General features: G+C 69.3%; 64 protein-coding genes and 1 tRNA gene. 31 read left to right on the plus strand and 34 right to left on the minus strand.

Going from position 1 to position 88,542, the window contains the following annotated elements:
* Nucleotides 1-135 precede the first annotated feature (135 nt).
* From ACH4DZ_RS08625 to ACH4DZ_RS08640, 4 genes are all read right to left on the minus strand, one after another.
* Nucleotides 136-978: an S-methyl-5'-thioadenosine phosphorylase gene (locus ACH4DZ_RS08625; RefSeq protein ID WP_398286247.1), complete on the minus strand. Its 843-nt coding sequence runs from the start codon at nt 976-978 to the stop codon at nt 136-138.
* 97 nt (nt 979-1,075) lie between these two features.
* A complete protein-coding gene (locus ACH4DZ_RS08630) occupies nt 1,076-1,429 on the minus strand; it encodes an FmdB family zinc ribbon protein (protein ID WP_398286248.1) in 354 nt (117 codons plus the stop codon).
* A gap of 69 nt (nt 1,430-1,498) precedes the next feature.
* Nucleotides 1,499-2,860: an MFS transporter gene (locus tag ACH4DZ_RS08635; RefSeq protein ID WP_398286249.1), complete on the minus strand. Its 1,362-nt coding sequence runs from the start codon at nt 2,858-2,860 to the stop codon at nt 1,499-1,501.
* Between the two features lie 343 nt (nt 2,861-3,203).
* A complete protein-coding gene (locus ACH4DZ_RS08640; RefSeq protein WP_398287043.1) occupies nt 3,204-4,730 on the minus strand; it encodes a potassium/proton antiporter in 1,527 nt (508 codons plus the stop codon).
* Between the two features lie 231 nt (nt 4,731-4,961).
* Between ACH4DZ_RS08640 and ACH4DZ_RS08645 the strand changes: the two genes are divergently transcribed.
* Nucleotides 4,962-7,760 (plus strand): penicillin acylase family protein, encoded by a 2,799-nt coding sequence (locus ACH4DZ_RS08645; RefSeq protein ID WP_398286250.1) that lies wholly within the window; start codon nt 4,962-4,964, stop codon nt 7,758-7,760.
* A 90-nt stretch (nt 7,761-7,850) separates the two neighbouring features.
* Here ACH4DZ_RS08645 and ACH4DZ_RS08650 read toward each other — a convergent pair whose 3' ends face one another.
* Nucleotides 7,851-8,474, minus strand: coding sequence for a 5-formyltetrahydrofolate cyclo-ligase (locus ACH4DZ_RS08650; protein ID WP_398286251.1), 624 nt, complete (start codon nt 8,472-8,474; stop codon nt 7,851-7,853).
* 94 nt (nt 8,475-8,568) lie between these two features.
* Between ACH4DZ_RS08650 and galU the strand changes: the two genes are divergently transcribed.
* From galU to ACH4DZ_RS08685, 7 genes are all read left to right on the plus strand, one after another.
* Nucleotides 8,569-9,471 (plus strand): UTP--glucose-1-phosphate uridylyltransferase GalU, encoded by a 903-nt coding sequence (gene galU / locus ACH4DZ_RS08655; RefSeq protein WP_398286252.1) that lies wholly within the window; start codon nt 8,569-8,571, stop codon nt 9,469-9,471.
* A gap of 4 nt (nt 9,472-9,475) precedes the next feature.
* The gene (gene glp, locus ACH4DZ_RS08660) at nt 9,476-10,798 is read left to right on the plus strand and encodes a gephyrin-like molybdotransferase Glp (protein WP_398286253.1); all 1,323 of its coding nucleotides are present in this window, start codon (nt 9,476-9,478) and stop codon (nt 10,796-10,798) included.
* 73 nt (nt 10,799-10,871) lie between these two features.
* Complete coding sequence (moaC, locus tag ACH4DZ_RS08665) at nt 10,872-11,351, plus strand: cyclic pyranopterin monophosphate synthase MoaC (protein WP_189774961.1); 480 nt, start codon at nt 10,872-10,874, stop codon at nt 11,349-11,351.
* Nucleotides 11,348-11,959, plus strand: a complete 612-nt coding sequence (locus ACH4DZ_RS08670; RefSeq protein ID WP_398286255.1) for a molybdenum cofactor biosynthesis protein B — start codon at nt 11,348-11,350, stop codon at nt 11,957-11,959. The genes moaC and ACH4DZ_RS08670 overlap by 4 nt, the downstream gene beginning before the upstream one ends.
* Before the next feature lie 26 nt (nt 11,960-11,985).
* Nucleotides 11,986-12,615 carry a GNAT family N-acetyltransferase gene (locus ACH4DZ_RS08675; RefSeq protein ID WP_398286256.1) on the plus strand — a complete coding sequence of 210 codons (630 nt, stop codon included), beginning with the start codon at nt 11,986-11,988 and terminating at the stop codon, nt 12,613-12,615.
* A 177-nt stretch (nt 12,616-12,792) separates the two neighbouring features.
* Nucleotides 12,793-14,250: a gephyrin-like molybdotransferase receptor GlpR gene (gene glpR, locus ACH4DZ_RS08680; protein ID WP_398286257.1), complete on the plus strand. Its 1,458-nt coding sequence runs from the start codon at nt 12,793-12,795 to the stop codon at nt 14,248-14,250.
* A gap of 108 nt (nt 14,251-14,358) precedes the next feature.
* Nucleotides 14,359-14,432 (plus strand) — tRNA-Ala (locus tag ACH4DZ_RS08685).
* 256 nt (nt 14,433-14,688) lie between these two features.
* Here ACH4DZ_RS08685 and ACH4DZ_RS08690 read toward each other — a convergent pair.
* Nucleotides 14,689-16,365 (minus strand): hypothetical protein, encoded by a 1,677-nt coding sequence (locus ACH4DZ_RS08690; protein WP_398286258.1) that lies wholly within the window; start codon nt 16,363-16,365, stop codon nt 14,689-14,691.
* 83 nt (nt 16,366-16,448) lie between these two features.
* On the minus strand, nt 16,449-17,360 hold the full coding sequence (locus ACH4DZ_RS08695; RefSeq protein WP_267026691.1) for a hypothetical protein: 912 nt from the start codon (nt 17,358-17,360) through the stop codon (nt 16,449-16,451).
* Nucleotides 17,361-17,453: 93 nt separating this feature from the next.
* Here ACH4DZ_RS08695 and ACH4DZ_RS08700 point away from each other — a divergent pair, with 93 nt between their 5' ends.
* A complete protein-coding gene (locus ACH4DZ_RS08700; RefSeq protein ID WP_398286259.1) occupies nt 17,454-17,771 on the plus strand; it encodes a helix-turn-helix domain-containing protein in 318 nt (105 codons plus the stop codon).
* Between the two features lie 225 nt (nt 17,772-17,996).
* Here the strand turns inward: ACH4DZ_RS08700 and ACH4DZ_RS08705 are convergent, their stop codons facing one another.
* The 5 genes from ACH4DZ_RS08705 to ACH4DZ_RS08725 all read right to left on the minus strand — a co-directional run bounded on the left by ACH4DZ_RS08705 (nt 17,997) and on the right by ACH4DZ_RS08725 (nt 27,120).
* The gene (locus ACH4DZ_RS08705; RefSeq protein WP_398286260.1) at nt 17,997-18,509 is read right to left on the minus strand and encodes a hypothetical protein; all 513 of its coding nucleotides are present in this window, start codon (nt 18,507-18,509) and stop codon (nt 17,997-17,999) included.
* A 1,005-nt stretch (nt 18,510-19,514) separates the two neighbouring features.
* Nucleotides 19,515-19,913: a hypothetical protein gene (locus ACH4DZ_RS08710; RefSeq protein ID WP_398286261.1), complete on the minus strand. Its 399-nt coding sequence runs from the start codon at nt 19,911-19,913 to the stop codon at nt 19,515-19,517.
* A 900-nt stretch (nt 19,914-20,813) separates the two neighbouring features.
* The gene (locus ACH4DZ_RS08715; protein ID WP_398286262.1) at nt 20,814-24,188 is read right to left on the minus strand and encodes a HelD family protein; all 3,375 of its coding nucleotides are present in this window, start codon (nt 24,186-24,188) and stop codon (nt 20,814-20,816) included.
* Nucleotides 24,189-24,286: 98 nt separating this feature from the next.
* The gene (locus ACH4DZ_RS08720) at nt 24,287-24,655 is read right to left on the minus strand and encodes a hypothetical protein (RefSeq protein WP_398286263.1); all 369 of its coding nucleotides are present in this window, start codon (nt 24,653-24,655) and stop codon (nt 24,287-24,289) included.
* A complete protein-coding gene (locus ACH4DZ_RS08725; protein WP_398286264.1) occupies nt 24,655-27,120 on the minus strand; it encodes an AAA family ATPase in 2,466 nt (821 codons plus the stop codon). Before ACH4DZ_RS08725 ends, ACH4DZ_RS08720 begins: the two co-directional genes overlap by 1 nt.
* Before the next feature lie 282 nt (nt 27,121-27,402).
* Here ACH4DZ_RS08725 and ACH4DZ_RS08730 point away from each other — a divergent pair, with 282 nt between their 5' ends.
* From ACH4DZ_RS08730 to ACH4DZ_RS08775, 10 genes are all read left to right on the plus strand, one after another.
* Complete coding sequence (locus ACH4DZ_RS08730) at nt 27,403-29,643, plus strand: N-6 DNA methylase (protein ID WP_398286266.1); 2,241 nt, start codon at nt 27,403-27,405, stop codon at nt 29,641-29,643.
* Nucleotides 29,644-29,733: 90 nt separating this feature from the next.
* Nucleotides 29,734-31,743: an N-6 DNA methylase gene (locus ACH4DZ_RS08735; RefSeq protein ID WP_398286267.1), complete on the plus strand. Its 2,010-nt coding sequence runs from the start codon at nt 29,734-29,736 to the stop codon at nt 31,741-31,743.
* A complete protein-coding gene (locus ACH4DZ_RS08740; protein WP_398286268.1) occupies nt 31,740-33,038 on the plus strand; it encodes a restriction endonuclease subunit S in 1,299 nt (432 codons plus the stop codon). The genes ACH4DZ_RS08735 and ACH4DZ_RS08740 overlap by 4 nt, the downstream gene beginning before the upstream one ends.
* A gap of 2 nt (nt 33,039-33,040) precedes the next feature.
* Entirely contained in the window at nt 33,041-36,238 is a 3,198-nt protein-coding gene (locus ACH4DZ_RS08745; RefSeq protein WP_398286269.1) for a type I restriction endonuclease subunit R, read from the plus strand.
* Nucleotides 36,239-36,447: 209 nt separating this feature from the next.
* Nucleotides 36,448-37,755, plus strand: a complete 1,308-nt coding sequence (locus ACH4DZ_RS08750) for a hypothetical protein (protein ID WP_398287045.1) — start codon at nt 36,448-36,450, stop codon at nt 37,753-37,755.
* Nucleotides 37,756-37,998: 243 nt separating this feature from the next.
* Complete coding sequence (locus ACH4DZ_RS08755; protein ID WP_398286270.1) at nt 37,999-39,588, plus strand: protein kinase; 1,590 nt, start codon at nt 37,999-38,001, stop codon at nt 39,586-39,588.
* Nucleotides 39,589-40,044: 456 nt separating this feature from the next.
* Nucleotides 40,045-40,458, plus strand: a complete 414-nt coding sequence (locus ACH4DZ_RS08760; RefSeq protein WP_398286271.1) for a hypothetical protein — start codon at nt 40,045-40,047, stop codon at nt 40,456-40,458.
* A gap of 77 nt (nt 40,459-40,535) precedes the next feature.
* Nucleotides 40,536-41,954 (plus strand): hypothetical protein, encoded by a 1,419-nt coding sequence (locus tag ACH4DZ_RS08765; protein WP_398286272.1) that lies wholly within the window; start codon nt 40,536-40,538, stop codon nt 41,952-41,954.
* Nucleotides 41,951-43,039, plus strand: coding sequence for a hypothetical protein (locus ACH4DZ_RS08770; protein ID WP_398286273.1), 1,089 nt, complete (start codon nt 41,951-41,953; stop codon nt 43,037-43,039). Before ACH4DZ_RS08765 ends, ACH4DZ_RS08770 begins: the two co-directional genes overlap by 4 nt.
* Complete coding sequence (locus ACH4DZ_RS08775) at nt 43,036-48,147, plus strand: helicase-related protein (RefSeq protein WP_398286275.1); 5,112 nt, start codon at nt 43,036-43,038, stop codon at nt 48,145-48,147. Before ACH4DZ_RS08770 ends, ACH4DZ_RS08775 begins: the two co-directional genes overlap by 4 nt.
* Nucleotides 48,148-48,206: 59 nt before the next feature.
* On the opposite strand, the gene ACH4DZ_RS08780 is transcribed toward ACH4DZ_RS08775, so the two are convergent.
* The 5 genes from ACH4DZ_RS08780 to ACH4DZ_RS08800 form a co-directional block, all read right to left on the minus strand.
* Nucleotides 48,207-51,563 (minus strand): hypothetical protein, encoded by a 3,357-nt coding sequence (locus tag ACH4DZ_RS08780; protein WP_398286277.1) that lies wholly within the window; start codon nt 51,561-51,563, stop codon nt 48,207-48,209.
* Nucleotides 51,564-51,626: 63 nt separating this feature from the next.
* Nucleotides 51,627-52,073 (minus strand): hypothetical protein, encoded by a 447-nt coding sequence (locus tag ACH4DZ_RS08785; RefSeq protein WP_267026709.1) that lies wholly within the window; start codon nt 52,071-52,073, stop codon nt 51,627-51,629.
* 547 nt (nt 52,074-52,620) lie between these two features.
* Nucleotides 52,621-56,424 (minus strand): AAA family ATPase, encoded by a 3,804-nt coding sequence (locus tag ACH4DZ_RS08790; RefSeq protein ID WP_398286278.1) that lies wholly within the window; start codon nt 56,422-56,424, stop codon nt 52,621-52,623.
* 551 nt (nt 56,425-56,975) lie between these two features.
* On the minus strand, nt 56,976-57,206 hold the full coding sequence (locus ACH4DZ_RS08795; RefSeq protein WP_398286279.1) for a hypothetical protein: 231 nt from the start codon (nt 57,204-57,206) through the stop codon (nt 56,976-56,978).
* 90 nt (nt 57,207-57,296) lie between these two features.
* A complete protein-coding gene (locus ACH4DZ_RS08800) occupies nt 57,297-57,773 on the minus strand; it encodes a GNAT family N-acetyltransferase (protein WP_398286280.1) in 477 nt (158 codons plus the stop codon).
* Between the two features lie 59 nt (nt 57,774-57,832).
* Between ACH4DZ_RS08800 and ACH4DZ_RS08805 the strand changes: the two genes are divergently transcribed.
* Nucleotides 57,833-58,675 (plus strand): exodeoxyribonuclease III, encoded by an 843-nt coding sequence (locus ACH4DZ_RS08805; RefSeq protein WP_398286281.1) that lies wholly within the window; start codon nt 57,833-57,835, stop codon nt 58,673-58,675.
* Nucleotides 58,676-58,727: 52 nt separating this feature from the next.
* Here the strand turns inward: ACH4DZ_RS08805 and ACH4DZ_RS08810 are convergent, their stop codons facing one another.
* The gene (locus ACH4DZ_RS08810; protein WP_398287046.1) at nt 58,728-59,351 is read right to left on the minus strand and encodes a MerR family transcriptional regulator; all 624 of its coding nucleotides are present in this window, start codon (nt 59,349-59,351) and stop codon (nt 58,728-58,730) included.
* 166 nt (nt 59,352-59,517) lie between these two features.
* On the opposite strand from ACH4DZ_RS08810, the gene ACH4DZ_RS08815 reads away from it, so the two are divergent.
* The 4 genes from ACH4DZ_RS08815 (at nt 59,518) to ACH4DZ_RS08830 (ending at nt 63,217) form a co-directional block, all read left to right on the plus strand.
* On the plus strand, nt 59,518-61,098 hold the full coding sequence (locus ACH4DZ_RS08815; RefSeq protein ID WP_398286282.1) for a flavin-containing monooxygenase: 1,581 nt from the start codon (nt 59,518-59,520) through the stop codon (nt 61,096-61,098).
* Nucleotides 61,095-62,021 carry an alpha/beta fold hydrolase gene (locus tag ACH4DZ_RS08820; protein WP_398286284.1) on the plus strand — a complete coding sequence of 309 codons (927 nt, stop codon included), beginning with the start codon at nt 61,095-61,097 and terminating at the stop codon, nt 62,019-62,021. Before ACH4DZ_RS08815 ends, ACH4DZ_RS08820 begins: the two co-directional genes overlap by 4 nt.
* Entirely contained in the window at nt 62,018-62,908 is an 891-nt protein-coding gene (locus tag ACH4DZ_RS08825) for an SDR family oxidoreductase (RefSeq protein WP_398286285.1), read from the plus strand. The genes ACH4DZ_RS08820 and ACH4DZ_RS08825 overlap by 4 nt, the downstream gene beginning before the upstream one ends.
* Nucleotides 62,909-62,989: 81 nt before the next feature.
* Nucleotides 62,990-63,217: a hypothetical protein gene (locus ACH4DZ_RS08830; RefSeq protein WP_398286286.1), complete on the plus strand. Its 228-nt coding sequence runs from the start codon at nt 62,990-62,992 to the stop codon at nt 63,215-63,217.
* A 467-nt stretch (nt 63,218-63,684) separates the two neighbouring features.
* Here the strand turns inward: ACH4DZ_RS08830 and ACH4DZ_RS08835 are convergent, their stop codons facing one another.
* Complete coding sequence (locus tag ACH4DZ_RS08835; protein WP_398287047.1) at nt 63,685-67,047, minus strand: S41 family peptidase; 3,363 nt, start codon at nt 67,045-67,047, stop codon at nt 63,685-63,687.
* Between the two features lie 273 nt (nt 67,048-67,320).
* On the opposite strand from ACH4DZ_RS08835, the gene ACH4DZ_RS08840 reads away from it, so the two are divergent.
* The 4 genes from ACH4DZ_RS08840 to ACH4DZ_RS08855 all read left to right on the plus strand — a co-directional run bounded on the left by ACH4DZ_RS08840 (nt 67,321) and on the right by ACH4DZ_RS08855 (nt 70,555).
* Entirely contained in the window at nt 67,321-67,911 is a 591-nt protein-coding gene (locus ACH4DZ_RS08840) for a TetR/AcrR family transcriptional regulator (protein ID WP_398286287.1), read from the plus strand.
* Nucleotides 67,912-68,058: 147 nt separating this feature from the next.
* Nucleotides 68,059-68,574 carry a YbaK/EbsC family protein gene (locus tag ACH4DZ_RS08845; protein WP_398286288.1) on the plus strand — a complete coding sequence of 172 codons (516 nt, stop codon included), beginning with the start codon at nt 68,059-68,061 and terminating at the stop codon, nt 68,572-68,574.
* Nucleotides 68,571-69,416, plus strand: a complete 846-nt coding sequence (locus ACH4DZ_RS08850) for an EamA family transporter (RefSeq protein ID WP_398286289.1) — start codon at nt 68,571-68,573, stop codon at nt 69,414-69,416. Before ACH4DZ_RS08845 ends, ACH4DZ_RS08850 begins: the two co-directional genes overlap by 4 nt.
* Before the next feature lie 140 nt (nt 69,417-69,556).
* Nucleotides 69,557-70,555, plus strand: coding sequence for a helix-turn-helix domain-containing protein (locus tag ACH4DZ_RS08855; RefSeq protein ID WP_398286290.1), 999 nt, complete (start codon nt 69,557-69,559; stop codon nt 70,553-70,555).
* A gap of 209 nt (nt 70,556-70,764) precedes the next feature.
* Here ACH4DZ_RS08855 and ACH4DZ_RS08860 read toward each other — a convergent pair whose 3' ends face one another.
* From ACH4DZ_RS08860 to ACH4DZ_RS08875, 4 genes are read right to left on the minus strand one after another with little or no spacing between them, the layout of a single operon-like run.
* The gene (locus tag ACH4DZ_RS08860) at nt 70,765-71,928 is read right to left on the minus strand and encodes a serine hydrolase domain-containing protein (RefSeq protein ID WP_398287048.1); all 1,164 of its coding nucleotides are present in this window, start codon (nt 71,926-71,928) and stop codon (nt 70,765-70,767) included.
* Nucleotides 71,929-71,975: 47 nt separating this feature from the next.
* Nucleotides 71,976-72,767: an energy-coupling factor ABC transporter ATP-binding protein gene (locus ACH4DZ_RS08865; protein WP_398286291.1), complete on the minus strand. Its 792-nt coding sequence runs from the start codon at nt 72,765-72,767 to the stop codon at nt 71,976-71,978.
* A complete protein-coding gene (gene cbiQ / locus ACH4DZ_RS08870) occupies nt 72,755-73,516 on the minus strand; it encodes a cobalt ECF transporter T component CbiQ (RefSeq protein ID WP_398286292.1) in 762 nt (253 codons plus the stop codon). The genes ACH4DZ_RS08865 and cbiQ overlap by 13 nt, the downstream gene beginning before the upstream one ends.
* Nucleotide 73,517: 1 nt before the next feature.
* Nucleotides 73,518-74,627: an energy-coupling factor ABC transporter permease gene (locus ACH4DZ_RS08875; protein ID WP_398286293.1), complete on the minus strand. Its 1,110-nt coding sequence runs from the start codon at nt 74,625-74,627 to the stop codon at nt 73,518-73,520.
* Between the two features lie 175 nt (nt 74,628-74,802).
* Between ACH4DZ_RS08875 and ACH4DZ_RS08880 the strand changes: the two genes are divergently transcribed.
* Nucleotides 74,803-75,147: an SsgA family sporulation/cell division regulator gene (locus tag ACH4DZ_RS08880; protein WP_398286294.1), complete on the plus strand. Its 345-nt coding sequence runs from the start codon at nt 74,803-74,805 to the stop codon at nt 75,145-75,147.
* Nucleotides 75,148-75,304: 157 nt separating this feature from the next.
* Here the strand turns inward: ACH4DZ_RS08880 and ACH4DZ_RS08885 are convergent, their stop codons facing one another.
* The 10 genes from ACH4DZ_RS08885 to ACH4DZ_RS08930 all read right to left on the minus strand — a co-directional run bounded on the left by ACH4DZ_RS08885 (nt 75,305) and on the right by ACH4DZ_RS08930 (nt 85,667).
* Nucleotides 75,305-77,029, minus strand: a complete 1,725-nt coding sequence (locus ACH4DZ_RS08885) for a penicillin-binding transpeptidase domain-containing protein (protein WP_398286295.1) — start codon at nt 77,027-77,029, stop codon at nt 75,305-75,307.
* 212 nt (nt 77,030-77,241) lie between these two features.
* Entirely contained in the window at nt 77,242-78,876 is a 1,635-nt protein-coding gene (locus tag ACH4DZ_RS08890; protein ID WP_398286296.1) for a penicillin-binding transpeptidase domain-containing protein, read from the minus strand.
* Between the two features lie 169 nt (nt 78,877-79,045).
* Nucleotides 79,046-79,483 (minus strand): nuclear transport factor 2 family protein, encoded by a 438-nt coding sequence (locus tag ACH4DZ_RS08895; RefSeq protein ID WP_398286298.1) that lies wholly within the window; start codon nt 79,481-79,483, stop codon nt 79,046-79,048.
* A 165-nt stretch (nt 79,484-79,648) separates the two neighbouring features.
* On the minus strand, nt 79,649-80,782 hold the full coding sequence (gene tgmC, locus ACH4DZ_RS08900) for an ATP-grasp peptide maturase system methyltransferase (protein ID WP_398286300.1): 1,134 nt from the start codon (nt 80,780-80,782) through the stop codon (nt 79,649-79,651).
* Nucleotides 80,779-81,744, minus strand: coding sequence for an ATP-grasp ribosomal peptide maturase (tgmB, locus tag ACH4DZ_RS08905; RefSeq protein ID WP_398286301.1), 966 nt, complete (start codon nt 81,742-81,744; stop codon nt 80,779-80,781). The genes tgmC and tgmB overlap by 4 nt, the downstream gene beginning before the upstream one ends.
* Nucleotides 81,741-82,223 carry a putative ATP-grasp-modified RiPP gene (locus ACH4DZ_RS08910; protein WP_398286302.1) on the minus strand — a complete coding sequence of 161 codons (483 nt, stop codon included), beginning with the start codon at nt 82,221-82,223 and terminating at the stop codon, nt 81,741-81,743. The genes tgmB and ACH4DZ_RS08910 overlap by 4 nt, the downstream gene beginning before the upstream one ends.
* A 150-nt stretch (nt 82,224-82,373) precedes the next feature.
* A complete protein-coding gene (locus ACH4DZ_RS08915) occupies nt 82,374-83,564 on the minus strand; it encodes a helix-turn-helix domain-containing protein (protein ID WP_398286303.1) in 1,191 nt (396 codons plus the stop codon).
* A 113-nt stretch (nt 83,565-83,677) separates the two neighbouring features.
* Nucleotides 83,678-84,319, minus strand: coding sequence for an HAD family hydrolase (locus ACH4DZ_RS08920; RefSeq protein ID WP_398286304.1), 642 nt, complete (start codon nt 84,317-84,319; stop codon nt 83,678-83,680).
* Nucleotides 84,320-84,492: 173 nt separating this feature from the next.
* Entirely contained in the window at nt 84,493-84,720 is a 228-nt protein-coding gene (locus ACH4DZ_RS08925) for a DUF397 domain-containing protein (RefSeq protein ID WP_398286305.1), read from the minus strand.
* Nucleotides 84,717-85,667: a helix-turn-helix domain-containing protein gene (locus ACH4DZ_RS08930; protein WP_398286306.1), complete on the minus strand. Its 951-nt coding sequence runs from the start codon at nt 85,665-85,667 to the stop codon at nt 84,717-84,719. Before ACH4DZ_RS08930 ends, ACH4DZ_RS08925 begins: the two co-directional genes overlap by 4 nt.
* Nucleotides 85,668-85,820: 153 nt before the next feature.
* Here ACH4DZ_RS08930 and ACH4DZ_RS08935 point away from each other — a divergent pair, with 153 nt between their 5' ends.
* Nucleotides 85,821-86,216, plus strand: coding sequence for an ATP-binding protein (locus ACH4DZ_RS08935; RefSeq protein ID WP_398286307.1), 396 nt, complete (start codon nt 85,821-85,823; stop codon nt 86,214-86,216).
* Between the two features lie 1,296 nt (nt 86,217-87,512).
* Complete coding sequence (locus ACH4DZ_RS08940; protein WP_398286308.1) at nt 87,513-87,662, plus strand: hypothetical protein; 150 nt, start codon at nt 87,513-87,515, stop codon at nt 87,660-87,662.
* A gap of 334 nt (nt 87,663-87,996) precedes the next feature.
* Here the strand turns inward: ACH4DZ_RS08940 and ACH4DZ_RS08945 are convergent.
* Nucleotides 87,997-88,542 (minus strand): hypothetical protein (locus ACH4DZ_RS08945; RefSeq protein ID WP_398286309.1); only part of this gene is annotated, 546 nt, incomplete at its 5' end.

Consider the following 88,542-nt stretch of genomic DNA (forward strand, 5'->3'; position numbering starts at 1 on the left):
GCCCCGCCCCCCCCCCCCCCCCCCCCCCCCCCCCCCCCCCGCCGCCCCGCCCGCCCCCCCCCCCCCCCCCCCCCCCCCCCCCCCCGCTCCCACCACCTCGGCCCGCCCCCGCCCCCAAGCCCCCGCCCCCGCCCACTACGGCAACGCGATCCCCGGATCCATCCCACCCAACGCGGAAGCACACGGACAATCCCGCGAATCCCCCGCCGGCAGCCCGGCAACCGCGTCGAACAGAACCCCCCGCAACCGCCCCACGTTCGCAGCGAACACCTTCAGCACCTCGTCGTGCGAGACACCCTCCCCCGCGGCGGCCCCCGCGTCGAGATCGGTGACCAGGGTCATCGACGTGTAGCAGAGCTCCAGTTCACGAGCGAGCGCCGCCTCGGGATGCCCGGTCATGCCCACCACGGACCACCCCTGCGCCCGGTACCAGAGAGACTCCGCGCGGGTCGAGAACCGCGGCCCCTCGATCACGACGAGTGTCCCGCCGTCCACCGCCTCCCACTCCCGCCCACGCGCCGCCGCGAGCGCGACCCCGCGCCCGACGGGGCAGTAGGGGTCGGCCAGCGACACATGCACGACGTTCGGCGTACCGCCGTCGTGCAACGGCACCCCGTCGAAGAACGACTGCGCCCGGGACTGCGTACGGTCCACGAACTGGTCCGGCACGAGCAGCGTCCCGGGCCCGTACTCGGGGCGCAGCCCGCCCACGGCACACGGCCCGAGCACCTGCCGGGCGCCGACGGAACGCAGCGCCCACAGGTTGGCCCGGTAGTTGATGCGATGCGGCGGCAGATGGTGCCCGCGTCCGTGGCGGGGGAGGAAGGCGACCCGTCGCCCGGCGACCTCGCCGAGGAAGAGGGAGTCGCTGGGCGGCCCGTAGGGGGTGTCCACCTGTATCTCGGTCACGTCGTCGAGGAACGAGTAGAAGCCCGACCCGCCGATGACGCCGATCTCGACGTTCTCCGTGTTCGCCATGGACGGCACCCTAACGGGGCCCGGGAAACGCCGAAGACCCCGCCGTGCGCGTGAGGCGCGACGACAGGGTCCTGTAAGGAAAAGGCGCGAGAAAGCGTCAGGCGGCGTTGCTGCCGGAGGACGAACTCGGGGACGACGACTTCGATGACGACGACTTCGAGTCCGACGAAGACGAAGACGAGGACGAGGACGTGGAGTCCGACGAACTGGACGACTTCGAGTCGGACGACGAGCCCGAGGACTTCGCCGTCGCCGGGCTGCTGCTCGACGACGAACCGCGGCTGTCGTTGCGGTAGAAACCGGAGCCCTTGAAGACGATGCCTACTGCGGAGTACACCTTCTTCAGGCGGCCACTGCAGTTGGGGCACACGGTCAGGGCGTCATCGGTGAACTTCTGCACCGCCTCAAGGCCTTCGCCGCACTCGGTGCACTGGTACTGGTAGGTCGGCACTGTGTCTTCCTCCTGGCACTCTCACTCAGTGAGTGCTAACGACGGTCCATACTGACGTATTCCTCGGGATCAGTCCACTGCCACCGGCACGCGGTGACCCACGCCACGTGCGACGGTACGGCTCACAGCCGGCGGAGCGAGCCGCGAACGCAGGCCCACCAGGGTCGCCAGAGCGAGCAGCGTGCCGCCCATCGGGACCAGGAAACCGGCCCCGTCCCAGAGGCGGTCCTCCAGCTGACCGGCGATCATGACGGCGGCAGCCTGGCCGAGTGCGACCGCGCCGGTCAGCCAGGTGAAGGCCTCAGTGCGGGCGCCCACCGGCACCAGCCCCTCGACCAGCGTGTAGCCGGTGATCAGGGCGGGCGCGATGCACATGCCGACCACCAGACCGGTCCCGGCCAGGACGACCACCGACTGCGCCGCCCACAGCCCGGAGGCGGTCAGCGCCAGGGCCGCGTACCCGATGAGGAGGCGGCGGCGCGGGGCCACCTTCCAGGCGATCGCGCCGCAGACGATGCCGGAGAGCATGTTGCCCGCGGCGAACGTCCCGTACAGGACGCCGTTCAGGCCGGGCTCGCCGATCGACTCGCTGAACGCGGCCAGCGAGACCTGCATGCCGCCGAAGACGGCACCGATGCCGAGGAAGGCCACGACCAGCACCCGCACACCGGGGACGCCGAGCGCGGAAACGGCCTTCACGCGTGCGTGCCCGCCGTCACCGGCCCCCGAGCCGCCGGCAGCGCCGGCCCCGACTCCCACAGGCGGCTGGGAGCCCCGCTGGGCGGCGAACAGCAAGCCACCCACCAGCGTCAGCGCGGCCTCGGTGAGCAGTCCCGCGGCCGGGTCCACGGCTGTGCACAGGGCGGTCGCCAGAAGCGGCCCGAACACGAAGGTCAGCTCGTCCGTGACCGACTCGAAGGCCGCCGCGGTCGTCATGAGGGGCGAGCCCTGGAGCTTGGCGCCCCAGCGGGCCCGCACCATGGGCCCCACCTGCGGCACCGAGGCGCCGGTCGGTACGGCGGCCGCGAACAGGGCCCACAGGGGAGCGTCCGCGAGGGCCAGCGCGGTCAGGGAGAGGCCCGCCAGCGAGTGGACGACGACGCCGGGGAGCAGCACGGCCCGCTGGCCGTGCCGGTCGGCGAGACGGCCGGTGAACGGCGCGAACAGGGCCATGGCGACACCGGTCACGGCGGCGACGGCGCCGGCTGTCCCGTACGAGCCGGTGGTGTGCTGCACGAGGAGCACGATGGAGATGGTCAGCATCGCGAACGGCTGGCGCGCGGCGAAGCCGGGGAGCAGGAACGTCCAGGCGCCGCGTGTACGCAGCAGCTGCCCGTATCCCGGGCGGGCGGAGACCGGAGTGCCGGTGGAGCCCGCAGTTCCGGTGGAGTCCGGCGTCCCGCCGGTCTCCTTGGTGACCGTGGATGCCACGGCCGTGCCTTTCTGCCGCCTGGTAGCGCGGCCCCTGTGGCGGGGCGCTGGGCGCCGAGAGCTGTCCTCTTGCGCGGAACTGCGGTAGATACCGGGCCGCCCGCCGAAAGGGGCACCGCGGCCGCCATACGGTCGCGCCAGCACTGCGTCAGGCAGAGTTGGTTCGATCAAGTGTGCCTTGATGATACAGGTCCGACCGGGGCCGGCCCTGTGAAAACCAGCACCCTCGAACCCGGCGCCTGGGTTTCACAACGCGCCGACCCCGCCCCCACCGGACCCCGGCTCTCACCGGACCCCGGCCCCCGCCAAGCCCCACCCCGCCTCGCCCCACCCCGCCTCGCGCTCAGCGATCCCCGCCGGTCCCCAGCCAGTCCGCCAGCTTTCCGCCCTGGCCGACCGCGCGCAGCCGTCGCTCGGCGGCGTCGCGGACAGGGTCCGTCGCGACGACGAGCAGTTCGTCGTCGCGCCGCAGCACGGTCGTGGGCAGCGGAACGAACGATTCTCCACCGCGTACGACCAGCGTGACCGCGGCCCCCGCGGGCAGCCGCAGCTCGTTGATCTCGACGCCGTGCATCTTCGACCCGTCCGGGATGGCGACGGACAGCAGATGTCCGCGCAGCCGCTCCAGGGGCGCCGACTCGATTCCCAGGTCGGCGGTCTCGGAGTCGGACGTGGACAGCCCCAGTTTCCGGGCCAGCCAGGGGAGCGTCGGCCCCTGGACGAGGGTGTAGACGACGACAAGGACGAACACGATGTTGAAGATGCGACGGCTTTCCTCGACGCCGCTCACCATCGGGATCGTGGCCAGGATGATGGGCACGGCGCCGCGCAGTCCGGCCCAGGACATCAGCGCCTGTTCCTGCCAGCGCATGCGGAACGGCAGCAGGGCCAGCACGACACTCAGTGGCCGCGCCACCATGGTCAGCACCAGGCCGATGACGAGCGCCGGCCAGATGTCGTCGCCCATCTCGTGCGGTGTGACGAGCAGGCCGAGCAGCACGAACATGCCGATCTGCGCGATCCAGCCGAGCCCGTCGGCGAAGCCGCGGGTGGCGGGCCAGTGCGGCAGCTTCGCGTTGCCGAGCACCATCGACGCCAGATACACGGCGAGGAAGCCGCTGCCGTGGGCCAGCGCCCCGGCCGCGTACGCGGTGACCGCGATGGCCATGACCGCGATCGGATAGAGACCGGAGGCGGGCAGCGCCACATGCCGCAGCCCGTACGCCCCCAGGAAGCCCACCGCGAGCCCGATGGCCGCTCCGATGGTCAGCTCCAGCGCTATCTCGCCGATCAGGTGGTACCAGTGATCCACCGGACCGGCCGTGGAGAACGCGACGACGAGGATGACGACCGGGGCGTCGTTGAACCCCGACTCGGCCTCCAGGATGCCCGTCACGCGCGAGGGGAGGGGCACCTTCCGAAGCACCGAGAAAACAGCCGCCGCGTCCGTGGAGGACACCACCGCGCCGATGATGAGCGCCTGCCGCCACTCCAGCCCGATCAGGTAGTGGGCCGCCGTCGCCGTGACGCCGACGCTCACCGAGACGCCGACGATCGCCAGCGAGGAGGCGGCCGCGAGTCCCGGCCTGACCTCCTTCCACTTCGTGCCCAGACCGCCCTCGGCGAGGATCACGACAAGGGCCGCGTATCCGATGACCTGGGTCAGTTCGGCGTTGTCGAAATGGACGTCGCCGATGCCGTCCTGGCCCATGGCGACCCCGATGCCCAGGTAGACGAGCAGGCTGGGGAGTCCGCTGCGCGAGGAGATCCGAACCGCTGCCACCGCGACGAGCAGAACGAGCGAGCAGACGAGCAAGAGCTGGTTGAGGTGGTGGACAGTCAGCGGCTGTTCCCTTCTCGTCGTTCCGATCCTGCTGTCCCGAGTGGCTCGGTTTGATCGGTTTTACCAGCGCGACTACTTCGTTACCTTACCTAACTCTTGACGCTTTCTTGACACTTGCCAGGGCAAGATCGAACTTTCGTCCGCACGGGTTCCCGACACCGCGTCAAGCCGGGGTTGGCCCTGCGCCTATGGTTGCTCCAGCGTTCAGTCAAATGGACAAGCCCGTCTGCCGCTCGCGTGAGGACAGCAAGGACAGCGATGCCCCCCAACACCACCGCATCTTCCGGTCAAAAGCCCGGCAAGTCCGGCAGGAAGAAGGGGCGCAGAGCCCGTCTGATCCTGATCGTCCTGGTTCTGGCCATTGTCGGCGGTGTCGCCTACGGAGCGTTCTGGAGCATCAGCACCGTCCGCGCCTCCTTCCCGCAGACCAAGGGTTCCATCACGCTCGACGGCCTGTCGGGGCCCGTGGAGGTCAAGCGGGACGGCTACGGCATCCCGCAGGTCTACGCCTCGACCGACGAGGACCTGTTCATGGCGCAGGGCTACGTCCAGGCGCAGGACCGGTTCTACGAGATGGACGTCCGCCGCCACATGACGGCCGGCAAGCTCTCCGAGATGTTCGGCGAGAGCCAGGTCGACAACGACGAGTTCCTGCGCACGCTCGGCTGGGAACGGGTGGCGGAGAAGGAGTACAAGAGCAAGCTGTCGGCCGGGACGAAGAAGTATCTCCAGGCGTACGCCAAGGGGGTCAACGCCTACCTGAAGGGCAAGGACGGCGCGGACATCTCCCTGGAGTACGCGGCCCTGGGCTTCACCAACGACTACGCGCCCAAGGAGTGGACCCCGGTCGACTCCGTGGCCTGGCTCAAGGCGATGGCCTGGGACCTGCGCGGCAACATGCAGGACGAGATCGACCGCTCCCTGATGACCAGCCGGCTCGGCCCCAAGCAGATCGCCGACCTGTACCCGCAGTACCCGTACGACCGGAACAAGCCGATCGTGCAGGAGGGCCGGTACGACACGGTCACCGGCGAGTACTCGCAGAGCAGCACCGACTCCGGCACGGGTACGGGCACAGGGACGGGTACGGGCACGGGTACTGGCGGTACGCAGTCCTCGGCGGGCAGCGGGCTCACGAACGGCACCGAGGCACCCGCGGGGCTGGAGAGCCAGCTGTCGGGCCTCTACGGCGTGCTGGACGACGTCCCCGAGGCCGTCGGCGTGAACGGCAACGGCATCGGTTCCAACTCCTGGGTCGTCGGCGGCGCCCACACCATCAGCGGCAAGCCCCTGCTGGCCAACGACCCGCACCTGTCGCCCTCGCTCCCGTCGGTCTGGTACCAGATGGGCCTGCACTGCAACGGCATCTCCGAGAAGTGCCAGTACGACGTCTCCGGGTACACCTTCGCGGGCATGCCCGGTGTGGTCATCGGCCACAACCAGGAGATCGCCTGGGGCATGACGAACTCCGGCGCCGACGTCACCGACCTCTACCTGGAGAAGCTCACCGGGGAGGGCTACGAGTACGACGACAAGGTGCTGCCCTTCACCACCCGCAAGGAGAAGATCGACGTCGCGGGCGGTGCGAGCAAGACCATCACCGTCCGGGAGACCAACAACGGACCGCTGCTGTCCGACCGCGACGACGAACTCGTGAAAGTCGGCAAGAAGGCCGGTGTCGACAGCGCCGCCCCCGACCGCGGCGACGGATACGGCATCGCCCTGCGGTGGACCGCGCTGGACCCGGGCACCTCGATGGACGCCGTCTTCGCGATCGACAGGGCCACCGACTGGACGGCCTTCCGCAAGGCGGCCACCCTCTTCGACGTCCCCTCGCAGAACCTCGTCTACGCGGACCGCGAGGACAACATCGGCTACCAGCTGCCGGGCCGGATCCCGATCCGCGGCGAGGGCGACGGCTCGCTCCCCTCACCCGGCTGGGACTCCAAGTACCGCTGGACCGGCTACATCGACCAGGACGAACTGCCCAACGAGTACAACCCGAAGCGCGGCTACATCGTGACCGCCAACCAGGCCGTGGTCGACAAGGACAAGTACCCGTACACGCTCACCACGGACTGGGGTTACGGCACCCGCAGCCAGCGGATCTCCGACCTCATCGCGTCGAAGATCAAGAACGGCGGCAAGGTCTCCACGGACGACATGCGCCAGATGCAGCTCGACAACAGCAGCGAGATCGCCAAGCTGCTGGTGCCCAAACTGCTCAAGATCGACGTGCCCGACAAGGACGTCCGCGAGGCGCAGAAGCTCCTGGAGGGCTGGAACTACACCCAGGACGCCGACTCGGCCGCCGCCGCGTACTTCAACGCGACCTGGCGCAACATCCTCAAGCTCGCCTTCGGCAACAAGCTCCCCAAGGAGCTGCGGGTCAAGGGCCAGTGCCTGTACGTCGAACCGACCGACTCCACCGGCCCGGTCGACGACGAGGACGACAAGGTGCGCGAGTGCGGCCAGCGCGACGCGGACAGCGCCCAGCCGGACGGCGGTGACCGCTGGTTCGAGGTGGTGCGCAAGATCCTCGACGACGAGGACAACGACTGGTGGACGACGCCCAAGACGCGTAACGACAAGGCCGTCGACACCCGTGACGAGCTCTTCGGCCGGGCCCTCGCGGACGCCCGCTGGGAGCTGACCGCCAAGCTCGGCAAGGACCTGGACACCTGGAGCTGGGGCCGGCTGCACCGGCTGTACCTCAAGAACCAGACCCTGGGCACCGACGGCCCCGGCTTCCTGCAGTACATGCTCAACCGCGGCCCGTACAACATGGGCGGCGGCGAGGCGGCGGTGAACGCCACCGGCTGGAACGCGGCGGGCGGTTACTCGGTGGTCTGGGTGCCGTCGATGCGCATGGTGGTCAACCTCGAAAACTTCGACAAGTCCAAGTGGATCAACCTGACCGGGGCCTCCGGCCACGCGTACAGCGCCCACTACATCGACCAGACGAGCAAGTGGGTCAAGGGCGAACTGCTCCCGTGGGTCTCCTCGGACCGGGCCGTCGACAAGGCCACGTCGGACACGCTGGTTCTGCAACCCTGACAGGCGTCGGTAGAACCTGACAGGCATCGGTGAAAGGGCCCTCCACGCACGCGTGGAGGGCTTTTTCACGTTGTTTCGCGTGTCGGGTGCCTACAGGATGCGGCGGAAGCGGTGGACTCCCGAAGGGGTCACCGCCGCGTGCACCGGCCGGTCGTGCGGCTCCTCGGGTACGTGGCCCACCACTTCGGAGTCGTACAGCAGCACCACCAGGGCCGGATCCGCGCCCGCCCGCTCCAGCCGCGCGAGCACCCGGTCGTACGATCCGCCGCCACGGCCGAGCCGCATCCCGCGCCCGTCCACGGCCAGACCCGGCAGCAGCACGGCGTCGGCGCCGAGCACGCCCTCCGGACCCAGGCGCCCGCCCGCAGGCTCCAGAAGGGTCATCCGGCCCCCGTGCCGGACCGATACGAGCGAGTCCGGGCCGGCGTAGGTGCCCCAGTCGAGGTCGTTGTCCGCGAGGAGCGCGGGGAGCAGGACGTGCACACCGCGCGCGTGGAGTGCGTCGAGGAGCGCACGGGTGCCCGGTTCGCTCCCCACGGAGACGTACGCCGCCACCGTGCGCGCACGCGCCAGCTCGGGCAGCTCCAGCGCGCGGGCGGCGAGTACGGCCTCCGTCTCCCGCACGTCATCGGCCGTCAACCTGTTCCTCACCGTGAGGATCCCGCGCCGCAACGAACGCTTGCCAGAGTCCTCTTCAGGCCTCAGGTGACTCATGGATTTGTCCCGTACCCTTCATAATGCGCTCATATGAGAGCGAATTAACCGGAGCCACAGATTCACTACAAAGGCACCGGATATGGTGTCGGGCATGACTCAGTCGCACCCCAGGATCAGCAAGGCTGTCATCCCCGCAGCAGGTCTCGGCACCCGGTTCCTGCCGGCCACCAAGGCCACTCCCAAAGAGATGCTGCCGGTCGTGGACAAGCCGGCGATCCAGTACGTGGTCGAGGAGGCCGCATCCGCCGGCCTCGACGACGTCCTCATGATCACGGGCCGCAACAAGCGCCCGCTGGAGGACCATTTCGACCGCAACTACGAGCTGGAGTCGGCCCTTCAGAAGAAGGGTGACGCCGGCCGGCTCGCCAAGGTGCAGGAGTCGAGCGACCTCGCCACCATGCACTACGTCCGCCAGGGCGACCCCAAGGGCCTCGGCCACGCCGTGCTGTGCGCCGCCCCGCACGTCGGCCACGAGCCCTTCGCCGTGCTCCTCGGCGACGACCTGATCGACCCGCGCGACCCGCTGCTCCAGCGCATGGTCGACGTCCACGAGCAGTACGGCGGCAGCGTCATCGCGCTCATGGAGGTCGAGCCCGAGCAGATCCACCTCTACGGCTGCGCCGCGGTCGAGGTCACCGAGGACAGCGACGTCGTCAGGGTGACCGGCCTCGTCGAGAAGCCCGAGCCGGCGGACGCCCCCAGCAACTACGCGATCATCGGCCGCTACGTGCTCGACCCGCACGTCTTCGACATACTCCGTACGACCGAGCCCGGCCGCGGAGGCGAGATCCAGCTCACCGACGCCCTCCAGCAGCTCGCGGACGACGAGAAGATCGGCGGCCCCGTGCACGGCGTCGTCTTCAAGGGCCGCCGCTATGACACCGGTGACCGCGGGGACTACCTGCGTGCCATTGTCCGACTCGCGTGCGAACGTGAAGACCTGGGCCCGGACTTCCGGACCTGGCTTCGCAGTTACGTCACCGAGGAGATGTAGCAATTTGAGCAGCGCCGCGACCCGTGCCACCGGCCAGGACCACCTCTGGTCGGTGACCGAGCACCTGGAGGACATCCTCGCGACCGTGCGGCCCCTGGACCCCATCCAGCTGCAACTCCTCGACGCCCAGGGCTGTGTCCTGGTCGAGGACGTCATGGTGCCGGTGTCCCTGCCGCCCTTCGACAACAGCTCGATGGACGGGTACGCGGTCAGGGTCGCCGATGTCGCGGGCGCCAGCGAGGAGTACCCGGCGGTCCTCACGGTCGTCGGCGACGTGGCGGCGGGCCAGTCCGAGCTGCTCCATGTGGGCCCCGGCCAGACCGCCCGCATCATGACGGGCGCCGAACTGCCGCCAGGCGCCGAGGCGGTCGTCCCCGTGGAGTGGACCGACGGCGGCCTCGGCGAGGGCCCCGTCTCCGGGATGCGCGCGCGCAGCACGTCCCCCGAAGGCGCCTCGGGACAGGTGCACGTCCACCGCCCGGCGGCAGCACGCGCGCATGTGCGCGCGAAGGGCAGCGACGTGAACGCAGGCGACCGCGCCCTGTCCGCGGGCACCGTCCTCGGCCCCCCGCAGATCGGCCTGCTCGCCGCGATCGGCCGGGGCACCGTCCGCGTCCGCCCCCGCCCGCGCGTGGTGGTCATGTCCACCGGCAGTGAACTCGTCCAGCCCGACGGCGAGTTGGAGAGCGGCCAGATCTACGACTCCAACAGCTTCGCGCTGTGCGCCGCGGCCCGTGACGCCGGAGCGATCGCCTACCGGGTGGGCGCCGTCGCCGACGACGCCGAGACACTGCGCGCCACCATCGAGGACCAGCTCATCCGCGCCGACCTCGTGGTCACCACGGGCGGCGTCAGCGTCGGCGCGTACGACGTCGTCAAGGAGGCGCTCTCCTCGGTCGGCGACGAGGACGAGGCGGGCGGCGGCATCGAGTTCCGCAAGCTCGCCATGCAGCCCGGCAAGCCCCAGGGCTTCGGCACCATCGGCCCCGACCACACCCCGCTCCTCGCCCTCCCGGGCAACCCCGTCTCCTCGTACGTGTCCTTCGAGCTGTTCGTGCGCCCCGCGATCCGCACCCTGGCGGGACTGGACGACGTCCACCGGCCCACCACCCGGGCGACCCTCCGTACGGAGAAGTCGCTCACCTCGCCCGCCGGCCGCCGTCAATTCCTGCGCGGCCGGTACGCGGACGGGGAAGTGACGCCCGTCGGCGGCGCCGGATCCCATCTGATCGCGGCCCTCGCGCACGCCGACGCGCTGATCGTCGTCCCGGAGACCGTCGAGTCCATGGAGTCCGGCACCGAGGTCGACGTGGTCCTCCTGGGCTGAGAGCTCCGGGTTGGGGGTACCGTGTCGCGCACGACAGGCACGACCGGGAGCGCCGCCACAGCATGAGTACGGCATGAGCACGCAGGACAGACTGACCCACATCGACGAAGCGGGTGCCGCCCGCATGGTCGACGTGTCCGAGAAGGACGTGACGGCCCGCACCGCGCGCGCGAGCGGCCGCGTCCTGGTCTCGCCCCGCGTGATCGAGCTGCTGCGCGGCGAGGGCGTGCCCAAGGGCGACGCCCTCGCCACCGCGCGCATCGCGGGCATCATGGGCGCCAAGCGCACACCGGATCTCATCCCGCTCTGCCACCCGTTGTCGGTGTCGGGTGTCAAGCTTGACCTGTCGGTCGCGGACGACGCCGTCGAGATCCTGGCCACCGTGAAGACCACCGACCGCACGGGCGTCGAGATGGAGGCCCTCACCGCGGTCACCGTGGCGGCTCTCACCGTGATCGACATGGTCAAGGCGGTCGACAAGGGGGCGGTCATCACGGACGTGCGCGTGGAGGAGAAGACGGGCGGCAAGTCGGGCGACTGGAGCCGGCCATGACGGGCGCCCCCCAGACCCCCCAGCCCCCACAGGTTCTCCAGACCCCTCGTACCCCCCGGACCTCAGCGGCCCCGGCGGGCCCGCCGGCCGGCGCCGCGCTGACCGCTCCGTACAGCGCGCTCGTCGTGACGGCCTCGAACCGCGCGGCGGCGGGTGTCTACGAGGACAGGGGCGGCCCCCTGATCGCGGAGGCACTCGCGAAGTTCGGCTTCGCCGTCGACGGCTCGTGGGCGGTCCCCGACGGCGACCCCGTCGAGAACGCTCTGCGGGTGGGGGTCGCGGCCGGCTACGACGTCATCGTGACCACCGGCGGCACAGGCATCTCGCCCACCGACCGCACGCCGGAGGCCACGCGGCAGGTGATCGAGTACGAGGTACCGGGCATTCCCGAGGCCATCAGGGCGTTCGGACGGGAGAAGGTGCCCACGGCGGCGCTCTCCCGGGGCCTGGCCGGGGTCGCCGAGGGGACGCTGATCGTGAACCTGCCGGGTTCCACCGGCGGGGTCAGGGACGGCCTGGCCGTCCTCGAACCCCTGCTGATCCACGCCGTCGACCAGCTCCGCGGCGGCGACCACCCCAGACCCGGCGGCAGTGGGGGTGCGAGCTGAACAGCCCATCCTGGCCGGTCGAGCTGGTGCACGGCGATGTGGTCCTCAGGCCCATAAAGCTGCGCGACCAGCGAGCCTGGCGCGACGTCAACCGGCGCAACCGGGACTGGCTGCGCCCCTGGGAGGCGACCATCCCGCCGCCCACCCCCAGCGGGCCGATCACCCACCGGCCGACGTACCGGCAGATGGTCCGGCATCTGCGCGCCGAGGCGAACGCGGGGCGGATGCTGCCGTTCGTCATCGAGTACCAGGGGCGGCTCGTCGGACAGCTGACGGTCGCGGGAATCACCTGGGGCTCCATGTGTTCGGGCCATATCGGCTACTGGGTGGACGAGTCGGTCGCCGGACGCGGAGTGATGCCGACGGCCGTGGCACTCGTGTCCGACCACTGCTTCCGAACCGTTGGTCTGCACCGCATCGAGGTCTGCATTCGGCCCGAGAACGGTCCGAGCCGACGGGTCGTCGAGAAACTCGGATTCCGTGACGAAGGTCTCCGTCCGCGTTATCTCCACATCGACGGAGCCTGGCGCGACCACCTCGTCTTCGCGCTCACGGCCGAGGAGATCCCCGAAGGACTGCTGGCCCGCTGGCGCCGGACACGCACGAGGAACGCGTCCGAAAACTCACCTCGGGACACCCCCCGGAACACCGCGTAAATGAAATAGATGTTCGAAAATGATCGGTGATCGACCATCCTCGGGCATTAATTTCATGCTCTCGGCGGCCTGCTGATCGCATCGGTCACAAAAAAAGCTCGAAATATCAGCCAGATCGTGCGACACACCGGCTCAATTGGCAGATGGCCTCATGCAAACCCCTCTACCGTGTGAGGCGTGAGCAGCAGCGGCCTCATCTACGCAGTCATTGTCGGGGCCTGGGCCGCCTACTTGGTGCCGATGTGGCTCCGTAGGCAGGACGAGCTGAATGAGGCCCGTCCGACGGAACGCTTCAGCACCGCCATCCGGCTTCTGTCCGGACGAGCGGGCATGGAGCGCCGGTACGCCAAGGACCTGCAGGCGCGCTCCACCGAAGAGGGGGAGCAACGCGCCGACCCGGACGGCGTCACCGACTCGGTGGACGTCCGGGCCTTCGCCATGCCTCCGACGCGCCGTGAAGTACGGGCGAACGTCGACGAGGCGCGTGATGCGCGGGACGCGCGTGACGCGCGGTCCGAGGCGCAGCACGCCCAGGCGCAGGCCCAGCACGCACAGGCTCAGGCGCAGCAGGCCTCCAGACAGGCGCAGGCGTCGAGGCAGGCCGCGAAGCAGCAGGCGCTGCAGCAGGCGTCGGAACAAGAGGCGCGCCAGGCGGCACGGCAGGCGGCCGCGACGGCCCCCAAGCCCGGCGCCCGCCCCGTGCCGCAGCAGGGCGCCAAGCCCTCGAAGACGTCCAGCGCCTCGAAGACGTCCGGCGCCTCGAAGGCATCTGGCGTCGCCGCGAAGGCGTCGAACGGAGCGACCGCGTCGTCCCCCGCGCGACGGGCCGCCGCGGCGGAGGCCGCAGCCCGCGCCCGGCGCTCGAAGGTGCTCGCGCGCCGACGGCGTACGACCGTCATGCTCTTCTTCGCCTTCACGCTCGGTGCGATCGTCGCGGCCGTCGGCGGACTCGCGTTCCTGTGGGCGCCCGGGGTGCCCGCCGTGATGCTGAGCATCTACATCGCGTATCTGCGCTCCCAGGAGCGTCGGCGCTTCACCTATGTGATGGACCGCAGGCATGCCGAGGCCGCGGCGCAGCGGCTGCGCGAGCGGCAGCCGCGCCGGCGGCCCCCGGCCGACCCGGGCGCCGCCGACGAGCCGGAGGACGGACCCGAGCCCGACACCGACCCCGGCATGTCGGCGCTCGCGGCGGACCGCCGTGCCCTCGTCGAGCAGACCGATCACGCGGAGTGGGTCGACCAGCAGCGCGAGCGCCGCAACGGGCCCGCTCGCGGTGAGAGCTGGGACCCCGTCCCGGTGCCCCTGCCGACGTACGTGACGGCACCGGTCGCCCCGCGTGCGACGTCCGACGTCGACCTGGGCGCGCCCGACGCGTGGAGCTCGGCCCGGTCCAGCACGGTCGGGCCGAACGCGGACCGCACGGCGGCGGAGGCGGCGCAAGCCGCCGAAGCGGCCGAGGCGCAGCAGGAGCTGGGCGAGCCCGACGGGGATGGCGGGGAGGACGGGGACGACAACTCGGACAGCGCCGCGGACGCCCGCCGCGCGGCCTCGGCCCGCCGGGCCCGCGAACGGGGCCGTACGCCCCTCTTCGACCAGTACGAGGACGGCGACCGGCCACGCGCCGCCAACGAGTGACGACACCTCAGAAGTCCACCGAAGGCCCTGCCCCTGACCAGGGGGAGAGCCACCGGGAACGGATTTCCAAGCACCCGGACCGGGATGCTAGAGTTTCACTCGTTGCAAGGGCCTGTGGCGCAGTCTGGTAGCGCACCTCGTTCGCATCGAGGGGGTCTGGGGTTCAAATCCCCACAGGTCCACCGCAGGGCCGTTCACGGGTTTGCCCCGGAACGGTTCACGAGATCCCGGTCAGACGGTCACCGTCTGACCGGGATCTCGTCGTTTGAGCTCCTGCTTGTATGAAAGTCAGCCTGCCGGGCCGCCGGGAAGCGCGGCGGCCCGCGTCGGAACGGACCGGGGGTCGGGATGCGGACATGCCGCGGGGACCGCAGGCGTGGAGGCAGGCTCCTGCGGTCTCGCGACGTGTCGATCTTCAATTATCCGGAACGTGCCCGCTCAGGGGCTACGGCTCAGCGCCTGGGAGCGGGGCGAGACCGTCAAGCTGATCGTCGGGTAGGGCAGAAGGACGTCGTTCGGCTCGAGGTCGAGGCCTGTGATCGCGCTCTGCTTGCTCGCGGCCAGGTACTGCTCAAGTTCCTTGATGTTGTGGACCATGACGGTGATGGCGGACAGGAGGGTCTGGGCGACGCGACCACGGGGCTGACGCCTCTCGCGGGCGTGCAGGGCGGAGTCGACAGACTTCAGCCGCCCGTTGCCACCTTCGATGTGAGCCCGCAGCGTCTGGTAGGCCAGGGCCCAGGAGGGCGTCTGCCAAGGCAGCTCCTGGCGCGTGCGGGGCATGACGTGCGCCTGCACGGTGACGGAGGACTGGCGGCAACATTTGGGGCGTTCGGCGAGCGGCAGGGCTGGGGGCTCTACGGTGGGCCGGCTGGCGGGGTGCGCGGTGCGCTCCCTGTGGGCATCGAGGTTGATGACGACCGGTACGGGCTCCCTCTTCGGTGGTGCGCCGCGGCCCTCACGCTCCTGTGCCCAAGGGCAGTTGAGCTTGGTGATGGGGCAGGCGAACCGCTCGGTTCCGCGATCGTCGAGTGTGTCCTTGCGGGTGAGCGCGTACGTCTCGATCTCCTGCAGCCGCTCTCGGAGCGGGATGCGTTCACGCTCGTTCTTGGCGGTGCGGATCTGCGAGTACAGGTCGAGCAAGCGGCGTGGCGTGAGGGGGCAGAAGAGCCGACCGACCTTCGTGATCGCGCCCTGGTGATGGCCTTCCGCCCTGGCGGAGGTGACCTGGGGCCCAGTGAAGTCGAGCACGGGCATGTAGCCGAGGGCACGCATCGGCCGGTGGAAGTTCTCGGGGAGGAGTTTGGTGTAGGCGCGGTCGGCCGCTGTGAAGCCACGGAGCTCTGTGAGCTGCGCCAGCACGGCGCTGACGTAGTGGGCGTGGCGGCCCATGTCCTTCTCCGGCGTATGCAGCACCATGCCGAGGATCAGCTGTGGGTAACGGCCAGCTCGGTCCGGGTCGGCGTGGGCCGCGATGGCGAGCGTGGCGCTGTAGCCGAACTCCCGGTCGCCGCCCCCCTTGTAGTGCCAGTTCGCGCTCGCCTCCAGAGCGGAGCGCTTGCGTGTGTGGGGACGGGCCCAAGTTGGCACGCAGGTGGTGTCGATCGCAGTGTCGCCGCGCCAGTGGCGCATCAGACCTTTCACGAAGGCGATGCGGACCGGGGCGGTGACCAGCCGGTTGGCCAGTTCTTCCAGACGGCGGAGAGCGGGCTGTCCGTGTTCACCGTTCCACTGAGCGGCCACTTTGCGGCCTGCTGCTCTGGGAAGCCGACTGCGGCGCTGGTGCGGTGCAGCGTCCAGCAGTCGGTTCATGCGAGTCCAGGCGCGGTGGAAGCGGTTGTAGAGCGCGTTGACCGCGTCCTGGTCCTCGATGTCACAGGTCGGAATGGCGAGGTGGGCGCGCAACCGCTCGCTGGTGCCGAACGTCATGATCTCGAAGGCATCGTCGAGGTTGCCGCTGGTCCTCTCGTAGCTCGCGCAGACCAGACCGAGCAGAACCAGACGGACGGGGTACCCGGGCGGGCCCGGCAGCCCTGCAAACTGGGCCTCGATCATCTCAACGACGCCGCTCTGATGGAGCGTGCGCCGAAGCTTCATGATCTTGCTGTCGGCCATCTTGGACGGCTCGTGTGAGCGCGGGTACGGGCGGCGGGGGCGGCCGTTGCCAGGTTGGTAGCGGGGGTCATCGGCGGGCGTTCTCATGCCGAGCCGCGCAGCATGCGGGCGGTGGCCGCGGTGGTGAGCGGGGGGACCGATGCCCGGTAGGGGGCCAGGGCGGCGGTCGACTTCATGCCAGCCGCCCTGGCGATGACATCTTCTGGGACACGTTGGCGAAGGAGCTCAACGATCCAGGTGCTGCGCAGCCGGGCCAGCTTCAGTTCGGGAAGCCCCGATGCACCCTTCAACGTCCGCTCGGCCCAGTTGGACACACCGTTCTTCGGGTCGTCGACCTGGCGTTGGGGCAGGAACAGGTATCCGTCACCTGCGGCACACGCCCTTGCGGCGAGAGACTCCTCCCACATCGCTCGGCAGACCACCAGCCGATCGCTGCCCGGTACTGCGACGACCACCGCCTCCGACGGCAGCACGGTGATGTCGGTGCCGCGGGTGGCCAGTACCTCGCGGCGTGCCAGTCCGCAGCCGGCGCCGAGGGCCAGCAGGGACAGGGCGCTACCGCCGAGGGTGGAAGTAGGAGGCAGTGTGCGGGCCCACATCAGGTAGCGGGCGAGTTCCGGCGGGGTATAGGGGGCGGCGCGCTGCCGCTTGGCGCTCATCCGAGGTGTGGGTTGTTGCCCGTACTCCAGCCACAGCAGCGCCTCACGGATACGCAGCAGGATGCTTCGGTACGTCTGGATGGAACTGCCTTCGAGTTTCGTCCGCGCGAGCAGGTAACGCGTCATCACCTCTGGTGCCAGCCAGGCCAGCGGGTCGCGGGCAATGCCGATGCGTTCGGCGTACACAGCGAGTCCGGAGAGCGCGAGCATCAGCTTCGGCACCGGGTACGGGACGGAATCGCAGGTCGCAGCCGCCACCATGCGAACCCCATCGGCGACCAGGGGCCATTCCGATGGTTCCTCCGACGGCTGGTAGCCGAGGATCGCGCCGCTCATGTCCGTCTCCAAAGGAACACACCACGAGCAGTGGCTACACAAATGGCCACCTGTTTCGTGAGTGTGCACTTCGACTGTCAGGAGCGCATGCGCATGACCGGAGGACGAGGCCGCAGTGTGCCGCCGCGGGAGCTGGCTCGGGACCCGGAGAACTGGCCCGAGGCGACGTTCGTTGACCACCCCCAGGCCAGGGTGGTGCAGGCCGTCGCACAGGCTCTGACCAGGCAGATGACCATCCAGGGACTGGGGCTGCGGCGCGTGGCAACTCGCAGCGGCGTCAATCGCCAGGCCGTCGCGAATCTTCTCGCCGGCAGTAGCTGGCCGGATGTGGCGACTCTGAGCCGTCTGGAGGACGGGCTCGGTGTTGGCCTCTACCCGGGTACCAATGATCCGGGATCGACGCATTGCTGAACCTCCGGAACCCGCACGGTGTCTGCGCAGGCAGGATGGATTGGGCTCAGCACGCCACAGGTAGCCCAGCGGTGGGCTACCCTCAAAAATGGCATGCAGAAGCCCCTAACCGGACTCACATGCTCGGTGCCGCCGAGACTGATCCCTTGGCGGCACCACCAATTCACCCTCGTCCACGCCGTGCTGATCCTTCACGACAGTGGACGTGTTGCTAAGCGGCGCTTCCTATTGCTTCACCTCCGTGCCGGCGTACAGGCCTGGTCCAACCTGCTGCAGGTATCCCTTGGTCACCAGGCGGTTAAGCCGGTGACGCATCCGTTCTATTTCTGTTCGAGGTGCGCCCTTGTCGACCAGAGGGATGACGACGTCCTTGGGGCTCATTGGTCGATCTGCCGAGGCCACCAGTGTGACGATCTTCCGGTTCAGCTCCGTAAGTGGGCCAGAGGGCATCGAGGGCTGCTGCTTGCCGAGGCTCGACTCTTCATGCAGCCTGGTGGTTTCTGAAGCGTCATCCATGGAGGGCTGCGGAGAAGTCCCGCCGCCGTTCTTGGGGGGAGGCCCGCTCTCAGTAGCCTGCTCCGGGGGTACCTCTTCGAGGAGCTGGGCTGCAGTACGCCGCGTGATCGCCAGTGCGGCCAACCGCTCCTCCACCTCGGCGATCTCCGCGCGCAGTCGGCTGGCCAGCTCCCGAGCGGCGTGCTCCTCCGCGTCGAGACGCTGAAAGAGCATCTCACTCATGGACTGACTCCACATCAGAAGCTGTTCTGCTAGGCCAGTTGTGCGCAAGCTTTTCCGCACCTTGCAAGCAACCCTCACTTTAGAGCCAGCGCATGGCCTTACGCGGGGCCTTGCAAGATTTGGCCCTGCGCAAGAGGCACTTCCCCAGCAAGTCGCATCCGAAGAGCTTGCAGACCTGGCCCGCCGTGGTGACGGCGAGGTTTGCGTGGGCAGACTGGAAGTTGCCGTGCGGCGGATGGTTCGTTCACCCTGTTGTCGTAAGTGGCTTTCAACAGAGGGTGATTGGCCCGCGTCCGGCGGGCAAGGCTCTGGTTGGAGGAGCATTGTGGGCAACCGGGGGCAAGGCCAGCTTGCGCGGATGTCGTGCAGCGCGCCCGCAGTCAGCGAGCCACGCGTGCGGTGGTGGACCAGCCCTACCTCGATGCCCGCGAAGCCGTCCCCGGCCTCGTCGCGGAGATCGGAAGTCATCGCAGACAACTGGAGGCCAGCGACGATTATCTCACCGGGTGTCGACGCAGGCGCGGGACCGGGCCGCTCGGTTCTTCTTTAGGGGCGGTGACGGCGGCTCGGCCGAAGAGGAACTGGGCCTGTCCCGACAGGAGTTGATTGCGTCTCGTGAGTCCGGCGACGTACTGGCCGCAGTAGACATCGAGGCTGGGTGGTGGCGCACCCGGTTACGGCGTGCCCTGCAGGATGATCCCCGAGGCAGCGGAAGAATTGCGGTTGATGCTTTCAGAGTTGGCTGCGGGACCGGAGAGAGCCGACGTTTTGTGCCCAACAGCATCAGCGGGCGTGTGCAGCACGGCCCGGTGGTTCAGAGGAAGAACTTCTCTGGGCTGACGTTCAATGCCGGTGACGGTCCCGCCCGGGCAGGGCGAGGGCGTCGGGCACCGCCCGGGGGGCCGCGTGTCAGGAATGAGCCGTCCAGGAACGTCAACGGCTGACATCAGGCGAGCGCCGTCCAGGGGGCAGCACAGCGCCAGCGGCTGTCGACGCTACCGGCGCCTACCCGCGAGCCGTGGCAACTCCCGCTTGCGGGGCGATTCTTCGGGCAGCGGCGGCCGTGATCTGTTCGGGGGCGAACTCGGCCACCAGACGATCCAATACTGTGTTCAGGCGAGCAGCTGTGTCAGCCTGATCGCGGGCGATGGCATCCAGCAGTGACTGCTTCACGTACTCGTCCGGATCCTGCCCGGCGACCGCGGCAGCGTCCTGCACCCTTGAGCGCACCTCTTCGCTCACCTGCACGCTGAGCAAATGCATGCCGTCCTTGTCCGCGTACGCGGTCCACAAAGCGTCGATAGGCAGCAGATTCTCCAGTGCCGCCCAGACGTCGCGCAGTGCGGCCTGCCGGTTTGCCGCGCAGATCACGGTCAATAGCCGGACCTGGTCCGCGGAAACCACGAGCGGGAGCCGACTTTCGCGGCGAGCGGCTTTGAGCTCCTTATTTACCGCGGACGGACCAACGTGATCTCGATGGCGTGGAGGGACACACCCACTCCTATTCGTGAGGGAATGATGCCTCCGTCCGCCAGCGAGGGGTTCAGTCGCGGGCGGGAGGCCGTGGAGCAGGCGGAGTCATCGGCCGGAAGAGGCGTGAACCAGATGCGTAACAGCCCATGGCTGGTCTCAGTGAAGGGTGATCGGACCGTCCGGCAGCCACCCGTCGAGGTAGCCGTGGACAAGATCAGTGGTGCTGTCGACGTGTGATTCCTGCAGGACATGGTCCAGGGTCGCGCGCGGCGTCCAGACGGCGGTTGGGCCGGGATGGTCCACAGTGACCGAGCTTGGGGATGGGGAAGACCCGGTGCGAGCGAGAAAGACGCGCTCTTCTACTCGTACGAGCGATGGATCATCAGGAGGAGGGGCCCAGCGCCGCCCGACCACTGACCCCCACCGCACGGGTCGGCCAGTGAACGAGCGTGCTGCCACCCGGGCAGCGGCTTCTGCGTAGGACTCCGAGAGCCTGACATTGGCCTGCGGCAAGGCCCAGTGACCGGAGGCCCAACCGGGATGGTGGAAAAGAGCCACCTGCTCGTCGGCGTCGATAACGACGAGAGTGGCCATGCGGCGGAATCGAGGACCGGGAAGACCCATGAGGACAGCATCGACGTATGGCCAGACAAATAGCCACCTGGGTGGGCTGAAAGGGCTACAGGGGCGAGTCTCAAGCGACCTGGGTTCTGGCGCTCGCGAAGAGGACGCGGTTCGCGTTGCGCGAGGCATAGGGCGCCTGCGGTGCTGGTGCCGCGCTGGATGACATGCGCCCGGGCCCCCTGCGGCGCGGGCGCATGTCGGACGGGGTTACTGCTGGACGAGGCCCAATGCAGTCTCCTTGTCGAGGCCGCCCCAGCTGTCCGGAGTTCGCCACAGGACGTGGACGCCGAAGACGTCGTGGACGGTGTCGGCCGACCAGTCTTCTACCGGCGGTTCGCACAGGACCAGGTAGAGGCCGGTGGCCGGGACGGGGAGCGTGTGGTTGATCTCGAGGAGGCGGGTCGCTCCGGAGCGGAGGTCCTCATACGTGGAGCGGCCGGCCCCCAGAACCTCGTAGATGAAGAGGCCCTCGCTGGTGACGCAACTGACGTCGACGACCGTGGAGTCGGCCGGCTGCAGGTCCGACCACAACAGGGCCGACTTCAGCGCGTGGCGCACAGCCTCGTGTTTCCTGCATGTACGGTCGGCAGCCGCCGACGTCTCCAGGGCGCGCAGGAAACCCTCCTTCGTGGTCGCTGCCTGTGTGGCGGGGACTTCTTCGACGGCGGTCACGGGTTCGGTTTCCTTCTGCTCGGGTTGATGCGCAGCGGTGGTGGGGGTGTTCTCGAAGTCCAGTTCGGCCGCAGCGGCAAGGCGCGCCTTGAGCGTTTCCCGTGCTTCGGCCAGGGCCTGGGTCCAGCCCGAACTCGCAAGGTTCTCCCGGAGTCGACTCACGTCCGGCGCCTCGTCCTTGAGCGCACGGTTCGTGCTTGCCGCGAGGTCGCGCAGCGCGCTCAGCCGGTGCCTGTCCGGAGAACCGAGCACGCGCCGTACGTCCACCCAGTCCGCCTGGTCGCGGCGGAGGACGCGGTTGGCCATGCCCTGGAGCTCGGAGAGGCGGCTGCGGGCATCCTCCGAAACAGTGCCGCCGTCACCGCTGGTCAGTTCGTCGAGAACGCCGAGCGCCGCAACATAGCGTTCCGCCATCCTGGGCGAGATGGGCAGGTGGCCACGCTGGTCGGCTGTGAGCACGCTCTGGTTCGTCTCGTTGGCGAACACCCAGCAGTCCAGGTCCTCGCCCGGACGCGGGGAAACCGAGCCGTGCCGGACGGTCAGGACCAGCGTGCGGTCGATGGCGGGAGACAGGGCCTTGACCTTGTAGCGGCCGCCGGGCCCAGGGCCGATGACCCGGACCCGGATGTCGGCCCCGATCTCGGGGACGTCACCCGGTCCTGTGTTGGCTTCGGCTTCGGTGGGTGGTGGTTCGGTGGTGTCAGCGGTGTTCGTGAGGCTCTCCGGGAGCGGGGAGGTGTGCAGGACGGTCAGGCTTTGCGTGCTGCGGGTGAGGGCGATGTAGAGCTGGCGCAGGCCCGCCGGGCCGCGATCGGCGATGGTGGTGGGTTCGACGACAAGGACGTGGTCGTACTCCATGCCCTTGGCCTGGGCCGCGGCCAGTACGGACACCGCCTCGCGGCTCTGGCCGGTGATGTCGGCACTCTGATCCAGGTGGCGGCTGATCTCGTCGAGCCAGCCTGAGTCGTCGGGGACGATGACGGCCACCGAGCGCAGGGTGTGCCCGTCGCTTGTGCCCACCAGGCGAGTGGCCTGGGCGACGGTGTCGTCGAGGAGCTTCCACGGCTCCGTCGACACGGTTCGGACAGCGTCCTCGCCGGCTTCGCGCACGGCCTGCGGGTAGGGCAGCGCCGGGGCGACCGCACGGGCCAGGGGTGCGACGAAGTCCATGATCTCGGCGGGCACGCGGTAGCTCGTGTTCAGCTGGGCGACGCGCCAGTCGCCGTGGTCGGAGAGGAGGGCGCCGAGGCGGTCCCAGTCCGCGTACGTGTGGGGCCCGGTGGCTTGGGCGAGGTCGCCGAGGACCGTCATGGAGCCGTTCACCGCGCATCGGCGGCGCAGGGAGCGGGCCTGCATGGGGGTGAGGTCCTGTGCCTCGTCGACGACGATGTGTCCATAGCGCCGTGGGGTTTCCCCGGCGATGAGGTACCCGAGTTCTTCGAGGCAGACGCGGTCGTCGAGGGTCCAAGGGTCGTCGGCGGCGGTGGCCGCCCGGGGGCGGTGCAGGGCGGCCTGCTCCTCGTCGGCGAGGATGCTGTCGGCGCACGTGCGCAGGAGGTCCGGCGAGTCGTAGAGGCTCCGGAGCGCTTCCCTGGCGCCCGGTGACGGCCAGACACGTTCGATGAGGCGCTCGACTCGGCGGTTGCGTTCCAGGTCGCGGCGGATGGTGTCGTCGCCGCGGCGGCGCGGGGCAACGGCCATGAGTTCCTGCAGAAGGCGGTCGACGAGCAGGCTGCGGAAGCGGTCGCGCCGATCACGGTAGGCGCCGTCGCCGCCGCGGGCCTCGTCGAGGAGGGTGAGGAGTTCGGAGCGCGGGATGCGCAGGGTCGTGCTGCCTGCTGTGACGGTGAACGCTGCTTCGTCGCCCTCGTAGGAGGGGGCGGTGGTGAGTGTGTCGAGGGCCTCGGGACGGCACTCGTTCTCGACCCGTCGCCTCAGGACGGCCGCCATACGCTCGTCGGACTTCACCAGCCGCGCCTGCGGGGTGTCGGAACCGAGGATCTCGCCGTCCCACAAGCGGGTCAGCTGCACGGCGTTGACGTCGCGGGTGCCGAGGGTGGGTAGGACCTGACCGACGTAGTTGAGGAACCGCTGGTGAGGGCCGACGACGAGAATGTCCTGGGCCTTGAAGTGGTTGTTGTTGACCAGCCACGTCACGCGGTGCAGGCCGACCGCGGACTTGCCGGTGCCTGGGCCGCCCTGCACGACGAGGATGTCGGAGGGTGAACCTGTGACCAGATCCATCTGGTCGCGGCGGATGGTCTCGACGATGTCCCGCATGCTGCCGCTGCGCGAGCGCTGGAGTTCACGCAGGAGGAAGTCGTCGGGTTGCAGCGGCTTCTGGCGCTGGACACGGGTGATGTCGGCAGGTGTGGGGACGGGCGGGCGCGGTGTTCCTCCCGCCCGGGTGACGGTGGCGGGTGCCGCGGGCTGGGCCTCCGGCTCGGCGTCCGCCGGCCGCGGCTGCGGAACGGGGGCGGTGATGGCGATCTCGTCGAAGTAGTCCTCGACGAGATTCCGTACACAGCGCAGTTGCCGCCGCAGGAGCACCTCGCCCGGGGCGTCGGGCTGAGCCTCGAACCACTTCTTGGCCAGCGGGCTGGTCCACAGGAGGACCACACGGTCGCTGGTCGCGGGGTCGCTGACGCCACGTCGTCCCACATACCAGGGCTTGTGCTCGTCCTGTACATCGATGCGGCTGATGACCAGCGATTCGTTGCCGAGTCCGTCGTATGCCGCGGCCCGCTCCTCGGCCTCGACCCGGTTGGCGATGCTGTCCTTGCCGCTGGCCGAGGCCGAGACGACGGACCCCTCGGTCATTTCGGCCAGTCGCGCGGCGTAGCAGTCATAGGCGCGGTCAACCGCCTTCTGCTCGATGGCGATGGTCTCGTCGCGCGTAACGGTGCCCATGTGTATTCCCCTCCCTTGCAGCACCCGAAGGACGCTGCGACGGGCATACGCCCGTCCCCCGACGGAATAACTATCAGATACCTTCCGATGACAAACAGTCAGAGGGTCAACGCCCCGACCACCTGGCCGACTTCCGTCCGCCAGGTGCGGACCTGGTCGTGCGTGGGGCCGATCTCGTACTGGTGGTAGTGGCATCCCAGGCAGAGGTGCGACCACACGGCGTTGGCGCGGCGCGCGGTCTTCGCCGCGGTGTAGCAGCCCAGGCACAGCATCTTGGCCCGCATCGTGGTGTCGGCGAGCCCTGGCACCGCGGCGTCGAGCACGCGGTCGATGGAGATCTCCAGGGCGGTCCGCAGAGCGAGGGAGGCTCCGCGGTGGCGGCCGGCGGCCGTGGCGCCCGTGCGGGCGGCAAGCAGCTGATCGGCCGTCAGCAGGAGTTCCTCGACCGAGGTAGTGGGAGTGCTCATCACGGGGTCGCCTCCGGCTTGCGCACCTTCTGCGCCATGATCTCGATGTCGTCCACGAAACGGTGAGGGTCGGTGATCTGCGCTCCCGCAGCGTGGGCGCCGTCCTGGCACTGCTTGAGGAGGTCCACCGCACGCGGTCCGCAGAGGGTGCGCAGTTCCCGGTAGACGTCGCCGGTCCGCTCAGCGTCGCCGAACAGGGCCAGGGCCGTGACTTTCATGAGCTTGTCGGCGCCGCCGACGGCGGCCTGCAGCGTGTGCTCGGGCGCGCCGGAACGGTGGTGCCGGATCCAGGCGGCCTCAAGGAAGGCGTTCTCCAGGGCGATACGGCACAGGCTGGGCAGCACGTGGGTGCGTGCCGCCGTCGGCAGGTCACTGGTACTGGCGATGGCTCGCGCGTCGTCGAGCGCCTGCCGTACCGGGTCTGTCACCGGCTTGACCTTCACCTTGGACGACTCGGCCCGCTCGACCTCGAACACCGTCACGGGCAGATCCTGACTCGTGAACGCCCGCTGGAGCCGGGTGTCGTGGGTGAACACGACGACCTGCCGGTGCTCGCCGAGCTCGTGCAGGACCTGGGCGAGTCCGTTGACCTTGGCGGGGTCCATGGACTGCACGGGGTCGTCGATGACGATGAAGCCGAACGGGCTGTCGGCGGTGGCGGCCCTGGGCAGGAACAGGGACAGCGCGAGGGAGTGCTGCTCGCCCTGGCTCATGACGCTGAGAGCCGAGGCCTCCTGGCCGTCGACGGAGACATCCATGACGAGCTTGCGGACAGTGGCCTTCTCGCTGCCCTTCAGGCTCACGGCCTTGAGGTCGATGTTGCTCTCCTGGCGGAGCCGCTCCCAGATCCGCTGCGACTGGTCGGCGAAGCCTTCCATGCGCTGTTCCCGCAACTCGGCGGCCAGCGCCTTGATCCAGGTGCTCGCCTTCCTGATGTCCCGCAGCCGAGGCTTGTTCGCCTCCACGGCACGGGCTCTCCCCGCCCAGCCCGCCAGGCGGATGACGAGCCCGCGCCAGCGTTCGTCCCGCTTCTCCAGCTCCCTGACGGCGTTCTCCTTGACCGCGGCGCAGGCATCGGCCAGGGGCGCGGCGGCCTCGTGGGCGCGCCGGGCGAGCTCGTCGGGATCGCTGATCGTCCGGCAGGCGGTCCAGGCGCGCCACGGGTCGGCGAGGGCGGCGGGGATCCGCGGGGGCGTGTGAACGAGGTCCTGCACGGCCCGCGCGGCCGACCGGAGTTCGCTGCGCGCGCCCGCGGCTGCCTCCGCCTCCTGCCGCAGTGCGGCGATCTGGGCGATGGCGTCCGCAGCCCATGCCGCGTCCAGCATTCCGTCGGTCCCACATACGGGGCAGGAGTCAGCGTCGGGGTGACGGTCGTTGTGCGCCACAGCCCGTTCGAGGAGTTCCGCACGCTGCAGAGCGTCCTCGGTGCTGGTGCCGCGCAGGTCCTCGACGTCGGCGAGAGCTCTGCGCAGGCGGTCCACGGTCGTGCGGACCTGCGCCATCTCGGGTCCCCGCACCTCTGCCTCGGCGCGCAGCCGGGCGAGCAGGCCATCGTCCGTGTCGGCGGGCAGACCGGCGATCAGGGCTTCAACGGTCTCGAAGTCGGGCGTTCCCGCCGTGTCGACGGCGACGAGTGCCTGGACCGCGCGGTCGTCGTCCTCCAGCTCGTACAGGGCCTCCTTGAGGCCCGGCAGCTCCGCCTTCGCCACCTTGTCCGCGTCTTCGAGCGCCTTGGCCTCCTGGCGGAGCCGGCCGTCGGCGGCGCTGAGCTGCCCCAGGCCGAGGATGGTGGCGATGGAGTCGTACATCTCGGAGGGCTTGCCGCTGATCATGCGGTCGAGATCGACGTACGACAGGAAGGGCCGGAAGTCCCGCAGAGCCTGCTTCCAGTCCACCTGGTCGAGGGGTGCGCGGCCGTGTCCGGGGCGCTTGAGCTCGGCCTGGGAGTCGTCGAAGTCGTCGCCCTCCCAGGTGCGGGTGAGTGTGCTGCGGCCGGTGTCGCCCTCGATGGCGAGCTTGACCTCGATCTCCGGCCTGCCGTCGGTGTCGTGGAGGTTGCGCCAGTTGCTGCTGCGCGTCGCGTGCTGCCCCTGCCAGCGCATGTTCACGCCGGTGAAGGCCGTCTCGATGCCCTCGGCGATGCTGGACTTGCCGGAACCGTTGCGACCCACGACCAGGTTCACGCCGGGCCGGGGGCTGAGCTTGAGCAGGACGCGCGGTCCGATGCCGCGGAACCGCGCGACGGCGACCGACTCGAGGTAGATCCGGCCGACCGTGGAGGTCTCACCGGTCTCGCTGTCGCCCAGTGCCTCCTTCAGGAGCGCCTTCACGGGCTCGGTGAGTGCCACCTCGCCCAGGCGGGTCCGCACCAGCTCGGCCACGGGCACGGGCTGGTCGGCGGGGGTCGGCTGAGCGGGGTCGGCGGGGTGGTCCGCGTTCCGCTGGGGCTGTTCCGTGACGGTCATGTGCTGTCTCCCGGGGGCCGGATGCTGGTTCGGAGGATGGGTCGGACACCGGCACTCGGTCGGTGAGGGTGATGCCCCCGGCGTTCGCGTCGGGTGGGCGGCGGGTTGCTCCGTTGTGCAGTGGTGGCGACTGCGGTCACGCAGTCCCCGCTTCCACTCGGAAACAGAACTAGGTAAGCACATCGCTGAAAGCATCGTCAAACAACTTGACGGGCTTGACGACCGCTGTAATGTGTTTACTGTTCACTATCGACTGGCCCGAGAGGAGCAGCACCCCACGCCATGCCCCAGCAGCCTTCAGCCCAACTGCCCACCTCGGCGCACGTGACCGCCGCCGAGATCTCCCGCGTGGCAGGGGTCACGCGCGCCACCGTCAGCAACTGGCGCCGTCGACACGACGACTTCCCCGCTCCCAGCGGGGGCACGGAGAGCAGCCCGCTCTACGACCTGACGGCTGTCCAGGCATGGCTGCGGGGGCGCGGGCACACCTCCGCTGCCTCGCCGGCCGAGGAGTTGCGTACGGCGCTGCGTCTGCTCGGGCCCGGTTCGGGTGCGGCGGCGCGGTTGTTCCCGCTGGTGGTGGCCATGTCCCGCCTCACGCCCGAGGAGCTGGCCGAACTCGCTACCGCATCCGACGAGCAGTTGATCGCCCGCATGGAGAAGGCCGCCGCCCAGCTCCCCGCGGCTGTGCCCGAGGCCGAGCCGGTCCGCTACGGCCCGGACGATGCGGGCGCGGTCCGCGCCCTGCTGGGTTGTGTCCGTGAAGCCGGAGCGCAGGCCGCCCTCGATGTCCTCGCTGAGCGCGAGCTGGACGAGGGTGCCGCCAGCGGTGTTTACCAGACCCCAGAGGGCCTGGCTCTGCTCATGGCGCGGCTCCTGCCTGCCGGCGCGGCCCGTGTCCTCGATCCAGCCTGCGGCAGCGGCACGCTCCTCGCTGCCGCTGCCCGGCAGGGCGCACAGGAGCTGTTCGGGCAGGACACGCTCCCAGTCCAGGCCCAGCGCAGCGCAGTTGGCCTCCTGCTCGCCGCGCCCGGGGCCGACGTGGCGATCCGCGTCGGCGACAGCCTGCGCGACGACGCCTTCCCCGAGGTCACGGTCGACGCCGTCCTGTCCAACCCGCCGTTCGGCGACCGTGATTGGGGTCACGACGAGCTGGCGTACGACCCGAGGTGGGCGTACGGGGTCCCGCCGCGCTTCGAATCCGAGCTGGCCTGGGTGCAGCACGCCCTCGCGCATCTGGAGGCCGGCGGCCATGCGGTCATGCTGCTGCCGCCCGCGCTCGCCTTCCGCTCCTCCGGCCGCCGCATCCGCGCCGAGCTCATCCGCAGTGGGGCCCTGCGAGCAGTCATTTCGCTCCCGGCGCGTGCCGCGTATCCGCTCCACATCGGTCTGCAGATCTGGGTGTTCCAGCGCCCCGAGCCGGGCGGCGCGGACCGTGCGCCGGTGCTGTTCGTCGACGGGGAGGGCGAGCAGCGGGACGCCACCGCGGGCACGCCTGGCGCGACCATTGCGGCCACGGCCGGCTTCGGCACACGCGGTGGCTCGCGCCCTGGCCGGTCCGGCTCTTCCTCTTCCGCCGCCTCCCCTTCCTCTGGTTCCACCTTCGACTGGGCGGGGCTGACCGGCAGGATCCTCACCCAGTGGGCCGCGTTCACCACCGCCCCCGACACCTACGCCGACGAGCCCGGCGTCGCCCGCGCGGTGCCGCTCGTCGACCTTCTCGACGACGTCGTCGACGTCACCCCAGCCCGCCATGTGCGCGCGACGGCAGCTGACATCGACCCAGTAGCCCTGGCCCGGCGCGTCGCCGAGCTGCACGGGCAACTGGCCGAGCAAGTCGCTGCCCTGGCAGGCGCCTCAGAGTCCGGCGGCTGGCAGCCGTCCGGGGCGTCAGCCCGCGAGTGGCGTACGGCGACCGTCTCCGACCTTGCGCGCGGCGGGGCCCTGACCGTGGTGCGGGCGGCGACGCCCGGCACGCGAGGCTCCAAGGGCGCCGCCATCCCTGCCGCAGACCGGCCGGTCCTCACCGCCCTGGACATCTCAGCCGGAAACCCGCCGTCCGGCGGCGCCGGTGACGTCCACGCGGACGCCACGCAGCCCGTCGCCGCCGGGGACGTCCTCGTACGCGCCGTCGCGGGCGGCGGCGACGCGGCCGCGATGACCCGGGTCGCGGACGAACGGGACGCCGGAGCCCTGCTCGGTCCGAACGTCCACCTCCTGCGCCCCGACCCGGCCCGCCTCGATCCGTGGTTCCTGGCCGGGTTCCTCGGCGCCGAGGACAACATCGCCTCCGCGTCCACCGGCAGCACCCTCGTGCACGTCACACCAGGCCGCCTGCGCGTACCGCTACTACCCCTGAAGGAACAGCGACGCTACGGGGAGGCCTTCCGCCGCGTGTACGAGCTGCGCGTGTCCGTTCGCCGAACCGCCGACCTAGCCGCCGACACCGCGGCCACCCTCGCCACCGGCCTCACCGCTGGCGTACTCCTGCCACCGGACACCCCGGACAGTGATTCCGCCTGAAACGCCCCACGTGTTCCACCACACACGACCACACTGGATCCCTGCCGTCCCACGCCCGGACGGCGCTCTTCGGAAGGAAGCCGGGACCTCTTGAACATCAGCAAGCACACGGAGCTGGCGAACCACGCCTGGTCCGTCGCCGATCTCCTGCGCGGCGACTACCGACAGTCCGACTATGGCAAGGTCATCCTGCCGTTCACCGTGCTGCGCCGCCTGGAGTGCGTCCTGGAGCCGACGCGCGAGAAGGTCGTCGAGACCGTCGCCAGGTTCGCGGGCCAGGAGATCGACACCGACCACTTCCTGCGCAAGGCCTCGGGCCACTCCTTCCACAACAAGAGCGACCTCACGCTGCGGAAGATCGCGGCCGACCCGCAGAACGCCGCGAAGAACCTGCAGATCTACGTCGGCGCCTTCTCCGAGAACGCCCGCGAGGTCCTCGACAAGTACGAGTTCAACCAGCAGGTCAGGAAGCTCGACAGCGCGAACCTGCTCTATCAGGTCATCGGCAGGTTCACCGACCTCGACCTGCACCCCGACGTCGTGCCCAACCACAACATGGGCTACATCTTCGAGGAGTTGATCCGCCGCTTCGCCGAGCAGTCGAACGAGACCGCGGGTGAGCACTTCACCCCGCGCGAGGTCATCAAGCTGATGGTCAACCTGCTGGTGGCGCCCGACGCGGACGCCCTCAGCCTGCCCGGTGTCGTCCGTACGGTCATGGACCCGGCCTGCGGCACGGGCGGCATGCTCAGCGCCGCCGACGACCGCATCAAGGCCCTCAACCCGGACGCGACGGTCGAGGTGTACGGGCAGGAGCTCAACCCCGAGTCCTGGGCGATCTGCCGGTCCGACCTCATGATCAAGGGCCAGGACCCGGAGAACATCCGCTTCGGCAACTCCTTCTCCGACGACGGCCACGCCCGCCGCAGGTTCGACTACCTCCTCGCCAACCCGCCGTTCGGCGTGGAGTGGAAGAAGGTCAAGGAGGACGTCGAGTACGAACACAAGTCACTCGGCGACGCCGGCCGCTTCGGCGCGGGCCTGCCCCGCATCAACGACGGCTCGCTGCTCTTCCTCCAGCACATGATCTCGAAGATGAAGCCGGTGGACGTGAACGGCGGGGGCGGCTCCCGCATCGCCATCGTCTTCAACGGCTCCCCGCTGTTCACGGGCGCGGCCGAGTCCGGCGAGTCCAACATCCGCCGCTGGATCCTGGAGAACGACTGGCTGGAGGCCATCGTCGCCCTCCCGGACCAGCTCTTCTACAACACCGGCATCTCCACGTACTTCTGGATCCTGACCAACCGCAAGGACGCCGACCACAAGGGCAAGGTCGTCCTGCTCGACGCGCGCGACCAGTGGCAGAAGATGCGCAAGTCACTCGGCGACAAGCGCAAGGAGCTGGGCGCCGGGGCGAACGGCCGCCCTGACCACATCGGCGACATCACTCGGCTGTACGCGGAGGCGCTGCAGGTCGCGGGCGACCCGGAGCACGCTCTGCACGGCAAGGTCAAGGTCTTCGCCAACGAGCACTTCGGCTACCAGCGCATCACCGTCGAACGCCCGCTGAAGCTCCGCTTCGAGGTGACCGAGGAGACGTTGGCGGCGCTGACGGAGGCCAAGCCGGTGGCCAAGCTGGAACGGAGCGAGGAGTTCGTCGCGGCGGTGCGTACGTTGCTCGGCTCGTCCTGGACGACGAAGTCCGAGGCGTTCATCGCGCTCAAGGACGCGGTGGTCGCGGCCGGCCTGACGTGGCCCTCGGGAGCGCCGTTCGCGAAGGCGGTACGAGAGACGATTGGGGTACGGGACCCCAAGGGCGAGGTGCAGAAGCTCAAGGGCACGCCGGAACCGGATGCGGACCTGCGGGACTACGAGAATGTTCCGCTGGGCGAGGACGTCGAGGACTACCTCAAGCGCGAGGTGCTGCCGCACGCGCCGGGCGCGTGGATCGACCACACGAAGACGAAGATCGGCTATGAGATCCCGTTCACGCGGCACTTCTACGTGTATAAGCCGCCGAGGCCGCTGGCGGAGATCGATGCTGAGCTGAAGTCTCTGGAGGCGGAGATTCAGGCGCTGCTGGGTGAGGTGACGGAATGACGATCTCGTTTGAATCCCGCTGGGGCACTCGACTCGTGAAGACGCTCGCAACCAAGATCGGAAGCGGAAAAACCCCGTCTGGCGGTTCAGAGAGTTACCTCACATCCGGAGTACCCTTCCTGCGGAGCCAAAATATCCATTTCAATGGCCTGCGATTGGATGATGTGGTCTACATCAGTGAGGCCACACATCGCGAGATGAGAGGAACGCGAGTCAAGCCGGATGATGTCCTACTGAACATCACTGGCGCTTCGCTGGGTCGAGTTTCCATGGCGCCAGAGGGACTTGGTGAAGCCAATGTAAATCAGCATGTCTGCATCATCCGCCCCAACGCAGAAGCGAACGCCAGGTACCTGGCGTATGCACTCTCTTCTCGACCCATCCAAGAACAGATCTCCGAGCTACAGGTAGGCGGGAATCGCGAGGGCCTTAATTTTGAGCAAGTTGGAAACCTGACTGTACCGGCGGCGCTCGCTAAGGAGCAGCGCCGCATCGCCGACTTCCTCGATACCGAGACAGCTCATATCGATCAGATCCTGAGTAAGCGCGCGGAGATGGCAGATCTCGTTGCTCTCAGGACGAAGGCGGTGATCCGCGAGCGCCTGCGGCAGGGTGGCCCTCTCGATGTACCCTCCAAGGTTCCATGGTTGTCGGGAATCCCGGATCACTGGGATGCAGCCCCTCTGCGTTACATCTCACACATCCAGCGTGGGGCCTCTCCGCGGCCCATCGATGACCCCGCCTACTTCGATGATGAGGGGACTCACGCATGGGTTCGTATCGCGGACGTAACGGCCAGTAACAAATATCTGACCGGTACGACTCAGCGGCTGTCGCCCCTCGGAATTTCACTCTCGGTTCCGCTCCGTCCAGGCGAGCTATTCGTCAGCATCGCAGCTTCAGTGGGAAAACCAGTTATCGCCAAGATTCCCTGCTGTATCCATGACGGTTTCGTTGCCATCAGGAACCCAGCCGTGGATGCCGAGTTTCTCTACTATGTACTGCTCCTCGGCGACGCCTTCCGGGGATTGGGAAAGCTCGGAACGCAATTGAACCTCAACTCCGAGACAGTCGGATCAATCAAGGTCCCAATTCCATCCGCAACGGAACAGGTCGATATCGTGCGTCAACTCAACGCGGACATGAGGGCCGCAGAGGGTCTCGCGGAATCGCTGCGCCGGCAGACAGAGTTGCTCGCCGAACGCCGCCAAGCCCTCATCACCGCCGCCGTAACCGGCCAGTTCGACGTATCCACCGCCAGCGGACGCAACGTAACGGACGGAGTGAGCGCGTAGCTATGAGCCGCATCCACACGGAGTCCGCCTTCGGTGATGCCATCGTCGCCGCCATGGTCGAGCGCGGCTGGCGCGAAGCTAGCCCGCAGGACTACCGCGCCGATCTCGGCCTGGACACCAACGAGTTGTTCACCTTCATCGGTGCGACCCAGCCCGACGAGTGGAACGAACTCCTCACCGTCTACGGCGGCGACCCGAACGAGGCGCAGCGCGGGTTCGCCGGTCGCCTCGACCAGGCCATCGCCACCAACGGCCTCCTCGACGTCCTCCGCAACGGCGTCAAAGACCGGGGCGTACTCCTCCGCGTCGCCTACTTCAAGCCGAACCTCGTCGCCCACGACTCTGTCCTCGACGGCTACCGCGCCAACCGCCTCACCGTCGTCCGCGAACTCGAGTACGCGACGAAGCAGGCCGACTGGGGCAACCGGCTGGACCTCGCCCTCTTCCTCAACGGAATCCCCGTCGCCACGGCCGAGTTGAAGAACCCGCTGACCAAGCAAGGGGTGGAGCAGGCCAAGGAGCAGTACCGCATCAACCGCGACCCCACCGAGCTGATCTTCACGCGTCGCGTCGTCGCGAACTTCGCCGTCGACCCGGACCTGGTCTTCGTCGCCACTCAACTCAAGGGCAAGAACACCCGATTCCTGCCCTTCAACACCGGCTCCAACGGCCCCGGTCAGCCCGGCGGCGCCGGCAACCCGGACCCGAACGCCTACGGCACGTACGCGACCTCCTACCTCTGGGAGAAGGTCTGGCCGCCGGACAACTGGCTGGACCTGCTCCAGCGGTTCGTACACCTGCACAAGAGCAAGACACCTGGCGGCGGCACGACGAGGACGATGGTCTTCCCGCGGTTCCAGCAGTGGGACGCGGTCAAGAAGCTCACCGCGCACGCCGCAACGCACGGCGCGGGCCACGACTACCTGGTCATGGCCTCGGCCGGCTCGGGCAAGTCGAACACCATCGGCTGGCTCGCGCACCGACTCAGCGACCTCCACACCCCCACCGACCCCCGCGAACTCGACCCCGAGGCCATCACCAAGGGCCTCAAGCCGGGCGTGCCGGTCTTCGACAAGGTCATCGTCATCACCGACCGCCGCAACCTGGACGCCCAACTCCGGGAAACAGTCGGCAATTTCGAACAGACCGCAGGCCTCGTCGTGAAGATCGACGAGAAGCACGGGGCGAAGGGCGAGCAGCTCGCCAAGGCCCTCTCCCGCGACACTGGGAAGATCGTCACGGTCACCCTGCACTCGTTCCCGGCGCTGATCTCGTACATCGAGCGCAACCCCACCGAGATCCGGGGCAGCCACTTCGCGATCATCGTGGACGAGGCGCACTCCTCGCAGTCCGGCGACGCCGCCAAGGACGTACGGGCCGCTCTGCGTGACCTCGGCCTGGACTCCGACTCGGACGACACGGGCGCGACCACGGTCAAGGCCTCGGCCGCCACCCTCGACGAGCAGCTCAAGAAGCGGGCCGAGCAGCGTTCCCGCGCCGCGAACCTCTCCTACTTCGCGTTCACCGCCACGCCGAAGGCTAAGACCCTGGAACTCTTCGGCACGCTCCAGGACATCGACGGCAAGGCGACCTACCGGCCCTTCCACACGTACTCCATGCGGCAGGCGATCGAGGAGGGCTTCATCCTCGACCCGCTGCGCAACTACGTCACGTACAACACGTATTGGAAGCTGGTGAACCAGAACCCCGACGAGCGGGAGGTCGACCAGTCGAAGGCGAACGGCCTGCTCGCCCGGTACGCGCTCACCCATGATTCGACGGTCGCCCAGCACGCCCAGGTGATCGTGGAGCACTTCGTGGCGCACAGCCGTGGCCGTCTCGGCGGACGGGCCAAGTCGATGGTGGTCACTGCCTCGCGGCAGTCCGCCGTGCAGATGGCGCGCGCCATCAAGAGCTACATCAAGGACCGGGACTACGACACCAAGTACCCCGACCTGGGTGTCCTCGTCGCGTTCTCCGGCTCGCTCACCGTCGACGGTGAGGAGACCACTGAGCCGAAGGAGAACGGCGGGCTGTCGGAGAACGCGCTGCCGAAGGCGTTCGCGTACACGCGTGCCGACGACAAGGCCGCCCGAGCCGGCGGTGCGGGCCAGCGCGAGTACAGGATCCTCGTCGTGGCGGAGAAGTACCAGACCGGGTTCGACCAGCCGCTGCTGACGACGATGTACGTCAACAAGACGCTGACCGGCATCTCCGCCGTCCAGACCCTGTCCCGGCTGAACCGGACCGCCGAGCGCAAGACCCAGGCGGACCTGGCGGTGCTGGACTTCGTCAACGACGCCGACGACATACAGGAGTCCTTCCGCCCGTACTTCGAGGAGGCGATGACCCTCCCCTCTGACCCCAACCTGCTCTACACCGCGCAGAGCCGGGTCATGCAGGCGCCGATCCTGTCCGGGCAGGAGATGGACGAGTTCGCCGCCGCGTACTTCGCCGCCAAGGAGAAGGCGGCAGGCTCACAGTCCAAGTGGGAGAAGCTGCACGCCGAGCTGTACCGGCTGCTGTCTCCCGCGGTCGCCCGTTTCACGCCCCTGCTGGAGAGCGAGGACGAGGACGACCAGGAGATGGTGGAGGGCTTCCGTGCCGACCTTAACGACTACGTCAGGAAGTACGGCTTTCTCGCGCAGATCGTCCCCTACCGGGACGCCGAGCTGGAGCGGCTGCACCTCTACGGCCGCTACCTCCTCAACCGGCTTCCGCGCCGCGCGGACGGCGGCGTGGACATAGGCGAGGTCGACCTCAGCCATATGCGGGTGGAGAAGACCGGTGAGTACGACGTCTCCCTCACCGCCGAGGGGCCGACGACGATGCAGGGCTTCGGCGACGGCTCGGGCGGTGCGAAGGAGGCGGAGAAGTCGCTGCTCTCGCAGCTGATCGACAAGTTCAACGAACGCTTCGGCACCGAGTTCACCGAGCAGGACGTCATCCGGCCTTTCGAGGAGGCCAAGGCCGACCCGAAGGTGCGGGCGGCGGCTGTCGTCAACGACGAGGACAACTTCGGCCTCGTCTTCGACAACGTCTTCGCGGACAAGATGGCCGACCACATCGACACCATCGCGGGCATGGGCCGCCAGTACTTCGGCCCAGACAAGGGCTTCAAGTCCAGCCTGGACCGCAGCGCCCGCAAGGCCGCGTGGCGGATGATCCGCCGCGAGGAGGGCTTGGACGACGACGTCTGATGCGTACGCCCCGGCTGGATATGCCGGCCGGGGCACCCTTCGGCCTTCGGCCTCGATTCGTCTCCGGCCTGACGGCCGTGGGTGATCTGGTGGATGCCCTGGTGATCGTCGGTTCACCGGCAGACAGCGGCCGTAACCGAATACACGAGCTTCGTACCATTCTTGTCGAACGCCAGCCACAGGCTGTTGTTGGAAAACAAAGGGAGACGATGACTGACGACCGCAGGACGACCGTGCCCGTGTGGACGCTGGCGACCGCTGATGTCCGAGTGCCAGGGTTGACTACGGGCGAGTCGATGACGGCTGAGCGCCTGGCTGAACTACGCGGAGTGCTGGCCGTCCTGGCCGACGAGCCGATCGTCACACTTGAGGTGCATCCGCTGCCCGACAAAATCGACCGCGGCCGTGGCATGCTGCTCGACGCCGCGAGTCCCCTGGCGCAGCACCTGTCACAGTTCATCACGCAATCGACGCGTAGTTCCCTTACGGCGGCCAGAGCGACCGCTTCCGGCGAGAGCCTGTATCGCATGGTGGTCCCGGCGAAGGTCGCCGCCCAGTTCGGGCAGGGCATCGTTTGCTCGATGCCGTCGAAGGCGGCGGCCGGTGGCATCCACGGTGCACTCATGAACTCAACGGGCATCGCTGCCAATGCGACGTTCGTGCCGGTCGGAGGAGCGGCAGCGGCGGGCGCAGTAGGTGGAGCCGGTGCAACAGCAGGCGTCGCGGTCGCCGGCGGCGCGGCGCTCACCGTGGCCGCTCCGCTCGTGCTCATGGCCGTGGCGGTGGGGGTGAGCGCGCATGCGGACCACCAGCGCCAGCAGGCCATCGCGCACATCACGGAACTGCTGGAGCAACTTCAGGAGGACAAGCTCGACGACGAGCACAGCGGACTCAACGGCTGCCGTGCCGCCATCGACAAGGCCACGGCCATCCTGCTCGATCAGGGCAAGCTCGGTGCCTCGCTGGGACTCGACTCGGCGGTGCACACCATCGACACGGCGCTGAGCAAAGCCGCCATCCGCCTCGCCCGATGGCAGAGCGCGCTCGACAGACTCCCCGAGGGCGAGGCCGTCGAACTCGGCACGCTGACCAAGGCGTTCCCCGGCATCGACGACGACGGCGGCATGTTCCGCACCCACCTCGAACTCGCTTCCCTGGCCATCGCGCTGATGCGGCGGGTCGTCGTCCTCCAAGCCGTCGAGCACGCCCAGAGCGACCCCGGCAATCCGTTCGAGAACTTCACCCGCGCACTCAAGCGCGACCACCAGCGCCTCGATGAACTGGAGTCGAGCATCGCCGGTGTCCTGGTACGCCTGTCGGCGCTGGAGCTCGCACGCCCGAACGGTTTGCGACCCGTCTTCACGACCGGTGAAGTCGATCGCCTCATGAGTGCGGCACACCGGATTCACAAGCTGGGCGACGGCGTCACCGTCAACAGCCGCACGACAGACGTGGCGATTGAGATCGCCCGCAGCAAGGACGGCTCGGTCGTCGTGTTCCCTGCGCTGCCCGTGTAGGTGTGGGCGCGCTCGCACTCACTTTGTGGCGTGGGGTGGCCCGAAACCTCAGTGCGGACGTCATCACCTTCGGTGTCCGCACCTGCCCACCGGTTGCTGCCGAACCGGCCGCCGCACCCTGCCGCCCGTCGTCCACCGCCGCGCCCGAACCGCCGTCGCACCGCGATCGCTGGACGGCAGATCAACACAGCGGTCACACTTGACCCCTGACCGTGACTGTTCATCGCGCACACCGGGGGCAAGGTGCCACAGGAGGCGATCTCCGACCGTTACGAACTCCTGGAGGAGCTCAGCCACGGCGGCATGGGCGACGTATGGCGCGGCTACGACGCCGTGCTCGACCGGCCCGTCGCCGTGAAGCTCATCCGGCAGACGTCGGTCACCTCCCCGCAGCTGGCCGAGGAGTTCGCCAAGCGGTTCCGCCGCGAGGCCCGCATCACCGCGCGCATCCAGCACCCCGGCGTGCCGCAGGTGTACGACGCGGTGCTCGACGCGTCGTACGAGCGTCTGTTCCTGGTGATGGAGCTCGTCGACGGCGTACCGCTGTCCGCCTACCTCGACCCCGGCCGGCCGCTGCCGGTCAGCTGGGCGGCAGCCGTCGCCGCGCAGATCGCGACCGTGCTGTCGTACGCGCACGACGTGCCGGTGATCCACCGGGACCTCAAGCCGGGCAACATCCTCGTCGCACGCGACGGCACCGTGAAGGTCCTCGACTTCGGTATCGCGGCGATCCTGCGCACCGACGTCACCAAGCTGACCGTCACCGGCAGCCCCATCGGCACCCACCAGTACATGTCGCCCGAGCAGGTCCGCGGCGGACGCATCACCCCGCAGACCGATCTGTACGCGCTGGGCTGCGTGCTGCACGAACTCCTCAGCGGGCGCCTCGTGTTCGAGGCGGAGAGCGAGTACCTGCTGATGTACCAGCACGTCAACGCCGCTCCCACCCCGCTGCGACAGCTGCGGCCCGACGTCCCCGAGGCGCTGGAGGAGCTGGTCCTGCACCTGCTGCGCAAGGCGCCCGAGGCGCGGCCCGCCGACACGCAGGAGGTGTACGCGCGGCTGCTGCCGTTCCTCCCGCCTCCGGGCCAGGAGCCCGGCACGGCCGATGCCGGGCCGGCCGGCGCGCCCGACCCGACGGGCGTGTTCCGTCACCCCTTCGCGCCCCACGCCCGCGCCCAGGCGCCCGCACCTGGCGGTTTGCCGCCCACGGCCGTCCTCCCGGGGGCCCAGCCGGTGCCCGTCCCCGCCCAGTTGCGTGAGGACATCAAGGAGGCTTACGCCCACTCCGACGCCCTGCTGGAGGAGGAGCGGTTCGCTCAGGCCGCAGAGGTGCTCGGCGAGATCATCGAACCTGCGGCCCTCGCCCTCGGCTCCGAGAGCAAGCAGGTCCTGTCGCTGCGCCGCCAGCGAGCAGCGATCCGCCTCCTCGGCGGCGACTACCGGGCCGCCCTGCCCGAGTTCGAGGCCCTCGCCGACGCGTACGCCCGCATCGCCGGACCCACCGCCGAGCAGACCCGCGCCTGCCGCGCCCAGGCGGCCCGGTGTCGCGCCGAACTCGGCCAGGTCACCGACGCGCTCGCCGCACTCCAGGGCGTGCTGAACGTCGTACGGGCCGTCGACAGCGACGTGAGCGAGGAAGCCGTGGAGCTGCGGCACAACATCGGGATGCTGCTGCTCGCCCAGGGCCGGGCCGTCGAAGCCCGGCAAATCCTCGAACCTCTCCACCAGGACATGTGCATGGTGTTCGGCCCCGACGACGAGATGACCGTCGAGATCGCCGAGGCGCTGGCTCTAATCCGCCTCGACCTCGACGGCGACGCCGCCGGGTAACCCGCTCGAACACCTCGCAGGCACTTCGACAGAACTTGTGGCACTGCTCGACGGAGGGCCGGCGGGAACCGTACAGGTGCCGGGGCTGATCGTGCGGGGGAGTACCGGGGCGACGCGGGAGGCGGTGGGCCGGACCCTCCACGGGCATTGCGTTGAGCCGCGCCGTCTCGTCGGCAGCCTCCCGTGAAATTTGGTGCGATGTTCGCTGATTTTGCTGATTTTACAGACACCGAACGGGAATACCGGTATCTATGGTGTTCATCGGACCGCACGTGCTCCGGACGCTGAGAGGGCGGTGAGGTCCGGATCGGGGCGCGGGTACATCTCTGGGGGCAGGCTGTGGCTTGCGGCAACAATCATGTCGGTGGATCTCATCTGTCTCAGGCTCCTACGCCTGTCCAAGACCTGGGACGCATCGCGGTCGAGGAAGCCCTGCGGTCGGAGCGTGCCGCCGTCGTGCAGCGGGCCATCGCGAACTGGCGCGCGACGACAACCCAGGACGTCGCCCCCGAAGGCATGCGGCTGAGGCGCCCTCAAAAGGATCCGGCCTACTCCCGCATGGGCGACATGGAGGGCCGCAACCCGGTTCCCGGCACGGAGAAGCTCGTCCACACGTGGCATGACGAGCACGGACAGCCGGTGCAGGGAAACGCCTACCCCCACATCCACGTGATTCACGATCCTTACCAAGGCGAGGTACGGGTTGAACTCCGCCGTCTCAAGGGTCCCGAATCCACCAAGGTCCGGAAGCCCATCCCTGAGATCGAGACCGTGGAGGTCGCCATCGACAAAGATTTCCGTGGCAACCTGGTGAACGAGGCGATCGAGAAACTCGCCGCCATCCTGCGCAACAGTGGACCGTACCGGTGACAGGTCCCGTCGGGGCACTGGACGCAGAGATCCTTCGGTCGCTGGCCCTCACATACGTCAGCCGGTGGTCCGCATCCGTGCGCGAGCTCCTGCTCGCCCCCATCGGGCACGGCACCGCGCACAGTCTCGAAGACGCGCGTGAGGCGTTACGGCGTGTGGTGCCGGACGCTCTGGCCTCCTCGCTGGTTCCCCTGGCGGTCGTCGACGAAGCCTCCCTGGCCTGTGTGGTGCTGAACCCCCTGAGCGACGGCGACCGCGCTCTTGCTCCCGGCACGGTCGTACGACTGTTCCTCGGCGAGGTGGCGCCGGAGCATCAGCTCGCAGTTCTGGACGTCGATCCGCTGCTCTACATTGCGTCGCTGGAAGAGGAACTCCTGGCGCGGGAGGCCGGGCTCACCCGCATGCTCGACGAGATCGGCCCGGCCTACGAGCACGCCTTCATCGACCGTGACCGGCGACCGCGCGACTTCGTCGTCCGGCCCGTGCGGCTGGCCTGCCAGAACGTCGTCGTCGGCTATGCCGCCATCGCCCAGGACAGCGCCTTCGACGGTCTGTCGGTGCCCGCGTGGATGACAGCCGAAGTGCCGCATGTCGCCACGCACGAGGCCAACCGCGCCATGGCGGCGCTGACGCTGTGTGACGCCTTCGCGCGCGGCGGCACCATGGAAGTCCGCTTCGACCGGCCGGCGTCGGTGAACCTCGACGGACGCACGATCCGCTACGCCGGCCATCCCGAGGGACGTGTTCCCGCCGGCCTTCGCCGGTACGGACGAGCTACCGGTGTGCCCCTGGGAGTCGACGATCCCGCGTCGATCAGCCCGGCCGAGGCGAGGGAGCTGTTCCTGGCAGTGACGCCCATGCCCCGGGGGCTGCGTGCCCGGGTCGGAGCGGCCGTGACCGCGGACGGAATCAGTCCCGAACGCATCTGCTACGCCCTGTTGTCCCAGTTGTGGCGTGAGCTCGAACTGGAACTCCTGCTGGCGACGAGTGCGCACGGCGGGTCCGTCCTGGCCGGCGGCGCCGCCTGGACCCACCGATCCCTGCGGCAGGCGGAAGCCGACGTCTGCCGTGGGGCCCTCATGGCCGGTATGTACTTCCGTCGGCTCAACGGCCGCGACAGTGCGGGTGCTACGGACGACGTACGGGTCGTGGAGGACGTCAGCGCCGGAGTGACCTGGACGGTCCACGAGGACACCGCCGCCGTCGAATACCACCTGTCCGACTCGACGGTCCCGCCCTGGGCGGCCGGTGACAGCGCCCTTCCTGTCGCCGATGTTTCTCTCACCGTCCTGCCCCGGGTCCATGTGAGCGATCGCGATCTCGCCGTCGTACGGGCGTTGCGCACCCGCGGCACAGCCGCGGCGCTGCTGATTCCGCAGGACGCCTGGCTGCCCGCGCAAGCCGACGTGCCTGTACTTCGCTGTCCGGACCGCCTGGCCGACCTGGATCGCGCGATCGAGGACAAACTACTCACGTCGAGGCTCGCACGCGGATGACGGCAACCACCCACACCACCACGCTCGTGTCCCTGACTGCGGACGGCCCGCTCCGCACGCTGGTGGGGGACATCGCCACGGCCGCCCTCCGTTCGACCACGGCCGAACCCGGCGACCGGACCGACGTCATCCGCTACGAACGGCTGTGCTCCCAGCTGGAGAGCCACGCCTGGCGCGCCGCCGCAGGGGGCGCCACCTGCCTCGTCCTGGACGAGGCGCCCGACGGCCCCGGACTGCCGGTGGCCGCCCACGACATGGCGGATCCGCTCGGTTCCGCACTGGCAGACCGCGTGTCCCACCAGGCGGCGCGGCTGGTTCGGCATTGGCTGGCCGAGCAGAACGTCGTCGTCGCTCTCACGGTTCCCTTCGCGCCCGGCGGCTCGGGCTTCCCTCTGACCGGCCGGGAGCCCGCCCCCGACGTGGCCGCTCCCTGGCGCGCTCCCGAGGGCGTAGAGGGACGTCGGGCCGTGGAAGCGCGGTTCCGGGACCAAGTGGCGGCTGCCGTCGGTCCGGACGCGGCCGGCCGGCAGCCCGTCAGTCCTTCCGGGGTGCACAACCGGGTGCTGACCGAGGTGCTGCGGCAGTACGTTGCCGGACACCCCGACCGGCGTGTCGACGTGCCCATCGCCTACCGGGACGGCTCCGCCGCCGCTGACCCGTTTCCCCTGCGGTGTCTGCGGCCGGCCGACGCGCTGCCCGCACAGGCCGACGTCACCTTGTGTCTGGCACTGCTGTCGATCCGGCACACCGAGATGGACGCCCGCATCGACGGTGCGTGGCTGCGCAACGCCGAGGTCTCCAGGCCCCGGCCCGCCGCGCAGACTGACGAGTTCGTGTACGCCACGAGCCTGGAGCAACTGGCGACCCTCACCGACCACGGGCGGCGTACCGCGGTCCTGCACCTGTACCAGACGGGACTGGACTGCGCGGTCGTCGGGTTCTACCGGGCCGTGACCGTCCATCTGCTGCGTCATCCCGGGTCTGTGGCCGTCGTTCCGATGTTCGCGGCGGCAGGCCGGCCGGGCGGCCCCGACCAGACAGTGTTCCATCAGGGAGAGCCCTGGACCGCGGAAGGACTGCGATGACCACTGAGACTCCCCGTGGCTCCTCCCTGCCGGACATGCGCCGCGCGGTGTGCAAGGACTGCGCCCGCGAGGTCGCCCTCGGCGACCGTCCGGCGGGCACCGAGTACTTCACCTATCCCGAGGCCTGGGCCGGCGGGCAGCTCGAACGCGGTGGTTCGCGCTCGGACCGCTGCCGGGAGCACCGCGCCGCCCACGTGGGGCACATCTCCGGCCTCTCCGTGGCCTACATCGATCTGCGGACCACCGGCGAGGTCGCCGACCGGAGTAGCCCCACCGGTCCCCTCGGGGCGCTCGGTCCGCTGCCCGAGGCCCACACCGTGGCCGACACCGCCCCCGTCGATTTGGGGGCGTTCGGATTCGGCATGGACGAGTCCCACATCCGGCAGATGCTCGATTCCCTGGCCGACCCCAGGCGGCGTGTCCTGGTCGTCAAGGCCGGCACCGGCACGGGCAAGTCCACCTACATGCCCTACCGGCTCCTCGATCCGCCCGAGGGCTGTTATCGCCTCATCGACAACGGACCGATCATCGTCACCGAGCCCCGGGTGCAGGCCACGGTCGGAGTGGCCACCTTCGTCGGTGAGCTCCTCTCCGGTGCCGACGGGGCCGGCCCCGGCTACCCGGTGGGCTACCAGGTGTCTGGCGACCGTCATCATGACGCGGCGTGCCGACTGGTGTACGTGACCGACGGCACCATGATCAACTGGCTGCGGGAAGGGCGGCTGGCCAGTATCGGCACGGTCATCGTCGACGAGGCGCACGAGCGGTCGACCAACATCGACTTCATCATGGGGTACCTGCGCCGTGAACTGGACCGGTACCCCCACCTGCGGGTGATCATCACGTCCGCGACCTTCGACGAGGACTTCTACCAACAGTACTTCGGCGGGGAGAGTGCCGTCGGCAAGGTGGTCGTCCCCGCGGTCAAGTCGATCGGTTACGGGTGGCCGCTATTCCCGGAGCTGGACGCCCCACCCGACCCCGCGCTGGTGGAGGCCTGGCGGCGGATGGCGCCCGAACTACGCCTGGCGGAAGGGCCACAGGCCACTGCCGAGGATGAGCTCGTCGCCAGCGCATGGCCTCGGTTCGCCCCGGCGCTCAAGGAGAGCGAAGTCGTCGACAGCGCCGACGTGGGGTATGTCGAGGACCTGCACGCCACCACCCGCGCGCTGCTTCCGCTGCGCGCTTCCACTCCGCTACCCGAGAAGCAGTGGCAGCGCGAGATGCCCTCCGTGCTGGCGGAGTTCATGGTCCGGCTCACCCGCGGGCTGGACGCCGCGGACATCTTCGGCGACATTCTCAGCTTTCTCCCCACCGCCAAGGCGATAGAGGAGGCCTGCGACCTGATCCGCGCCGGACTGGGGGACACCGTCGATGTGTACGCGCTGCTGTCGTCCTTGCCGGTGGAGGACAAGCGCGCCGCGCTGGCCGCGCGCCGCAAGGGCGACCGCCGCAAGATCGTCGTATCCACCAACCTCGCGGAAACGTCCCTGACCGTCGAAGGGGTCCGGTTCGTCGTCGACTCCGGTCTCATCGCCCAGTCGGAGTGGGACGTGGAGTCGGCCCAGGGGAGCATCAGGACCAAGGCACACTCCCAGGCCGGGATCAAGCAGCGCTGGGGACGGGTCGGACGCAAAGCGCCGGGCTGGGTGTTTCCCCTGTACAGCAAGGGCCAGTTGCTCAAGCTCACCGAGGACACCGCGCCGGGATCCACCCGTGAGAACCTCGAACGCTTGGTGATGACCGCCAAGATGGGCGGCCTGGACTCCGTCGTCGATTTTCCCTGGCCGGCCGCGTTCGTGCCCGAGCCGCCCCTCGCGCTCGACAAGGCCGCCGAAGCGTCCCGGAAAACCTTCGTCGACGAGCTGCGCCGCGCCGACCAGGCTCTTCGGACCAACGGCTCGCTCGACACGGGAGGCCATCCCACCACGTTCGGCAAGGAGCTCAATCGGCTCCAGGTGCTGGGCTCCACCGGTGCCGCCCTGGCTGTCATGCACGCCGACCGTCTGGCGTGTCTGCCCGAAGTAGTCTCCCTTCTGGCGCTGCTCACCACGCCCGCACGCCTCATCGGCACCACCGGTCTGCTCTTGACCGACTTCTCCTGGCCGGACGAATGGCGGCATGAAGCCGCGGAGCGCCATCGTGCCCTGGCCAGTGTCTGCGAGGACGACGCCGAACTGGTGCTGCAGATCGTCGCCGGCTGGGAACGCGCCGACCCCGCCACCCCACCGTGGGAGGCCTCCTCCGCACGGGCCGAATGGGCGCGGCGCTGGTGGGTCAGCGACGACCGGTTGCTGACCGCGGCCGCGATCCGCCGGGACATCATCGGCGGTCTGTCCCCCACCATGAAGGAGGAAGTCAAACGGTTCGTCGAGCCGTCGCTCCTGCGCCGCGCCCGTGGGGCCATCACCCGGGCCTTCGCCGACCTGGAGCACGTGCTGGACGGCTCGGCCAGCGGCAGTGACGCCACCACCGCTAGCACCGACTACAACGCCGTGCACGGCGACCACACCACGCCGTGCGCCGTTCATGCCGGGCATCTGACCGGACGGCCCGAACGAGTCATCCCCCTCGCGCGTCACCGGGGCCGCGACGGGATCCGGCTGGCGCACCTCGTCACCGCCGAACCGTGGGCACGCGGTGGGGCATCTGACAGCACGGGGCCCGCGGACGCCGTCCGCCTTCTGGTCCTCAGCGCCCTCCATGCCCGGCCCGAGCCGAGGCGCGAGGTCATCGCCGCCCTGCTGGAGGCGTGGCCGGCCGGCACCCGGGCCCTGCTGCGCCTCGAGCGGGACGCGGCCGGTCGGCCGGTCGCCGGACACGTCGAAGCCCGACACGCGCCGGCTCCCCTTCCCCGGGCCGCACAGGAACTCGCCGAACTGGACGCTCAGGACGAGCTGGCGCACAGCGGGGCGGCAACGCTTGTGGATGCCGCCCCGGAAACCGATCACAACTGGCCCACGAACGCCGAGCCCTTCCCTGACCTCGAGGCCATGGCCCGTACCACTGTCCTCGATCACCGTGACGTCGAAGCGGACGAGACGGCTTGCGGGCGGTGTCCCCGTTGCCTCGCCGGTGACCTGGCCGAGTGCGAGACCCCGCGGGCGGTCGCGGACGGTCGGGCGCCGGGCGTCCCTCCAGGGCACGGGCAGGCATCGTCGGCCGGGGGAATCGACGTCTCCCGGCCGTTCGTGCTGGCACAGGAGGGGGGCCTGAACGGGGATGGCTGGTACGAGGTCGTCGGCTACCACGTCACTCCCGACGGCGAACCGCTGCTCTTCCTGCGTCCCGACTGGCGCCGTCCCGAGGACACCGACGGTCCCGGGGCCCACCCCGATCTGCAGGCCGGTGACCACATCGAGGTGGTGGTCGGTCCCATGGTCAGCGATCACGACGGGGAGTTGCGGGTCCTGACGCGTGCCGACGCCCGCGGGCGGTTCCTGCTGCGAGAGGCCGATCCGAATCCGCCGCGGCAGGACGAGCGGGCCCAGCTCGCTGTGTCTCTTCACCGCCGGGACACCAGGCAGCTGGCCGACCTCCTAGAGGGGGCCACCGTGACCGCGACAGTCCTGCCGCGCAGCCAGACGGGGCATTTCACCGTCACGCTCGTGGACCTGGCCCACCAGCACGTCAAGGCGGCCACCAACGGGGCTCGTGATGTGGCCGGGGTGGTCACCGGCGCTCCGAACGGCGCCGGGTACGTGGAGGTCCGTCTGCTGGCCCACGACAGCCGGACCGGGCTGCGCCACGTGATCAGCGCATCGGCCGGTGAGCCACCGCCCGAGCCCGAGTCACCCATCGTCATACGCCTGTACCAGGAACGCTCTCGTCTGTCCTTGCAGGGACGGTCGCTGCGTCCCGTCGCGGACGTCGCCGAGCACCTGACGGACGCGTCCCTGATCGGCTTGCCGGACGGACCCCTACCGGAAGTCGGGGGCAGCGGAGTCTTCCTGAAGGCGGAGCGCGTCCTCAGCCGGGGCAGTGCCATCGAACTCGCCGAGCTAGACATGGACGCCACCTGGGTCCGCGACGTCTGGTTGTGGTGGGCCCGGAGCCGTCACCACACCCCGTCCCGTACGGAACCCGTGCTGCGTGCCGGCACCGACCGCGAGCCCGTCGACCTGCCTGCCACCGTCCGAGTGGAACTGCCTCCGGAACTGCGTCTGCCGGGGGCCGAGGTCACCTCCATGCATTCCGTGGGCACGCGGGTCAGCGCTGTCGTGACGGCCGCCAAGGCGGAGTTGGGCCGCGCCTGGCTGCGCCTGTTCGACGGCATCCCCGCCAGTGTCACCGAGCGTGACCTGGGGCTCGGACAGGGCACGATCGCCCAGGCCCTCGTCGTGGGAGCCGAGTTCACCGGGCTCGTGACGGGTGTCTTCGACCGGCAGGGATACGGCATGCTCACGCTCGGCCCGTTGAAGAACGCCGCAGAACCCCGCACGACCGATACGGGCCCTGGCAGGACCACCACCGGTCCCGCCGGGCAGGGAGCTGGCGGTGAGCCGAGGCCGGAGTCCGACCGGTACAGCGGCCCCGGACGGGGCGAACCGGCCAACGGCAGGAGGGAACCGGTCCTCACCCTGGCGGAGGCCTGCGCACGCTACCCGGTCGGATCATGGGTCAGCGCCGTGGTTCACCGCGTCAGCGCGGAGCTTCGCCGTGCGTGGCTTCGGCTGCCGGACGGGCTGACGGCGACCGTGGTCGCCGCCGACGTGGGCAGCCACGCAGTCCTGGTCCTGCCGCACGTCCTGACGCCGGAGCAGCAGGTGATCGGCACGGTGAAGGCGGTCACCCTGCACCGCGGCGCACCGCAGATCCAGCTGGATCTACGGAACGTGGACACTCCCTCCTTGGGGCAGCAGCTCGACAACGCGGGGGTGCGGGAGGGCGCCGTTTTCACCGGCCGAGTGCGCAACGCCCTCGACTCCGTGGGGGTGTTCGTCGAGGTGCTCCCCGGTTTCAACGGTCTGATCCGGGCACGTGACCTGGCACCGGGACTGCCGCCCTCCTCCTATGCGCGGGGCACGGAGCTGACGGTCTGTGTCGACGCGATCCACGAGGACCGCAAGCGTCCCGGCTTCCCCGCCTTCGGTCTCAGTCTCGAGTAGTGAGCCGAGGAAGCCGGGGGTGTCGGGGGTGTCGGGGGTGTCGGGGAAAGCAGACCGGGTCAGCCCGTCGTGGTGCGGTCGCGCTGGACCTCCGCCAGGAAGAGCTGGCAGAAGGCGCGGGCGGTCTCGTCGCGCCCGTGGGCGGCGAGATGGTCCAGGACGCTCCAGTAGTGCTCGTCCTGAGCACCGCGCAACGAGAGGGTGAACGACGAGACGTCGTCGCTCCAGCGCCGGATACGGCCGATGCCCTTCACCGCGTGGAAGACGGTGAGGGCTTCGAGGCTGTCGGCGAGAACCTCCGCCGCACGGGGCACCGGCAGCCCAAACTCGTCCAGGGCGGCCAGGTAGGTGTCGTGCAACTCTTCCCGTAACGCCCAGCCTTCCTCGTCGAAGGGCAACAGGGGAAGGTCGTCGATGACCGTGACGGCTTCCTGCAGCAGCGGGAGGGTCTTATCGGATTCCACGTCGATGAGAACCAGGCCGCCGTGGGGGGTGAGGATCCAGTTTCCGGGGTGGGGGTCCTTCTTGGCCACCACGGGCCTGCCAAGCGCCCCGAGCGGCTGTACCAGGTCCAGGAGCGCCTTCCTCAGGCCGAGGGACGCGTCGAGTTTGTCGCAGGCCTTGGTCACCTGGGCGGCCCAGTCCCTGGCATGTTGTGCGGTCGCGGTGCGGGGGGTGTCCGCGTCGTCCAAGACCCGCCAGGCTTGGAAGGCGGCGAGGTAACGCAGAGCCTCGGCGAAGTGGGGGAGCGGATCTTCTCCCCGGCCCGTGAGCCGGTCGGTCACGGTCGCTCCCAGGAGCCGTCCCTGCATGCGCCGCATGACATAGACGGCGTCCTGTTCATGGGGTGCTTCGAGCGGGACCAGTCCGAGGGGCTCGGGCAGTTGCCAGTGCACGGGAGCGTTCCGGTCGGTGAGCCACTGGCGCAGGCGTTGCGTCCATTCCCATTCCCGGGCTGCCTCTCCGGCGGCTAGTCGCTTAAGGACGATGGTCTGCTCGATTAGCCGGTGACCGTCGTTGAGGACAAAGACGCCCTGTTCCCCGGACCTCCGCTGTCCGCCGAGGACGGACGCGGCGAACTCGCGGTTGCGTGCGGCCAGTCCGGCCGCATGCGCGAGGAGCTCCGACCGGTCGCCCGAGAGGAGCGGCGCGGACAGGAAGGCGGGCGGCAGACCCAGCAGGCGGGACGGGTCGAGAGTCCCGTGGTGAGCCGCGAGGTCGGCGAGCTGCAGCACGGGCCAGGGCCAGGCGGGGTCGCAGACCGCCGCCTGGAGCGCGTATCCGGCACTGCGGGTGAGCTGGGTGTCGTCCGCGGTGATGCGGTGCAGCCGCTCGGCAGCGGCGGCGGCGAGACTGCGGTTCTCGCGGGCCCGGTTGCCGTCGGTGTAGGTCTCTTCTTTGAGCGCGAGGGCGCGCTCAAAGTCCTCGGCGTCGCGGTTCCTCGTGCCCCGCCGGTAGTAGGCGTCCCCCAGATGGCCGAGGATCGCGGTCCGATCCCGTTCCGGCCGGAGATCCACCGCCTCCACGTCGAGCGACTCGAGCGCCAGCGACTCCTCCAGGTTTTTGATCGCCAGTTCGAGCATGCGTTCGCTGGGGTTGAGGGAGTAGGAACGTAGGGCGGCCTCGCCCAGTCGGCTGTGGACGATGACCGGGTCGTAGTTGGGACGGACCACGGACGAGGGATTGCGGGCCTTGGCCAGTGACTTCTCCAGCCAGTCGACCGCCTCGCGCAGCAATCCGCTCGCGTCCTCGCTGTCGGTGTCGTCGCCGACAGCCAGTGCTTTGGCCAGGTCCAGAGCGCAGGCACCGGCATCGGCGTAGGCATCGGTGCCGGCGGGGGAGTCCAATGCGTCGAAGGTGATCCGGTACAGGGTCAGGGCCCGGTCGAGCGTGGCGGGTGCGACCTCTTCCTCGGTCCGGGCGAGCATCCGGGCGATGAGGGCTGCGTGACCCGCCACGTGGCGGTGCCCGGGCGGCGACAGATGCGGGTGGATGACGTCGGTTTCGATGCGTTCGAGCGCGTCCTCAAGCAGCAGACGGCTCCGGTCGATGCCATCCCCGGCGACCACGCTCCGGCACGCGCGGGCCAGGGCTGCACTCGGAATGGGGGCGTCGGACGGGAGCCGGATGATCTCCCGGGCGAGTCGGCGCACAGCGTCGGTGTCCCTGTCCTCCACGGCACGGTCCACCGACTCGTCGAGTTCCTGGACGCGCACCTGCGCGGCGAGGCGAGCCGATTCCGGCGAGGTGCCCAGCAAGGCGCGCGCCAGGTCCAGGTCGGCGGCCGAACCAGCCCGGTCGCGGCGTCGCTGCCGGACCCGGGAACGGTCCAGCAGGGCCGCGGCGATCACTCGCTCACTCATGTGCTCGGCGGCTTCGGGAGCGAGCAGATCGCTGAGCGCGTCCTCAAGCCGTGCGCTGGCGCGCCGGCCGACGACGTCGACGTCGAAACGGTAGAGCTGGTGCCGTACCTGTCCGCGCCGGGCCAGGAGGTATCCGGGGTGGGCGCCCAGGGCGTTCGGCGGTCCGGCCGTCTCCTGGGCGTCGGTGTACGCCTCTTCCGCGTCGCGCAGCAGCCGGAGCCCTTCGTCGAACTGCCCGCTGCGCAGCCGGACGAGGCCGAGCCCGGCCAGGACGTCCGCCCTCGTCGCCCGGAGCCGTCGCGAGGCCGGCGGACGACGGAGCCCCCGCAGGATGCTGTACGCCCTCTCGAGGTGCGCAGGAGTGCGCTCGGCTCGGAACAGACGGAGATGGATCTCGGCCCGGTAGGCGAAGTGTTCCTCGCTCTTGTCGCCTTGTTCGGCGAAGGCCGAGTGGTCTTCGGCGCGCCGCAGCAGATCGACGGCCTCGGGGTCGGCCTCGTCCCGCTCCCGGGCGAGCAGAACGCGCGCGATGGCGAGCTGGCCGTTCCAGGCGCAGCGCCGTGCAATCGGCATGCGTTGTCCGTTGCGGTCGACCCATTCGAGGGTGCGAACGGCCTCCCGCAGCAGGAACCGGCCGGGCTCTCGCTGTCCGTCCATGAAGAGTTTCTGCCCGAGGTGGAAGTACCTGCTGCCGAGCTGAACGGTGACCTCGCGCCGGGTGGCCATCAGGTGCATCCCTGCGGCCCTCAGCGCGTCGTCCAGACCCGGGCCGGGCCGGGAGAAGTGCTCCCGGAACATGTGCAGCAGAGGAATCCACACCACCTCGCGTGGTTCCTTGTTCCGGTGCTGTTCGGTGGCCTTCCAGGCTCGCACCAGGTCGTCGGGCGCCGGGTCCGCGATGACGGCGTCGAGCCTCGCGGGGCGCACGCACTTGCGCATGGCCCGTGACAGATCTCCCGGCAAGGGGACGCCATGTGTGTGCAGGTCGCTGGTGATGATGTCGAGCGGAGATGGCTGGGGTGCCTGGCCTGTCGGCCGGTCGCTGTCCGTCACCCGGCCATCGTGGCAGGCGAGTTGGGACCGGGCAATCGATCTGGACGACAGGGCGGGAAGGTGCTACCGGGACACTTCGGTACGGGCGCGGTCGACGAACCGGCGCACCTCCTCGCGCGTCAGGTCGGAGCGCTCCTTCATGGTGTCCAGGCTCTCTGCCTCCTTGATCGAGGAGACGGTCTCCCGTGCGGTCGCGGCCGACTGCCGTATGTCCTCGTCCCCAGCGAGCAGGACTACACGGTAGTAGGCGGTCCACATGGTGCTGCGCGCCGAGTAGACCGAGGTGGAGTCGTGGACGGCGCCACCGCGTTCGACGAACCAGCGGTCCATGAGTTCCCTGCGGAACTCCATGACCGCCTCCGCAAAGGCGACGTAGGCCGAGAGACGCTCCTCGTGCAGACGGGCCAGGGAGGTATTACGCCGCTGCATGAAATGCGTGACGAACGCACCGACCGCGGTGCCCAGCAGGGCCCCGCCGATCCCAGTCAGAGCGGAAACCATGTCAGCCATGGGGAGTACCTGTTCAACTAGCGCGGTCTTCAATCGCGGCGCTCGGCTTTCTGCCGATCTGAAACTGGCAGCTGATCGCCGACCCCGATGCCCGCTATCACGATCTCGGCACAGACTGGGACGAGCGCCGCACCCGTGAACTCGTCCGCCAGCTCGAACGCCTGGGCAACACCGTCACCCTGACTCGCAGCCAGGCCTGACCGAATGCCTCTCCGCCAGCTCCGCCATCAACACCCCGAGCACGGAGCAAGCATCAGCACGCCCTCGAGCCCTGTGATTTTCCGGACAGAAGCCCTGTTCGGTCACGTCACTTCACCGATTTCCGCCCGCACGCAACGATCGGTTTGTCTGGTCGAACAGGGTTCCTGATCGGGTGATCGCGACGTTGCTCGCTCCTCCATCTGTTGGCGTGGGGCTGTCCGATACTCATGGGTGCGACGGCGCCGATCTTGAACCTGAAGGGGATGCTCTGCCGGTCGAGCCGTCAGCGGCACCCTCGGACTGAGCGTCGCTGCACGCCCCGCACACATGGGGGGAATCTTGATCGCTATGAATTGGGACGCCGTTGCGCTGTCTTCTTGGCGACTCGCCGTGCTGGCCCTGGCTGGTCGCCCGCTCGGCCTGGTGGCATGGCCGGCGCTACTCCCAGAACCTCGGACGCAAAGGTCAACCAGGCGTGCGCGTCGGCGCCGTTGAGGTCGTCCGTCCAAATGAGCGAACCGTTCTGTCCGCCGCCTTGGTTGTGCGGAAGGATGCCGTTGTCTGCGTACCAGGCCTTCTTGAGCTCCCACTTCCGGGCGTAGTCGGGTAGGTCGAGCATGCCTGCGTGCTCCCAGTAGACCGTGCGGCCATCGCTGGCTGAAATCGTGAAATCGGGCAGGACGACGCGTCCGTCGGCACCGGTGAAAGGCCCCTCGTATTGCCAGTGACCTGGGGCAAGTTGGTCGAGAAGGCCGGCGATGATGACCTCGTTCTTCGACGCCATCGGGATGCCGCTTGCCGACACATGCATGAGCTTCCGGTCGAAGCGGCGGGCCATGCCCTGGACCTCGAGAGCTACTGGGTGTGGCGCGTCGAACAGGTCGGTCAGTCGGCGGGCCGTTTCCGAGCGCCAAGGCTGTGCGAGATCGCGTAGATCGGAGAGCGTGCCCTCGTGGAGGATGACGACCTTGTCCCTCTGCCTGGTCAGGGCGGTGTACATGAGTTCCCGGGAGACGTTCGCCCGGGAAGGTAGAATGAGGAAGGTCGTGCCGAACTCCGATCCCTGCGACTTGTGGACCGTGACGGCCCATGCGAGTTCCAGTAGCGCGTCATCGGAGTCCGTCGGCCAGTACGAGTACTGAAACCCGGTTTGGGAAGAGAACTCGACGCTGAGGCGCAGCTGGGACTTGGGCGTCTTCGCCGCTGGCGTGACGAATCCGATCGCGACGCCGATCTCACCGTTCGCAACGTAGTTCATCGCGTTCTGCTTGGGCCACGCGTTCAGGCGCTTGTTAGTGGTCTGCATGACCTTGTCGCCACGAACGATCAGCTCGGGTCCGATCGGCTTCGGGATGTTGCCGCGACGGGTGTCTCGTTGTGCCCACGTGGTGTCGTTTGACCGGTACGTGCGCTTGATGTGGCGGTTGAGCTCGACTGTGCCGAATGCTCGAGAGCGGGTCGGGGAGAGAATTTGCCAGTCCTCGGCATGTTCGCCCGCGCCTACCTGCCAGTTGAGGTACGCGCCGTTGATGACGCCGCCGTAGGTGAGCGCGAAGGCTCGCGCTGGGTCCGGGTCGCCATCGAGAACCAAGTTCTGCTTGAGCTCGTCGGTCAGCGCCTCGACGGCAGTTCTGTCGCCCCAAGGCACGTATCGCACGGTGGGCAAGTCGGGGTTGGCGGCCAGCTCTGCCCAGATGGCTTCGTCGCCTGCGCCCCGTGTGTTGTCGCCGAACCAGGCTGCCAGCTCAAGGTCGTGTCGGTTGCCGTGGCTCCCATCGGCGAGTTGGCGCCGAGGCACCTGGAGTTCGACGTAGCCCGGTGCCACCCGCACCCAGCCACTGAAACTGTCGGGTCGCAGCTTGTTGACGAGGTCGACGAAGGGGCGGCCTGCGCCGATCGGTGGGAGTTGGCGTGGGTCGCCGACGAGGATGAGTCGTTTGACACCGGTGAAGGAGTCGAGGGTGGCTGCGAGCATCTCCTCGGTGAGCATCGACGCTTCGTCAATGACGACCAAGGCGTAGTTGTGTCGTGGTTGCTGGTCTCCCCACACGAGGTACCGGCCGGTCTCTCCGTCGTACCTGTGAGTGGCGCTCAGGTGCGACGCCAGAGTCTTGGCGGGCAGCTTCACCTTGGTCTCCAGCTGGACCTTCGCCTTGCCGGTGGGAGCGAGAAGCAGCACATTGCCTGCGGGGACACCGGGATACTCGACCAAGGCGCGCAGCAGCGTTGTCTTGCCGGTTCCCGCCGGCCCGATGAGCACCGAGAGCGGGGCGTCATGAAGGGCCGAGAGGCCGGCGGCCTTCTCGGTGCGAGCGCGTTCCTCCAGTTCGTCGAGCTCTCCAGTGACGTTCTGGTTCCGGTCGAGCGCCCTGTCCAACACTGTTCTGGCGTCCGTGACCCGCCCGAGGCTGTCCCGGTTCTCTTGTGTCCTGATCCAGTCCCGGATGACGGAAGAGGTCTCGTCGAATCGTGTGAGCTTGTACGCGGGAGTGCCGTCCGCGAGCGACACGCTTGTCAGGGGTGACCACTCACTCCACTCGTTGACGCTGTCATGGTCCAGATCGAGACCCGCCAGGATGGTCTTGGTCAGCGCGGGCGGTTGAGCGAGCGGAACGTCGATTGCCAGAGCGATGGTCTCGCCTTCCGGCACGACTGTGTCGCCCTGCCGGCCTTGTCGCTCGAGCACGTCGGTCAACAATGCTTCGATCCGACGTCGATCGAGGTGGTCCTTCAGTTTGACGGCGTCAGGAACCGGAGGCTTCCAGGTGACGTGGGTCGGGGGGAAGAGGGCGCGGTCAATGGTCGTGAACGGCACGTGTTCCGCGCTGCCGTAGGTGCACGTGGAAGCGAAGTACGGATTTTGCAGCAGGTCCTCGGCCGTCATCTCGACCTCCGTGCCGCCTTCGAGCAGCATCTGCACCTGTGCCGGGGAGATGTCGAAGCCGGAGAGCAGGCGCAGCACAGCCTGACGCTCTGGCGTCACCTTCTTCCAGATCCTGGCCTGGAGGGCGCCGATGTGCGCTCTTATCCCACTCGGCGCGCAGGACGGGTCGGTAAAGAAAGCCTGGAGGAGGTCCCACGGGTCGGTGTCGTCACCCGCCTCTGCCATCACCGCTCGCGCTGCCACGTACGGCTGCTGGACACCGATCGCCTTGAGGAAACCCGGCAGGCCGGGGACAGGGCCGCGTAGCTGCCAGAGTCGCTCGATCTGGTCCTGTAGCCATTCGTAGCCGGCGTCAGGCAGGTCCACACCCAGTTCGCGCATGCCATCGGCGGCCGACTGCAGCGAGGTGAGCGCCTCGATGGCGGCATCGTCGGACAGGTGCTCGGTGACGTACGAGAACTCGACAACGCGGCCCTCGGGGGCCCACGCGAGCGCCATGTCGACGTCAATGCCCTCGTCCATCAGGGAGATGAGCTGCTGGTAAGGCAGCAAGATCCCATCGGCCATGTCGGCGCGAAGCGAGTGCTCGACAACCGTTTCCCACATGGCGGAACTGAAAGGCGGGTTCCCCGATTGGTTCCACATTGGCGGCGGGGTGACGCGGGTGACCCGTGCGGCGCCTACCAGCAGCCGGTCGGTGCGCTGCTCCTGAAATGGTGAGTGCTTCAGATAGGCGAAGACCAACGAGTCACCCGGGGCGACGGGCTCGAAGAAGGCATCCAAGATGGCACGTTGGTTGCCTCCATCCATCACCCACGGCGGGTTGGAGCGCAGCGCGGCGTCAACGGCATCCTCCGCGACTTGGTTGAACAAGGGGGCTCGCTCATGGCCGACCTCCTGCGCGAAGACCTCGCGGTTCATCCAGCGGAAGGGAACCGCCTCGAAGGCGTAGCCGGGGAGCGTGACGTGAGTGTCGTGGAGCATCCCCTGTAGCGCACGGCTGTGTCGGTACGGATGTTGCTTGACGACCGTGTAGCCGAGCGGAGACATGAACGTCGCTCGCTCGCTGAGGCAGGGGAGCTGGTTCTGATCGAGGGCGTCGATCCCGGCACCGGCGTGGGCGACCTCGAACGAGTCATCCCGGCCCTTGCCGATCGCGGTGAGCAACGTACATGACGAGTTCCCCAACGGGTCGTCGCAGATGAACTGGTCCCAGGGGCGGTCCCGCCACGGAACCCTCATCGACAGGTGTTGAATGCCAGCCATACAGGAGGTCTATCACCTGGTACGGACACACAGTCCGGCTTTCCGACCCTCTGTGGTCCTTCACCGCGTTCGCCCGTGCGTGGTGGCGCATCCGGTGACCGCGCTCCCGGAAGAGAAGCTGCACGGTCCAGGCGGTCAACCAGATGCGGTCGCTCACTCGAGCCAGCGACAGGCCGCTCTCGTAGAGTCGGACCGTAAGGAAGCAGATCTGGCGCTGGCTTCGGGCCATGGGTGCTTCTGGGGGGTGCTGTGGCTGCGGCAGGAGCCGAAGGCGAAGCGGCAGACGTCTCGTAGATCGATCTTCCCGCTGACGCACCGCGTCATTTCGTCGAGCTCCCCGAACCGGCCGACCAAGCATATGCATGGTGTGTGCAAGTTGTCGGGAAATGATCTCCGCCTGATTGGGAAGGTCCTGGAGAACGTGCTCGTATCCCCAGCTCAGACCCACCCGTGAACGGCCCACCGCAGCTCAGAACCCCCGCCGGGGAGATCCGGCGGGGGTTCTTCGGTGTTGTGCGGCGGCCCAGGGGGACGGGTCGCGGCGGTGGATGTCAGTAGACGATGACCCTCCAGCGCTCCACCCACCGCAGCCACTCGCCGCCCGAGCCGCGTACCTGGACGCGGTCGGTCCGGATCTGCCGGACGGTGCCGTAGAGCGTGGCGTGCGGGAGGTCCACTCTGACGACGTCGTGGACGTCCACGTCGGTCTCCACCGGCCGGGACCACGTGTGCGCACAGTGGTCGCAGGCGTAGCCGACCACATCGCGTCCCCCGACGGACATCGGGCTGCCCGGGCGGACCGCCTGCACGGAGCATCGGGGGCACGGGTCTGCGGTGTACTCACCCCTTACGCGCGACATACCGGGACGTCCTCACAGGAGCTTCGCGAAGCAGCGGCTGTCCTCGTGGAAGCGGTAGTGGCCGAACTTGACGCAGGGCTCGTAGCCGCTGGACGCGTACAGGGCGATGGCCTCGGGCTGCTTGTTGCCGGTCTCCAGGACCATGCGGGTGCGGCCCGCCGCCCGGGCGTCCGCCTCCAGGGCCCGCAGGATGCGGCGGGCCAGGCCGTTGCCGCGGGCCTCCCCGATCACGAACATGCGCTTCAGCTCGGCGTCGCCGTCCGAGTAGCCCTCGTCGTTCTCGTCCTGCGTGCGCCAGCCGCCGGTCGCCACGGGCCGGTCCTCGGTGTCGTACGCGATCAGATAGAGGCCGAGCGGCGGCTCGAACATCGTCGGGTCGAGCGGGGTGACGTCGCCCTCGTCCCCGTAGCGCACGGCGTACTCGGCCTGCACCTCGTCGTTGAGCTTGACGGCGTCGGGGTGGTCGAAGGCGACCCGGCGTATATCCATGCTGAATATCGTACTTCTATGCAGTAGGGGGTGATGGAGGGGTGCGCTGTGCTCGTCCAGTGTGCCGGTATCGTGCCCGGGTGCTCACTGTGACCTCTGTGAATGTAAACGGGCTCCGGGCCGCCGCCAAGAAGGGCTTCGTGGAGTGGCTGGCGGAGACGTCCGCCGATGTGTTGTGCCTCCAGGAGGTACGGGCCGAGCCCGGGCAGCTTCCGGAGGGCGTACGGCAGCCCGACGGATGGCATGTCGTGCACGCGCCCGCCGCCGCGAAGGGACGGGCCGGCGTCTCCCTCTACACGCGCCGCGAGCCCGACCGCGTCCAGGTCGGCTTCGGGTCCGCCGAGTTCGACGGCAGCGGGCGCTATGTCGAGGCCGACCTGCCCGGCGTCACCGTCGCGAGCCTGTACCTGCCCTCGGGTGAGGTCGGGACCGAGCGGCAGGACGAGAAGATCCGGTTCATGGACGAGTTCCTCGCCTACCTGAAGGGGCTGCGCGTGCGCGCCGCCGCCGAGGGGCGCGAGGTCGTCGTGTGCGGCGACTGGAACATCGCCCACCAGCCGGCCGACCTCAAGAACTGGCGGGCCAACCAGAAGAACTCCGGTTTCCTGCCGGAGGAGCGGGAGTGGCTGGGCCAGGTCTTCGCCGTGACGGAGGACGGGGATGGAGACGGGGGCGGCTACGTGGATGTCGTACGCGCGCTGCACCCCGGCGTGGACGGGCCGTACTCGTGGTGGTCCTACCGCGGGCGGGCCTTCGACAACGACTCGGGATGGCGGATCGACTACCAGGTCGCCACGCCCGGACTCGCGGCCCGCGCCGTCAAGGCTTTCGTGGAACGGGCGGCGACCCACGGGGAGCGCTGGTCCGACCACGCGCCGGTGACCGTCGTCTACGACCGCTGAACTGCCGGCGGATGATGTGCGTCCGGCGACCGGCGGGACCCGTTCCTGAGGTTCACGGTCGTTTCTGCAGGCGTCGGTCCAGCGCCATCGAAAGCTCCGCCTCCACCACGCTCTTCGCCAGGGGGCGTAGGCGCTGGAGGTCTTCCGGGGTGCGGTCCGCGGTGAGGACCACGTCGGTGAACAACTCGGCCAGGGCGTCGGCGTGTTCGCGTACGCGGCGGGCGGCGGAGAGGATGTCCGCGAGCGGGATGCCCTCGCGGACGAGCGCCGCCGAGGTCTCCAGGAGCCGGCGGCTGATGTGGACGATGTCCGTGCCGTCGGTGGCGAGGTAGCCGAGGTCCAGGGACGCGGCGAGGTTCTCCGAGGTGGCCTGGCCCGCGAAGACGTCGGCCAGTTCCTCGGGGGAGAGGCGGACCGGGGTCTCCTCGGTGGGTGCGCCGAGCCCCAGCAGTTCGCCCACGTCGCGGCCGTGGTCGAACGCCTCGGCCAGTTCCGCGATGCCGTTGAGGGTGTGGCCGCGCTCCAGGAGTGCGGCGATGGTACGCAGCCGGCCGAGGTGGTCCTCGTCGTACCAGGCGATGCGGCCCTCGCGGCGCGGTGGCGGGATCAGCTTCCGCTCGCGGTAGAAGCGCAGCGTGCGCACGGTGATGCCGGCCTTCTGGGCCAGCTCCTCCATTCGGTACTCCCGCTTGTCCGCCACATCGGCACCCTACGTCGTACCGCGGGTAACTTTCCTGGACGCGACCCCTACCCATCAGTACGGAGCTGCTCTAGTCTCCCCATTGCGCCAGTGTTCACTGGCGCGGTCGTACGCGGCATGGACGCGGCATGGAGGCATCGGGATGACCGAGCACGAACATGTACGGGTGGCGGTGATCGGCTCCGGTTTCGGAGGGCTGGGAGCCGCCGTGCGGTTGCGCCGCGAGGGCGTCACCGACTTCGTCGTCCTGGAGCGGGCCGACAGCGTGGGCGGGACCTGGCGGGACAACAGCTATCCCGGCTGCGCCTGTGACGTGCCGTCCCACCTCTACTCGTTCTCCTTCGCGCCCAACCCCGACTGGCCGCGCACCTTCTCCGGGCAGGAACACATCCGGGCCTATCTGGAGCACGTCACCGACGTCTTCGGGCTGCGGCCCCATCTGCGCCTCGGCTCCGAGGTGAAGCTGATGACGTGGGACGGCGAGCGACTGCGCTGGGTGATCGAGACCAGCAGCGGGACCCTCACCGCCGACCTCGTCGTGTCCGCCACCGGGCCGCTCTCCGACCCCAAGGTGCCGGACGTTCCGGGGCTCGACACCTTCCCCGGCAAGGTCTTCCACTCGGCCCGCTGGGACCACGACTACGACCTGCGCGGCAAGCGGGTCGCGATGATCGGCACCGGGGCATCGGCCATCCAGATCGTGCCGGCCATCCAGCCCGAGGTCGCGCGGCTGACCCTCTTCCAGCGCACCCCGCCCTGGGTGATGCCGCGCGTGGACCGGGCCGTCAGCGGCGCCGAGCGCCTGCTGCACCGGACGCTGCCCGTCACCGCCCGGCTGCGGCGCGGACTCCTGTGGGGCATCCGGGAGTTGCAGGTCCAGGCGTTCACCAAGCGCCCCGACGAGCTGGGGCTGGTCGAGCAGATCGCCAAGCGGAACATGTTCCGGGCCATCAAGGACCCGCGGCTGCGGGCCAAGCTGACCCCGTCCTACCGCATCGGCTGCAAGCGCATCCTGCTGTCGAGCACGTACTACCCGGCCCTCGCGAAACCGAATGTGGACGTGGTCGCGAGCGGACTCCGCGAGATTCGCGACTCCACCGTCGTCGCCGCCGACGGCAGCGAGGCCGAGGTCGACGCGATCGTCTTCGGTACGGGGTTCCACGTCACCGACATGCCCATCGCCGACCGGGTCGTCGGTGCGCACGGCCGGACGCTCGCCGAGGCGTGGTCGGCGTCCGGCATGAGGTCGCTGCGGGGCGCGACCGCCGCCGGATTCCCCAACTGGATGACGATCATCGGGCCCAACACGGGCCTCGGGAACTCCAGCATGATCCTGATGATCGAGTCCCATTTGAACTACCTGGCCGACTACGTTCGGCAGTTGGACGTCCTCGGCGGCCGGGCCGCCCTCGACGCGCGCCCCGGCGCGGTCGACGCCTGGAACGCCCGCGTCCAGAAACGCATGGAACGTACGGTCTGGTCCACCGGCGGCTGCAACAGCTGGTACCTCGACGAGAACGGCGTCAACACGACCGTCTGGCCGGGCACGACCACGGAGTTCCGAGGTGCGACCAGGCACGTGGACCTGGCGGAGTACGACCTGATCCGTCCACCGGTGCCCACACCTGCACCCGAACCCGAACCCGAATTCGTACCGGCATCGGCCGCGCAGCCCGCGCGACCGGCCGCCCGTACCAAGAAGAAGGCCGAGGCAGAAGCATGAGCCGACCGACGCGCGAGGTCTCCGGTCCCTACGCGCCGCCCGTCCCCGCGCGCGAGCTGACGGCGGTCTCCGCCGACGGCGCGCGGCTGCACGTCGAGGTGCACGGAGCCGTCGACGACCCGGCCGCCCCCGCGGTGGTGCTCGCGCACGGCTGGACGTGCTCGACCGCCTTCTGGGCGGCGCAGATACGGGAACTCGCCGCCGACCACCGGGTGATCGTCTACGACCAGCGCGGGCACGGGCGCAGCCCCGCCAGCCCCGCGTGCAGCACGGACGGGCTCGCCGACGACCTGGAGGCGGTGCTCGCGGCCACCCTCGCGCCGGGCGAGAAGGCGGTTCTCGTCGGGCACTCCATGGGCGGGATGACGCTCATCGCCGCGTCCGAACGGGCCGGGTTCCGTGCGCACGCCGCCGCCGTACTCCTGTGCAGCACGGGCAGTTCACGGCTGGTCGCCGAGTCACTGCTGCTGCCGATGCGGGCCGGTCGGCCGCGCACCTGGCTGACGAAGCAGATCCTCGGGTCGCGGGCGCCGCTCGGGCCGGTCACACCGCTCGCCCGGCGGATCCTCAAGTACGGGACCATGGGCCCCGGTTCGGCGCCTGCGATGGTCGAGGCGTGCGCGCGGATCGTGCACGCGTGTCCCCGGCAGGTGCGGTACTCCTGGTCGAAGGTGCTCGACCTGCTCGATCTCGACCACGCGGTACGGGAGTTGCGCGTCCCCACCGAGGTCGTGGTGGGGACGGCGGACCGGCTGACGCCCGCCGTGCACGCACGCTCCCTGGTCGCCGCGCTGCCCCACTGCGTCGGCTCCACCGAGTTGCCCGGCATCGGGCACATGACCCCCATCGAGGCACCCGACCTGGTCACCACCCGGATACGGGCACTCGTCGCCACCTACGCAGTGATCAAGGAGGGCGTATGAACAAGGTCGGTCTGCAAGGACAGGTCGCCGTCGTCACGGGGGCCGCGCGGGGCGTCGGGGAACTCCTCGCCCGCAAGCTCTCCGCCCGCGGCGCCATCGTCGCGCTCGTCGGTCTGGAGCCCGAGGAACTGAAGGGTGTCTCCGAGCGGCTGCACGGCGAGAGCGGGTACTGGCATGCCGACGTCACCGACCACGAGGCGATGGCGGAGGTCGCCCGCGAGGTGAAGGCGCGGTTCGGCAAGGTCGACATCGTCGTCGCCAACGCCGGTGTCGCCAACGGCGGCCCGTTCGTGGACTCCGACCCGGTCGCCTGGCGGCGGGTCATCGAGGTGAACCTCATCGGCTCGGCCGTCACCGCCCGCGCCTTTCTGCCCGTCCTCATGGAGAGCCGCGGCTATCTGCTCCAGGTCGCCTCGCTCGCCGCGATCACGCCCGCGCCGATGATGAGCGCGTACTGCGCGTCCAAGTCGGGCGTCGAGGCGTTCGCGCACAGCCTGCGGGCCGAGGTCGGCTACAAGGGCGTACGCGTCGGGGTCGGCTACCTCTCCTGGACCGACACCGACATGGTGCGCGGGGCCGACCAGGACGACGTCATGCGGGAGTTGCGCCAGCGGCTGCCGTGGCCCGCCAACAAGACGTACCCGCTGGGGCCGGCCGTCGACCGGATCGTGACCGGGATCGAGCGCAGGTCCAGTCATGTGTACGGGCAGTGGTGGCTGCGCGGGATGCAGGGGGTACGCGGATATCTTCCGGCGCTCATCGGGACGGTCGGGCAGCGGGAGATGCGGCGGTTCGCACCGCGGCTGGGGAGTGTCGGGACGGGGCTAGTCGGTGCGGGCGGGGAGGCTGACGAGACGGGTCGGAACACGGTGCGTCACCGACCGTAACTGACCGAAATGCGCGTGATGTCCGGGCGTGTCACGCTGGTCGAGGCCCGATCCCCTCACCCAAAAACGGGAGTGAACCTCATGGCCATGAAGGACCAGTTCCAGGACAAGACCGAAGAGCTTCAGCGCAACGCGAAGCAGAAGCTCGGTGAGCGTCGTGACCAGGCGGGCGAGCGTGGGCAGCAGATGCCCGAGCGTGAGCGGCCTGCCGAGCGTGAGCGTCCGGACCGTGAGCGGCCCGAGCGTGAGCGGGCGGAGCGGCGCTCGCCCGAAGGTGCGCGGGAGCGGCTCGACAAGTTCGACGTCTGAGACGTCCGACTCGGTTGAGCTGACGCTCTGTTCGGCCTTCGGTCTTGGCCGGAATTGACGTGGGGTGCCCTCTTCTCTGGGGCGCCCCACGTTTTTTGTCGTCTGCGGGCTGGAAGTCGTCTGCGGGCCCGTTGTCGTCTGCGGGTCGGTGGGGGCTGGTCGCGCAGTTCCCCGCGCCCCTGAAAGACAAAAGATTGCGCAGTTCCCCGCGCCCCTGAGGGGTGGGGGTGCCCCGTAAGGGGCGCGGGGAACTGCGCGGTCGGCCACGACGTGCCCGCAGGTGCCAGCGGATCGGTCAGTGTCCCCGCCGGGGCGGGGGTGCCCCGTAAGGGGCGCGGGGAACTGCGCGGCCGGCCACGACGCGCCCGCAGGTGGCAGCGGATCGGCCGGCCCTCGCCGGGGTTCCGTAAGGGGCGCGGGGAACTGCGCGGTCGGCCACGACGCGCCCGCAGGTGGCAGCGAATCGGTCAGTGCCCCTGCCGGGGCGGCAGAGTGGGACGGGATCTGTCGGGGAGGTCCGTGTACAGGGGCGGCGTGGCCGCCGGGTGGAGGGTCAGCAGGTCCAGGGCCAGCCGGACCGCGTCGTCCAGCTGCGCATGCCGCCCCTCCGCCCAGTCCAGCGGCGTACGCAGAACCTCCAGGTCCGGAGCGACCCCGTGGTTCTCCACGGCCCACCCGTACGCGTCGAACCACGCCGCGTTCATCGGAACCGTGATGACCGACCCGTCCCCCAGCTCATGGCGCCCGGTCATCCCGACCACCCCGCCCCACGTGCGCTGCCCCACCACCGGCCCCAGCTTCAGCAGTTTGAAGGCCGCCGTGATCATGTCGCCGTCCGAGGAGGTCATCTCGTCGGCCAGGGCGACCACGGGCCCGCGCGGCGCGTTGGACGTGTACGACACCGGCCGCGCGTTACGGGTCAGGTCCCAGCCCATGATCGTACGGGTGAGTTTCTCGATGACCAGCTCGCTGATGTGGCCGCCCGCGTTGCCGCGTACGTCGACGATGAGGGCGGGCCGCGACACCTCCATCCGCAGATCGCGGTTGAACTGGGCCCAGCCCGAGCCGCCCATGTCGGGGATGTGCAGGTAACCGCACCGGCCGCCGCTCAACTCCCGTACCACCTCCCGGCGTTTGGCCACCCAGTCCTGATAGCGCAGCGGGCGCTCGTCGACGAGGGGGACCACCGCCACCCGGCGCGAACACCCTGCGCCCCCCGAGCCCTCCGCCGGGATGAACGTCAGCTCCACCGTCGTACCGCCCGCCCCCGCGAGCAGCGGGAACGGACCGGTGACCGGGTCCACCGGCCGCCCGTCCACCTGCGTCAGCCGCGCGCCCTCGCGGATGCCCGTACCGGCCAGCGGGGAGCGTGCCTTGGAGTCGGAGGAATCACCGGGCAGGATGCGTCTGACCACCCAGTTCCCGTCCCTGCAGACGAAGTTGGCGCCCAGCAGCCCCTGGGGCCGCTGATAGTGCGGCGGCCCTTCGCTGCGCCGCGCGGCGACCACGTACGCGTGCGAGGTGCCCAGTTCGCCCAGCACCTCGCGGAGCAGGTCCGCGAACTCGTCGGGGGAGGCGACCCGTTCGACCAGCGGCCGGTACTGGTCCAGAACACCCTGCCAGTCGATGCCGCACATGCCCGGTTCCCAGAAGTACGCGGGGATGAGGCGGCCCGCCTCGGCGTACGCCTGGCGCCACTCCGCGGCCGGGTCGGCCTCGTGCAGGATGCGGCGCAGGTCGATCCAGACGGTCGTGTCGCCGTCGCCCGGCTCGGTGGACGGGACGGCCCGCAGCTCCCCCTCGTCGACCACGACGAGACGGCTGCCGTCGCCGCTGGGCGCGAACCAGTCCAGGTGCTCGACGAGTTCGGACTTCTTCGCCTTGGCGAGGTTGAAGTACTCCAGGGTCGGCCGGCCGCTGGTGTCGTCCGGGTTCGCGAACGTCTCGCCCAGCGCCCCCGAGATCGGCCAGCGCAGCCAGACGAGTCCGCCGCCCGCGACCGGGTACAGCGCCGAGTACTTGGAGGCCGTGACCGGGAACGGCGTCACCCGGCTCTCCAGCCCCTCGGTCTCGACGGTCACCGTGCCGCCCCCCGCACCGCCCCCGTCCCCGCCTCCACCTCCGCCTCCCTCGTCGTCCAGGCCGCCGGCCGCCGGACGGCCCTCGGGGGTGAGCGCGAACGGGGACGGGGTCGCCGAGGACAGCGGTACGAGGTACGGGCGGCAGCCCAGCGGGAAGGAGAGGTCGCCGGTGTGGACGTCGTACACCGGGTCGAAGCCGCGCCAGGAGAGGAAGGCGAGGAAGCGGCCGTCGCGGGTGAAGACCGGGTTCTCGTCCTCGAAGCGGCCGTTGGTGACGTCGACGACCGTGCGGGCGCCGGGCCCCTCGATCCGCGCCAGCTTGATCTGGCGGAGCGTGCGGCCGATACCCGGATGCGACCAGGTCAGCCAGGTCCCGTCGGGGGAGAAGGCGAGGTCGCGTACGGGCCCGTTGACGGACCGGACGAGTTCCGTGACCGCGCCGGTTCCGTGCGCCTCGGCCGAACCATCTGCTCCGCCCGCCCTGTCTGTCCCGCCCGTCCCGCCCGTCCCGCCCCTCTCGCCCGTCCCGCCCTCCTCGTCCACGGTGAGCAGCAGCAGTCGGCCGTCGTGCGAGGCGATCGCGAGCCGTTCGCCCTTCGGGTCGGAGACGAGTTCCTGGACGCGGCCCAGTTTCCCGGCGGCCAGCCGACGGGGCTCGCGTGCGCCGGTCGCGCGCGGCAGATACGCGATCTCGACGGCGTCCTCGCCCTCCGCGTCGGTCACGTACGCCACCTGCCCGCCGGAACCGAGCATCTCCGGCAGCCGGACGCGGACGCCCGGGGTGTCGGCGATGGTGCGGGCCGGGCCGTCGCGGTGCGTGAGCCAGTACAGGCTGCCGCGGACGACGACCGCGCCGGCCCGGCCCGTCTCGTCCACGGAGATCCCGTCGACGTGCTGGGCGGCGGGCACCTGGTAGGGGCGGCGTCCCGCGCGCGGCCCGCCGAGCCGGACGTCGAGGCGGCGGGGCCGGGCGTCCGCGGCCAGTTCGTCGACGATCCACAGCTCGCCCGCGCACTGGTAGACGACCCGGGTGCCGTCGCTCGACGCGTGCCGGGCGTAGAAGGCGTCGTGGTCGGTGTGGCGCCGCAGCCCGGAACCGTCGTGCAGGCACGAGTACAGGTTGCCGACGCCCTCGTGGTCCGAGAGGAAGGCGATCCGGTCGCCGACGAACATCGGCGAGTCCAGATGCCCGTCGAGGTCGGCGAGGACGCGCCGCCCGTGCAGCCAGAGCCGTCCGGTGGCGCCGCCGCGGTAGCGCTTCCAGGCGGCGGGCTCGTGCGGGGGCGTACCGGTGAGGAGCAGCGTCCTGCGCTCGCCGTCGAAGTCCGCGACCGCGATGTCGGAGACCGGGCCCCAGTGGAGCTTGCCGCCGGGGCCGCCGCCGACCGGCACGCTGTAGGCCCAGGTGAAGTAGGAGAAGGGCTCGCCGTGCGAGGCGACGGCGAGGATGTCGCAGTCGCCGTCCGCGTCGGGGGGCGACCAGCCGCAGACCTGGGTGTCGGCGTTGCCCCAGTAGGTGAGCCGCCGGGCCGGTCCGCCGTCGACCGGGGCCAGCTGGATCTCCGGCGCGAGACTGCGCCAGGTCGTGTACGCGAGGTGCCGCCCGTCGGGGGAGAAGCGCGGATGGCTCACTTTGGTCCGGTCGACGGTCACCCGCCAGGCACGTCCGGGCCCGTCGAGGGGGGCCACCCAGACATCGTCCTCGGCCACGAAGCAGAGCCGGTCCCCGCTGAGATGCGGGAACCGCAGGTAGGAGGGGGAGCCGCCGGCCCGGGCCCGGGCCCCGGCCGCGTACTCGTGCCCGTTTCCGCTCCCGCTCCCGTGCCAGTTTCCGTTCCCGTTCCCGTTCTTGTTCGCGTCGCTCACCCACCCATGCTTTTCCGGTGGGCGGGGCCCGGCAACTCGTGGTTGCGAGGACGCGCGTGACCCACCACACGTACGAAACGGTTTCGTTTCGTTTACGCGCAGGGTATCTTCAGAGGAGTACGAGACAGTTTCGTTCGAGCGGAAGCGGTGAATGGGATGGCTGAGACAGCAACGACGCGTCGCAGCCGGCTCACGCCCGAGCGCGAGGCCGAGTTGTACGAGGCCGTGCTCGACCTGCTCCGGGAGGTCGGTTACGACTCCCTGACCATGGACGCCGTGGCGGCCCGCACCCGGTCCAGCAAGGCCACCCTCTACCGCCAGTGGGGCGGCAAGGCCGAACTGGTGGCCAGATCGGTCCGGCACCACAAACCGGTCGGCATCGCCAGCGTGGACACCGGCACCCTGCGGGGCGACCTCCACGCGATGATCACCCGCCAGGACGACTGCGAGATGGAGCAGAACTCCTCCCTCATGCGCGCCCTGGGTACGGCGGTCCACACGAACCCCGACCTGCTGGCCGCGCTGCGGGAGTGGCTGGTCGAACCGGAACTGGACGAGATGCGCCAGGTGGTGCGGCGTGCCGTCGACCGTGGTGAGGTCCGTGCCGACAACCCCGCGATCGACTACCTGCTGCACATGATCATCGGGTCCTTCGCAGCGCGGACGATGATCGACAACGAGCCGCCGACGCAGGCGTTCCTCTCCTCGTACATCGACGCGGTGGTCATCCCGGCCCTCGTCGCCTGACCCCACCTCCCCCGGGGAGCCAGGCGGTGGCGACCGACTTCTTCCCCTTCCCCTTGTCCTTTCTCTTCTTCTTCGCCGGCCGGTCTCGCGGCCAGTGCCGAGCAACTCGTTCGCCTGCCCGGTACACGCACCGCTAGCGTGCCGTGTATGACGACGAGCGCCACTGACGGCACCGAAGAGTCCGGAGCCCACCCCCGTTTCGCCGAGGCCGCGCGGAAGCTGGGTCTCGACGACCTGCTTCCGCGGATCCGCCGCTTTCCGGAGGCGACCCGTACCGCCGCCGAGGCCGCCGCGGCCCTGGGCTGCGAACTCAGCGAGATCTGCAAGTCGTTGATCTTCGCGGCGGACGGCGTCCCGGTCCTGGTCCTCATGGACGGCTCGTCCCGCGTGGACCTCAAACTCGTCCAGCACGCGCTGGGCGCCGAGAAGGTGACCCGGGCCAGGGCGGACCTCGTACGCGAGACGACGGGGTACGCGATCGGTGGCGTACCCCCCTTCGGACATCGCAGCAAGACCCGTGTCCTGGCCGACCGTTCACTGCTGGACCACGACCTCGTGTGGGCCGCCGCGGGCACCCCGTACTCCGTGTTCCCGATGGCCCCGAGGACACTGATCGACCACGCCGGCGGCACATTGGTGGACGTCCGGGAGCAGACCGCGTGACCCCGCTGGTCACCGCGGCCGTCCTGGTCGCGGCGGTCACCCACGCCGGCTGGAACGCGATAGCCCACCAGATCACCGACAAACTGGTCGGGTTCACGCTGATCGCGGGCGGGGGAGCGCTCATCGGGCTGGCCATGGTGCCGTTCGTGCCGTTCCCCGCCGCGGAGGCCTGGCCGTACCTGATCGCCTCGGCGGTCATCCACGTCGCGTACTACGTCCTGCTCATGCGGTCCTTCCGGCTGGGCGACTTCGGCCAGGCGTACCCCATCGCGCGCGGCACCGCGCCCCTGGTGGTCACCCTGCTTGCGGCCCTCTTCGCGCACGAGGTGCCCGACGGCTGGGCGGCGGCGGGCATCGCCGTGTCGTGCGCGGGCCTGACCGGCGTCGCGTTGTGGGGCCTGCGCGGGAGCCGGCCGAACTGGGCGGCGATCGTCGCGGCGCTGGCGACCGGCCTGACCATCGCGGCTTACACGGTCGTGGACGGCCTGGGCGTACGCGCCTCGGGCTCCTCCCTCGCCTACATCGCCTGGCTGATGGCGGTGGAGGGCGTGGTGGTCCCGGCGTACGCGTTGTACCGCTGGCGCGGCCAACTCCTCGCCGTACTACGCCCGTTCGCCGGGGTGGGCCTCCTCGGCGCCGCACTGTCCGTCGCCGCGTACGGCCTGGTCCTGTGGGCCCAGACCCGAGCGGAACTGGCCCCGGTCGCGGCCCTGCGCGAATCATCGATCATCGTCGGCGCGGCCATCGGAGCCGTCTTCTTCAAGGAACGGTTCGGTGCACCGAGGATCGCGGCGGCGGGCCTGCTGGTGGTGGGCATCGGCCTGATGCTGCACGCGGGTTAGGCCCGCCCCCGAAAGGGGCGCGGGGAACTGCGCGACCAGCCCCCACCGGCCCGCAGCCGACGCTCGACCGTCGCCCGGGGCAGCGGTGCCGACAAAGGCGCACCCACGGCGGCAGTGGACCCATGTGGTTCACTACGTGCGTGCTGCACGAATCGGTCCTGCGAACCCTGGACCTGCCGGTGGCAGACCGGTTCGAGGCGTGGACGCAGCAGTTGGGCCGCACGCACGCGCCCATGGAGCTCGCCAGCGACCGCGCGGCCGACTACCGCGGGCACCAGCGCGTGATCGGGCTCGGGGACGTGACGGTGTGGCCGGCGACCTTCGACCACCTCGTCTTCCGCCGCACCCCGAAACTCGTCCGCCGGTCCGACCCCGAGGCATTCCACCTCTCCCTGCTGCTGCGGGGCGAGGGCGAAGCCGCCTGGGGCAGACAGCAGGCCGCGTACGGGATACGCGACTTCCACATCAACTGCTCCTCGCGGTCGTACGAGATCACCACCGGCCCCGACCCGGTCACCATCGTCGGGGTCGAGATACCGCGGACGCTGGTGGCCCTGCCGACGGGCCACGCCGACCAGGCGATCGGGCGCCGGATATCGGGCCGCGAGGGCACCGGCGCGCTGCTCGCCCAGTTCCTCGTCCAACTCGCGGCCGACACCAACCCGTACCGGCCCTCGGACGCGCCCCGCCTCGGCACGGTCGTCGCCGATCTGATCACCGCGGTCTTCGCGCACGCAGTGGACGAGGACCCGCGGCTGCCGCCCGAGACGCACGACCGGACGCTGTTCCTGCGCGTCAGGGCGTTCATCCACCGGCACTTGGCGGACCCGGACCTGACCCCCGCCCGGATCGCCGCCGCGCACCACATCTCACGCAGCCACCTCTACCGCCTCTTCCAGGCCGAGAACGTCTCCGTGGCCGCGTACGTCCGCGACCGGCGCCTGGCGAACGCCCGCCGGGACCTCGCCGACCCGGCCCTGAGCGCGACACCGGTCCACGCCGTCGCCGCCCGCTGGGGCTTCCCCCGCGCCCCGGAGTTCACGCGGGCCTTCCGCACCGCCTACGGTCTCCCGCCGGGCGAGTTCCGCAGCCAGGCGCGGTCCGCGGACGCACGGGGCCGTGGACGCCCGGCCAAGTAGCTGGGGACCGACGGCCAACGACAGACGGACGCGCGCCGAGCATCCTTGTGATCACCGCGATACGAGCGGGCCCGAGGGGGGCTTCGGGACGGCTGGGCCGGAGGCGTGCCAGGATCGCGGGGGTGTCCTGGCCGCCTCCGCCACGCCGGTCGCGAGCCGCACCGAGCGTCGGCAAGGCCCGCCCGAACGCGGGACGTGACACGATCCGCCTACGCGGCCAACGCCGCCCGCAGCGCCCGTACCAACCCCTGTGCCCGCGGATCCGCCGTGACCGTCTTTCGGAAGCCGTTCGTCACGTAGGCGAAGGCGGTGCCCGACTCCGGGTCCGCGAAGCCCAGGGCGCCGCCTCGGCCCGGGTGGCCGAAGGAACCGGTGGCCAGGAACGGTGACGCCGAGCCGTGGAGCATGTAGCCGAGGCCGAAGCGGGTGTTGATCACCAGGACGCGGTCCGGGCCCGCCGACTCCTCCGTGCGGGCCGCCGCCAGGGTCGATGGAGTGAACAGGCGCGTGCCGCCGTCCACTTCGCCTATCAGGGACGCGTAGAAGCGGGCCAGCCCGTCCGCCGTCGCGATGCCGTTCGTCGCGGGGAGCGCCGCCGCCCGGTACGCCGGGTCGTTCTGGTCCGGGAACGGGGTGATCGCGGCGAAGGCCCGCCGGGTGAGGGAGGCCGGGTCCTCGTAGGCTTCCACCACCGACTGTTTCGGGCGTGCCCGCAGGCCCCCGTCGCCGGCCGGGGTCTCCACCCGCCCCACCCTGCCGACCCGGGCCGCCTCCCCGTCCGGCAGCCCGACCCACAGGTCCGCGCCCACCGGACCCGCGATCTCCCGCGCGATCCAGTCGCCGATGCCGTCACCGGTGACGCGCCGCAGCAGTTCGCCGGTCAGCCAGCCGTACGTCAGCGCGTGGTAGCCGTGGTCCGCGCCGGGCTCCCACACCGGGGCCTGGCGGGCGACCGCCTCGGCGCCCCGCAGCGGGTCCAGCGACTCCTCCGCCGTGAGCGGGTGGTCCAGGACCGGCAGCCCGGCCCGGTGCGAGAGCACGTGCCGGACCAGCAGCCGCTCCTTGCCCGCCGCCTTGAACCCGGGCCAGTACTCGCCCACCGGCGCGTCCAGGTCGAGCTGCCCGCGCTGGTGCAGGAGCAGCAGGGCCGCCGCGGCGACCCCCTTCGTCGCCGACCGCACGATCTGCGCGGTGCCGCGCGCCCACGTCTCCGTACCGTCGATGTCCTTCGTGCCCGCCCACAGGTCGACGACCTTGTGGCCGTCGCGGTACACGGCGACCGCCGCGCCCCGGTCCCCGAGCGTCTCGAAGTTCCGTACGAACGCCGCCCCGACCGGCTCGAAGCCCTCGGCCACCGAGCCGTTCACATCCACCACGTCCGTACCCCTCACGACTCGCCGCTCACGCCGCGCCGCGAGCGTCACGCGCCCATTGTCACCGAGCGCGGGTCGAAGCCGAACGGCAGCTCCAGGCGGTGCTCCCGCATCAGCGCGTCGTCCGAGAGCAGCTCGCCGGTCCTGCCGTCCGCCGCGATCACGCCGTCGCTGAGGATCAGGGCACGGGGGCACAGTTCGAGGGCGTACGGCAGATCGTGCGTGACCATGAGCACGGTCACGTCCAACGAGCGCAGGATGTCGGCGAGTTCGCGCCGCGAGGCGGGGTCGAGGTTGGACGACGGCTCGTCGAGGACGAGGATCTCCGGCTCCATCGCCAGCACGGTCGCGACGGCCACCCGGCGCCGCTGGCCGAAGGAGAGATGGTGCGGGGGGCGGTCGGCGAAGGACTCCATGCCGACCCGTTCGAGGGCCGTGCGCACCCGTGCCTCCAGCTCGGGTCCCTTCAGCCCGGCGGAGGCCGGCCCGAAGGCCACGTCCTCGCGCACGCTCGGCATGAAGAGCTGGTCGTCCGGGTCCTGGAAGACGATGCCGACCTTCCGCCGGATCTCCGCCATGTGCTTCTTGCCGACGGGCAGCCCGGCGACCGTGACCGTCCCGGCGCCGCCGGTCAGGATGCCGTTGAGGTGGAGCACGAGGGTCGTCTTGCCGGCGCCGTTCGGGCCGAGCAGGGCCACCCGCTCACCGCGGGCGACTGCGAAGTCCACACCGAAGAGGGCCTGATGCCCGTCGGGATAGGCGAAGGCCAGCCCGGCCACCTCAAGCGAGGGGGCGGGGGGCGCGGACGGGAGCGGAGGGGGCGAGGTCACAGGGTCCATCCCAGCAGACAGATGACGAGTGCGGCGCACGGCAGGGCGAAGGCGTACGACCACTGCGCGCGCGACGCGGTCACCTCGTCGATGAGCGGCATCGCACCGGTGTACCCCCGGCTGACCATGGCGAGGTGCACCCGCTCCCCACGCTCGTAGGAGCGGATGAACAGGGCGCCCGCGGACTTGGCGAGGACGCCCCAGGAGCGGAGGCCACGGGCCTCGAAGCCGCGCGACTCCCGCGCGATCCGCATCCGCCGCATCTCGGCCGCGATGATGTCCCCGTACCGGATCATGAAGGACGCGATCTGTACGAGGAGGGGTGGCAGCCGGAGCCGCTGGAGGCCCAGGAGGACTTCGCGCAGCTCGGTCGTCGAGGCGAGCAGCACGGACGCGGCGACGCCGAGGGTGCCCTTGGCCAGCACGTTCCAGGCGCCCCACAGGCCGTTCACGCTGAGGGACAGACCGAGCACGTCCACCCGCTCGCCCTGCGCCACGAAGGGCATCAGCACGGCGAAGGCCACGAACGGCACCTCGATCAGCAGCCGCTTCAGTACGAAGCCGGCGGGGACGCGGGCCGCGTACGCCACGCCGGCCAGCAGCAGCGCGTACAGCCCGAAGGCCCACATCGCCTCGCGCGGGGTCGAGACGACGACCAGTACGAAGGCGAGGACGGCGGCGAGTTTGGTGTGCGGCGGCAGACCGTGCACGGGCGAGTGTCCGTGCCGGTAGAGCCGGTGCGCGTGGCCCGCTCCCATGTCAGACGGACTCGCCGAGCTGGGAGCCCGACGTGGACGGGGCGTCGGAGGAGGGGTCCTCCGGCGTACGGCGCCTGCGGACGGCCCAGAAGACGCCCGTGCCCGCGACGACCGTGGCGCCCACGCCGATCACGCCCGCGAGGCCGCCGGAGAGCCGGCTGTTGGTGAGGCCCTCGACGCCGTAGTCGGCGAGCGGCGAGTCGGCGGCGGAGTGGTCCTCGGCCTTGGCGTCGATGCCCTTGTCGGAGGCGACCTTCTCCAGGCCGTCGGGGTTCGCCGAGGCGTAGAAGCTGACGAAGCCGGCGAGGACGAGGGAGGTGGCGAGCCCGGCCAGCCACACCCTGCGGTGGGACCGGGCGGCGACCGGGACGGGCTCGGCGGCAGGTGTGTCGACCAGTTCGCCGTTGACCCGCAGTTTCAGGGGCGTGCTCAGGCCGCGGGCCCCGTACACGAGGTCCGGGCGGACGGCGATGACGGCGCCGACCGTGAGGGCGGTGATCGCGGCCTCACCGATGCCGATGAGGACGTGGACGCCGACCATGGCGGTGAAGACCTGCCCGATCGGGACGTCCGTCGTGCCCCCGATCGCGTAGATCAGGGTGAAGGCCACGGCGGCGGCCGGGACGGAGATCACAGCGGCCACGAACGCCGAGACGGTAATGGACCGACGCTTCCTGGGCAGGAGTTTTACGAGGCCGCGGAAGACGGCGTAGGCCACGACCGTGGTGACCACCGCCATGTTCGTGATGTTCACGCCCAGCGCGGTGAGGCCGCCGTCCGCGAAGAGGATGCCCTGCATGAGGAGCACGACCGAGACGCAGAGGACCCCGGTGAAGGGGCCCACGAGTATCGCGGCGAGCGCGCCTCCGAGCAGATGTCCGCTGGTCCCGGCCGCGACCGGGAAGTTCAGCATCTGCACGGCGAAGATGAACGCGGCGACCAGTCCCGCGAGCGGGGCCGTGCGTTCCGCCCCGCTCCCGGCCTCGCTCGGCCGGGAGGTGCCCGCGAGCTCACGTCGGGCGCCGCGCAGGCTCACCGCGACAGCCGTGGCGGCCACGACTCCGGCGGCGGCGGAGACGGGCGCGTTGATGAATCCGTCGGGCACGTGCATGGAGGGCTCCGCTTCCGGGGGCAGGCCGACTGGCGATAACCGTTCGATGATAGTGGCTTAATGCGAACAGCTTGCAAGAGCGAGGTGACCTCGAATACGACTACGACTCATCTGGGAGCGCATATCGGAAAATATGCGACATTAGAGAAGGATCAGTTCAAAGAGGGAGCGATCGATGTCCGCCGTTGAGCAGTACGCGCGCGCCCACATCGTGACGGACGAGGCGCAGGATCCGCCCGCCGTGCCGGTGGCCCTTCGATACGACCCGGAGGCCGACCCCCGACGGGTGCACATCATGCTGCCCGGCCACCACGAGTGGGTTTTCGCCCGCGACCTGCTCGAACAGGGGCTACGGGCGCCGGCCGCCGCCGGTGACGTACGCATCTGGCCCTGCGGCCGGGTCCAGGCCGTCATGGAGTTCCACTCGGCGAAGGGGGTGGCGGTCGTGCAGTTCGAGGCGAAGACGCTGATCCGCTTCCTGCGCCGGACGTACACGGCCACCCCCGTGTCGTCGAACTGAACCGGCGGCCTCCCCCGGACCGGTTCAGCCGCCCCGGAGGGCAGGGGCCGTACCTCCGCAGACAGCGGCTGTACGTGGGGCTGTGGCGTACGTGGATCGACAGCGGCCGTAGGTCAGCCGGCGGCGGCCGTACGCGGTCGGCGGCGGCCTTCGTCGGTCAGCTGCCCGCCTTCAGCAGTGCCGCCACGATCGGGCCGGCCGTCTCGCCGCCGTGGCCGCCCTGCTGGACCACGCCCGCGGCGGCCAGATCGCCCTTCCAGGCCGTGAACCAGCCGTTGGGCTTCTTCTGGTTGTCGACCTCCGCGGAACCGGTCTTGGCCCCGAAGTCGGGGCCGAGCCCGGCCATGGCCTCGGCCGCCGTACCGGCAGCCGCCGTGTACCGGAGGAGTTCCTTGAGCTGGGCCTGCGTGTCGGCCGACAGCGAGCGGGACCCCTTCGCGAGCGTCCGGTCGTCGACGGTCGGAGGCACCAGATAGGGCTGGCGGAACGTGCCCGTCTTGGCCGTGGCGACGACCGACGCCATGTTCAGCGGGTTCATCCGCACCCCGCCCTGCCCGATCAGCGAGGCCGCCTTCTGGGCCTGCGACTGCACCGGCACCGAGCCGTCGAAGGTCGGCACCCCGATCGCCCAGTTGTCCATGCCGAGGCCGAAGACCTGCTGGGCCTGCTTGGTCAGGTCGTCGTCGCTCAGCTTCTTGGCCTGGCTGATGAAGGCGGTGTTGCAGGAGCGCGCGAAACTCGCCTTGAACGTGCCGCCCTTGATCTCGAACTTGTCGTCGTTCTGGAACTTCCAGCCGCCGTACGTCGAGTACTTGGGGCAGGGGTGCTCCTTGTCCACCGACGCGAGCCCCTTGTCGATGAGCAGCGAGGCCGTGACGATCTTCATCGTCGAGCCGGGGGCCAGCGAGCCCTGGAACGCGGTGTTGAAGCCGTGCCCCGAGTTCGCGACGGCCAGGATCTCGCCGGTGGACGGCTTGATCATGACCGCCGACGCCTTGGACTTGGCGGCCACCTGCTGCTCGGCGGTCGCCTGCAGGGCCGGGCTGAGCGTCGTACGGACCGTGCCCGGCGTGCCCTTGCTCAGCTCCAGCAGCGTCTTGTCGGGGTTCTTGTCGGAGGCCCCGGTCTTCTTCGTGCTGTTGCTGTCCGCGTCGCTCTTGCCGTTCTTGTCGCCCTCGGCGTCCTCGGAGCCGGCGCGGATCACCCGCAGCTCGACACCCGCCTTGCCGCCGGCCTTCTTGCCGTACTTCTCCCGCAGACCGTCCAGGACCGTCCCGAGGGAGGGGTACTTGGCGGTGGTCAGCTCGCCGCCGTCCCGGTCCAGGGCCTTCACCGGGGGCGTCCCCGCCTCGCCGGTGACCAGCTCGTCGCCGTCCTCCAGCTCCGGGTGCACGACCGCCGCATGCCAGTCGACCAGCGGTTTCCCGTCCTTGGCGCGCCGCACGACGGTGAGCTGGGACTCGTACGCGAGAGGCTTGGTCAGGGTCTTGTACGCGACCGTGCCCTTGACGGCGAACGGCACGGTGTCCTCGGAGCGCTTCTTGGCGGTGAGCGTCACATCCTCGATGTACGCCTCCTTGCCGTAGCCCGTGAGCAGGGTGCGCGCCGCCGTGGTGTCGTTCGTCGCGGCGGCGGCCTTCTCGACGTCACCGCTCTGCCAGGCCGTGAGGAAGGCGGTGGCCGTGGACTTCACCTCGGCCGCCGACAGCGGGCCGCTCTTCACGGGCTTCGCGTCGGAGGCCGAGCCCGCGTCGGCCACCGCGCCGCCGCCGTACAGGGCGTAGGCGCCGAGCCCCGCACCGCCCACGACAGCGGCGATCATCCCGCCGATGACGGCGGGCCTGGTCCTGCCACGCTCAGTCGCGCGCCTTCTGTTCCCCACGGCTTCCTGTTCCTTCGCTGCTTCCCCGACGCCCCGACCGGCCCTCTGCGAGTCCCCGCCCCTGCCGACTGTACGAGTCCCCGCACACTCCGAGTCCCCGCACGCTCCCGAGCCCCCCGCACACTCCCCGAGTCCCGGTCGGCTCCCGAGTCCCGGCCGGCTCTTCCAGAACGAGAGTCACCACCCTAGAGTCCCGGCCTGTGAGGGTGAGTTCAGCCGCCTGTCCGTAGCACAGCTGCGACAATCGGACCGGCCGCGTCCCCTCCGTGACCGCCCTCCTCCGTCATCGCCGCCGCCGCGATGTCGCCCCGGAAACCGGTGAACCAGCTGTCGGACGTCTCCTGGCCGTCGACCTCGGCGGAGCCGGTCTTGGCGCCGATGTCACCGCCGAGCCCGGACATGGCCTGCGCGCCGGTGCCGCTCGTCGCGGTGAGCCGCATCATCCCCTTCAGCTGGTCGACGGTGCCGGACGGCAGACCGCGGGCGGTGGCCAGCTGCCGGTCGTCGAGCTTCGGCGACACGAGGTAGGGCTGGCGGAACGTGCCCGTGATCGCGGTCGCGGTGACCGAGGCCATGTTCAGCGGGTTCATCTGGACCTCGCCCTGGCCGATCGCGTTGGCGGCGCGGTTCGGGCCGCCGGACGCGGGGACGCTCCCGTCGAAGGAGACGATGCCCGTCTTCCAGTCCTTGCCCAGGCCGAACCGCTCCTGGGCCTCGGTGGTGAGCGACTCGTCGGTGAGCGGGCGCTCGTCGGAGCCGTCGATGAGCTTCACGAAAGCCGTGTTGCACGAGCGCATGAAGCTGTTCGCGAGCGTGGCCTTCTCGTTGGGCTCCATGCCCGTGAGGTTCTTGAAGGTCTGGCTCTGCCAGGTCGCGGTCGGCGGACAGGGCGCCGGGCTGTTCATCGCGGTCACGCCGTTGTCGATGAGCATCGCCGCGGTGATGATCTTCATGGTGGAGCCGGGGGCGACCTTGCCCTGGAACGCCGCGTTGAAGGCGTCCCCGCGGTGGTTCGCGACCGCCAGCACCTCTCCGGTGCTGGGCTTCACGGCGACCACCGACGACTCCGCGTACCGCGTGACGGCCTTCTCCGCGGCGGCCTGCGCGCCCGCGCCGATCGTCGTACGCAGCTTGCCGGCCCTGCCCTTGGCGAGCGTCACCAGCGTGCTGTCTCCGACGCTCTCGCTCTGGTGCTGGATCGCGAGCTCGACACCGGGTATGCCGCCCGCCTTGTCGCCGTACCGCTCGCGCAGGGTGTCCAGCACGGGCCCGAGGGAGGGGTACTTGGCCTTCGTCAGGACGACGCCGTCGCGGTCCACGGCCTCGATGGGCGGGCTCGCGGCCTCGCCCGTGACGAGTGTGTCGCCGGTTTTGAGATCCGGGTGGAGAACGGACGGCTGCCAGTCGACGAGCGCCCGCCCGGTGGTCTTCCCCCGCACGACGGCCAGTTCGCCGCTGTACGTCAGCGGCTTGCTCTTCCCCTCGTACGAGACGGTGGCCGACACCTCGAACGGCACGGTCGCGCCCGTCGCCTTACCGGGCGTTATCTTCACTTTCCCGATGTGCGCCTGGCCTCCGTAGGCGATGAGCAGCTCCTTGGCGGCCAGGGCGTTGTCGGTGAGGTCCGCGGCGGTGGCGGCATCGCCCTGCTCCCAGGCCGCGAAGAACTTCCCGGAGGTCTCCGCGACCTCGTCGTCCGAGGGCGGCCCGGTCTTCTCGGCACCGGCGGACGAGGACCCTCCGTCCCCGCTGACGGCGCTCACGATGTTGTACGCGCCGTACCCCGCGCCCCCCACCAGTACGGCGAACACCCCGCCGACAATGCCGACCTTGACCCCGCTCCGCATCTCGCGTCCCCTCCCCGATCCTCCCCGTGCGCCGTTCTGAACGCGTTCAGAACGGCGTCCCTGCGTCGCACTGTATGCGGGGAGAGTGACGGATGGGGGTGCTGTTCCCCGATTGTTAGGCGCGCGGACCCGGTCGGCGGACGGCACGGGCCCTGCCCGCGCCCGCCGGTCAGGGGGTGCACGCCTCGGCGATCGCGAGACCGTCCTCGTAGAGGTGGTGCCGGGTGATCCGGCCGCCCCTGACGGTGAGGTGCAGCGCGAACGGCCCCTCGAAGGACTTCCCCGTCGCCCGCACGGTCCCCGACAGGCGCCCCGTCAGCACGGCGTCGGCGCCGTCGACGAGGAAGACGTCGACGGAGGCGCGCGCGTCCTCGGGCACGATGTGCTCCGCCAGTTCCGTGAACTGGGCGGCGCACTCGGCGGCGGTGGAGCGCGGCCGGATCCACGGCACGCCGGGATTCTCGGCGAGCATCCAGTCGACGCGCTCGGCGAAGATCCCGGCAAGCCGCCCGGTGTCCCCGGCGAGCCGGGCGGCGAGGAACTCCTCCACGACGGCGCGGGTGGCCTCCGCGGGGGCTGTGGCGGTGGCGGCGGACGTGACGGACATGACGCTCTCCTCGCTGCTGCGGCGCTGGATCACGGGGCCCTGGTGGGGGCCCCGTCGATGTGCCTGAGTGCTTGATCCTGCCGGGGGCGGGGAGAGCGGTCGATTACTCCGGGGGTAATGGGCCGACCGGGCTCAGGTCTCCCAGACGTGTAGGGCCGTCGGCTGTCAGTTCGGCAGTCGCCAACGAGGCCCTTCCGGGTGCCCCAGCCAGACGATCTGGTCCACGTCCGTGACGGTCATTCCGAATGATGTCTGGTCGGGTGACCCCGCCTCCTGCCAGGTCATCAGCGCGTCTTCAACCTGGTCCCACAGGCTCAGGGGCCCGTCTTGGTGGACGGTCCAGCCGGTTCCATGTGGTTCTGTCCAGGCCTGGGAACCGGTGGCCACGTCGAGGAGAATCACGTCGTCACCCATGCGCATCAACTCTGCCGAGGGTGCGCCGAGTTGCGCCACGAAGTGCCCGGTCCATTGGTCGAGCAGCGCGGGAGTCACGTGGACGGAACGGGTCCTGCCCGGGTGAGGGAAGAAAAGGGGGTGGGGAGGACGCTCGTGCGGACGGGCGAGCATGTACGAGACGGCGTCCTCGGTGAAGCACCCGCGCGCGACTCCCTCGTCGTCGAGGGTGAGGCGGATCATGCCGGAGGCGAGCATCCAGCCGCTTAGAGTGGTGATGATGCTGCCGCCGTCGCGGAGCTGGAACAGCCATGAGGGTGGGATGCTGCGTACGGCGCAGGTGGCAACGACGGCGTCGTACTCGGCGCCTTGCCGATGGCCTTGGAGGCCGTCGCCGGTGACGAGGTTCGGGCTGTGTCCCGCGGCACCGATGCGGTCGGCGGCGAGGGCCGCGAGACGCTCGTCGAACTCGATGGAGTAGACATTCCCGCCGCCCAGACGGTGGCACAGTACAGCAGTCGAGTAACCGGTTCCGGTGCCGATCTCCAGCACCTTGTCGCCGTCCCGCAGTCCGGCGAGCTCGATGGTCCGCATGACGAGGGAAGGCAGAGTGCTGGAGGAGGTCGGGCGCCCGGAGCGCGGGCCCGAGGCGTCACCGGCGGCGATGCCGTCCACCTGCGTGACCCAGGTGGTGTCCGAGTAGGCCAGGCGAAGCCATTCGTCCTCACCGAGATCTTCGCGGCGTGCGGGTTTCCATTGCGTTCCGTGCGGCCGATAGATCGTTGAGCCGAGGAAGAGTTCGCGGGGAACGTCCTCGACAGCGGCTCGCCATGCCACGTCCGTCAGCAGACCTTGGGCAGCGAGGGCGTCGGCGAGGTCCTTGCGGAGAGCAGCGGTGGCGGTCATGGGGTGTCCCGGTGGGGGTGCTGGAGTTCGTCGGCGATGGCTGCTGTGATGCGGCTTGTGACGGGGTCCGGGAACCAGGCGTACTGCCCGTTCGGATTGCACTCGTACCACCACCAGCGGCCGTCCGTGTCGAGTCCGAAGTCGAACGCGCCGTAGACGAGGCCGAAAGCCTGCATGTAGGTCCGTACGCCTGAGGTGACATCGGGCGGAGTGCCGATCGGCGTGTAGGTGAGGTCGTCGTAGTGGCGGCGCCAGTCAAGGCCCGGAGAGCCGTCGATGCGTACGGGAAACAGGCGGTCGCCGACAGCGGTGAGACGGATGTCGGCCCTCTTGTCCACGCACTGCTGGAACAGGTGCATGGTCTGTGCGACGCCGGCCCCGAGTGCGTCCGTCTCCACCTCCTCGACCCACACGGTGAGCGCGTGCCCGTCAGGGTCGGAGTAGTCGGTATTGTGCAGCGGCTTGTAGACCGTCGGTCCGTACTCGTCCGTGAACTGGCGAGCGCGTCCTGGATCGTTGGTGAGGAGTGTCGGGGGTACGCGGAGGCCACAGCGGGCGGCGGCGGCGAGCTGAGCGGGCTTGTACTCCGCGTCCCGGTTGCGCCAGGGGTGGTTGACGTAGTGCGCGCCCGGCAGAGCGGAGAGAAGGCCGCCCAGCCCATAGCGGGCCTGATCCATGCACCAGCGGGCGTCCTGGCCGGCCAACCCGTTGGGAGCGTTGTACGGACCAGGGCGGCGCCAGTACACCGAGCGAACCCGGTCGAGAGCCACTGCCCGGGTCGTGGTCCGTACGTCGCCGGTGAGGCCGACATCACCCACGCGCGCGTCAACGGTGACGGCAGCCGGAAAGTCGCCGGGGTCGAATCGCACGACCGGAACCGACCGACGGTTCAACTCCTCGATGACCCCATCGGCGGTCGCGTCGTCGAGCTGGGTGACGACAAGGACGGGTGACGCGTTCAATCGCTGTCTCCCTGCTGGTCCGCGCCTTCGTCGGAGGTCCCGTCCAGGCTCGTTCTCGTCTTCGTCTCCTTCGACGTCTCGGACCGCTTGTGCCGGTCCAATGCGGGAATGTCCAGTCCGTCCGGCCCCAACCACCGTCCGGTCTGCGTCTTCATGTCCAGCACCACTGTGGCCGGTACCAGAACAGCGGCGTCAGGAAACGGCCGCATCCGGGTCAGGCCGAAGGGAACGGGGATCGGTTGGTTCACGATGCTGGACTCACCCCGGGAGCGGGCGTTGGCCGCTGCCACACCCGCGCTCAGTAGTGCGGTGAGGGGCACGGGCTGGAGCGAGTCCCGGAGAGCGTCCCCTTCGCGTCCGTCGTCCATCGGGCGCAGCTGTACGTACGGGCCGACGAAGTCCATGATTCTGCCGATCGTCTGTTGCCGGGCGTCCTCGACGGTGTCGCCGAGGCACGGCTCGTACTGCGCCTTTGCCACCGGCATCCCTCCATACGCGGGCACCGTGTTCGGCGTGGGCGTGATTGCTTCAGGCATCCGTGATCCCCTCTGTCGGCCTCTGATCACAAGTCAGATGGTGAGGGCGGGCAAGAGCCACAAGTACCCCGGCGAGGGGCGGTCGACTGCTCGTCAGACAGCCGAGCACCACTGTGCGAAGTGTGTGAGGCTCTCCGATTCGGCACGCTTCAACCTGCGCAGCGTGGCGGCGTCCTCACGGACCCACGGGTGTTCGCGGGTGTGCTGAGGGGCGATCCGGCGTGCGACCTTCAGCGATTCGAAGGCGGGGTCCGCGAGTCCTGACCACAGCTGGGCGCGCGCCAGTTCGATGTGGAAGCCGGAGCGCCGCTCGGCCGGGAGGTCGGTTGACGGCTGCCATCCCCGGGCGAGTGTGAGGGCACGCCCCACGTGGTCGGCCCCGAGGCCGACCGCGACGGACACCTCGTGGACGCGGACGGAGTGGGGTCCGAACGCGGTGCCGTAGTAGACACCCTCGGCCGTCCGGTCCGCGAGAGCGTGAGCTTCGGCGAGGTGGATCTGTGCGGCGGTGGCGTCACGTGCCCGGCCGGCGATGACAGCGGCCCGCATGTGGAGGGCACCCTTCGCCGCTTTCTCGGATGCCGTGTTGGGGACGGGTGCGCTGTCGATGGCCTGTTCCAGGGTGCGAAGCCCCGTGGCATGGGCGCGAGCCGCGAAGAACGTCTCCGTCCGTACGTAGGCCACGGCGGCGGTGAGCAGCGGATCTTCGGCCTCGGGCACGATCCACCGCATGAGTTCGACCAGCCGGGCGGACAGGTCGAGGGCGCCGAACTTGTAGGCCACGGCGTCCGCCGAGCGGTAGGCACCGACCAGGAGTTCGGCCAGTTCACGCCGCTCGTGGGCAGAGGCCGCGTGGTAGGCGCGGGCGAGTTCGGTGAGCAGGTCGGGCAGCTCACGGGCCATGCGCGTGTACTGGGCGGCGAGGCGCCAGTGGACGGCTTCGGCGACTGTTGCGCGCAGCTCGTGCAGGGGACGCACCGGGCCGTCTTCCGGGATGTCATAGGCGGCCAGTGCGGCGGACAGCGCGGGCAGTGCGTCGTGGACGGCGGTATGTGTTGAACGTCGGTCGGTGCGGAGCAGGGCTGGGTCGACGCCGAGAGCGACCGCGACGGCTTCAAGGGTCGCGTCGCTCACGCCACGTTCACCGCGCTCGATCTTGCGAATGGTGCCGAGGGCCACCCGGGCCGTGTCGGCGAGTCGCTGCTGCGTCATCTTCGGGTGCACGACGCTGCGGTAGTAGGCGATACGCCGGCCTACTCCACCGTGAGCGGACGGTGTGGACATACGGGCTCCGTTCGGTACGCCTGGTCCGGACGGTACTCATATCTGCACGTGGCGCGTGTGCGAACAGCCAAGCAAGTCCCGGGCGGGTCCGAGGCCTTCTGTGCCGCCAGTCGTCAGCTCGCGATGATCGACGTGAGTTGGGTGAGGCTGTCGATCCGCCAGTCCGCCGCCGCCACCAACTCCGGTTCGTCCGCCCACAGGTGTCCCCAGGGCCCGCGGCGGATGTGTGCCGCCCGCAGCCCGGCTGTCTTCGCCGGGAAGATGTCGTTGGCCGGGTGATCGCCGACGTACACCGTCTCTTCCGGCGCGGCCTGCGCCACCTCCAGCACGCGCTCGAAGAACTCCGGCTGTGGCTTGGCCACACCCCAGTCGCCCGACGTCACGATCAGGTCCGCGGGCAGGCCCAGTGCGCGGAGCAGTTCGCCCGCACGAGAAGTCTGGTTACCGGCGATGACCACACGGATCCCGAGCCTGCGAAGCTCGGACAGCGCGGGGCGGACGTCATCGTAGAGATCGGCTTCGTCGAGCATCTCCCCACGACCTGCGGCCTCGCGCGCCCGGTACTCGGCGGAGAGATCGATCCCAGGCCTGGCCAGACGAACGGCATCGGCATTGTCCCGACCCTGGGCGACGACGGCACCGACGAGGGCGGAGAGAGTATGGCGAGGAATATCGAGCCAGTCGGCCCAGGAGTTCCAGTGACGGTCGTCGCGGGTGATGGTCTCGCCTACGTCAAGGACGATGGTGGCAATCACCCGGGGAGCCTACGGCTTTCCGGCGGGGGGTCCACCGACGGCTCCTGCATGGCCTTCGGCCTCAGGAAGGGCTTTGGTCATGCCCTGCCGGACACACAACAACGTCCCCCGCCGGACGTCTGTCGGCAGGGGACGCCTCGCGCGCTGTGGTCCCGGAGCGCGCACTCAGACCCTTAGCCCTGACCGAATTGGTCTAGTTGCCCCGACTTGGCGGCGGCGATCAGCGCCGCGACCTCACCGGGCGAGTAGACCAGGGCCGGACCTTGCGGCGCCTTACTCTGCCGGACGGCAGTTCGTCCGTCGCCCAGGGCTGCGAACTCGAAGCAGTTTCCGTCGCCGGTCGAGATGGACTGCCACTCGACGTCAAGCGTCGATGAATCCGGTATGACGTGCTCATTCATTGCGCTACTACCCCTTGCTGGTAGTGGTTCCTGTGTTTCTCGATCAGCTCAAGTGACTCGGGGGCGCTGGGTGCTTCCGAGTTGAGACGCCTGAATACCCTGCTGTATTCCTGCACGTCGTGAACGTCTTCGAGGATTCTGTTACGCGTCAATCCATCAAGAAAAACGACGTCCGGTTCCCAGCGGACTGGGAATTGGAGGATCACGAACGGTTGGATCAGAGCCGCATGCAGCGGATGCTTTTCTGGCAGCACTTGCAAGTTGATCGAGGGGTTTTGCTCGCACGCTTTCAGCACGTGGTCGAGCTGTGCCGCCATGACGTCCGGCCCGCCGATCACATGCCTTAGAACGCTTTCGCTGATGATGCCCCAGAACACAAGTGGTTCCGCGCGTGTCAACACAGTCTGTCGCCGTTCGCGGATCAATAGGCGCGCGTCGCGTTGTGCCTCCGTGAGTCCCGGCATGTGCTGCGAAAGGACGGTCGCGGCATAGTCGTACGTCTGCAGGAGTCCGGGAAGGAGGACGGGCTCTGCGTTGTACAGCTCTGCCGCATCCTGTTCCAGCCCTACGTAGTCCGCGTATTGGGCGGACACAGTCGACCTCAGGCGGACTTCCCAGCCATCGCGGGACGCTGTCCGGCGACGCACTTCGCACAGGTGTGAGCGCCACGAACGGTTATCGATCTTGTACCTGTCAAGCAGCGTCAACAGGTCCGGCTCCGACACACCGGACCAACCGGTTTCGATGCGGGACAGTTTGGCTTTCGACCATCCCAACTCCCGTGCGACGGCTTCCAGGCTGCCGTGTCCTGCCTCCTCGCGCATGTCGCGGAGGACATGAGCCAACCGGACCTGACGCGCCGTAGGTTCCTTGCGCGCTCCCACTTGCACCTCCCCTAACCCTCGCTGGCCTGCGTGTATTTGACAGTGCGCACGCCAGCGAACCATGCCCCGCGGCCTAGTTGACACCCCCTCATCCGAGCGAACCTGCGGTGGAAGGTTGCACGTCTACCTCCGAAAGGTGCAACATTCCACGTAGTGCCGCAGTGTGATCGAAGCGGCACCCTCCGTACTCGCACGCCCTATGGGGGATGAGCAGCCGTGCCCAAAGCTGTAACTCGTCATCAGTATCCCACCGGCCCGGAGTCGGTAGCTCTTGCGCGTAAGGACTGCCAAGACTTCATTTCTCAGTGGTCGGATTCTGCCGCTTACGTTTCTGTGAGCGATGATTTAACGCTCATCGCAAGCGAGTTGGTGACCAATGCGATTCAACACGCACCCAACAACGGGCCTGTAAGTGTTGTAGTCGAGCGCTACGGCGACACCTTCCGCATCGAGGTGCGGGACGAAGGGTGCGGAAATCCGGAAGTCCGGCCGTCGTCTGAAACATCGGAACGTGGCAGGGGCCTATTCCTGGTAGAGGTCATGTCGAGTTGTTGGGGGGTGGAAAAGGGAGTGCTGGGGGTGACCGTCTGGGCGGAGGTGAGAATGAAATAAGGCGCTACCTGTTACATCGCAGGACCCTGTCGGGCAAACCTCTATTTCTCCAGAGGCGGTACTCGATGTGGCAGAGGTCGGGGTAGCCCCCTGCGCAATTCGTGAGCCTCCGCACGCGCCCAACCTAGTGCGTACTCATCTGGGCGCGTGCGTCAGCAAACCCCGTACCGGCGCCGCATGCCGAAACCGGGGAGTGTCCGCAGTTAGCAAGGAGCTACGAGCAGTGAATGAGTCTATCCGTACGGCGCTGGCCGGCGCGGGCGTCGTTCTGGCGCTACTGGTGCTTTGGCGCTTGTGCCGCCCTGGTCCTGGTCGACGGCGCGCGCAGACAGTCATGAGAGCACATGTCCCTCAAGCGCCCCTCGCATGGCCGGATGCGCCGGACCCGTACAGGGTGCGTTGGGTTCGATGGTCCAGGCACGCGAGAGTCAGGCCTGTGCCACCCCTCGCGCCAGAGGTCGACATGTGGTCAGTAGGCACAGGTGCGAACGGCAAGGCGGTATGGCGCAGATGGGAAGCACTGCATGGCCTCGCCGAACCAGCCGGATTGGTGCGGTCGTACGTGACCGACCGGGTAGCAAGCAAGGAGCACGTATGAACGCCGGCCTTGTGGCAGCTCTCCGGCCCCCCCAGTGCCTTGCCTGGACAAGGTGGCTCGGCCACTCCGTCCCCATCCACGACGAACAGGGTCGCGCCGGTTGCTCTATGAACGGACCCGCTGGGACGTGCATCGAGGGGCGGCTCCTACATGGTGACTATCGCCTGTCGGTAGTCACCACTCCCCAGGCGCAAGGCAAGAGCAAGTAGTACGCCCCGATGGCTGCCGCTTCCGGAGGCACCGCAGTAGCCAGGCGGACTCGCGTTCCCCTTGACGCTGGGCAGCGAAAGACCCCGCAAGGAACTCCCTAGCGCTCGCCCCCTCCGTGTTCGTGCCGAGGGGGGCGATGCCCGTGGGGTCGTCTCAGAGCAGTTTGGAGGCAGCTAGGAAGTGCGTCGCCGGAAGCCGAGTCGCTCGGCGTCTCAGTCGACAGGCTGGTCTACGAGACACCCATGTCGGCCTGACCGAGAGCGTCAGGGCCGTGGACGTCTGCGTCCACATCATGCCCATCACCCTCTGGTCACTCAGCTATGAGTGGCCCATTGACCAGCCCGCCGTCTGAGAGGAAAGATCGAAGTGAGCAACAATACCGCCATCGGCCGCGACGCCACGGAGCGCTACCGCACGGAGCGTCGCGAGGCTGGTGAAAGCCGTGGAGCTTTCGAGACCGAGATCAAGCGACTCGGGGGACTCCCCGCGTGGAAACTGCGATCCGTCGCGACACCGCGCCCTCTCAGGTCGCCGAACTTCTCGGCATCGCGAGCGCTGACCAGACCGTGATCCGCGCCAGGCACATGTATGACGGGGACCGCCTGGTCCAGCTCGCCGACTCGTTACGTCCCCGTTGACGTAGCAGAGGCGGCAAACATCGAGAACCCTGACCCGGCTCTTGGCGGCATGATCAGCCGCATGCGCGACGCGGGATACGAGCAGACCGAAGCGACTGAGGAGATCACGCTGTAAGCGGCGACCTCGGTTGAAGCAGAGGCGTTCGAGGTCGAGGTCGGCAGCAACCTTATTCAGATCACGTACACCGGTTACACAAAGACCGGGCGCGCTGTTGAGGTCACCGTGCACCGTCCCAGCCCTGGTTGGGTTCTGCGCTACAGCCCGCCCCTCAGTTAATCCCCGCGCACAGCGGCGGCCCGCATGGAACAGTGCGGGCCGCCGCTATGTGTGTATTCACTCCTCCTCGGGCGTATCCGATTCCGGGCGCGGATGGTATTTGTCCCAGACCTTGGCGGCTGCAAGTCCCGCCTGCTGAGCAACTGGCAACGCGCCGCTACCCATTAGAGCCATTACTTCTGCCGTGGTCGGCAAGATGATCAGGGCTTGCAGGCAAAGTGCGAACACGGTGATTTGAACCCATGTGATCCAGAGTCGACGTGCTATCGCAGGGGGGAATCCCTGCAATGACTGTTCGAAACTTGACAGCGCTTCTTCAATCTCATGGACGGTTTCGTCCGATAGATTGTCTAGCGCGACTTCGTTGCCAGCGTCGTGGCTGGCGAGCCCTTGCAGGGTTGTGTCAACGAGGTTCAGTATTGGCTGCTCAAAGTGCTGATCCAGGAGTGGCGACACTGCTTGCATCTCTCGGAGCCAGGACTGGCCAACCGCTGCTTGGAAGTTACGAAGAGTGCTCCGACTAACGGATATCTGAGCTGCTACTTCAGCGAGGGTGGCGATGGATCCTGACTCGACGAGTTGTTCGCGGGTCTGTGCTGCCAT

It is taken from the genome of Streptomyces sp. NPDC017991 (assembly GCF_044328075.1).
Taxonomy (GTDB): domain Bacteria; phylum Actinomycetota; class Actinomycetes; order Streptomycetales; family Streptomycetaceae; genus Streptomyces.

Coding starts and splice junctions, on each gene's coding strand:
- ACH4DZ_RS08670 (WP_398286255.1), top strand. CDS start 11,348: ATGACGGGCGCCCCCCAGACCCCCCAGCCCCCACAGGTTCTCCAGACC.
- ACH4DZ_RS08830 (WP_398286286.1), top strand. CDS start 62,990: ATGGCCATGAAGGACCAGTTCCAGGACAAGACCGAAGAGCTTCAGCGC.
- ACH4DZ_RS08820 (WP_398286284.1), top strand. CDS start 61,095: ATGAGCCGACCGACGCGCGAGGTCTCCGGTCCCTACGCGCCGCCCGTC.
- ACH4DZ_RS08770 (WP_398286273.1), top strand. CDS start 41,951: ATGACGGCAACCACCCACACCACCACGCTCGTGTCCCTGACTGCGGAC.
- ACH4DZ_RS08740 (WP_398286268.1), top strand. CDS start 31,740: ATGACGATCTCGTTTGAATCCCGCTGGGGCACTCGACTCGTGAAGACG.
- ACH4DZ_RS08745 (WP_398286269.1), top strand. CDS start 33,041: ATGAGCCGCATCCACACGGAGTCCGCCTTCGGTGATGCCATCGTCGCC.
- ACH4DZ_RS08700 (WP_398286259.1), top strand. CDS start 17,454: ATGACCGGAGGACGAGGCCGCAGTGTGCCGCCGCGGGAGCTGGCTCGG.
- galU (WP_398286252.1), top strand. CDS start 8,569: ATGACTCAGTCGCACCCCAGGATCAGCAAGGCTGTCATCCCCGCAGCA.
- ACH4DZ_RS08730 (WP_398286266.1), top strand. CDS start 27,403: ATGCCCCAGCAGCCTTCAGCCCAACTGCCCACCTCGGCGCACGTGACC.
- ACH4DZ_RS08775 (WP_398286275.1), top strand. CDS start 43,036: ATGACCACTGAGACTCCCCGTGGCTCCTCCCTGCCGGACATGCGCCGC.
- ACH4DZ_RS08915 (WP_398286303.1), bottom strand. CDS start 83,564: ATGTCCACACCGTCCGCTCACGGTGGAGTAGGCCGGCGTATCGCCTAC.
- ACH4DZ_RS08705 (WP_398286260.1), bottom strand. CDS start 18,509: ATGAGTGAGATGCTCTTTCAGCGTCTCGACGCGGAGGAGCACGCCGCT.
- ACH4DZ_RS08810 (WP_398287046.1), bottom strand. CDS start 59,351: ATGGAGGAGCTGGCCCAGAAGGCCGGCATCACCGTGCGCACGCTGCGC.
- ACH4DZ_RS08825 (WP_398286285.1), top strand. CDS start 62,018: ATGAACAAGGTCGGTCTGCAAGGACAGGTCGCCGTCGTCACGGGGGCC.
- moaC (WP_189774961.1), top strand. CDS start 10,872: ATGAGCACGCAGGACAGACTGACCCACATCGACGAAGCGGGTGCCGCC.
- ACH4DZ_RS08785 (WP_267026709.1), bottom strand. CDS start 52,073: ATGGCTGACATGGTTTCCGCTCTGACTGGGATCGGCGGGGCCCTGCTG.
- ACH4DZ_RS08925 (WP_398286305.1), bottom strand. CDS start 84,720: ATGAATGAGCACGTCATACCGGATTCATCGACGCTTGACGTCGAGTGG.
- ACH4DZ_RS08790 (WP_398286278.1), bottom strand. CDS start 56,424: ATGGCTGGCATTCAACACCTGTCGATGAGGGTTCCGTGGCGGGACCGC.
- ACH4DZ_RS08890 (WP_398286296.1), bottom strand. CDS start 78,876: ATGCGGAGCGGGGTCAAGGTCGGCATTGTCGGCGGGGTGTTCGCCGTA.
- ACH4DZ_RS08690 (WP_398286258.1), bottom strand. CDS start 16,365: ATGGCCGACAGCAAGATCATGAAGCTTCGGCGCACGCTCCATCAGAGC.
- ACH4DZ_RS08720 (WP_398286263.1), bottom strand. CDS start 24,655: ATGAGCACTCCCACTACCTCGGTCGAGGAACTCCTGCTGACGGCCGAT.
- ACH4DZ_RS08645 (WP_398286250.1), top strand. CDS start 4,962: ATGCCCCCCAACACCACCGCATCTTCCGGTCAAAAGCCCGGCAAGTCC.
- ACH4DZ_RS08815 (WP_398286282.1), top strand. CDS start 59,518: ATGACCGAGCACGAACATGTACGGGTGGCGGTGATCGGCTCCGGTTTC.
- ACH4DZ_RS08895 (WP_398286298.1), bottom strand. CDS start 79,483: ATGTCCGTCACGTCCGCCGCCACCGCCACAGCCCCCGCGGAGGCCACC.
- ACH4DZ_RS08875 (WP_398286293.1), bottom strand. CDS start 74,627: ATGCACGTGCCCGACGGATTCATCAACGCGCCCGTCTCCGCCGCCGCC.
- ACH4DZ_RS08725 (WP_398286264.1), bottom strand. CDS start 27,120: ATGACCGTCACGGAACAGCCCCAGCGGAACGCGGACCACCCCGCCGAC.
- ACH4DZ_RS08880 (WP_398286294.1), top strand. CDS start 74,803: ATGTCCGCCGTTGAGCAGTACGCGCGCGCCCACATCGTGACGGACGAG.
- cbiQ (WP_398286292.1), bottom strand. CDS start 73,516: ATGGGAGCGGGCCACGCGCACCGGCTCTACCGGCACGGACACTCGCCC.
- tgmC (WP_398286300.1), bottom strand. CDS start 80,782: ATGACCGCCACCGCTGCTCTCCGCAAGGACCTCGCCGACGCCCTCGCT.
- ACH4DZ_RS08840 (WP_398286287.1), top strand. CDS start 67,321: ATGGCTGAGACAGCAACGACGCGTCGCAGCCGGCTCACGCCCGAGCGC.
- ACH4DZ_RS08795 (WP_398286279.1), bottom strand. CDS start 57,206: ATGTCCGTCGGGGGACGCGATGTGGTCGGCTACGCCTGCGACCACTGT.
- ACH4DZ_RS08695 (WP_267026691.1), bottom strand. CDS start 17,360: ATGAGCGGCGCGATCCTCGGCTACCAGCCGTCGGAGGAACCATCGGAA.
- ACH4DZ_RS08930 (WP_398286306.1), bottom strand. CDS start 85,667: ATGGTTCGCTGGCGTGCGCACTGTCAAATACACGCAGGCCAGCGAGGG.
- ACH4DZ_RS08650 (WP_398286251.1), bottom strand. CDS start 8,474: ATGAGTCACCTGAGGCCTGAAGAGGACTCTGGCAAGCGTTCGTTGCGG.
- ACH4DZ_RS08625 (WP_398286247.1), bottom strand. CDS start 978: ATGGCGAACACGGAGAACGTCGAGATCGGCGTCATCGGCGGGTCGGGC.
- ACH4DZ_RS08865 (WP_398286291.1), bottom strand. CDS start 72,767: ATGGACCCTGTGACCTCGCCCCCTCCGCTCCCGTCCGCGCCCCCCGCC.
- ACH4DZ_RS08715 (WP_398286262.1), bottom strand. CDS start 24,188: ATGGGCACCGTTACGCGCGACGAGACCATCGCCATCGAGCAGAAGGCG.
- ACH4DZ_RS08750 (WP_398287045.1), top strand. CDS start 36,448: ATGACTGACGACCGCAGGACGACCGTGCCCGTGTGGACGCTGGCGACC.
- ACH4DZ_RS08845 (WP_398286288.1), top strand. CDS start 68,059: ATGACGACGAGCGCCACTGACGGCACCGAAGAGTCCGGAGCCCACCCC.
- ACH4DZ_RS08800 (WP_398286280.1), bottom strand. CDS start 57,773: ATGGATATACGCCGGGTCGCCTTCGACCACCCCGACGCCGTCAAGCTC.